General features: G+C 63.8%; 89 protein-coding genes, 1 tRNA gene, 1 pseudogene and 1 riboswitch (1 of these 92 running past the window's edge). Of the genes and pseudogenes, 46 read left to right on the top strand and 45 right to left on the bottom strand.

Translation table 11 applies throughout. The features are described from left to right. The 5 genes from BLR03_RS12530 to BLR03_RS12510 form a co-directional block, all read left to right on the top strand. Positions 1–645: the 3' portion of an acyl-CoA dehydrogenase family protein gene (locus BLR03_RS12530; RefSeq protein WP_091253000.1), read on the top strand. Its footprint begins 558 nt before the window's first position; 645 of the gene's 1,203 nt are visible here — the last part of the coding sequence; its start codon lies beyond the left edge, outside the window; the stop codon is at positions 643–645. A 59-nt stretch (positions 646–704) separates the two neighbouring features. Then, the gene (locus BLR03_RS12525) at positions 705–1,931 is read left to right on the top strand and encodes an acetyl-CoA C-acyltransferase (RefSeq protein ID WP_091252999.1); all 1,227 of its coding nucleotides are present in this window, start codon (positions 705–707) and stop codon (positions 1,929–1,931) included. Then, a complete protein-coding gene (locus BLR03_RS12520; protein ID WP_091252997.1) occupies positions 1,931–2,761 on the top strand; it encodes an enoyl-CoA hydratase/isomerase family protein in 831 nt (276 codons plus the stop codon). The genes BLR03_RS12525 and BLR03_RS12520 overlap by 1 nt, the downstream gene beginning before the upstream one ends. 2 nt (positions 2,762–2,763) lie before the next feature. Next, positions 2,764–3,651, top strand: coding sequence for a 3-hydroxyacyl-CoA dehydrogenase family protein (locus tag BLR03_RS12515; protein WP_091252995.1), 888 nt, complete (start codon positions 2,764–2,766; stop codon positions 3,649–3,651). 136 nt (positions 3,652–3,787) lie between these two features. After that, the gene (locus BLR03_RS12510; RefSeq protein ID WP_091252993.1) at positions 3,788–4,687 is read left to right on the top strand and encodes a LysR substrate-binding domain-containing protein; all 900 of its coding nucleotides are present in this window, start codon (positions 3,788–3,790) and stop codon (positions 4,685–4,687) included. Positions 4,688–4,714: 27 nt separating this feature from the next. Here the strand turns inward: BLR03_RS12510 and BLR03_RS12505 are convergent, their stop codons facing one another. Beyond that, positions 4,715–6,454: a helix-turn-helix domain-containing protein gene (locus BLR03_RS12505; protein WP_091252991.1), complete on the bottom strand. Its 1,740-nt coding sequence runs from the start codon at positions 6,452–6,454 to the stop codon at positions 4,715–4,717. 215 nt (positions 6,455–6,669) lie between these two features. Between BLR03_RS12505 and BLR03_RS12500 the strand changes: the two genes are divergently transcribed. From BLR03_RS12500 to BLR03_RS12460, 10 genes are all read left to right on the top strand, one after another. Next, a complete protein-coding gene (locus tag BLR03_RS12500) occupies positions 6,670–8,301 on the top strand; it encodes a flavin-containing monooxygenase (protein ID WP_091252989.1) in 1,632 nt (543 codons plus the stop codon). Between the two features lie 85 nt (positions 8,302–8,386). Continuing rightward, positions 8,387–9,757, top strand: coding sequence for an NAD-dependent succinate-semialdehyde dehydrogenase (locus BLR03_RS12495; protein ID WP_091252987.1), 1,371 nt, complete (start codon positions 8,387–8,389; stop codon positions 9,755–9,757). 27 nt (positions 9,758–9,784) lie between these two features. Continuing rightward, entirely contained in the window at positions 9,785–10,834 is a 1,050-nt protein-coding gene (locus BLR03_RS12490) for a 2,3-butanediol dehydrogenase (protein ID WP_091252985.1), read from the top strand. Positions 10,835–10,899: 65 nt separating this feature from the next. Continuing rightward, positions 10,900–11,403, top strand: a complete 504-nt coding sequence (locus BLR03_RS12485; protein ID WP_091252983.1) for a MarR family winged helix-turn-helix transcriptional regulator — start codon at positions 10,900–10,902, stop codon at positions 11,401–11,403. Then, entirely contained in the window at positions 11,400–12,383 is a 984-nt protein-coding gene (locus BLR03_RS12480) for a zinc-binding alcohol dehydrogenase family protein (RefSeq protein WP_254788449.1), read from the top strand. The genes BLR03_RS12485 and BLR03_RS12480 overlap by 4 nt, the downstream gene beginning before the upstream one ends. 85 nt (positions 12,384–12,468) lie before the next feature. Continuing rightward, positions 12,469–13,785, top strand: coding sequence for an MFS transporter (locus tag BLR03_RS12475; RefSeq protein ID WP_091252982.1), 1,317 nt, complete (start codon positions 12,469–12,471; stop codon positions 13,783–13,785). A 140-nt stretch (positions 13,786–13,925) separates the two neighbouring features. Beyond that, on the top strand, positions 13,926–14,300 hold the full coding sequence (locus BLR03_RS24730) for a hypothetical protein (RefSeq protein WP_217639780.1): 375 nt from the start codon (positions 13,926–13,928) through the stop codon (positions 14,298–14,300). A 2-nt stretch (positions 14,301–14,302) separates the two neighbouring features. Then, entirely contained in the window at positions 14,303–14,434 is a 132-nt protein-coding gene (locus BLR03_RS25215; protein ID WP_302846588.1) for a hypothetical protein, read from the top strand. Between the two features lie 88 nt (positions 14,435–14,522). Continuing rightward, complete coding sequence (locus BLR03_RS12465; protein ID WP_091252980.1) at positions 14,523–15,131, top strand: cysteine hydrolase family protein; 609 nt, start codon at positions 14,523–14,525, stop codon at positions 15,129–15,131. Beyond that, positions 15,128–15,754 (top strand): alpha/beta hydrolase, encoded by a 627-nt coding sequence (locus tag BLR03_RS12460; RefSeq protein ID WP_091252979.1) that lies wholly within the window; start codon positions 15,128–15,130, stop codon positions 15,752–15,754. The genes BLR03_RS12465 and BLR03_RS12460 overlap by 4 nt, the downstream gene beginning before the upstream one ends. Before the next feature lie 330 nt (positions 15,755–16,084). On the opposite strand, the gene BLR03_RS12455 is transcribed toward BLR03_RS12460, so the two are convergent. Beyond that, positions 16,085–17,185, bottom strand: a complete 1,101-nt coding sequence (locus BLR03_RS12455; protein ID WP_091252977.1) for an NAD(P)-dependent alcohol dehydrogenase — start codon at positions 17,183–17,185, stop codon at positions 16,085–16,087. A 459-nt stretch (positions 17,186–17,644) separates the two neighbouring features. On the opposite strand from BLR03_RS12455, the gene BLR03_RS12445 reads away from it, so the two are divergent. Together BLR03_RS12445 and BLR03_RS12440 are read left to right on the top strand one after the other, a co-directional pair. Further along, complete coding sequence (locus BLR03_RS12445; RefSeq protein ID WP_175460522.1) at positions 17,645–18,235, top strand: TetR/AcrR family transcriptional regulator; 591 nt, start codon at positions 17,645–17,647, stop codon at positions 18,233–18,235. A gap of 237 nt (positions 18,236–18,472) precedes the next feature. Beyond that, positions 18,473–19,114 (top strand): NADPH-dependent F420 reductase, encoded by a 642-nt coding sequence (locus BLR03_RS12440; RefSeq protein ID WP_091253031.1) that lies wholly within the window; start codon positions 18,473–18,475, stop codon positions 19,112–19,114. 122 nt (positions 19,115–19,236) lie between these two features. On the opposite strand, the gene BLR03_RS12435 is transcribed toward BLR03_RS12440, so the two are convergent. From BLR03_RS12435 to BLR03_RS12425, 3 genes are all read right to left on the bottom strand, one after another. Continuing rightward, complete coding sequence (locus BLR03_RS12435) at positions 19,237–20,343, bottom strand: NAD(P)-dependent alcohol dehydrogenase (protein WP_254788448.1); 1,107 nt, start codon at positions 20,341–20,343, stop codon at positions 19,237–19,239. A 33-nt stretch (positions 20,344–20,376) separates the two neighbouring features. Continuing rightward, positions 20,377–21,828 carry an aldehyde dehydrogenase gene (locus BLR03_RS12430; protein WP_091252974.1) on the bottom strand — a complete coding sequence of 484 codons (1,452 nt, stop codon included), beginning with the start codon at positions 21,826–21,828 and terminating at the stop codon, positions 20,377–20,379. A gap of 128 nt (positions 21,829–21,956) precedes the next feature. Continuing rightward, complete coding sequence (locus BLR03_RS12425; RefSeq protein WP_091252972.1) at positions 21,957–23,315, bottom strand: MFS transporter; 1,359 nt, start codon at positions 23,313–23,315, stop codon at positions 21,957–21,959. Between the two features lie 171 nt (positions 23,316–23,486). On the opposite strand from BLR03_RS12425, the gene BLR03_RS12420 reads away from it, so the two are divergent. From BLR03_RS12420 to BLR03_RS12365, 13 genes and pseudogenes are all read left to right on the top strand, one after another. Continuing rightward, positions 23,487–24,320, top strand: coding sequence for a PaaX family transcriptional regulator (locus BLR03_RS12420; protein WP_091252971.1), 834 nt, complete (start codon positions 23,487–23,489; stop codon positions 24,318–24,320). A 470-nt stretch (positions 24,321–24,790) separates the two neighbouring features. Then, positions 24,791–25,284, top strand: a pseudogene (locus BLR03_RS12415) (transposase); the annotation flags it as partial. A gap of 166 nt (positions 25,285–25,450) precedes the next feature. Next, complete coding sequence (locus BLR03_RS12410) at positions 25,451–26,185, top strand: DUF5058 family protein (RefSeq protein ID WP_254788447.1); 735 nt, start codon at positions 25,451–25,453, stop codon at positions 26,183–26,185. Between the two features lie 25 nt (positions 26,186–26,210). Continuing rightward, positions 26,211–26,975 (top strand): hypothetical protein, encoded by a 765-nt coding sequence (locus BLR03_RS12405; protein WP_091252968.1) that lies wholly within the window; start codon positions 26,211–26,213, stop codon positions 26,973–26,975. Between the two features lie 13 nt (positions 26,976–26,988). Beyond that, positions 26,989–28,236 (top strand): amidohydrolase, encoded by a 1,248-nt coding sequence (locus BLR03_RS12400; protein ID WP_091252966.1) that lies wholly within the window; start codon positions 26,989–26,991, stop codon positions 28,234–28,236. Between the two features lie 100 nt (positions 28,237–28,336). Then, complete coding sequence (locus tag BLR03_RS12395) at positions 28,337–29,329, top strand: Lrp/AsnC family transcriptional regulator (RefSeq protein ID WP_091252965.1); 993 nt, start codon at positions 28,337–28,339, stop codon at positions 29,327–29,329. Between the two features lie 197 nt (positions 29,330–29,526). After that, on the top strand, positions 29,527–29,691 hold the full coding sequence (locus tag BLR03_RS24415) for a hypothetical protein (protein WP_175460521.1): 165 nt from the start codon (positions 29,527–29,529) through the stop codon (positions 29,689–29,691). Between the two features lie 87 nt (positions 29,692–29,778). Next, positions 29,779–31,353 (top strand): FAD-dependent monooxygenase, encoded by a 1,575-nt coding sequence (locus BLR03_RS12390; protein ID WP_091252963.1) that lies wholly within the window; start codon positions 29,779–29,781, stop codon positions 31,351–31,353. Continuing rightward, a complete protein-coding gene (locus BLR03_RS12385) occupies positions 31,346–33,382 on the top strand; it encodes an acetate--CoA ligase family protein (protein WP_091252961.1) in 2,037 nt (678 codons plus the stop codon). The genes BLR03_RS12390 and BLR03_RS12385 overlap by 8 nt, the downstream gene beginning before the upstream one ends. Continuing rightward, on the top strand, positions 33,379–35,052 hold the full coding sequence (locus BLR03_RS12380) for a (2,3-dihydroxybenzoyl)adenylate synthase (RefSeq protein WP_091252959.1): 1,674 nt from the start codon (positions 33,379–33,381) through the stop codon (positions 35,050–35,052). Before BLR03_RS12385 ends, BLR03_RS12380 begins: the two co-directional genes overlap by 4 nt. Before the next feature lie 10 nt (positions 35,053–35,062). After that, the gene (locus BLR03_RS12375) at positions 35,063–36,184 is read left to right on the top strand and encodes a cupin domain-containing protein (RefSeq protein ID WP_091252957.1); all 1,122 of its coding nucleotides are present in this window, start codon (positions 35,063–35,065) and stop codon (positions 36,182–36,184) included. After that, positions 36,184–37,020, top strand: a complete 837-nt coding sequence (locus tag BLR03_RS12370; protein ID WP_091252955.1) for a fumarylacetoacetate hydrolase family protein — start codon at positions 36,184–36,186, stop codon at positions 37,018–37,020. Before BLR03_RS12375 ends, BLR03_RS12370 begins: the two co-directional genes overlap by 1 nt. Beyond that, positions 37,020–37,772, top strand: a complete 753-nt coding sequence (locus tag BLR03_RS12365; protein WP_091252954.1) for a maleylpyruvate isomerase family mycothiol-dependent enzyme — start codon at positions 37,020–37,022, stop codon at positions 37,770–37,772. Before BLR03_RS12370 ends, BLR03_RS12365 begins: the two co-directional genes overlap by 1 nt. Positions 37,773–37,935: 163 nt before the next feature. Here BLR03_RS12365 and BLR03_RS12360 read toward each other — a convergent pair whose 3' ends face one another. Both BLR03_RS12360 and BLR03_RS12355 read right to left on the bottom strand, forming a co-directional pair. Next, positions 37,936–38,748, bottom strand: coding sequence for an alpha/beta fold hydrolase (locus BLR03_RS12360; protein WP_175460520.1), 813 nt, complete (start codon positions 38,746–38,748; stop codon positions 37,936–37,938). Positions 38,749–38,934: 186 nt separating this feature from the next. Then, positions 38,935–39,645 carry an SDR family oxidoreductase gene (locus BLR03_RS12355; protein WP_091252950.1) on the bottom strand — a complete coding sequence of 237 codons (711 nt, stop codon included), beginning with the start codon at positions 39,643–39,645 and terminating at the stop codon, positions 38,935–38,937. 170 nt (positions 39,646–39,815) lie between these two features. Here BLR03_RS12355 and BLR03_RS12350 point away from each other — a divergent pair, with 170 nt between their 5' ends. The 9 genes from BLR03_RS12350 (at position 39,816) to BLR03_RS12310 (ending at position 48,953) form a co-directional block, all read left to right on the top strand. Next, complete coding sequence (locus tag BLR03_RS12350; protein WP_091252948.1) at positions 39,816–40,733, top strand: LysR substrate-binding domain-containing protein; 918 nt, start codon at positions 39,816–39,818, stop codon at positions 40,731–40,733. A 92-nt stretch (positions 40,734–40,825) separates the two neighbouring features. Further along, entirely contained in the window at positions 40,826–42,193 is a 1,368-nt protein-coding gene (locus BLR03_RS12345; RefSeq protein WP_091252946.1) for an MFS transporter, read from the top strand. Continuing rightward, entirely contained in the window at positions 42,190–43,362 is a 1,173-nt protein-coding gene (locus BLR03_RS12340; RefSeq protein WP_091252944.1) for a mandelate racemase/muconate lactonizing enzyme family protein, read from the top strand. Before BLR03_RS12345 ends, BLR03_RS12340 begins: the two co-directional genes overlap by 4 nt. A gap of 56 nt (positions 43,363–43,418) precedes the next feature. Beyond that, positions 43,419–43,877, top strand: coding sequence for a VOC family protein (locus BLR03_RS12335; RefSeq protein WP_091252943.1), 459 nt, complete (start codon positions 43,419–43,421; stop codon positions 43,875–43,877). 8 nt (positions 43,878–43,885) lie between these two features. Continuing rightward, positions 43,886–44,902 (top strand): cyclase family protein, encoded by a 1,017-nt coding sequence (locus BLR03_RS12330; RefSeq protein WP_091252941.1) that lies wholly within the window; start codon positions 43,886–43,888, stop codon positions 44,900–44,902. 25 nt (positions 44,903–44,927) lie between these two features. Then, a complete protein-coding gene (locus BLR03_RS12325) occupies positions 44,928–45,683 on the top strand; it encodes an SDR family NAD(P)-dependent oxidoreductase (RefSeq protein ID WP_175460519.1) in 756 nt (251 codons plus the stop codon). A gap of 118 nt (positions 45,684–45,801) precedes the next feature. Further along, positions 45,802–46,920, top strand: coding sequence for a zinc-dependent alcohol dehydrogenase (locus tag BLR03_RS12320; protein ID WP_254788445.1), 1,119 nt, complete (start codon positions 45,802–45,804; stop codon positions 46,918–46,920). A gap of 227 nt (positions 46,921–47,147) precedes the next feature. Continuing rightward, positions 47,148–48,125 carry an NAD(P)H-dependent flavin oxidoreductase gene (locus BLR03_RS12315; protein ID WP_217639779.1) on the top strand — a complete coding sequence of 326 codons (978 nt, stop codon included), beginning with the start codon at positions 47,148–47,150 and terminating at the stop codon, positions 48,123–48,125. A 48-nt stretch (positions 48,126–48,173) separates the two neighbouring features. Continuing rightward, positions 48,174–48,953 carry an enoyl-CoA hydratase/isomerase family protein gene (locus tag BLR03_RS12310; RefSeq protein WP_091252935.1) on the top strand — a complete coding sequence of 260 codons (780 nt, stop codon included), beginning with the start codon at positions 48,174–48,176 and terminating at the stop codon, positions 48,951–48,953. A gap of 1,318 nt (positions 48,954–50,271) precedes the next feature. Here the strand turns inward: BLR03_RS12310 and BLR03_RS24410 are convergent. Together BLR03_RS24410 and BLR03_RS24000 are read right to left on the bottom strand one after the other, a co-directional pair. Further along, a complete protein-coding gene (locus tag BLR03_RS24410) occupies positions 50,272–50,439 on the bottom strand; it encodes a hypothetical protein (RefSeq protein WP_175460518.1) in 168 nt (55 codons plus the stop codon). A 51-nt stretch (positions 50,440–50,490) separates the two neighbouring features. Then, the gene (locus tag BLR03_RS24000) at positions 50,491–51,531 is read right to left on the bottom strand and encodes a hypothetical protein (protein WP_139184539.1); all 1,041 of its coding nucleotides are present in this window, start codon (positions 51,529–51,531) and stop codon (positions 50,491–50,493) included. Positions 51,532–51,711: 180 nt separating this feature from the next. On the opposite strand from BLR03_RS24000, the gene BLR03_RS12305 reads away from it, so the two are divergent. Continuing rightward, the gene (locus BLR03_RS12305) at positions 51,712–52,953 is read left to right on the top strand and encodes a DUF2235 domain-containing protein (protein ID WP_091252933.1); all 1,242 of its coding nucleotides are present in this window, start codon (positions 51,712–51,714) and stop codon (positions 52,951–52,953) included. On the opposite strand, the gene BLR03_RS12300 is transcribed toward BLR03_RS12305, so the two are convergent. The 4 genes from BLR03_RS12300 to BLR03_RS12290 form a co-directional block, all read right to left on the bottom strand. Beyond that, on the bottom strand, positions 52,950–53,393 hold the full coding sequence (locus BLR03_RS12300; protein WP_091252931.1) for a hypothetical protein: 444 nt from the start codon (positions 53,391–53,393) through the stop codon (positions 52,950–52,952). The two genes, BLR03_RS12305 and BLR03_RS12300, sit on opposite strands and share 4 nt — an antisense overlap. A 1,230-nt stretch (positions 53,394–54,623) precedes the next feature. After that, on the bottom strand, positions 54,624–54,929 hold the full coding sequence (locus BLR03_RS23995) for a hypothetical protein (protein ID WP_139184538.1): 306 nt from the start codon (positions 54,927–54,929) through the stop codon (positions 54,624–54,626). A gap of 71 nt (positions 54,930–55,000) precedes the next feature. Then, positions 55,001–56,185, bottom strand: coding sequence for a DUF2235 domain-containing protein (locus tag BLR03_RS12295; RefSeq protein ID WP_217639778.1), 1,185 nt, complete (start codon positions 56,183–56,185; stop codon positions 55,001–55,003). A 62-nt stretch (positions 56,186–56,247) separates the two neighbouring features. After that, positions 56,248–58,002 (bottom strand): hypothetical protein, encoded by a 1,755-nt coding sequence (locus BLR03_RS12290; RefSeq protein WP_139184537.1) that lies wholly within the window; start codon positions 58,000–58,002, stop codon positions 56,248–56,250. A gap of 751 nt (positions 58,003–58,753) precedes the next feature. On the opposite strand from BLR03_RS12290, the gene BLR03_RS23990 reads away from it, so the two are divergent. Further along, positions 58,754–59,092: a hypothetical protein gene (locus BLR03_RS23990; protein WP_139184536.1), complete on the top strand. Its 339-nt coding sequence runs from the start codon at positions 58,754–58,756 to the stop codon at positions 59,090–59,092. A gap of 343 nt (positions 59,093–59,435) precedes the next feature. After that, the gene (locus BLR03_RS24405; RefSeq protein ID WP_175460517.1) at positions 59,436–59,588 is read left to right on the top strand and encodes an 8-oxoguanine DNA glycosylase OGG fold protein; all 153 of its coding nucleotides are present in this window, start codon (positions 59,436–59,438) and stop codon (positions 59,586–59,588) included. Between the two features lie 385 nt (positions 59,589–59,973). On the opposite strand, the gene BLR03_RS12275 is transcribed toward BLR03_RS24405, so the two are convergent. Next, complete coding sequence (locus tag BLR03_RS12275) at positions 59,974–60,861, bottom strand: hypothetical protein (RefSeq protein ID WP_091252924.1); 888 nt, start codon at positions 60,859–60,861, stop codon at positions 59,974–59,976. Between the two features lie 910 nt (positions 60,862–61,771). Between BLR03_RS12275 and BLR03_RS12265 the strand changes: the two genes are divergently transcribed. Further along, positions 61,772–71,494, top strand: a complete 9,723-nt coding sequence (locus BLR03_RS12265; RefSeq protein WP_139184535.1) for a Tc toxin subunit A-related protein — start codon at positions 61,772–61,774, stop codon at positions 71,492–71,494. Between the two features lie 126 nt (positions 71,495–71,620). Beyond that, positions 71,621–79,438: a SpvB/TcaC N-terminal domain-containing protein gene (locus tag BLR03_RS12260; RefSeq protein ID WP_217639777.1), complete on the top strand. Its 7,818-nt coding sequence runs from the start codon at positions 71,621–71,623 to the stop codon at positions 79,436–79,438. Positions 79,439–79,853: 415 nt separating this feature from the next. Here BLR03_RS12260 and BLR03_RS23985 read toward each other — a convergent pair whose 3' ends face one another. The 7 genes from BLR03_RS23985 to BLR03_RS12230 all read right to left on the bottom strand — a co-directional run bounded on the left by BLR03_RS23985 (position 79,854) and on the right by BLR03_RS12230 (position 86,528). Beyond that, positions 79,854–80,123: a hypothetical protein gene (locus BLR03_RS23985; protein WP_139184534.1), complete on the bottom strand. Its 270-nt coding sequence runs from the start codon at positions 80,121–80,123 to the stop codon at positions 79,854–79,856. A 450-nt stretch (positions 80,124–80,573) separates the two neighbouring features. Continuing rightward, positions 80,574–81,272: a GIY-YIG nuclease family protein gene (locus tag BLR03_RS12250; RefSeq protein WP_091252916.1), complete on the bottom strand. Its 699-nt coding sequence runs from the start codon at positions 81,270–81,272 to the stop codon at positions 80,574–80,576. Between the two features lie 139 nt (positions 81,273–81,411). Continuing rightward, entirely contained in the window at positions 81,412–83,352 is a 1,941-nt protein-coding gene (locus BLR03_RS12245; protein ID WP_091252915.1) for a DUF3732 domain-containing protein, read from the bottom strand. Continuing rightward, positions 83,352–83,852: a three component ABC system middle component gene (locus BLR03_RS25295; protein ID WP_368086966.1), complete on the bottom strand. Its 501-nt coding sequence runs from the start codon at positions 83,850–83,852 to the stop codon at positions 83,352–83,354. Before BLR03_RS25295 ends, BLR03_RS12245 begins: the two co-directional genes overlap by 1 nt. Beyond that, positions 83,849–85,087 (bottom strand): ABC-three component system protein, encoded by a 1,239-nt coding sequence (locus BLR03_RS12240; protein ID WP_139184533.1) that lies wholly within the window; start codon positions 85,085–85,087, stop codon positions 83,849–83,851. Before BLR03_RS12240 ends, BLR03_RS25295 begins: the two co-directional genes overlap by 4 nt. Positions 85,088–85,408: 321 nt before the next feature. Further along, entirely contained in the window at positions 85,409–86,125 is a 717-nt protein-coding gene (locus BLR03_RS12235) for a GIY-YIG nuclease family protein (RefSeq protein WP_254788444.1), read from the bottom strand. A gap of 321 nt (positions 86,126–86,446) precedes the next feature. Next, positions 86,447–86,528 (bottom strand) — tRNA-Leu (locus BLR03_RS12230). Positions 86,529–86,733: 205 nt separating this feature from the next. Between BLR03_RS12230 and BLR03_RS12225 the strand changes: the two genes are divergently transcribed. Beyond that, positions 86,734–87,339, top strand: a complete 606-nt coding sequence (locus tag BLR03_RS12225) for an ANTAR domain-containing response regulator (RefSeq protein WP_090581781.1) — start codon at positions 86,734–86,736, stop codon at positions 87,337–87,339. Positions 87,340–87,467: 128 nt separating this feature from the next. On the opposite strand, the gene pyk is transcribed toward BLR03_RS12225, so the two are convergent. The 11 genes from pyk to hisI form a co-directional block, all read right to left on the bottom strand. Beyond that, positions 87,468–88,970, bottom strand: coding sequence for a pyruvate kinase (gene pyk, locus BLR03_RS12220; protein WP_091252911.1), 1,503 nt, complete (start codon positions 88,968–88,970; stop codon positions 87,468–87,470). 82 nt (positions 88,971–89,052) lie between these two features. Continuing rightward, positions 89,053–90,510 carry a glutamate synthase subunit beta gene (locus BLR03_RS12215; RefSeq protein WP_091252910.1) on the bottom strand — a complete coding sequence of 486 codons (1,458 nt, stop codon included), beginning with the start codon at positions 90,508–90,510 and terminating at the stop codon, positions 89,053–89,055. Beyond that, entirely contained in the window at positions 90,503–95,119 is a 4,617-nt protein-coding gene (gene gltB, locus BLR03_RS12210; RefSeq protein ID WP_091252909.1) for a glutamate synthase large subunit, read from the bottom strand. Before gltB ends, BLR03_RS12215 begins: the two co-directional genes overlap by 8 nt. A gap of 264 nt (positions 95,120–95,383) precedes the next feature. Next, entirely contained in the window at positions 95,384–96,667 is a 1,284-nt protein-coding gene (gene lgt, locus BLR03_RS12205; protein ID WP_091252907.1) for a prolipoprotein diacylglyceryl transferase, read from the bottom strand. A gap of 3 nt (positions 96,668–96,670) precedes the next feature. Beyond that, a complete protein-coding gene (trpA, locus tag BLR03_RS12200; protein ID WP_091252905.1) occupies positions 96,671–97,507 on the bottom strand; it encodes a tryptophan synthase subunit alpha in 837 nt (278 codons plus the stop codon). After that, complete coding sequence (gene trpB / locus BLR03_RS12195; RefSeq protein ID WP_091252903.1) at positions 97,504–98,862, bottom strand: tryptophan synthase subunit beta; 1,359 nt, start codon at positions 98,860–98,862, stop codon at positions 97,504–97,506. Before trpB ends, trpA begins: the two co-directional genes overlap by 4 nt. A 124-nt stretch (positions 98,863–98,986) precedes the next feature. Further along, the gene (gene trpC / locus BLR03_RS12190) at positions 98,987–99,805 is read right to left on the bottom strand and encodes an indole-3-glycerol phosphate synthase TrpC (RefSeq protein WP_091252901.1); all 819 of its coding nucleotides are present in this window, start codon (positions 99,803–99,805) and stop codon (positions 98,987–98,989) included. A 2-nt stretch (positions 99,806–99,807) separates the two neighbouring features. Next, entirely contained in the window at positions 99,808–100,095 is a 288-nt protein-coding gene (locus tag BLR03_RS12185) for an HGxxPAAW family protein (RefSeq protein ID WP_091252899.1), read from the bottom strand. 103 nt (positions 100,096–100,198) lie between these two features. Then, the gene (locus tag BLR03_RS12180; protein ID WP_091252898.1) at positions 100,199–100,855 is read right to left on the bottom strand and encodes a Trp biosynthesis-associated membrane protein; all 657 of its coding nucleotides are present in this window, start codon (positions 100,853–100,855) and stop codon (positions 100,199–100,201) included. After that, positions 100,855–102,456, bottom strand: coding sequence for an anthranilate synthase component I (locus tag BLR03_RS12175; protein WP_091252896.1), 1,602 nt, complete (start codon positions 102,454–102,456; stop codon positions 100,855–100,857). Before BLR03_RS12175 ends, BLR03_RS12180 begins: the two co-directional genes overlap by 1 nt. A 128-nt stretch (positions 102,457–102,584) precedes the next feature. Continuing rightward, positions 102,585–103,070 carry a phosphoribosyl-AMP cyclohydrolase gene (gene hisI / locus BLR03_RS12170; protein ID WP_091252895.1) on the bottom strand — a complete coding sequence of 162 codons (486 nt, stop codon included), beginning with the start codon at positions 103,068–103,070 and terminating at the stop codon, positions 102,585–102,587. Positions 103,071–103,272: 202 nt separating this feature from the next. Between hisI and BLR03_RS12165 the strand changes: the two genes are divergently transcribed. Next, the gene (locus tag BLR03_RS12165) at positions 103,273–103,917 is read left to right on the top strand and encodes a TIGR03085 family metal-binding protein (RefSeq protein WP_091253023.1); all 645 of its coding nucleotides are present in this window, start codon (positions 103,273–103,275) and stop codon (positions 103,915–103,917) included. A gap of 179 nt (positions 103,918–104,096) precedes the next feature. On the opposite strand, the gene hisF is transcribed toward BLR03_RS12165, so the two are convergent. The 13 genes from hisF to def all read right to left on the bottom strand — a co-directional run bounded on the left by hisF (position 104,097) and on the right by def (position 114,709). Continuing rightward, positions 104,097–104,873: an imidazole glycerol phosphate synthase subunit HisF gene (hisF, locus tag BLR03_RS12160; RefSeq protein WP_091252893.1), complete on the bottom strand. Its 777-nt coding sequence runs from the start codon at positions 104,871–104,873 to the stop codon at positions 104,097–104,099. 43 nt (positions 104,874–104,916) lie between these two features. Beyond that, the gene (gene hisG / locus BLR03_RS12155; protein ID WP_091252891.1) at positions 104,917–105,759 is read right to left on the bottom strand and encodes an ATP phosphoribosyltransferase; all 843 of its coding nucleotides are present in this window, start codon (positions 105,757–105,759) and stop codon (positions 104,917–104,919) included. Between the two features lie 104 nt (positions 105,760–105,863). Further along, positions 105,864–106,127: a phosphoribosyl-ATP diphosphatase gene (locus tag BLR03_RS12150; protein WP_018772463.1), complete on the bottom strand. Its 264-nt coding sequence runs from the start codon at positions 106,125–106,127 to the stop codon at positions 105,864–105,866. A gap of 175 nt (positions 106,128–106,302) precedes the next feature. Then, on the bottom strand, positions 106,303–106,788 hold the full coding sequence (gene ribH, locus BLR03_RS12145; protein WP_091252889.1) for a 6,7-dimethyl-8-ribityllumazine synthase: 486 nt from the start codon (positions 106,786–106,788) through the stop codon (positions 106,303–106,305). Positions 106,789–106,924: 136 nt separating this feature from the next. After that, entirely contained in the window at positions 106,925–107,575 is a 651-nt protein-coding gene (gene ribA / locus BLR03_RS12140; protein ID WP_091252888.1) for a GTP cyclohydrolase II, read from the bottom strand. A 46-nt stretch (positions 107,576–107,621) separates the two neighbouring features. Next, positions 107,622–108,371 (bottom strand): 3,4-dihydroxy-2-butanone-4-phosphate synthase, encoded by a 750-nt coding sequence (ribB, locus tag BLR03_RS12135; protein ID WP_091252886.1) that lies wholly within the window; start codon positions 108,369–108,371, stop codon positions 107,622–107,624. After that, positions 108,368–109,063: a riboflavin synthase gene (locus BLR03_RS12130; protein WP_091252884.1), complete on the bottom strand. Its 696-nt coding sequence runs from the start codon at positions 109,061–109,063 to the stop codon at positions 108,368–108,370. Before BLR03_RS12130 ends, ribB begins: the two co-directional genes overlap by 4 nt. After that, positions 109,063–110,271 carry a bifunctional diaminohydroxyphosphoribosylaminopyrimidine deaminase/5-amino-6-(5-phosphoribosylamino)uracil reductase RibD gene (ribD, locus tag BLR03_RS12125; protein WP_091252882.1) on the bottom strand — a complete coding sequence of 403 codons (1,209 nt, stop codon included), beginning with the start codon at positions 110,269–110,271 and terminating at the stop codon, positions 109,063–109,065. Before ribD ends, BLR03_RS12130 begins: the two co-directional genes overlap by 1 nt. Continuing rightward, entirely contained in the window at positions 110,268–110,456 is a 189-nt protein-coding gene (locus BLR03_RS12120) for a hypothetical protein (protein WP_368086965.1), read from the bottom strand. Before BLR03_RS12120 ends, ribD begins: the two co-directional genes overlap by 4 nt. A gap of 92 nt (positions 110,457–110,548) precedes the next feature. After that, positions 110,549–110,699: riboswitch (FMN riboswitch) on the bottom strand. 131 nt (positions 110,700–110,830) lie between these two features. After that, the gene (rpe, locus tag BLR03_RS12115; RefSeq protein WP_091252880.1) at positions 110,831–111,487 is read right to left on the bottom strand and encodes a ribulose-phosphate 3-epimerase; all 657 of its coding nucleotides are present in this window, start codon (positions 111,485–111,487) and stop codon (positions 110,831–110,833) included. Positions 111,488–111,627: 140 nt separating this feature from the next. Continuing rightward, a complete protein-coding gene (locus tag BLR03_RS12110; RefSeq protein WP_091252877.1) occupies positions 111,628–113,223 on the bottom strand; it encodes an RsmB/NOP family class I SAM-dependent RNA methyltransferase in 1,596 nt (531 codons plus the stop codon). Continuing rightward, positions 113,220–114,140, bottom strand: coding sequence for a methionyl-tRNA formyltransferase (fmt, locus tag BLR03_RS12105; protein WP_091252875.1), 921 nt, complete (start codon positions 114,138–114,140; stop codon positions 113,220–113,222). Before fmt ends, BLR03_RS12110 begins: the two co-directional genes overlap by 4 nt. Further along, positions 114,137–114,709, bottom strand: coding sequence for a peptide deformylase (gene def / locus BLR03_RS12100; RefSeq protein WP_091252873.1), 573 nt, complete (start codon positions 114,707–114,709; stop codon positions 114,137–114,139). The genes fmt and def overlap by 4 nt, the downstream gene beginning before the upstream one ends. Positions 114,710–115,343 lie beyond the last annotated feature (634 nt).

Genomic DNA, 115,343 nt, shown 5'->3' with positions numbered 1-115,343 from the left:
AACACCGACGACGGAAACGTCAACGCCTTCGTGATTGAAAAGGACGACGACGGCCGGTACCCCGCCGGCTACTCCCCCACCGTGATCACCGGCAAAGTGGGCAAACGCGCCATTCTCCAGGCCGACATCGTCATCGAGGAGATGCACCTACCGGCCAGCAGCCGGCTGGAAGGGTGCCACTCCTTCCGCGACGTTTCCCGCGTCCTCCAGGCAACCCGCGGCGGTGCCGCCTGGGAGGCCGTCGGGCACGCCATGGCGGCCTTCGAAATCGCCGCCGACTATGCCCAGACGCGCCACCAGTTCGGCAAACCCATCGCGTCCTACCAGCTGGTCCAGTCCCGGCTGGCGAACATGCTGAGCGAACTCACCACGATGCAGTTGCTGTGCACGCGCATGGCCGAACTCGCGGACCGGGGCCAGCTCACCAACGCCCAGGCCTCAATGGTCAAGATGGCCACCTCCCAGAAAGGCAAGTGGATCTGCAACGAGGCCAGGGACCTGCTGGGCGGCAACGGACTGCTCCTGGAAAACCACGTCATCCGCCACATGACCGACATGGAAGTTGTCTCCACCTATGAGGGCACCGACTCCATGCAGGCCCTGATTGTCGGCCGCGACATCACCGGCATCTCCGCCTTCAACTGAACCGGCTGATCCTGACACTGACCAACCCGGACAGCGAAACGAATAAAGGAAACCCAAACATGGCTGAAGCCTTTCTGATCGGCGGCGCCCGGACACCCGTGGGCCGCTACGGCGGCGCGCTCTCCTCCGTCCGGCCGGACGACCTCGCGGCACTGACCGTGCGGGCCGCCGTCGAACGCGCCGGCATTGACCCTGGCGTGGTGGACGAAGTGATGCTCGGCAACGCCAACGGTGCCGGAGAGGAAAACCGCAACGTCGCCCGCATGGCCTGGCTGTTGGCGGGCTACCCGGACAGCGTGCCCGGCATCACCGTCAACCGCCTGTGCGCCTCAGGCCTGTCCGCCATCATCATGGCCAGCCATATGATCAAGGCCGGCGCTGGAGACATCGTGGTCGCCGGGGGCGTCGAATCCATGAGCCGCGCCCCGTGGGTCATGGAGAAACCCGACAAGGCCTTCGCCAAGCCTGGAGACATCGTGGACACATCCATCGGATGGCGTTTCGTCAATCCCGCCTTCCTCACAGGACAGCACTCCCGCGACGGCAAGACATCATTCTCGATGCCGGAAACGGCTGAGGAAGTGGCCCGCGTCTTCGGCACGTCCCGGGACGACTGCGACGCCTTCGCCGTCCGCTCGCACGAACGCGCGCTGTCGGCCATCGCGGCAGGCCGCTTTACCGCGGAAACAGTTCCGGTCACCATCACCGGGCGCAAGGGTGTCCAAACCGTCGTCGACACCGACGAAGGTCCTCGGTCCGGGACCACCATGGAGGTCCTCTCCGGGCTCCGACCCGTCGTCAAGGGCGGCTCCGTAGTCACCGCGGGCAACGCGTCCTCCCTCAACGACGGCGCCTCCGCAATCGTCATTGCTTCCGAGGCGGCGGTGAAGAGGTACGGGCTGACGCCGCGGGCCCGAATCCTCGAAGGGGGTTCTGCCGGTGTGGCTCCGGAGATCATGGGAATCGGCCCCATCCCTGCGACGCGCAAGGTGCTTGAACGCGCCGGCCTGACGGTGCGTGATCTGGGTGCCGTGGAACTCAACGAGGCCTTCGCCTCGCAGTCGCTGGCGGTCATGCGCGAACTCAAGCTGGACCACGACACCGTCAACGCCGACGGCGGCGCGATCGCCCTGGGACACCCGCTCGGCTCCTCGGGGTCCCGGCTCGTCGTCACCCTGCTCGGGCGCATGGAACGTGAACTGGCCGGCAACGTCCGCAAGCTCGGCCTGGCAACGATGTGCGTCGGCGTCGGCCAGGGCACCGCCCTCCTTCTGGAGGGAGTGTAATGAGCACTCAGCAAACCCACGACGGGTTGGGCACTTCGCCCGACCAGAAATCCGCGGATCTCGACGCCACCGCCTTCACTGCACTCCTGGTTTCCGAGGATGATGACCGCATCCACGTCCGCCTGCACCGCCCGGAGGTGCGCAACGCGATCGATGCGAACATGGTCCGCGAGCTTCACATCGTCTGCGCGCACCTGGAAGCGGCGCCCAAGATTTTTATCCTGTCGGGAACACCGGAGAACCAGGAGACGGGAACGAAGGCCGTCTTCGCTTCCGGCGCCGACATCGCCCAACTACGCGAACGCCGTCGGGATGACGCTCTGGCAGGCATCAACTCCTCGCTCTTTGAACGCGTTGCGAAGCTGCCCATGCCGGTCATCGCGGCCCTCGACGGACACGCCCTGGGCGGGGGCGCGGAGCTGGCCTACGCCGCTGACTTCCGGATCGGCACGGCCGCATTGCGCCTGGGCAACCCGGAGACCGGCCTGGGAATCATGGCCGCGGCGGGTGCCACGTGGCGGCTCCGCGAACTCGTCGGAGAACCGCTGTCCAAAGAGATCCTCCTCGCCGGCCGCATCCTGACAGGCGAGGAGTGCCTTCAGGCCGGGCTGATTTCAGAACTGGCTGAACCCGGGAAACTCCTGGCGGCAGCCCACTCCCTGGCAGACCGGATCGCGAGTCAGGACCCCCTCGCGGTGCGTCTGACGAAGGCCGTTTACCACTCCCCGCGGGAGGTCCACCCCCTCATCGACACGCTGGCTCAGGGCATGCTCTTTGAATCCCAGGCCAAATATGACCGCATGCAGCAGTTCCTGGAAAGGAAGAAGTAGCCATGACAAATACCAACGAAACATCCCTGAGAACCCCTTCCGGCCTCCTTCCGGCCACAGTCGGCGTTCTCGGCGGCGGCCGCATGGGGGCGGGAATCGCCCACGCCTTCCTGATCAATGGTGCGAGGGTCCTAGTCGTCGAGCGCGACGAGGACGCTGCCCGGGGTGCTCGGGACCGCGTCGCGGCCTCCGTGGCGGCGTCATTCGACCGAGGCGTGCTCGAGGGCGACCGCGCCGAAGTTCTACACAGGTTTGCGACGAGCGTCGACTATGCAGGCTTTGCCTCCTGTGACCTCGTCGTCGAGGCCGTTCCCGAGGATGAAAAGCTCAAGGCGAACGCGCTCAGCGCCGTGGCTGCTCAGCTTGCCCCGCATGCCTACCTGGCGAGCAACACGTCGTCCTTGTCGGTCAGCAGGCTGGCCGAATCGTTGCCGCGGCCGGAGTCTTTTTTGGGTCTGCATTTCTTTAACCCTGTCCCCGTGTCCACTCTCATTGAAGTCGTCGTTGGCGAGAAGACCTCGGAGGGCACCGTCGCGGCTGCCCGGCGGTGGGTGTCCGGGTTGGGCAAGACCGCCGTCGTGGTCCAGGATGCACCCGGCTTCGCGTCCTCCCGCCTCGGCGTTGCCATCGCGCTGGAGGCCATGCGGATGGTCGAGGAGGGGGTCGCCACCGCCGAAGACATCGACAACGCCATGGTCCTGGGCTACAAGCATCCGGTAGGGCCGCTCAAAACCACGGACATCGTAGGCCTGGACGTGCGCCTTGGCATCGCCGAGTACCTGCACTCAACCCTGGGCGAACGCTTCGCACCGCCCCAGGTCCTGCGCGCCAAAGTCACGGCCGGCGAGCTCGGACGCAAGAGCGGCAAGGGCTTCTACGACTGGAAATGAACACGGGACAGCCCGACGGTCCCTTCCCGGGCATCGATAGTTCGCCCCCGAAGGTTCGACCATTGTTGCCGTCAGGCATCACAAAGGCGAGCCAGTGATACTGTTGAATCAATAATGGCGGACGAGGGGCGGAATCATGGACGTGGGCCAACTCAGGGCCTTCCTGGCCGTGGCAGAGGAACTCCATTTCGGGCGGGCCGCCGAACGGCTGCACATCGCCCAGCCACCGCTCAGCCGCACTATTAAGCAGCTCGAGTCCGAGCTCGGGACGCGCCTGCTGGATCGAAGCACCCGTTCCGTGAAGCTCACCTCCAGCGGGCAGGCGCTCTTGGCACCGGCCGCCGAAGTGCTGGAGGCCCTCCGCCGCGCCGAAGAGGCCGTACGGTCCGCCGACAACGGCGAGTCCGGACTCGTCCGGATCGCCTTTGCCGGAGTCTCCACCCACCCGATTGTTGCCCGGCTCGCAAGGTTGATCAGGTCCAATCGGCCCGGGATTCAGCTCGAGCTGTCCAGCCAGAACTTCGCCCAGCCAGCCATGAAAAAGCTTGTTGAGGGCGACACCGACCTCGCCCTGGGGCGCTGGGATGTCATCCCCCCGGTGGTTTCCTCGCGTGTGATCATGAAGGACTCGCTTGTCGTGGCCCTGCCCGACACACACGTACTGGCCGGCGCTCGTCGGCTTTCCATCGCGCGGCTTGCCGGCGACGGCTTTATCTCACTTCAGCCTTTCGAAGGTGCAGTCCTGCCCGACCGGCTCAGGCGGTTGGCGCACGACAACGGATTCGTCGCCGACATCGTTCAGGTGGCGCCCGACACCCAAACTGCACTGGCCCTGGTCAGTGCAGAAGTCGGATGCCATCTGACGCTGGCCTCTGTCGCCCGAAGCGCGACGGACCCGCACATCGTGTTCGTCCCGCTGGAGGACGCAACCGCCGACGTGGATCTGAGGGCAGCATGGCGCCGCGACGACGCAAGTCCGGCTCTTAAGGCCGTGCTGGAAGAAGTCGGCAGCCTAGATGAGACCAGCCTGGCCTAAGACTTGCCGATCCAGCCGTCTGCAGAATCAGATCGAACCCTCGCCCGTATCAAGGCCAAGCTGGCGCAGTCGCCGATACAGGGTTGACCTGCCGATGCCCAGGAGGGCGGCAGCCTCGGATTTGTTGCCTCCAGCAGCATCGAGCGCCTTGATGATGGCCCCGCGCTCCGCAGTCTCGATCATGCTCATGTGACGTCGTGGGGGTGCCTGCTGCAAATGTTTCGGTAAGTGCCGGCGTTCGATGACTGAGCCTTTCGACTCCCCGATCAGCCCGGCCACAGTGTCAGCAAGTTCGGCGATATTACCGGGCCAGTTCCACTGGACCATCGACTGCAGAGCAGCCGGCGAGATGGTGTGCCGGGATTCAGGATCAACAACGTTGAGGATGGCCTTGACCAGACCGGGAATCCTTTCCGGGGTCAGAGCTAGAGCTTCCGTGTGCTCTACTGGTCCTGTGGTGTCGATCCACGCCTGAACGGCCGGCGCGGCCTGATCGCGCGAGGATGTCAGCAGAAGGCTGCTGACGCGCTGCCCGGCGGTCCGCGCCGTCCGGTGCGAATCGACAAGTCTGGCAATGTGGATGACTTCCGTCGCGGCCATCTCCTCCAAGCGCCGGATCAGCACATCGACGCCATCTGCCAAGAGGTCCTCGATGGTCGTCCATGGAATGGCCGCCTCCGCGGATGCAACAAACACTTCAAAACGTGCTGTGCTTCCCTGCTTCGTGCGCAGTCTCCCGGCGACAGTGGCCCGTCCGGATCCGCGCGGTCCATCCACAAGAACAACTGCCGGCGCGGCCGCACTTGGGGCCAGCGCATATGCGCCCACTCCCTGGACCGGAGCGGACACGGAGGGTCCGGGTTGGCGATCCGATGCTTCACTCAGATCGGAGAAGTGCACCACGTAGTGCTCGCGCGGACCGTCGACCACCCTCCGTGCCGTGACCTCGTAGGGGGTACCGTCCAGTTCACGATGCAGCGTGCTGCTGGAGGACCAGTTGTGGGAATTGAGCAGTTCCCAGAGCATGACGTGCGATGCAACGCTGACGTAAGGCAAACCCGGCGTGTTAGCCAGGATGGACTCCTGATCCATCACAACTGTAGGACGCTGCGAGCTGCTGAAGCGCATGAAAGACATCGCCAGCGCGAGATCCTGAGGCCGGGAGGATACCCGGAATCTCTCCTCGATCTGTTGGCTGATCTCTCGCGTAAGCGACAGCATAATTGGACTGGCAGCTTCGAGCGGCCCTCCGAGTGAGACAGAACCAACGACAAGACCGGCCGGCGTATATACCGGCACAGCCGCGCACGCCAGAGCGGCCAAGGCGTCATTGTAGTGTTGACTCCCCTTGACGAAAACCGGACGTTTTTCAACCATCGACGTCCCTAAGCCGTTGGTCCCGATAGAGTCTTCCGAATAATCGAACCCCTCTGCCGCGTGCATGCTGTCCAGACGGCGTCGCTCACTGTTGTCACTCGTTCGCCGGGCAACGATGCTGCCGCCCCGGTCGCTGAGGAAGAGAGTAGTCCCGGTGTCGGCCAACTGATGCTGCCAGCGGTCGAGTACGGGCAGAGCAGCCCGGCACAGCAGGGAGTCCGTATCCACGTCGTGATAGCGCTGGGACGGGACGGAACTTTCGACTGCGCTGCTGATAGATCGGCGCCAGCTTCGCACAATCAGGTCGGGCACCGCATTGTTTGGTCCAAAGTGACCAGTGAGGCCAACGCGAATCAAGTGCTCCCGCGCTTCCCGCACCGGGTCGGACATAATCGCTCCTTCGCAACGTCGGCTACCTGCCCGGATGCCGGACGTCGGCACTCTTCTGCAACCGGAATTATTGCTGATGTGGTATCAATGGCGACTTTTCCGGCCGTACGGGTGTGTCCCAAATTGGGACACAGGGTCCTTGTTGTGCCACCACAGACTGGTAACTACAAAGTGAATTATCTCACAGAGCCCTAATAGTCGGAGGAAAAGACATCATGGACAACGCCGTCCCCGAGAAGATCTACCAGCTCGACGCACTCGTCGTCGGAGCAGGCTTCGGTGGAATCTACATGCTGCACAAGCTGCGCAACGAACTGGGTCTCAACGCGGTCGCGATTGACCGCGCAGGAGGCGTAGGCGGGACCTGGTACTGGAACAAGTATCCCGGCGCCCTCTCGGATTCTGAGAGCTTCGTCTACCAGTATTCGTTCGATCGCGAGCTGTATAAGCAGACTCCGTGGAACACCAAGTATGTGCCCCAGCGCCAGATTCTGGCGTACTTGAATGGTGTTGTTGACCGTTACAGCCTCCGCGAACACATTCAACTCGAAACCGGCATGACTGACGCTGAATTCGACGAGTCCGACGGCATTTGGACAGTGCGTACCGACCGGGGTGTCACGTTCAAGTCCCGGTTCCTCGTTACCGGCCTCGGCCTGCTCTCTGCGACGAATCTGCCCAAATTCCCGGGGATGGAAACGTTCCAGGGCCGACTGGTGCACACGGGAGCCTGGCCCGAAGACCTGGATCTGGCTGGCAAGCGGGTAGGGGTAATCGGCAACGGCTCCACCGGCAACCAGGTGATTACGGCCAGCGCACCCGTCGCGGCTCACTTGACCTCGTTCCAGCGCACCCCGCAGTACAGCGTGCCGGCCGGCAACCGCGAACTTACGTCGCGGGAACAGCAGGCGCACCAGGAGAACTTCGAGGCCAACTGGGACCAGGTTCGGAACTCGTCCGTCGCCATGGGCTTTGTAGAGAGCGCCGTCCCGACCTTTAGCGTCTCCCCGGAAGAGCGCGAGCGCATTTACCAGCGGACCTGGGAGGAAGGCGGAGGGTTTCGCTTCATGTTCGAGACCTTCTCGGATATCGCCACTGACCCGGCCGCCAACGAAGAAGCGGCGAAGTTCATCCGCCGGAAGATCGCCGAAATCGTGAAAGATCCGGAAACCCGGCGAAAGCTTACCCCGACGGACCTCTACGCCCGCAGGCCGCTTTGCGATTCCGGTTACTACGAAACATTCAACCGTTCAAACGTTTCCCTGGTGAATGTCAAAGAGAACCCGATCGAGAAGGTGACGGAACAGGGCATCGTCACGGCCGACGGCACCCTGCACGAACTTGACGTCCTCATCTGCGCCACCGGCTTCGACGCTGTGGATGGCAACTATGTCCGAGTCAATATTCGCGGCCGCGGTGGCGAAACGCTTAAGGAGCACTGGGCCGACGGCCCCACCAGCTATCTCGGCATGGCAACCAACGGCTTCCCCAATATGTTCATGATCCTCGGCCCCAACGGCCCCTTCACGAACCTTCCGCCCTCGATCGAAGCCCAGGTCGAGTGGATCAGCGAAACGATCAGCCACGTTTCGACCTCCGGTACCGGCTGGCTCGAAGCCAAGGCCGAGACTGAGGCCGACTGGACGGAAGCGTGCTCAGATATCGCCCACCAGACACTCTTCCCCCAAGCCGCCTCGTGGATCTTCGGGGCTAACATCCCCGGCAAGAAGCGGACGGTCATGTTCTACCTCGGTGGCATAAAGCAATACCGTTCCATCCTCGCTGAGGAAGCCGCGGACAAGTACCCGAACTTTATGACCGCGGCCGAATCGCTGACGCCGGCCTGATCAGCACCACACGACCCGCTGCCCGGGACGGACAGTAGACCCCTACCCCGTCCCGGGCTGCCTACATCATGATAAGAGAATTTCAATGAAGAAATATGCAACGGTCGACCCCACTAGTGGCGAGGTGGTGGAGGAGTTTGACAGCATGTCCTCCTCCGAGGTGACCACGTCCTTGATCCGCTCTCACACTGCTTACCAGTCGTGGCACACGAAGGATCTTGCCGAGCGCTGCGCCCTCCTGCAGCGCATAGCCGACCTCCACAGGCAGCACTCCGTAGACCTTGCCAAGCTGATGACCCTTGAAATGGGCAAACCTATCGCCCAGGCCAAGGCTGAAGTTGAGCTCTCCGCCGCTATCTACGAGTATTACGCCACATCAGGCGAAAAGCTGCTCGCTGACGAAGAACTCGTGATCGCCGGCGCCGGACGGGCGTTGGTACGCACAGCTCCCATCGGCCCGCTCCTCGGCATCATGCCGTGGAACTTCCCCTACTACCAGATGGCCCGCTTCGTCGCACCCAACCTGCTGCTGGGCAACACCGTCCTGCTCAAGCATGCAAGCAACTGTCCGCAGCAAGCTCTGCGAATTGCCGAGATCATTGACGCGGCCGGGGCACCGGAAGGTGTCTACCAGAACCTGTTCGCAACCTCTGCACAGGTCGCGGACATCATCGCGAGCCCCAAACTGCAAGGCGTATCTCTCACCGGGTCAGAGCGTGCCGGCAGTATCATCGGTGCACTTGCCGGACAATATCTGAAGAAGTGCGTGCTGGAGCTCGGTGGCTCCGACCCGTTCCTCGTGCTTCCGGCGGCCGACATCGACAAGGCCGCCGGCGCGGCAGCGGCGGGCCGGTTCGGGAATGCAGGCCAAGCCTGTACGTCTTCAAAAAGGCTCATCATCGATGCTTCTAACTGGGACAAATTCCTTGAAGCATTCACGGCCAAGGCCTCGGAATGGCAAACCGGAGACCCCATGAGCGAAGACACCCGCCTCGGTCCTATGGCCTCCGCGCAGGCCCGGGCGGAACTCGCCGAACAAGTTGACGACGCGGTATCCAAGGGAGCGACAGTCCATCTTGGCGGGGTTGTTCCGGAGGGCCGAGGCGCCTATTACCCGGCGACAGTCCTCTCCGGCGTGACACCGGAGATGCGCGCGTATCGCGAAGAGCTTTTCGGGCCCGTAGCAATCCTCCACCGCGTCGAGTCTGTGGATGAGGCAATCGACCTGGCCAATGACTCTCCATACGGGCTGGGCAGCGCGGTGTTTACGGACGACGACAGGGAGGCCGCGTACGTTGCTGACCGCCTGGAAGTCGGCATGGTGGGGGTCAACACCACGATCAAGAGCGCCCCCGACCTGCCCTTCGGCGGAGTCAAGAGCTCCGGGTTCGGGCGTGAGCTCGGCAAATTCGGGCTCAACGAGTTCGCGAACAAGAAACTTATCCGCATCATCTGAGGCTAGACACAACATTTGGGAGGCGCCATGCGCGCAGCGGTCTACTACGGCAAGAACAAACTTGAGATACAGGACGTTCAGGAACCTTCTCCCGGCGAAGGTCAAGTGAAGATTAAGGTCAGCCGCAACGGGATCTGCGGTACCGACCTTCACGAGTACTACGATGGCCCGATCTTCATTCCGCCGACCGATCCGCACCCCCTCACGGGCCGATGCCTGCCCCTGACCCTGGGCCATGAATTCTCCGGCGTGGTGACGGAAGTCGGCAAGAACGTCACCGATGTCCGCGAGGGCGACAGAGTCACGGTGGAGCCCATTTACCGCTGCGGGGAGTGCCGCCCCTGTAAGACCGGGCACTACAACCTGTGCAACGTGATCGGATTCCACGGCCTGATGGCGGACGGCGGAATGGCAGAATACACAGTCGTGCCGAGCAACCAGGTGCACAAACTCCCCGACAACGTCTCGCTCGAACTGGGTGCGCTGGTGGAGCCGATGTCCGTCGCCTATCACGCCGCGACCATGGGCGAAGTCAATGACCAGAGCCGCGCCCTGATCTACGGCGCGGGGCCGATCGGAATCGGCCTGTGGTTCGCCCTCCGCGGCATGGGCCTGTCCGAAATCGACGTGGTCGAACCGTCCGAAACACGCCGCAAGTCAATCGAGGCACTCGGCGCACGGACGCTGGATCCGACGAGCCAGGACGTGACCGCACTCATCGCCGACCGGACCAACGGCGACGGTGTAGACGCGGCCTTCGACGCCGCCGGGGTTGCACCTGCCGTCCAATCAGCCCTCGAATGCCTCGGCGAACGCCGTCCGCTGGTCAGCGTGGCGATCTATGAAAAGCCCCTCCCGACGCCGCTCATCAACCTCGTGCTGCGGGAGCGGCGCATCCAGGGGACCATCTGCTACACCGGAGCCGACTATTCGGCGGTGATCGACCTCATGGCCAAAGGCCACTACAAGACCACGGGATGGGTTGAGGACATCCCCCTCAGCGGGGTGGTCCAGGAAGGGTTCGAGAAGCTCCGGGCCGGCCAGAAGATGAAACTGCTGGTCGACCCCTCGAGCTGATCACCCCACCAAGAGTGGAATCCAAGGAAGTATCTTCCATGGAATCTAACTGCTAATCTTGGTCCATGGACACCAGAACTGACCAGACTGACTTCTATCCGCTCTTCAGCACGCTGACCCGGCTTGAAACGGAACTGTGGGACGCGGTTGACGCCCGCCTGCGCCAGGAATGCGGCCTCCCCCTCGGCAGGTATGAAGCGATGGTGGTGCTTGCATCCCTTGGCGCGTGCCGGGTGTTCGATATTGCTGCGGCGCTGTCCATTACGGTGGGCGGCGCCAGCAAGCTCATTGACCGGGTTGAGGCGGCGGGCTACTGCTCGCGGAAGATGAACCCGGGCGACCGGCGCTCCTCCCTTCTGGAACTCTCGGCGGAGGGGACCTCGGTGGTTGAGCAGGGCCGCCACGTGGTCGAGGACGAACTTGCCCGCTGGTTCGCCCCGGCCCTGACCAGGCAGGAGGCAGGCACGCTGCTGGACCTCCTGTCACGGGTCCGCAGCACACCCCGGCCTTCGCCGGAGTCCGCGGCGCTAAAACCCACGGCGCTGAACTCCCGGAAGGCCGTGCAGTGAGCGGCGGCACCATGCGGGCCGTTGTGCTGGACGGGCCGGGGCCGGCCGAGGCACTGGTCATTCGCGACAGGCCCATCCCCGTGCCTCGGGCCGGCCAGGTGCTCATCCGGGTCCGGGCCTTCGGGCTCAACCGCTCGGAACTGCATACACGCCTGGGCCTGGCCGAGGGCGTCACGTTTCCGCGCGTGCCCGGAATCGAAGCGGTCGGAGAAGTGGCGGACTCCCCCGGCAGCGAATTCCGCGCCGGACAAAAAGTCGCCACCCTGATGGGCGGCATGGGCCGCACCTTCGACGGCGGCTACGCCGAGTACACCTGCGTGCCGGCCCGGCAGGTCATACCGTTCGACTCAGACCTGCCCTGGTCCGTTATCGGCGCCATCCCGGAGATGCTTCAGACCGCCCACGGCTCCCTCACCATCGGCCTCGACATCCGGCCCGGCCAAAGCCTGCTCATTCGCGGCGGCACCTCCTCCGTCGGCATGGCCGCCGCAATCCTTGCCAAACGCCGCGGGCTCACCGTCCTGGCCTCAACCCGCACCGAGGCCAAGCAAGAAGCGCTTCTCGCGATCGGCGTCGACCATGTCGTGATCGACGACGGCGATCTCGCCGCCGCCGTGCGCCGCATCATTCCCGACGGCGTGGACGCCGCCCTAGAGCTCGTCGGCACCCCGACGCTGCGCGACACGTTGCGGACCACCCGGATCCACGGCGTCGTCTGCTTTACCGGCATGCTCTCAAACCAGTGGACCGTCCCCGATTTCTACCCCATCGACTACATTCCGCGGGGCGTCCGGCTCACCTCCTACACTGGCGGAGCCGCCGACCTTCCCGGCAGCGTGCTTCAGGAATTCCTGCAGGCAGTCAGCGACGGCACCGCAGTGGTCCCCATCGGCAAGGTCTACACATTGGATGACATCGTCCGGGCCCACACCGACATGGAGGAAAGCCGCGCCAGCGGCAAACTCGTCGTCACCACCTAAGCGTCACCACCTGTAGAACCCGACCCGGCACGGCTCAACCTCATGGGCCGGCCTCTGCCTTGCCTCCAAACCAGGAGTTGAACCCATGCCCCTCTTCGCTGCCCTCCCCCGCCCACCGCGCCAGGCAGAACGCCAGGCAGGCGGCACCGCCCCCGGCGATTCCCTGCCGCGGACCTCGATCGCCGTCGCAGCCCTTTCCACCATCGTGGAATGGTACGACTTCACCCTGTACCTCTTCATGGCCACCATCCTGTCCCGGGTCATTTTCGGCGGCGGCGCGGAATCCCTGCTGGCCACGCTCGCGGTGTTCGCCGTGTCCTACCTCTTGCGGCCTGTAGGCGCGCTGGTCTTCGGACGCTTCGGGGACCGCTTCGGCCGACGGCCCGTACTGCTGGCGAGCATGGCCGTCATGGCTGCGGCCATGTTCGCCACCACCCTGCTCCCCACGCACGCACAAGCGGGCGCCACGGCCTGGGCTGCCTTCCTCGCCCTGCGATGCCTGATGGCCTTCTCCGTCGGCGGGGAATACTCCGCCATCAGCACCTACCTCTACGAAGGTGCCCGGCCCGGACGCCGCGGCCTGATCGCCTCGCTGGCCTCGATGGCCAGCGAAATCGGAGCACTGCTCGCCGTTGCGGTCTCCGCCATCACCACCACGATGCTGGACCACGCGGCCCTGGACAACTGGGGATGGCGCATCCCCTTCGCCTTCGGCACCTTCCTGGCACTGGCAACGCTTGCGGCCAGGAGCACGCTGCGCGAAACCCCCGTCTTTGCCGGACAGCCGACCGGCAGGACGCACCGGCCCCTGCGGTTCACCCTCCGCACCCAGCGCGCCGGACTCTACAGAACCTTCGCCATTTCCGCCCTGGCGTCCATTGCCTACTACGTCGGCATCATCTACGTCCCAACCTTCCTCACCTCGGTCTCCGGCTTCCCGGAAGGCAGCTCCTTGTGGCTGTCCACCGTCGCTTCAGTCACCGTGATCGCGGTAACGCCGTTCGCGGGCGCGCTCTCGGACAGGATTGGGCGACGGACCACGCTGCTCGTGCTGTGCGCCGCTGCCATCGCTTTGCCGGTCTTCATGTTCGCCCTCATGACGGCCGGTTCAGTCACCGCGGCACTGTCCGGCGCCGTCGTCCTTGCCTGCATCGCCGGCGGCATCACCGCCGTCGGCGCCTCCGCCGCCGCAGAACAGTTCGCCCCCGCTGGCAGGCTCACCGGACTCGCCCTGGGCGCGACGGCAGCCACAGCCGTTTTTGGTGGTATCGCGCCCTACGCCGCGGAGTTCCTGACCCACGCAACAGAATGGAGCCTGATGCCCGGTGCCCTTGTGGCCGCCGTCGCGCTGGCCACTCTGCCGGTCCTGGCCCGGATGCCGGAAACGGCGGTGCGAGGATGACGCCGGCAACATCCACGACATATGATCTTGCCGTCCTCCCGGAAGGGTCGACGCTGCACTCCGTCACCGCAACACCCGCAGAGGCGTCAGGAAGAACGGCACTGCGTGTTGAACTAACCGATGCGGTCACGCTTCAGGGGGTGCCCCACATCGACTACGTCGACATGCCAACATTCGTGGCGCTTCCCGCGGCTTTTAACAACGGCACCATCGAGGTGGATATTCTCAGCCGCCTCAACGGCAAAGGCCCCTCCGACGCCCGGGCCTTTGCCGGCATCGCCTACCGCATCGCCGGCGATCTTGAGCGTTTTGAAGCCGTGTACGTCCGCCCGCTGAACGGCTCGAAGGCCAGTCCGCCATCCCCGCGCGACCAGCGCGCCGTTCAATACTTCGCCTACCCCGAGTGGAAATATGAGCGGCTTCGCGAGAAGTATCCCGACGGTCGTTACGAGGCCGGCGCCGACATCGGCCCCGACGAATGGATCCACCAAAGATCGACGTCAACACTCAAGTAAAGGTGACGGTCAACGGAACTGAAACCCTGACAATCGCCGAGACCAAGGGTAAGCAGGCCGCCGGCAATATCGGTCTCTTCGTGGATATCGGCACCGAAGCTTTCTTCTCCAACCTCGTCCTCACTCCGCACTGAGCACTCCCCCGCCATGAGGGGAATAGAAACATCCATGACTTAGTTGAAAGTTAAAGCAATTATTCGAAGACCCCAATCAGGAGACTCCATGCAGACCGCCCCACTCGACCTCACCAAGACCGCCCTAGTGCTGGTGGACCTTCAGAACGACAACGTGCATTCGGACGGCGCATTCGCCTCGTCAGGCTCCGCCGGCCATGCTGTTGAGCAGGAACTGGTGCCGCACGTGAAGCAGTTGCTCGACTGGGCGCGCCGCCAGTCGATGCCTATCATTCACAATCGCATTGTTTTCTACCCCGGGGGTGACTTCGGCGGCAGCAACGCCCCCATCTTCCGGATGATTGGACCCGAGTCGCTCAAGCTCGGCTCATGGGGCGCCGACGCACTGGAAGGGCTGGAGGCTGTCGAGGGAGAACCGGTTCTCCTGAGGAATCGAATGAGCGGCTTCAACGGCACCGGCCTCGATCTGCTGCTGCGGAACCTGGGCGTTACCACGGTGGTGGTGGCAGGGGTCTGGACCAACATGGCCGTGGAACACACGCTCCGGGACGCGGCCGATCACGGCTACCGGCCCATCATCGTTACGGATGCGACATCGAGCATCAATGCCGACTGGCACGGCGCCGCGCTGACTTACGCCCTGACCAACATCGCCGAGTTCACGACGACGGACGAACTGACGGGCGCCGACGCGTGAACCACCTCCCGGCTCCCCTTGTCCAGTGGCACTCCACCGATGATCCCACGCAACCGCTCGTAGTCCTGCTCCACGGCCGAGGCTCCCGCGAAACGGAGATCATCGGACTGGCAGACTACCTCCCCGCCGCTGCAAGCTACGCGGCCGTCCGGGCCCCCATCGCCGAAGGCCGGGGGTTCGCCTGGTTCGCTAACCGCGGTATCGGCCGCCCGTTGCCGGATTCCCTTGCTCAGAACATGGCCTGGTTCAGGGAGTGGCTGGAAGGCGTCGCCCCGGTCGGGCGGCCAGTGATACTCATCGGATTCAGTGGTGGTGCCGCCTTCGCCGGAGGACTCATCCTGGACGACCCTGAACGCTTTGCGGGTGCGGCAATTCTTTATGGGACGCTGCCATTCGATGCAGGAGTTCCCACCTCTTCGGACCGGCTGCAGGGCGTCCCGATGTTCGTCGCCCAGGGGGACGCCGACACGGTCATTCCTGCGGAACTGCTGGATGCCACGTGGCGCTATCTCGGCGCGGAGTCCGGCGCCGAGACCACGGCCGTCCGCTCCGCCGGCGGACACAGCCTTGATGGCGGCACTGCCGCGGCCCTGGCCGAGTGGGTTACGGGGCGGCTGGGCTGACCCCATTTGACCCGCGGTGTCTCCGGTCCGCAACCCTTCAGGCCCGCGACGGGCGGTGCTTCAACCGCCGCCGCCGCGGGCCTGCCGCCGCCTGCCCTGCAGGGCCACCGCCCAATGCTGCAGCCGACGTCTATGCCTGCCGCCGGCGCCTGCGCGGCGGCCGGGTGATCCGGGCCGGCCGACAGCGGGTCGACGTCGGCTGACTTCGCGGCTTTGTTCGAAGACATGCGTTACCGCTGGGGACAGTAGCAAGCACCCGGCAGGCCGGCGGTCAGGTGATCCCAAGAAGGGAAATCCATGGGGCCCTGGAGACCACCGGCCTTGCACCTGTCAGAAAACGATGACCGGTTTGATCGTCTTCCCGCTCTTGGAGTCTTCAAAGCCCTGGTTGATGTCGCCAAGGGCATAGTCACTGACGAGTTTTTCGAAGGGGAACCTGCCGTCCTTCCAGAGCTGGATCAGCCGGGGGATGAAGACCTGCGGCACCGAGCTGCCCTGGACCACGGTCTTGAACGTCCAGCCCTTCACAAGGGACGCGCCGATCTCGAAGCTGACCTCCGTGCCAGGTTTGGCCGCACCAACGAGGGCGAGTGTGCCGCGCACGCCCAAGGCATCGGCCGCCTGGCGAAGGAGCGAGGGCAGACCCGTGGTGTCCACGACGTAGTCAACGCCTGCATCAGCCGTGATTTCACGAAGCCGCCCCGCGACGTCTTCGGTCTTTGAATTGATCACGTGTGTAGCGCCGAGCTCTTGGGCGAGTTCCAACCGTGAGTCGTGGATGTCAACGGCGACGATAGTGGCACAGTCCGCGATGCGCGCAGCCATGACTGCGGCGCAGCCGACGGCGCCGGTGCCGAAGACAACCAGCGAGGACCCGATTTCCGGCTTAAGTTCATTGAGGACGGTTCCCGCCCCTGTGTTGATGCCGCAGCCCAGGGGGCCAAGGTGCTCGAGCGGGACGTCCTTGTCGACACGGACAACCGACTCCTCGACGACATTTGCGTAGGTCGCGAAGGATGACTGGCCGAAGAAGTGGGATGAGATGGCCTCTCCGTCCTTGCTTAGCGAGGTTTGGCCGTCCAGACGTCGCCCGCCGAAGTCCGCCGCCATAAGGTTTTCGCAATACGCCATCTGGCCGTTCCGGCAACGCTTGCAGTGACCGCAGTACGCGGCAGCGAGGACAACATGGTCGCCAGGCGCCACAGAGACGACCGAGTCGCCGACCGCTTCGACAACACCGGCCCCCTCGTGACCGAGGACGGCAGGCAGGGGTGTCGGATAAACCCCGTCGCGGACGAGCACGTCTGTGTGGCAGATCCCGGTTGCAACCATGCGGACCCTGACTTCATTGGGCCTCAGGGCATCCAGTTCAAGCTGTTCGATTGTGAACGGTGTGTTGTGCTCGCGCGCAACAGCGGCAGTTATCTGCATGGCAGACTCCTCATCATCGTGGCCGGGATGATCCTGCACCCCGGCGTGGGTTGCGAACCCGCGAATTGCGTTTCGCACTGTGCCGCGCCTGAGTGCGCGTCGCAGCTTGGCCCAGCTTCGTCTGGAGCAGGAGAAAGCGGGGAACAGCGAAGTAGACGGCAATGGGAACGACCACAAGTGTGAGCGTGAAAGCGCGCAGGACCGGAGGCCACTCCGGCGCCAATGCGGCCAAAATACTCATCCCTACTGCGGCCAGCGGAAAGATCGCCACCCAAGTGATAGCAGCCCTTACATGGACGGATGCCATACCGACGGTTCGGTGATGATGCGCATCCGTTTCATCGGCCGCTAGCGCTTTGCCTTCGTGTTCCACTCAATCTCCAAACGTCTGGTTGGAATTGATGCTACTGCCCGGCGTTTCGTAAAAGCAAACGAACGGTTGGAGATATGATGGGACCCATGGCCTGGGACACTGACGCGACGCAGAAGAAGATCCTCGATGCCGCAATCACCGAGTTCTCCGAACGGGGCTTCTCCGGTGCGCGCATCCACCAGATTTCGCAGATCTCGGGGTGCAACCGGGAGAGGATTTACTTCTACTTTGGCGGCAAGGCCGGACTCTTCGAAGCGGCACTGACCCGCGAACTCGTCACCGCCCTGGATGACCTCCCGATCGTCGGCTCGGGTCCTGTTGCGATCGGAGATTTCGCGGGGCGGTACTTTGATTTTTCCAGGAGCCGCCCCAGTCTCGCACGCCTCACCTTCTGGGAGGGGCTTGAGCAGGGGCATCCGGTAGGAGCCGAGACCCGCGCACTCCGCTCGGCAAACAAGGTGACCGAACTCCGGGATGCCCTTCCGGCATTGAGCGAGCCGGCGGCGGAGGATCTCCTGTTGACCATTGTCACGCTGTGCCACGCCTGGGTCTCGAGCCCGAATGTCCCCCTCGTAATCACCGGGACGCCGGACGGAGAACGCAGGCGCGCGGCCATCATGCGCACCAGCGAACTGCTCGCTCAAGATGCCATGGATGCGGCCCGGCGCCCGTCATAAGCGCCAGCCCGGCCTCCGCATCTACTAATCCCCGCACCAAAGCCCGGGGAGAACTCACTTGACCATGCCCGCCCGTCGCGTGGCCGTTAAAAGCAAATATCAAATTCTGTTCAGAAAAATACTTGACGCTTCAACTTTCACGGCCTATATTTAGTTGTAGCTTCAATCATCACTCCCCCGAGAGAACAGACTCTGATGAACACCCTCCTGGCCCGCATATTCGGAAAGAAGACTCCCATGACGAACCTCACCATCATCGGCAACGGCAACATGGCCCGCGGCATCGCAACCCGCGCCCTGGCCGGCGGCCTGACCGTCGAAATCCTCGGACAGGACGCCACCAGGGCCAAGGAGCTGGCCGCCGAACTGGGCACCGGCGTCACCTTCGGCACCACCGCCGACGCCCCCCAGGGCGCCATCGTGGTCCTGGCCGTCCCCTTCGACGCCGCCAAGTCCGTGGTCAGCACGTACGGCGAGGCCCTGACCGGCAAGACCATCGTGGACATCACCAACCCGGTAAACTTCGAGACCTTCGATTCCCTGGTCGTTGAACCCGGCACCTCCGCCGCCGAAGAAATCGCACACCTTGCCCCCGCCGGCGCCAACGTCGTCAAGGCGTTCAACACCACCTTCGCCGGCACCCTGGTCGCCGGCGAGTCCGGCGGACAGCCGCTGGACGTCTTCATCGCCGGCGACAACGCCGACGCCACCGCAGCGGTCAGCAGCCTGGTCAGCGCCGGCGGCATGCGCCCCCTCGTCGTCGGACCGCTCAAGCGTTCCCGGGAACTCGAAGGCTTCCAGTTCGTCCTCATGACCATGCAGGCCAACCCGGAGTTCGCCGACTTCAACTGGGACACCGGACTTCAGGTCACCAAATAACCCGGACACCGATAGGCATCAAAAACCAAACATAAGAGGACGACGGCGGGAAGCATCCCGCCGTCGTCCTCTTCCGTATGCAGTAATGAGCGCCAAGGCGTCACATGGAGACCAGGTGCTGGCTAGTAAACGATGACGGGCTTGATGACGGTGCCGTTGGCGGAGTCTTCGAAGCCTTGGTTGATCTCCCCCAGGCTGTAGTTGCGCATCAGCTTGTCCATGGGGAACCGACCTTCCTTCCACAACTGGATGAGCTTGGGAATGAATACCTGGGGTACGGAGCTTCCCTGAATCACGGTTTTGAACGTCCATCCCTTAACCAGTGAAAGTCCGATCTCGAAGGAGACCTCCGTTCCGGGAGCGGCAGCGCCGACCAGCGCCAGGGTGCCCCTGAGGGCGAGAGCATCGGCCGCTTTGCGGAGCAACTCGGGCCGGGCTGTGGTGTCGACTACGTAGTCGGCGCCGCGTCCGTCCGTCAAACGGAGGATTTCTTCCGTCAGGTCACCGTTCTTTGTGTTGATGACGTCCGTCGCTCCAAGTTCCTTTGCGAGGTCGAGCCGGGACGTGTGGATGTCGACGGCGATGATGCGGGCGCACCCTGCGATCGCGCCTGCCATGATGGCCCCGGAACCTACAGCGCCGGTACCGATAACCACGAGCGTGCTGTTCAGGGCGGGCTTGAGTTCGTTGAGGACCGCACCGGCTCCCGTCTGGATGCCGCACCCGAGCGGCGCAACGACCTCGAGGGAGACGTCGGGATCGACCCGGACGACGCTTTCCTCGACGACGTTGGCGTACGTTGCGAATGACGACTGGCCGAAGAAGTGGGAGGAAATCACTTCCCCGTCTTTGCTCAGCGCAGTGGTTCCGTCAGGCCTCCGCCCGCCGAAGTCCGCAGCGAAGAGGTTCTCGCAATAGGCCATCTGCCCGGACCGGCAGCGGTCGCACTTGCCGCAATAGGCGGCCGCCAGCAGTACGTGGTCACCAGGCTGTACCGTGGTGACTGAATCCCCGATCCGCTCCACTACTCCGGCGCCCTCGTGTCCGAGGACCGCGGGCAATGGTGTGGGATAGACCTGGTCACGGACGATGGCATCGGTGTGACACACGCCCGAGGCCACCATTCTTACAAGTACTTCGTTCGGGCGCAGATCGTCCAGTTCAAGCTCTTCAATCGTGAGCGGTTGCCGCGGTTCCCTAGCTACCGCTGCGGTTACCTGCATTGTCATGTCTCTCCTTTTCGGATGCCTCGGCCTCTTGGTTCAGAACGGGTATTGCTGGTCGGACTGCTCCACCGTGATCCACTTGAGATCAGTGAACTCGTTGATGACGGCCCGGCCATCGAACCGGCCGTAGCCACTGTTTTTCATGCCGCCGTAAGGAGCCTGAGCCTCGTTCTGAACGGTTGCCCCGTTGACGTGCACGTGTCCGGCCTGGATGCGCATGGCAACCTGCAAGGCCCTGGTGCTGTCTGCCCCAAAAACGGCGGCGGCGAGTCCATATTCAGTGTCATTGGCCACCTGGACCGCCTCTTCGACGCCGGAAACGCGGACAACCGTGGTGATGGGGCCGAAGGTTTCCTGGTCGTAGATGGACATCTCGGGCCGCACTTTGTCGATGATCGTGGCAGGCATCGAGGCACCGTCGGCACGGTCACCGACGATAAGTTCAGCTCCCTTGGCGAGTGCATCATCGATGAGACCGTTGATGCGGGCACCCGACTCTTCGCGGATCATCGGACCGACGATGCAGGCGTCATCGGCCAGCGGATCGCCGGCGCTTAGCTGCGCCGCCCGTGCTGCGAACTTGGAGACGAACTCGTCGGCCACGCTGTCGTCAACGACGAAACGTTCGGTCGACATGCAGATCTGGCCCTGGTAGAGGAAGGAGCCGAAGACGGCCGCATTGACGGCGCCGTCAATATCGGCGTCGTCGAGGACGACGAAAGGCGCCTTCCCGCCGAGCTCGAGCAGTACCGGCTTGAGGTAGCGGGCGGCCTTTTCCGCAATGATGCGCCCGACTGCCGTAGAGCCGGTGAAGTTGATCCGCCGAACCGCCGGGTGCGCGATAATGGATTCGACGACCCGGTCGGAGTCCTCCGGGGTGCTTGTCAGGAAGTTCAGAACGCCGGCAGGAAGTCCCGCCTCGTGCAGGACTTCCGCAATGATCGCATGGGTCTTCGGACTGGTTTCTGAAGCGCGGAAGACCACCGTGTTGCCGCAGACGATGGGGTAGGCAATGGCCCGGGCCGCCAGCACGCCTGCCCCATTCCAGGGAGCCATGCTGAGAACAACTCCGGCGGGCTGCCGGACAGTCATGGAGAGCGTACCGGGCTTATCCGTGGGGAGCGTCTCACCCTGAATCTGAGTAGCGAGCCCCGCCGCTTCACGGAACAGCTGCGCGGTGAGGAACACATTGAACCCGGCCCAGAGCTGTGCTGCACCCACTTCTGACATCATCGTTTCGATGAACTCGGGGCCCCGTCGCTCCATGATTTCTGCTGCTTTCAGCATCACGGCCCGTCGCTCGGTAGGGCCGGTTGTGGACCACGAACTGAAGGCCTTTGACGCCGACTCAACCGCATCGAGAGCGTCGTCTACATTTGCTGCCGCGCTTTCGGTCACGAGAGCGCCCGAAACCGGGTTTCGCCGCTCGAACGTCTTGCCTTCGCGGGCGCTCCGGGGCTGGTTGTCGATGATGAGTTGCGTTTGCACTCTGTTCTCCTTGGTTTCTTTTTGATGATGTTGCCGGGCTGCGCTGATGTGCCGGCGCTATGCCTGCAGGAATTCTTGATGCCCGGATTCCACCGGCGGCGGCCTCAACCGGGACAACGAGGCTCGTCTCAGTGCGGTATGGCGGTGTTGGATATTGTCGGCCGAACGGCCTCGACGTCCGGGCTGGTGGTTGCCTCGGCGAGAAGCCGCGGCACCGACAGCACGGCGACTACGCCGATTGCTGCTGCTATAGCCCAGACGGAGAAGTTGATGAAGTTGCCCAGTGAGGCCGCTACCAGGACGCCGCCGCCCGAGATAGCCAGGACCGCGCCGATCCGCCCGATCCCGAGCGTGATGCCTAGGGCCGTGGCACGCGTTGCGCCTGAGAAGTAAGTTGCAACGAAGCCGTTCACTAGGATCTGCGCTCCCACTGACCCGAAACCGACCACCGCGACAAGCAGATACATGACCGGAAGTGGCATGAGGCTGGTCCCCATGAGAACGAGCGCTATGCCGGAACTGGCGAAAGCCGTTGCGGTCACCGGGCGGGGTCCGAATCGGTCAGCCAGACGGGAGGACACGAGCACACCCACGACGGCGCCGATGTTGACCGTGAGAAGGAATGTCAGCGAAGAGGCCAGCGAGTACTTGGCGATGACCATGAGCTGCGGCAGCCAGGTGTTGAGCCCGTACACGAGCGTCTGGCCACAGACACCAGCCAGGCAGAAGAGGACCATCGCCCCGAGCAGGCGCCCGGTCAGCAGGGTGCGAAAACGGCCGGCCACCGGCGCGCCGCGGTCTACGGGTGTTTCGGGAAGCGGTTCCAGTCCGTAGTCGGCGATGATGCGGTCCGCCTGGGCCCGGTCACCCTTGACAGCGAGGAAAGCTGGGGACTCGGGAAGGAACTTGAATAGCAGAGGCAACACGGCAACGAGTGGAACGCCGCCGAGGGCCAGCATCCCCCGGAATCCGAGTGCGGGCAGGAAGGCGAGGGCGACCAGGGCGGCGAGGATCCCGCCAACAGCGTATCCGGAGAACATAAGGGCGTTATTGAAGTTGCGCCGGTTCGACTTTGAGAACTCCACTGTCAGTGCGATGGCCGTAGGGATGACACCGCCCAGGCCAAGGCCTGCCAGGAAGCGGAACAGACCGAAGAGCTCGGGAGTCGGTGCCCAGGCCGTCAGCAGCATGAGCAGTGAGAAGGCTGCAATGGAAACCATCATGACCTTCCGCCGCCCGACGATGTCCGTGAGGTACCCGATGAGGATGGCGCCCATGAACATCCCGGCCAACGCGTAGCTGCCGATCGCGCCGGTCTGCACCGGAGTCAGGCCCCAAGGTTCGTACGCAAGAAGTTTGGGAACGATTGCACCGTAGACAACCAGATCGTATCCGTCGAAAACGATGGCCAGGAAACAGAGAAAGATGACAGCGGCTGCCGATTTGCGAGGGCGAACCGGAAGTGAGGCAGGCGATTGAAAAGCCATTGGGGACTCCAGGTGATATACACGACGTTGTGACTGTGCCAGAGATGAGGGGCCGTTCGGCTGTGATCTGACCCACAACTGAATGTAACATAAATATGTTGTTCGTCAACAGACTTGTTGCATGTTCTGCGAATAACAGCCGCCCGGGCACGCAAGTATTGGAGAAGCATTATGCAGTGGAAGCCCAGAGCCCTGATCCTGGATCTTTTTGGGGACTACCTCCGGTACGCCGGGAACGAGGTCCGGCTTGCTGACATCACCGAACTCCTGGCCGTCTTTGATATTGAGGCGGCCACGGTCCGCGTCAACATGTCGCGCCTGCGCAAGGAGGACTGGTTCACCACCCGGCGCGTCGGGCGGGAAACGGTGTACTCCCTCACTCCCCACATGCTGGAAATCCTTGACGAAGGACGCGAACGCATCTTCCGACGCCGGGACCAGAGCTGGGAGGGACGCTGGACCATGGCCATCTACCAGGTGCCGGAATCCGAACGGGCCGTCCGCGAACAGCTCCGAAAACAACTCGCGTGGCATGGCTTCGGCCAGCTGTCCCCGTCAACGTGGCTGAGTCCCCACGACCTCATGTCCGAGGTCCGCGAGCTCGCCGCGGAATATCCGCTGGCAAAAGTGGATGCCCTCTGGTGCGGGACGGGCGAACTTGACGAGGACAGGGACCTTGCCGCGCGATGCTGGGATCTTGAGCAGCTCGGCGCGGACTATCGGCAGTTCATTGGCACCTATGCCGCACTCAATGACGAGACCCTGAATGCGGGCAAAGACGGGCGAACGGCGCTCATCGAACGGATGCGTATCATCGGGGACTTCCGTCGCTTCCCGTTCCGGGACCCCTACCTACCCCGTGAACTACAGCCCCAGGGCTGGCCGAGCAGCGAAGCGTTCAGCCTCTTCGGTGCAGTGCACCGCCAGCTCGGCCCTGCGGCCACGGAGTTCGTATCCGGCATCATCGGCCAGCCCGTCGGGCAAGGCCAGGAGGTTGTGGCATAAGCCGGGCGCCGAGGCTTCGTACCCGGTGACCGCCTGACGTGGATCAGGTGGATCACGAGGGGTGGTTCACCACGCGCAGGGAGCCGGGAGACCGTCCTTGAGCGGCCTGCCATTCGACATCCTAGTCCAGGCTGCTCGCGGACTTTCCACCGCAAGGAGGAGCGCTGCAACCGCCGCTGGATGCTTCTATACCCGTAGGGTCGGGCGGCTAGAGACTTGGCGGCTCTAGACGTCAGAGTTGCTGAGTCAATCAGTCGCCGACACTATCCAAGCGAGTACTGTCCACGAAGCGGGTGGGGCGCATTGGCACGAGCGCAGGCAGCGGCGAGGTTGAATCCCGCCACAAGATCGCCGCCCGCATATAGCGTGCGTCGGGTACTGCGACGTGCAGGAAGCGCCCGCAGCCGCTCCTGCCTATTGTCGGTGCAAAAAACGTCGTATGGGAGCATTCGGTTTCAGCTAGTCTGGGCCGGACCGGCGCTGACTTGGCCACGTTTTGGGTGATCGAGGGCGCCGTTCCTACGGCGCCCTGCTGGCCTGTGCAGTCGGCGTGGCCGGCTACCAGGTCGCTGAAGCCGCGCGCATGGATGCCCGGCACGGGGCCGGCAAATCCGATCCGCTGGACGCGCACCGGATCGCCGCAGCCGCTCTGCCCCTGGATGAGCAGCAACTGCGCCGGCCGCGGCTGAACGAAGGAGTGCGCGCGGTCCTGCAGGCCCTGGTCACCGCGCGGAAATCCATGACCACCGGGCGCACCAGGGCCGTGAATGCGCTGACCGCCCGGCTCCGGGTCAACGACCCGGCCCGGACGTGCGCCATTTGCCTTACCGTGTGGTCCCACCACGGACGGATCCGCTCCGAAGCAGCCTTCGCCTCCCCGGCCGGAGTCAACCCGATTCCGGCGTCCTCCGGCAATACCATCCGGCACCGACTCAACCGGGGCGGCGACAGAGCCCTGAACAATTTACGTTCATGCGACGCGGCTGATACACGCCAGACATCGACAAAGTATGTACTTATGGACATTCAGTGCTGTACAAATGAAACATAACGGCACAATCTGTTCGTTTAGTCCATCTTTTAGACACCCCTGTTCGTGGGTGTTCCTCACACTTTGCAAGGGAGCCAACGTGGCTGTTGCAGTTGTCGATCCCAGTTCCACAGAGATAACCACCCTCATCCAGCATCCGGTCCTCTGGGCCTGCGCCGCAGGCGTCTTCGCCGTGGTCATCCTCCAGTCCGTCATTTATTTCAGGGCCATCCGGAAAGCAGCGCCGGCCGCCGGGCTGACGCCTGCGCAGGTCACCAGTTCAGTCCGCTCCGGAGCTGTCGCGGCAATCGGGCCGTCCCTCGCTGTGGCGCTGATTGCGGTTTCGCTACTCCCGCTTTTCGGAACACCGGCGGTGCTCACCCGCGTCGGGCTGGTGGGTTCGGCTGCCTTCGACGTCGCCGCCGCCGGAATTTCGGCAGGCACCCAGCATGCTCAGTTGGGCGGGCCCACCTACACCCAGAAGATTTTCGCCCTCGCGTTCGCCGCCATGACCATCGGCGGCCTCGCCTGGATGCTCTCCGCTCTGATCCTCACGCCTATCCTGAGCAAGGGCGATGCCACGCTCCGCAAAGTTAATCCCGCGGTGATGGCCATCGTCCCGACGGCGGCGCTGCTGGGCGCGTTCTTCACTCTCGCCTTCACCGAAGTGGTCAAGTCCCCCGCGCATCTGGTCACGATGATCGTGTCAGCGGCGGCGATGGGAGTCTGCATCCTGCTGGCCCACAAGCTGCGGCGTCCCTGGCTGCGCGAGTGGGGACTGGGAATCGCCATCATCGTGGCCCTCGCAGCCGCATTTTTCATGACCGCAGCCTGAAAACCACCTGAAAGGAGCCATTCTGATGTCCACAACGACTTCCGCTGACACATCCGCAGGACTTGCAGCATTTGACCGCACCACCTCCATCTGGGGCCCCATCACACTGGGGCTTGGGCTGCTCATCTCCCTGAGTGCTGCCCTCTACGCCGCTTTCGGCTCCGGCATGGGCATCACGGCGGTGGAGCTCATGACCGCCGTCGGTGCCGTGCTGGCAACCTTCGGCGTCATCGCCGTCATTGAGCCAATCTCGTACTTCCCGATCCTGGGGCGCTCAGCCATGTACCAGGCGTTCCTGATCGGCAACATTGCTAACAAGCTCCTCCCCGCGGCCGTTGTTGCCCAGGCAAACCTTGGTGAGAGGCCGGGCACCCGCCGGGCAGAACTCATCGCCGGCAGCGCCATTATCGGCGCGGTGCTGATCCACATCGCCACCCTAATCCTCTTTGTGGGCGTCTTGGGAACCTGGCTGGTGGGAACGCTCCCCGCACCGCTTATCGCCACGGCCCGCGGCTACATTTTGCCCGCGGTCTTCGGTGCCGTCGTCCTGCAGAGCGTGATGGCCCTGAAGAGCCGCCGCACCACCATCGTGGCCGTTGTCGTCGCCGCCCTCATCGTTTTCGTTGTAGTTCCGCTCGTGCCGGCGCTGACCTACTATGCCACGGCGCTGGCCGTGATCATCACCATCGCCGTCTCCTGGTTTGCGCGGTCCAAAACCCCGCCGTCCGGTCCTGCCGCAACGCCCGGTGTGGCAAGTCCCCCCGCACACATCTCCGAACCCACCCGCTGAAAGGGAACTAGAAATGACCACCACCACGGGCGTACGCCTGACCGCCGCGATAGAGGTTCCCGAATCATTTGTGGACGAATACGTCGGAGTCTACAAGCACCTTCACGCCCACCCCGAGCTCTCTGCCCAGGAATTCGAGACTGCCGCCTACATCGAAGCCCACCTGGCGGGCCTGGGGATTGAATCCTTCCGCTGCGGAGTCACTGGTGTGGTGGGTGTCCTGAAGAACGGCGACGGACCCGTCGTCGGCTTCAGGGCCGACACCGACGGCCTGCCCATCGCCGAACAGACCGGCCTGGACTACTCCAGCGAGGCCACGGGCATGCAGCCGGACGGTGCCACCGTCCCGGTAATGCACGGCTGCGGGCACGACACCCACATCACTGCCGCACTCGCGCTTGCTGCCCTCCTCACAGAACGCAGCGAGCTGTGGGCGGGAACCCTGGTCCTGATCTTCCAGCCCGGCGAGGAGACAGCGTACGGGGCGACGGCGATGATCAACGACGGCCTGTGGCACCGGGCGCCCAAACCCGAGGTGGTGCTGGCCCAACACGTCTTGCCCGCGGGCAAGGGCAATCTCTTCATCCGGGACGGGCACATGGCCACACTCGCAGACTCCTGGAAGATCACCGTCCACGGCAAGCAGGCACACGGCTCGCAGCCCGAGAAATCCGTCGATCCAATCGTTGCCGCTTCTGCCATGGTCCTTCGGCTCCAGACCATCGTCTCGCGCGAGCTGGCACCGTCGACGCCGGCCGTTGTCACTGTCGGGACCTTCCACGCCGGCCTGAAGGAAAATATCATCCCGGAGTCTGCGGAGTTATCCATCAACGTCCGGACCCCGGACGAAGACACCCGCGCAACCGTGCTCGCAGCAATCCGTCGGGTCATCTCCGCCGAAGCCGCTGCCTCGGCAGCCCCCGAACCCACCATCACTGAACTGAACACCTTCCCCCGGTGCTACAACGATCCGGCAGCCACCCGCCGCATCATCGAAGCGTTCACTGCGGACTTCGGCACGGACGCACTGACCGAAGCCCCGCTCGGGATGGCTTCCGAAGATGCGGGCCTGCTCAGCGACGCCATCGGCGTTCCCGGTGTCTACTGGGCCTTTGGCGCCTTCGCTTCGGAACTCTTCGAGGGCGGCACTTCGCCGGCCGGCAACCATTCGCCGTTCTTCGCGCCGGAGGCACACGCCGCCGTTGTCGGAGGAACAGGTGCGGCGCTTTCCGGAGTGCTAGCCTATCTGGGCCGGAACTGAGACGGCGCGGGGCGTCCGGACAGCCTGGCCGCCCCGCGCACTTCAGATACCCACCCAAGCCGGTGTCCAAGACGAAAAATCAGCAGTGAAGGAACCGGACATGGAGCAGCTTGATTCGCTCGATCGGCAGATCATGGCCGCACTAGTTCGCAATGGCCGCGCCCCGTGGCGGCTGATCGCCGAGGTCCTGGGCCAACAGGAACGGACCGTGGCACGCCGCGGCAACAAACTGCTCGAATCCGGTGCCGTACGCATCAACGCCTTCATCAACCCCGCAGCAGTCAGTTCTCGCGCCGAGTTCCTGCTTCGCGTGAAGGCGGCTCCCAGAGAGCTGCGCCAGGTCTGTTCGTGGCTCGCCGACCAGGACGAGCCCTCGTGGGTCAGCGCCCTATCAGGGGCGAACGAGGCAGTGGCGGGAATCTTCCTCGCTCCCGATGAACTCGCAGAGCTGCTTTACCACCGTCTCGCGACGGTGGACGGCATCCAATCGTTCACCATGATGCCGCTGTTCGACTACTTCCGCACACCCTCCGGCTGGACGCCGGATGTTCTCAGCAAACAACAGTACGCAGCGCTCCACTCCGATGAGGACGGCCGCCTAGCCGGTCCGGCGACCGACCATCCACCGCTCGATGACACCAGCCGGATGCTGGCCATGCTGCTGCACGGCAATGGCAGGGCGACCTTGGATGAACTCGCTTCTGAACTGTCCGTCTCCAAGGCAACCGTCAGCCGGCGTCTGGATGCGATGACCAGTTCCGGAATCTTGTTCATCAGGGCCGTTGTGGACCTGGCAGCCCTGGGCTTTCCCGTCGAATCCCTGATCACGATCACCTGCGAAGGCGCATCGACACGCTCGCTGGGGGAATACGTGGCCAGCCTCCCTGTCACGCGCTGGGCCGCTGCCTCCGGCGAGCAACTTGTGGCACAGGTGGCGGTAACCGCACTGGAGGACCTTGGGCTGCTGCTGTCTGACCTCCAGAAACGGGAAGGCGTGGCCTCGGCCCGATCCTCCATCTATGCAGAGGTATTCAAACGAAACACCGTGCGCTACCACGACGGAATTCCGGAAGGGCCTGCGCCGGCAGCCTGAGCCGGCCGCGTGAAGAGGCTACAGCTTCGCCTCCGAAAACAACTGCAAGACCGGGGAGTCCCGGGCCTCGGCCAACGTCATGTGCAACCGGTTTCCCGGTAGCGCCGCCCTGATTGTCCGGAAGGCTATGACCCGGCCGGCCCACAGCATCAGACTGCCAGCTACTCACGGAACAGCCTGGCAAAGACTTACGGACCATGGTCCTTTACCAGACGCCGGAGTCGGCCCCGGCCTCGCGGCTGGGCCCTGCTGCGTTGAACCTCTTGAGCCGGGCCCGCGAACAACCGGGACCACAGGCGCGGACGTTCGTCGAGGAAGTCATCGGAAGGTCCGTCCGGGCAGTCATCGAAAACTACATGTAACAAATGGTTGACGCACAGCGTAGAATGGTTACATAATTTTAGTGAGACCTCTCTCACTGACTTCCCAAACTCTAGAAGGTGGCATCGATGGCACTTCGCGTAGCCTGCATTGGCGGCGGTCCCGGCGGACTGTTCTTCTCAACCCTGTTCAAGCAGACCGTTCCCGACGCCGACGTCGTGCTCTTCGAACGGAACCAGGCGACGGACGCCTTTGGCTTTGGCGTGGTCTTCTCCGACGCAACGCTGAATCGCATCAACGACGCCGATCCCGTTGTTCGCAACGGCCTCCGGGACTTCGGAACGCATTGGGAGGACATCGAGGTCTGGCTCAAAGGCGAACAGAAGTCCTTCGCCGGCAACGGCATGGCTGCTATCTACCGCAAGACCCTCCTGAAGCTCATGCAGGACCGGGCCGCAGAAGTCGGCGTCGACATGCGCTTTGGCCAGTATGTTCCCGACCTGTCCCAGCTCGAGGAATTCGACCTGATCGTCGGCGCCGACGGTGCCAACTCGTCGACACGCGAACAGCTCGGTGAGAGCCTGGGCCACACCGCAGAGACCGCAACAGCCAAGTTCATTTGGTTCGGGACCACCTACAAGTTCAATGGCCTCACCTTCGTCCACCGACAGAGTGAATTCGGCAACTTCGCAGTCCATGGCTACCCGATCAGCGACGACTTGAGCACCTTCATCGTCGAAACTGACGAAACGACGTGGCGGAAGGCCGGCCTCGACGAATTCGACGCCAGCCAGCCTCCGGGCCCCTCCGACCTGAAGACCCAGCGCTTCCTCGAAAAGCTTTTCGCCGAAGACATCGCGGGACAGCCCCTCGTGGCCAACAACTCCCGATGGGCGAATTTCCGCACCCGCCGCACCCGCACTTGGCACAAGGGCAACGTCGTCCTGCTCGGCGACGCCGTGCACACCGCCCACTTCTCCGTCGGCTCCGGCACCAAGATGGCCATGGAAGACGCCATCACACTGGTTCGAGAAGTCGCTGCGCACCAGGACGACCTCGAACTGGCCTTCACAAACTACGAGGCCGAACGCCAGCCCCAGGTCGCCAAGATCCAGAACCAGGCGCGGGGTGGACTGAGCTGGTGGGAACACTTCGCCCGGTACTACAACTCCTTCGACCCCACCCAGTTCACCTTCCACTTCTTTTCCCGCAGCATCGACATCGACAAGATCCGCCAGCGGGATCCCGGCCTGGTTGAATCCGCAGAACAGGACTGGCTGGACAGGCACGGAAGCACGCCGCTGGAAACACCTCTTCCGGCAGGATCCGTCGAATTCAGCGGACGCCTGCTTTCCCTCACACACCGGAACGGTCAGCCGGCGTTGACCGGCCCCGCCGGCAGCATTGCCCTGACCACCGACCCGGCGGACGCCGACGCCAACACGGGACTACTGCTCACCGCGCCGGATACCGAAGACGGACTTGACGCCGCTTTCGACCAACTGCCGTCCAGCGCCGCAGCCGTCGTGATCCAGGGCGGCAATCCGTTCACGCGGATCCTCCTCTCAGAGGAAGCCCGCCTGGGCCGCGGCCTGACTAGCGTCATCGTCGATGGCCGGGGACCGGTGTCGGCTCTGACTCTGGTGCTCTCCGGCCGGGCAGACGCCATTGTAGTGGAAGGCAGGGAGGCAACCAATGCATAGTCTCACTCCACTATTCGCACCCCGCGGCATCATCGTCGTGGGCGCCTCGTCCAGTCCGGAGAAGCTCGGCGCCGTTATGGCGCAGTCGCTGTCCAACTACCCGGCTCCTGTTGAACTCGTCAACAGCCGCGGTGAAAACGGCATGCACACCAGCATCGCCGACGCCGCAAGCGCAATTCCGGGGGGCCCCGATCTGGCGGTGCTCTGCGTACCTGCCGCAGCCACCGCCCAGGCACTGCGCGACAGTGCAGCGAACGGCGCCAAGGCTGCCCTTGTCTGCGCCGGGGGGTTTGCCGAAGCCGGCGGTCCCGGCATCGAGTTCGCCCACCAGGTGGAGGCCGCGGTCCGCGACACCCGCATTCGGCTGCTCGGCCCGAACACGTCCGGCTTTTTCGTGCCTCGCCGCAACCTGCGCGCCAGCTTCGTACCTGGCGTCGCAGAACTGGAACCGGGTTCGGTGGCCGTGGTGGCGGCAAGCGGCGGAGTCAACCACGTCCTGGCATTCCACCTGCAGCGCGCCGGAGCGGGCGTCAGCCTCGCCGTCGGCATCGGCGCGGGGACCGACATCAGCGCACCCGATGTCCTCGACTACCTGATCTCCGATGAACAAACCAAAGCGGTTGCCCTGCACCTGGAAACCGTCGCCGACGGACCAGCGCTCATTGACGCCGTTTCACGCCTCAGTGCCGTCAAACCGGTCGTGGCTTTGGTTGTCGGGCGAAATGACGTCTCGGAGTTCGCCCAGTCCCACACGGGCGCCCTGGCCACATCCTGGCGCACCACACGGGCGGTCCTGAAGCAAGCCGGTGCCGTGATCGTCGACGACGAGAACCAGCTGGTTGCCGCTGTCACCGCCTTGGCAGGGCGTAGGCTTGCGCCGGGGGCCGACCCCGGAGTCGGACTCATCACGGGGCAGGCAGGCCCCGGATTGTTGATCGCCGATGCCCTCCACAGCGCCGGCGTGATGCTGCCGCGCTTGGCACAGGCCAGCCAGGACACCATCAGCACGCTGCTGCCACCGTTGACCTTCCAGGCCAACCCCGTGGACACCGGCCGCCCCGGTCCGGGGTACGAAAAGGTCGTGGCCGCAGTGGCCTCCGACCCGGCCATCGATGTAGTCGCCGTGTACGGCCTGACCGAACCCGTCGCCGACCTTCCTCTCGCCGTCGCCAATTCCGGGGCGGCTAACACAATGCCGTTCCTGATCGGCGTCGACGGACCTGGCGGCGACCTTGAACGTGCCCGGAAGTCAGCCCGCCAGCACGACCTGCCACTGATCAGCGGACCGACCTCTCTGGCCCACGGCATTACGGCTCTGGTCAACGACGCCCGGGGACAATTCCAACGCGCCGAAGCACCTGCTGGAGCCTTCACCTGGCCGGCATTGGAAGGGCCCTGGGACGAGAACCGCGCCAAGGAACTCCTTGGCGCACTCGGCATCGCCACACCTGCCCGGCGAAGCTGCAGCACCCGCGCCGCGGCTCACGACGCTCTCGCCGAGCTGGGCGGTCCGGTTGCGGTCAAGCTGCTCGACGCCGCTATTTTGCACAAGACCGAGATCGGCGGTGTGCACCTGGGGGTGAACTCCCCCGGGGCCATGGACCGGGCGCTGGACGGTCTTGAAGCGGCCGGCGCCCGCGAATTCCTGGTCGAAGCCATGGCCCCGTCCGGCGTCGACCTCGTGGTTGGCGTCCGCCGTGATCCGGTCTTCGGACCGATCGCCGTTCTGGGTCTCGGTGGCACCACTGCGGAAGTCTTCGCCGATATTTCCATCCGCTCCGCTCCCCTTTCCGTCCGTGTGGCGGAGGGCATGCCCGGTGACCTGCAAGCGCGCGAGCTCTTGTACGGTTTCCGTTCCGGGCCGATGCTGGAGACGGAGGAGTTGGCGGCCCTGCTGGTCAGGCTCGGCGATGCGCTTGTTTCCAATGACGCAATTGCAGAAATCGAAATCAACCCCCTGCGCCTGACCCATGACGGGCTCGTGGCCCTTGATGCAGTAGTTATCAATGTCGAGGAGGACATGAAATGACCAGCCACACCAGTGAGGGAACCATCCCCTGGCCGGCGGACCTTGCGGCAGAATTCCGCAACAAGGGCTACTGGGAAGACCGCCCCCTCGGCGCCTACATCCTCGAAACGGCCGACCGGCTGCCGGAAAAAATCGCAATAGTAGACGGTGACGTCCGGCTCAGCTTCGCCGAGTTGGCCAACAGAATGGATGCGGCCGCGGAACGCCTGCTGCAGTTGGGCCTGAAAGCGGACGACCGCATCATGGTCCAGTTGCCCAACGGCTGGCAGTTCACGGTTCTGACCCTTGCGTGTTTCCGTGCCGGCATCATCCCGGTGATGGCTCTGCCGGCACACCGGCAATATGAACTGTCGTTCCTCACAGAGCTCTCCGAATCAAGGGCCATCGCTGTACCGGACGTGATCAAGGACTTTGACCACCAGGCGATGGCCGAAGAACTTGCGTCAAGCATTCCTTCGCTGGAAATCATCCTCGTTTGCGGTGCAGCGCACCCCCTTAACGTACGTCTCGAGGAAATTCTGGCACCAGGCAAGGACGTTTCGGGCGCCCGCGCGAGGCTGGACGCTGCTGCGCCGTCGCCCGACTCGCCGGCCTTGTTTCTGCTCTCGGGGGGAACCACCGGGCTGCCCAAACTCATCACCAGGACCCACAACGACTACGCCTATAACGTCAAAACCACGTCGGTTCCCACGGGAGTCACCGAGGACACTGTCTACCTCGGCACGCTGCCGGCCAGCCACAACTTCCCGCTGGCCTGCCCGGGTATTCTCGGTATTCTTTTCGCGGGCGGCCGCGTGGTCATGCTGCCGAGCCCCGAACCACGCAAGGCTTTCGCCGCCATCGAACGTGAGAAAGTTACACTCTCAACGGCTGTCCCTGCCGTGGCCCAGCGATGGATCGAGTATCAGCAGGAAACCGGCACTAAGCAGCTGGCCAGCCTCCAGGTGCTTCAAGTCGGTGGTTCACGGCTGCCGGACGAAATTGCCCGGAAGGTGAAGCCGATCCTGGGCGCCACATTGCAGCAGGTCTTCGGCATGGCTGAGGGTCTCATCAACACCACCCGGCTGGATGACCCCGAGGATGTCATCTGCACGACGCAGGGACGCCCAGTATCCGAGGCCGACGAGGTCCGGATCGTCGATGAAGCCGGCGAGGACCTGCCGGACGGGGTTCCCGGATCCATCCTGACCCGCGGACCCTACACCCCGAGGGGCTATTACCGCGCCCCCGAAGCCAATGCCCGGGCGTTCACTCCGGATGGCTGGTATGCCAGCGGAGACATTGTCGAGCGGCGTCCTGACGGCAACCTGATCGTCCAGGGCCGCGACAAGGACATGATCAACCGAGGCGGGGAGAAGATCTCGGCCGAGGAAATCGAAAGCCTGGTCTACCGTCTTGAAGACGTGACCATGGCGGCCGCAGTCGCGATGCCGGATCCGATGCTCGGTGAGCGGCTTTGCCTCTACATCACGGTCAAACCCGGACGCGAAGTCACCCTTGAACAAATCCAAGAGCTGCTGCGCAAGACCGGTGTGGCTGCTTTCAAAATCCCTGAGCGACTCGTGGTCCTCGACGAGTTGCCCACCACCAAGGTCGGCAAGATCAACAAGAAGGACCTCCGCGCCGACATCGCCGAACGCCTGGCTGCCGCCGGCGCCCACGCACAATAGGAAGACTGCCATGATCGAGAACACGACTCATGAATCTGTGGCCGCGGGGCATACTGCTCCGGAGCCGACGCCCGAAGAAGCCGCCCAGCTGCAGGAGTTGTACCGGGATTTTGACCGCGAGAACCTGGTCCCGCTGTGGACCGAGATCGCGGATTTGATGCCGATGGTCCCGTCCCCGAAGGCGGTGCCGCATGTGTGGCGGTGGAGCGATCTGTACCCGCTGGCCGCCCGTGCCGGGGACCTGGTGCCGGTGGGCCGGGGCGGGGAACGCCGGGCCATCGCCCTGGCGAACCCGGGCCTGGGGAACACCCCGTACGCGACCCCGACGCTGTGGGCCGCGATCCAGTACCTCGGTGCCCGCGAGACCGCCCCGGAACACCGCCACTCGCAGAACGCGTTCCGCTTCGTCGTCGAGGGCGAAGGGGTCTGGACCGTGGTGAACGGGGACCCGGTGCGGATGTCCCGCGGGGATTTCCTGCTGACGCCGGGCTGGAACTTCCACGGCCACCACAACGACACCGATGAGCCGATGGCCTGGATCGACGGGCTGGACATCCCGTTCGTGCACTACGCCGACGCCGGGTTCTTCGAGTTCGGCACCGAGCGCGTCACCGACGAGGCCACCCCGGACATCTCCCGCTCCGAACGCCTCTGGGCCCACCCCGGGCTGCGCCCGCTCTCCGGGCTCGATGACACCACGAGCTCCCCGATCGCGGCCTACCGCTGGGAATACACCGACCGCGCCCTGGCCGAGCAGCTGCTGCTCGAGGACGAGGGCCACCCGGCCACCGTGTCCCAGGGCCACGCCGCGGTGCGCTACACCAACCCCACCACCGGCGGGGACGTCATGCCGACCATCCGGGCCGAATTCCACCGGCTCCGCGCCGGCGCCACGACGGAAACGGTCCGCGAGGTCGGCTCCAGCGTCTGGCAGGTCTTCGAAGGGACCGGCTCCGTGGTCCTCAACGGCGAAACCAGGAACCTGGCCAAGGGCGACCTCTTCGTCGTCCCGTCCTGGGCCTCCTGGTCACTGCAGGCGGAGACGGAATTCGATCTCTTCCGTTTCAGCGACGCCCCCATTTTCGAACGGCTGAACTTCAACCGCACCTACATCGAAGGACGCACCAAGTAATGAGACTCCTCACCCTCCGCACTTCCGTTGGAGACAAGACAGTAACTAAGGCTGTTCGCCAGGACGGCGACACCCTGACCGAGATCGACGGCTTCGCCGACGTCGGAGAGCTCCTCCGTACCCCGGACTGGGAGGCCACGGCGAAGGCCGCGGCCGGTGCCACGCACCCGGCCGAGGGCGCGGACCTGGATGCAGTGGTCCCCTCCCCCGGGAAGATCATCTGCGTGGGCCACAACTACCGCAACCACATCAAGGAAATGGGCCGGGAAGTCCCCGAGTTCCCGACCCTGTTCGCCAAGTACGCCGAATCCCTGATCGGCCCCAACGATGACCTGGCCCTCCCGCAGGAATCCGACGCCGTGGACTGGGAAGCCGAGCTCGCCGTCGTGATCGGCAAGAAGGGCCGCCGGATCAGCGAAGCCGACGCCCCGGCCCACATCGCCGGCTACGCCGTCCTGAACGACGTCTCCATGCGCGACTACCAGTTCCGCACCATCCAGTGGCTGCAGGGCAAGACGTGGGAGAAGTCCACCCCGTTCGGCCCCGCCCTGGTCACCAAGGACGAGTTCACCGCCGGGCCGCTGATGACCTCCGCGGTCGACGGCGAGATCCAGCAGAGCACCCCGACCGGGGACCTCGTGTTCACCCCCGAATACCTGGTCTCCTACATCTCCACCATCATCACGCTGAACCCCGGCGACGTCATCGCCACCGGCACCCCTGGCGGGGTGGGCCATGCCCAGGACCCGAAGCGCTACCTGCAGGAAGGCCAGCTCCTGGTCACCACCATCGAGGGACTGGGACAGCTGAAGAACCGCGTCATCAAGGAAGCCTGATGGTCGCCCGCCACGACCAAACCACCGATCCGTGCCTGCAGGAAGAACTCCTGCAGGCGCGGCGGGGCACCGCGTTCTTCGCCCGCAAGCTCAACGAACTGAGCGACGCGGAGCTCGACGGAGAGTCGCTGCTGCCAGGCTGGACCCGACGCCACATCACCGCGCACATCGGCTACAACGCCCGGGCCATCGCCCGGCTGGTCGAGTGGGCGGCCACCGGCGTGGAAACCCCGATGTATGCCTCCACCGAGGTCCGGGACCACGAGATCAACTTCGGCGCCACCCTGTCCCCGATCGCGCTGCGGCACCTCTTCGACCACTCCGCCGTGCACCTGAACGTCGAATGGCGGGACCTGCCCGAGGACGCCTGGCACCACAAAGTCCGCACCATCCAGGGCCGCGAAGTCCCCGCCACGGAAACCGTCTGGATGCGCAGCCGCGAAGTCTGGATCCACGCCGTCGACCTGGACAACGGGGCCCGTTTCGCCGACATCCCGGCCCCCGTCCTGGAGCGGCTCCTGAAAGACATCACCGGCGCCTGGCACACCCGCGGCACCGACAAGGACCTCGTCGTCAAAGTCACGGACCGCGACCTCACCCTCGGGGACACCGCATCCGCGTCCCCGACCGTGGTCTCCGGACCCCTCGCGGCCGTCGTCGAATGGGCCGCAGGACGCGGCCACGGCGGCGTCACCGCCACCGCGCCTGCAGGATCCAGCGGCACTGTTCCGGCCGCACCAAAATGGATCTGAGCGCTCCGGCGCCTGTTCCTGCGCTGAAGAATTTCCGCCAAGACCGGGAAAGCCCCCTCATCGAGGGGGCTTTCCTGGATTAACGACCGCGGGACCTCCACGCTGCCTTCCCGTGAGGGGCCCGGGGAGACTTTTTGAGGCCAGTGAGGCCCTGGACTCACCTCTACCCCAGAGCCCGCCCGAGAAAAGCGAGGAGTTCCCGATTGAACTCCGCGGGTTCGTTCCAGTGAGGGCAGTGTCCACTGTTTTCAAACACGGACAGGGATGAGTCCGGCAGAGTCCGAGCAAACCAATCCATACCTTCAAGCGGAAATGATGGCGAGTAGCGGCCTGTGGCTACCCAGGCTGGAGCATTGACAGCCGGAACAACGTCACGCCAGTCGGCAGTGAAATGGTCCGCGAGCAACTGAAGGACTGCCCCGACGGCGAAATCAGAGGGGCTGCCGACCTCGGCAAGGAGTTTCCCGACGTGAGGCGGCATGGCTGGCTCCAGGGCCGGGTTACCCCATTGAAATCGGCCGTTTACGGCGTCCCAGACATTGGCCCATTCGACGGACCTTACGCCCCAGGCCCATGTCTCGTCGTTCACGAGTTTCGGAGACTGGTCAATGGCTGCGAACGCTCTTACGCGGTCCGTGCCGAATAGATCAAAGTAGGCGAGACAAACGGAGACTCCCAACGAATGTCCGAGCAGGGCCACATCGTCAAGTTCTAGATGCTCGATCCATTCCGCGATGTCTTTCCCCAGCCGGGACACGCGTTGACCGCCGGCCGGTGAATCTGAACGGCCATGGAATCTCAAGTCAAGGGCTAGCGTTCGGTAGCCTGCAGCGACGAGCGCCTCACGCTGGAACGCCCAGTGCGCAGCTCTGCATGTGAACCCATGCACGAGCAGAACAGCGAGGCCGGAGCCGTGATCGTCATAGACAAGGCGAACACCGTCTGTGGTTCGAAACGACTTTTCACTACCAGTCAATTGCGCCTCCTTGGGCAATGAGGTTTGTACATTCTTCGCGGTGCGTGCCGTTACGCTCGGCAGCGTCGATCTTCGCTAGAGTTTCGCCCGGAACCGGGCCCGGAGCATCGCCTACCTGCAAATTGGCCACCCTGCTGGCGGGCCAAGGATGCCCCGGACAGTGTATTCACAGGGTCTTAGTTGTCCTCACATGGGATTCGATCCGACCGTGAGTCCGCCACAGACGTATAGCGTCTGGCCCGTGACGAACCCGGATCGCTCGTCGAGGAAGAAACCGGCAGCGTTGGCGATGTCATCGGGCTGGCCGAGCCTGCCGACGGGAACGGACGAAATGATGGCTTTGGTCTGCGGCGAGTCTTCCGGATTTGCGTTCATGAACAACTCGGTGGCGATGGGTCCAGGCCCGATCGCGTTGACCGTAATCCCGGCGCCTCCGAGTTCCAGAGCCCATGTCCGGGTCAGGCCGATAAGGCCGGCCTTAGCGGCGGCGTAGGCGGTGCGCAGTTCCTTGCCTAAAGCGGCGCGGGAGGACATGTTGACGATGCGACCGAATCCAGCTTCTGTCATGCCGTCGAGGACACTTTGGGTGCACTGCACGGCACATCGGAGGTTTAGTGCGTGTGATTGATCAAGTTGGCCCAGAGTCTGTTCCCGGAGCGGGGCCGGGAAAACAGCGCCAACGTTATTGACCAGGCGTGTAATGGGACCCTCCGACAGGACCGTTTCCAGCGCTTCCGCCGTGCTCTCGACGTCGGAGAGGTCCGCGATAATCGAGCGACCCACGCTTGCGTGCTGCCTGTCGAGGATTACGACCTCCCATCCCTGCTCGAGTCCGTGCAGTGCGATTGCGTGTCCGATTCCTGACGCTCCGCCGGTAACCAGAAGACGTTCGACCATGAGATTTTCCTTCCTCCGCACACGTCGGCATGAGCGGAACGCTGTTGCTTCGGCGCAACACACGCTCTCTAGTATCCGTCCAAAGAGACCGGGATAGGACCTGACTTTCATACTAATTGGGGCTAATCTGATCCAGAGAACAGAATAATCGAATCAGGGAGCACGGAGTTGTGGATATAAAGGATCTTGAGGCTTTCGCCGTTGTCGCCGAAGAACTACATTTCGGCAGGGCGGCCGCGAAGCTGCACATGTCCCAGCCGCCGCTTAGTGCGCGCATCAAGCAGCTCGAACAAAGTCTCGGCCTCCAGCTGTTCGAGCGAAGCACGCGCAGCGTTGCGCTGACTGATGCAGGCTCAAGGTTGCTGGTTCCGGCACGAAAGGTGCTCAGCCAGGTTGTCGCGGTCCAGAATCTCGCTGAATCGATCGCCGCCGGAGACCAGGGTCGGGTGCGGATCGCCTTCGCCGGCGCCTCGAGCCAGCGCGCCCTTCCTCTACTGACCCGGGCGGTGCGGGAGTCGCATCCCGGAATTGAGTTGCAGCTGGAATCGCAGACCTACGTATATACGGCGCTGGACAAGCTCCTTGAGGGCTCGCTGGATCTTGCTTTCGCTCGTCTTCCTACGCCGCACCCGGAGCTCGAATCGCGCGTCGTCGAAGTGGAGCAGATTTTGTGTGCACTGCCGGAGGGGCATCCACGAGCCAATCAGCCCAATCTTTCGCTGGCGGACCTTCACGACGAGGACTTTGTCAGCCTTCCCTCTGACACCGGATCCATTCTCCAGGCGACCATGTTTGCCCTCTGCATCACTGCTGGGTTCCGGCCACGGGTGGTACAGGTATCGCCCGACTCGGCGACCGCGCTTGCCCTTGTCGCTGCCGGGGCGGGCATCACCATCACCCTGAGTTCCGTGACGCCGGCGCAGTCGGTCGGAATCGTCTACCGGGAACTCGTCGACATTAACCCCAGCCATATGTTCGCAACGCTGACCTGGCGCAAGGATGACCAGTCCCCTGCGCTTGCGGCAGTCCTGAAGGTCTCGGAGTCGGCTCTACCCACCCCCGATCTTTCTGGTTTCACTCTCAAATGAGAGGCAATTGGTATTTCTATTGAGAAGAATCTGTAGCTAGTCTCTTGTGAAGGCACCACATCACACGCCCTCAATGAAGAGAGACAATTGCGATGACAACAACACCTGTGGCGGTAGATCCGGGCATCGAGGCCCGCGTCTTCCGAAAAGTGACGGTCAAGGTTCTTCCGCTCCTAATGCTCGGGATGTTTATCTCCTATATAGACCGCGCCAATCTCGGTGTGATCGCAGGCCCGCTGTCCAAGGACCTGGGCCTGACTGCTGCGACATTCGGCCTCGCAGCCGGATTCTTCTACATCGGCTATCTGTTGTTCGAGATCCCCTCGAACATGTTCCTCGCCAAGGTGGGCGCACGAATCTGGCTGGCGCGGATCATGGTCACATGGGGCATCGTGACCATCGCCATGGCGTGGATGCAGAACGATGTCACCCTATACATCATGCGGTTCCTGCTCGGATTGGCTGAGGCCGGCTACTCTCCCGGGGCGATGCTCTTCCTCGCTCTCTGGTGCCCGGCCCGCCTGCTGCCGAAGGCAATGTCGTGGCTCAACCTCGCTGTGCCGGTCGCACTGGCGGTCGGCTCCGTGGTTACCTCATCGATCCTTCTCATGAACGGCGTCGCCGGCATCGCTGGATGGCGGTGGGTGTTCCTCCTCGAAGGTCTTCCGGCAATCCTCCTCGCCGTCGTCATCTTCTTCGTCCTGCCCTCTTCGCCTGCAAAGGCTCCCTGGCTCGACGAAAAAGAAAAGGCGTACCTTGCGCAGAACGTCACACAGCGCGGGGATTCCGGGGCCCACGAACTCAAACAGCTTCCGGCAGCGCTGCGCAGGCCGTCACTCTGGGCGTTCGCGGTCACGTACTTCTTCATCCTGATCGGATTCTGGTCGATCACGTACTTCCTCCCCACAATCGTCAAGGAGCAATTCCATCTCGACGCTGTCGGATCCGGGTACGTCTCCGCGCTTCCATGGATCTTCTCGGCAATCGTCATGTTTGTTATTCTTCGCAGCATCTCCCGGACGGGTGAACGTCGTTGGCACCTCACCATCCCGATGGTTGCCGCCGCGCTGGGTCTCCTCATCGGAGTTCTCTCAGGGAACCCCTTCCTGTCACTTATCGGCGTGAGCGTCGCTGCTGCCGGCTTCTTCGCCGTCCTGTCCACGTTCCAGGCCACCGTCGCGCAGGTCTATGCCGGAGCACTGGCCGCGGTCTCCATCGCATTGGTCAACTGCGTCGGTAACGTCAGCGGCCTCGTTGGCCCGTACATTCTGGGCTGGCTGACCGACCTCACCGGAACGACCTCTGCGGGCCTGCTGGTCATGTCCGGCTTCTTCGCCCTCGCAGCAGTTTTCAACTACTTCCTGATCGGATGGGCCGACCGCCACACCGGAGGACTCCGCGGAACTTTGAATACCGAACCCGCTGCACGGACCACCGACAATCAATACACCGAAGGATGACCGAGACTTTGCTAGTTCAAACAGCCACCCATACAGCGGCTCCGGGCCATGAGCCGTCAACGGCGGCACGCATCCTCGAAGTACGCACCGTGCCGTATGCGATCCCGTATCGCAAACCGCTTCGGTTCGCGAGCGGATCGATCGACATCGCAGACAACGTCCTCGTGGAGATCGTCACCAGCGACGGTGTAGTCGGAATCGCCGAAGCACCCCCGCGCCCCTACACCTACGGTGAGACGCAAGCGTCGATCGTGGCCGTGATCGAGCAGATCTTCGCACCCGCCATCATCGGGCTGTCAATCCTCGACCGGGAACTGGTCCGGTCACGGCTGGCACGAACAGTCGGAAACCCCACTGCCAAAGCCGCAATCAACATGGCTATGTGGGACGCATGGGGCAAGACAATCGGCACCCCTGTCCACAGCCTTCTCGGAGGCTTCACCGACCGGCTCCAGGTCAGCCACATGCTGGGATTCGATGAACCCGAGGTCGTAGCCGCGGAAGCCATCCACCTGCGCGAGACGCTCGGCATCTCGAGCTTCAAGATCAAGGTAGGACGCCGCCCCATCTCCTTGGACGTGGCCGTCTGCAAAGCCGTCCGCGAGGCCCTGGGGCCCGATGCCGAACTCTACATCGACGGGAACCGCGGTTGGACAGCCGCGGAATCCGCTCTAGCGGTTCGTCAGCTCGAAGATGTCGGCCTCAGCCGCGCCGAGGAACTCTGCCCCGCCGATGACGTACTGGGCAGACGCTGGCTCGTCGCGCAATGCCCCATCCCGTTCGTCGCCGACGAGAGCGCTCCGACCCCCGCAGACGTCACCCGCGAAATCCTCGCGGGTGCGGCCACCGCGGTGAGCATTAAGACAGCCCGGACAGGATTCTCCGACTCGCTCCGCGTCTCCCACCTTGCCGAGGGTCTCGGCATCGAAGCAGTCATCGGTAACCAGATCGACGCGCACCTCGGTACCATCTGCTCCCTCGTATTCGGCGCCTCCCAAGAGATCACCGCACGCTCCGCAGCGGAACTGTCCAACTACCTGGACATGGCCGACGGACTACTCCAGGAGCCACTCCTGATCGAGAATGGGCACATGCGGGTCCCCGACGGGCCCGGCCTCGGCATCCGACTCGATCCGGAGAAGATCGCCCGCTACCGCGTCGACCTCTGACACCGCTCAAAGCCCGCCCTCCCATTCCCAAAACCCATCAAATCAAAGGATCCATCATGGTTTACCTCCGTCTCCACCACGTCAACGTCACCTCCGATGACATGTCGCTGCTGACCAACTTCTACGGAAAAGCACTGGGACTGAACCAACTCCCCTCCCCTGCGATGATCGCCACGTCCAAGAACGCGGACAAGGACATCGACGGCGACGCCGAGTGGGACACCGCCGCAAAATTCTTCGATGCCGGCGACCCCAATGAGCTTCAGATCCACGCCACCCAGCGACAGCCATACCTGGCGGCGCAGGAAGGGCATTCGGTCAACCCGCTCATCGGGGGGCACTTCGCATTCCGGACCGATGACATTGAAGCGATCAAGGCGCGTTTGACCGAGCACAACATCCCTTTCGACGACTGGGGCATCTGGTCGGTCGAGGGCTGGCACCAGATCTTCTTCACCGACCCCGCCGGCAACATGATCGAGATCCACCAGGTCATGACCGAGGGCGAATCCTGAACCAGCCGATGACGACTCCTCAAGCCCTTTCGCATACCTCAGGGGGTGCGTTCCCCCGGTTCGACCGGCTGCTCGATCGCCCCGGACGGCTGCGGGGAACGGCGTGGGGCCTGTGGGGCCCGGCAGATCAGCTCGGCACGCTCAACCACCTCACGCCCGAACGCGTGCTCGCTGCGCGCGGGAGCATTGTGACAGGCGATGTCGTGCCGCTCAACCTTCCGTTGACCGAGTTCGACCCGCCGATCATCGCCCACCGCGGATCAATTGAACACACCGTGTTCGGTCTGAATGATTTTCACCGCGATGACCGGATAGACAACCTGTTCCTGCAGGCGTCCACGCAAATCGACGGACTTCGGCACTTCGGGCACCCGGACCGCGGCTTCTACAACGACGCCGACCCCACGGGGCTGGTTGCCGGGCAACCAGACCTCGGTATCCAGGCGGTCGCGCAACGCGGGATTGCAGGAAGAGGATTACTCATCGATGTGGGCGCCTACCGCGAGGCGGTCGGCCGTCCCGTCGACCAGACACGAAACGAGCAAATTCCCGTCGAGGACCTTGACGCAACGCTCGAGTGGCAAGGGAGTTCGATTCGTCCCGGCGACATCATCATGATCCGCACTGGATGGCTGAAGTACTTCCGGGAGGGCCCTGATCGTTCCGATGGTGTCCTTCGCTCGCCGGGCCTTCGCCAGTCGGAAGACACGGCGGCCTGGCTTTGGGATCACCAGGTCTCGCTGGCGGCGTCGGACAACATTGCGCTTGAGGCATGGCCGGCGACTGATTCGACCCTCACCGTCGACGCAGAACTCACCGGTACGATGCCGAAATCCAGCCACAGCGGGATGCTGCACCGCATCCTCATCCCGCTGCTGGGACTCACCATCGGTGAACTCTGGGTACTCGACGAACTTGCCGCAGCCTGCACGCTGCGAGGACGGTACGACGTATTCCTCACCGCACAGCCGCTGAACCTGTTAGGTGGCGTCGGCAGCCCCGCCAACGCAATGGCAATCCTCTAAGAAACGAACATCAGGAGCACGTAACGTGAATCAACCCCAATCTGTGAACGCCGAAGCTGTCCTCATCACCGGCGGCGCATCGGGCATCGGCCTGACTTGTGCTCGCCAGGCTGCCGCCAGAGGTGCCCGGGTCGCCGTCGTCGATATCAACCCCACGGCGGCCGCAGAAGCAGTAGCGACGCTGGATGGAGACGGACACCTCGCGATTGCCGCCGATGTGACCGACGCCGACGCCATGCGGCGCGCCGCCGACCAATTCGCCGAAGGGGGAAGCTTGACGGGCGTGGTCGCCGCCGCCGGCATAGTCAGCCGGTCACCGTTGCTCGACATCGATGTCGCCGAATTCCGGCGGGTGCTCGACATTAATGTGATCGGGGTCCAGAACACGATTTCCGCCGCGGGGCCGCACCTTATCCGCGCAGGCGCCTTGGGCACCGTAGTCGTCCTGGGCAGCGCCGCCGCGTTCACCGGAGGCGGACTGATGGGAAACGGCGCCTACGCTACCTCCAAAGCCGCTCTCATCGGACTGGTTCGCGGTTACGCCCGCGAACTTGCCCCCCACCGCGTGCGCGTGAACATGGTCGCCCCCGGGGCAACGGAAACCCCGATGACAGATGTATTGAGCGACACCGACCGCGACCGGATCGCCGGAATGTCACTCCTGGGACGCCTCTCAAAGCCGGAGGAAATTGCCGCCGCCATTTCCTTCCTCCTCGCACCCGACGCCGGCACCATCACGGGACAGATCCTCCACGTCAATGGGGGCGTGGTCTTCGGCTGAAACGCTGCCGCCCCCGCGGGGATGAAGGGAGGGGCTTCTACCGAGCCGACGGCGGCACCCCCTTTTGAACCAACATCCCCACTTTTCGCGCCAATATCCCAACAGACAGGTTTCAAGAATGACATCCCTGCGTGCTCCCGAGGCAGAATCCGCCCATGGCGGCAGCACCATGCGTGCCGTGGTCAAGGCAAGGCCCGAGCGGGGTGTCGAGTTCGTCACGGCCTATGCCGAACCGCAGGTCGCGGCCGGAAAGGTAAAGATCCAAATCGCTGCTGCCTCGGTCTGCGGAACCGACCGCGCACTGTACGAGTACTCGGCCATGGCGCAGGCATTCAACCTCAAGATTCCCGTCGTGCTGGGGCATGAGTGTGCAGGAACGATCATTGAAGTCGGTTCAGGTGTTGAATCCCTCAATGTGGGTGACAGAGTGGCCCTCGAGTCTCACGTCGCCTGCTGGGACTGCTACCCCTGCCGTACCGGTGACGCCCACAATTGCCTCAATATGGAACTCCTCGGTCTGCACGTAGATGGCGGCTTTGCCGAGCGGCTCGTCGTACCAGCCGCGGCCTGCTTCAAGCTGCCCGCTGACTTTCCGCTGGAACAGGGCGCCCTTCTCGAGCCAGCCGGGGTCGCCATGCACGCAATCCAACGATCCAAGATCGACCTCACCGGGGCTGACGTTGTGGTCAGCGGCGGAGGCCCCGTCGGCCTGTTCATCGCTGCAATTGCCGGCGCCATGGGAGCTGCCAACGTGGTCGTTGTGGAACCCAACGCCTACCGCAGAGGCCTCGTCGAAGCCCTCGGCGCAACAGCACTTGCCCCCGACGATGATGTCGTCGGGACGTGTAGGAAGCTTTCGGGCGACAAGAGTGGTTTTGACGTCGCCTTCGAAGCTTCAGGAGTGTCCACCGCACTGCCGCCGCTCCTCGAAGCCCTCCGCAGGGAAGCGACGGTAGTCGCCGTCGGGATTCCAGGAAGGCCGCTTGAATTGGACGTCGCGGCATACCTGATCAAAAAGGGGCTGACTTTCACAGGCAGCTTCGGGCGCTCTCTCTGGGGAACGTGGGAGCAGATCGCAGATCTCATCGCTAGCGGAAAATTGGACCTGTCCAAGTTCGTCACCCACCGCCTTCCGCTTTCCGCTCTCGACGAGGCCATCGGACTCCTCTCCCAGGACTCCTGCAAGGTCCTGCTCATTCCCACACTTCCCGACCGTCCACGGAACAACGAGCAGTAGGTTCTTGACGGCCGATGGGTGCCAGGCGCAGTGGCTACGTGGCGAAATGCCCGGCAGGCGTCGACAGGAGCCAGCGCACGACGAGCAGACCAAACCCAACTAGCCTAAGGAACTCGTTAAATGTCGAAGGTCTACACAACCGCGGCCCACGTCCGCCGGGCCAACCCCCTGGGATCGCGGACCCGCCGCAGGGTTGACCGCGTTATTACCGACGGAAACAGCTGGTCATGAAGACACGGGCAACGCAGATACTCGGCATCGAACATCCAGTGGTGCAGGGCGGCATGCAGTGGGTGGCAACCGCTGAGCTTGCAGCTGCCGTCTCCAACGCCGGCGCGCTCGGCATAATCAGCGCGCTGACCACTGGCTCACCAGAGAATCTGGTGCGCGAAATCAGACGCTGTCGTGAACTAACGGACCGCCCTTTCGGAGTGAACCTGACCATACTGCCGTCCATCAGTCCTCCTCCGTATGACGAGTATCGCGACGTGATCGTCAACGAAAAGGTCCCCGTGGTGGAGACCGCCGGAAACAATCCGGGTCCATTTGTTGACGTGTTCAAGGCGCAAGGGATCACGACCATCCACAAATGCACCAGTGTGCGGCATGCGCTCAAAGCCGAGTCCCTGGGTGTGGATATTGTCAGCATCGATGGGTTCGAATGCGCCGGTCATCCGGGCGAGGACGATATCCCTGGTCTTGTCCTGATTCCCGCAGCCACCGCCCGTCTCCGGATACCGGTATTGGCGTCCGGAGGAATAGCCGACGGCCGCGGGTTGGTCGCGGCGCTGGCCCTTGGAGCCGAAGGAATCAGCATGGGGACGCGGTTCATGTGCACCCAGGAATCCCCAATTCATCCAAGGATCAAGGACGCGATCGTTGCTGCCACCGAGTTGGAAACGGAGCTCATTTTTCGGCCACTGCGCAATACTTCGCGCGTGGCAAGCAACTCGGTGAGCCGCGAGGCAGTGGGGATCTTGGCCAACGGCGGTGTTTTCGAGGACGTCAAGAACTTGGTGGCTGGGTCCAGGGGCAGACGGGTCTATACAGAGGGCGATCCCGAGTCCGGTGTCTGGACCGTTGGTATGGTCCAAGGGCTCATTCACGATGTGCCAGGCTGCTCAGAGTTGGTGGCCAGGATTGTCCAGGAGGCCGAGGACCTGATCCACTCACGCCTGGGCGCAGGGATTGCAGCCCGCGCATGACGTGTCTTTTTTCCTCCGAAGTGCGGGCCAACGATTGTCGGGACCGTGATGCCCACGGATAGGCTGGTGCTGACCGCACTGCACGACGGTGTTCTGGTAGTAACGCTGAATGATCCGGCTCGCCGCAACCCCGTTTCCACACTGATGCGTGAACAACTGATCACTGCCTTCGCTGCGGCCGCCGCGGACGACGCCGTCCGCGCCTTGGTCCTCACGGGGGCAGCCGGCGCGTTCAGCTCAGGCGGAGACCTTTCCGCGATGCCGCCTGCGACGAAGGAAGACAGCGATAAACGGATGAGCCGGATCCGGGGGCTGGTGCAGTTGGTTGCCGAATCCGCGAAACCCATGATCGCAGCCGTTGAAGGCCCGGCAGCCGGAATTAGTGTTGGACTGATGGCGGCCTGCGACATAGTCATCATGGCAGAAGGGGCAAAGGCACTGTTTCCGTTTACCCGTCTAGGACTGCTCCCCGATGGCGGTTTGATGGGCTCACTGTCGCACCGGATCGGGCGGTCCGCGGCCAAGCGGGTACTGCTGCTGGGCGACCCTGTCGGCGCCAGCGAGGCCCTCACGCTGGGGCTTGCGGACGAGACGGTCCCCGCAGGCCGGGCGCTGCAGCGGGCCGTGGACGTGGCCGTCGTGCTCGCAGGGCGCGCGCCGCGGTCGCTGGCTGCGATCAAAGATTTCTTCGCGGCCGGGCGGCTGGACGTCAACGACGCTCTCGCCGCCGAGCAACGAATCCAGCCGGAGCTGTACTTTTCGCAGGATTTCGCCGAAGGAAAGGCCGCCTTCTATCGCCGGCGCGAGCCGCGGTTCACCGGGAACTAAAAACCCACCTCACGCGACACGGACGCGGACTGGCACGAGTTGCCGGGCGGACTCCCCGGGAATCGTCGGATTGGCGCAGGCCGTGCAAAGTGCGCGAACTTCATTGTCCAGGCACCCCAAACTGTGGAGACCATATCACCGGGTCGTATTCCGCACTCGCACTGGCAACGCGAGACGAATGAAGACATCAATGGATTCTCACGCCAGTATTTCCATAAGCTGTCCGACCTTATCCAGCTGCGCCCCGAACATCTTGCCGGCGTCCCAAAGCGAGTCCCCTTCGACCGGGACCTTCGCTCCCGTGCGGACCACGCACAGGTCTACGACAAACTTTCGTGGCAGCCGGTATAGGGACAGCCTCGCCGTCGCCCCCGGCCCAGCCTCTGGGCGTTCACCTGACGTCCGACGCCGGGAACCACCGACGACGAGGACTGCCTTCGCTTCCGGCCTTTAAGGCAGGCCCGCCCATCGCAGTCGTTTGCTTCTGTTTGACGAGGCACCGATGGAAGCGAGGACCACCAAGATACACGAGCACACTCACCAAGTCATGTCGAAAGCCGTCCTCCCCGTCATGGACAGGTATGACGGAAGAAGGCCCCGGTCCCGCCATGAGCCGCAAGAAAGACATGGAAAGCCAACCCACAGTCATGTCGCACAGAACACGGGGCTGCATGAATTGGTGTCAGCAGATACAGGGCAGGGAGGGTCACCAGTGCTCCAAGGCATCACGTGTACACGGATGTGGACGATGTCCACACCCCTTTGGCCAGACAAAGGCCGCCAACCTCTCCCCCGGCTCCCAGGAAGGAGCGAATCGAGGACAAAACCTCAAAAACTTCCCGCAGGTCATGCCAACACCACAGCCACACCGCATGAACAGGTGCGAGACCAACAACGGCCAGCACAAGCAGCCAGGAAGGAGAACCGGATGACCGCACATCCCAGCAAGCGGAGGGCCCACTAGCCAGGGCACCTGAACCCGCCACCCACACAACCGAACAGGCCACCGCGGCGGTCAGGCCACAGGCCGCGACAAGCGTCAGAGGGACCCGAGCCGGGTCAATGTACACACGTTAAAGCAAAACCCCCTCTGACGAGGGGGAATGCTGTGCCCGAGGTGGGACTCGAACTGCATTCCAGCCCCTGCAAAGACTGGGAACTCCCGGAAACACAGGGAATCCGAGCCGATCCGGCCGATGTACGGCCCGGTCCGAGGCCAAAGGTGTTGACATTGTCAACACCTCGTTTTTGCCCTTTCAATCCGCGTCGCGAACACGACCAGGACCACGTTGTTCGACGGTCCGAAATGAGTTGGGGGTCAGGTGATCTGGATCCGTTCATCGCCGAGTTCAACCTCGACGCGAAGCCGGCCACCGACCGCTCCGATGCTGTCGCCGGGGCCTCTCACGTCTAAAGACACGAGCCCGAATTCACCACCAACCGCGGAGAGCCCCTTCAGTAGCCCGGAGTAACCAGACTGGCTCATGGTCGCAGGTTCATCCTCTACGAAGTTCTGGTCTGGCAGATCATTCGTACGTCATCTCGCAGCTCCCGAAGTCGTGGGCTGGGTTGATTCTGTGGGCGCCGGGGTCAATGGCGCGTTGCGAAGGTCCATAAACAGGGAGGAAAAACGGTCGCCGGCACGGATGACCACCATAGCAGGAGCGACCTGACTGCACGTCGCTGCTCGAGGCGAGGGCGCCGTATTTGCAGCAGATTCTGTCGCGCTGGCAGAATGCGCGGATTCGGAGACCGAGGGGGCTGGCGGGCAAGTAGCGGAGCCGGCGTATGCGCTCGGAGCCGCGGTGGCAATCGTCACCCTTTTGGGATCGGTGATAATTACATGTGCACAAATGAACGGAAACTCTAGCCTATTAACATTCACATCCACTTCCGTGGCGGTTGTCCCCTTCAGGTCCGTGGGTCCGGACTGCCCCCAATAAAGGACTCGAGCGCCAGCGGGAACTTCTGTGAGGGTATTCGAGCATGCCTTATCGACCTCGCCCGTGTGTGACTCGTCAAAGGCGATAATTCGAACGTACATGTGCTCAGTAGTCTTTAAGGATTGCGCGGAAGCGATGACCTTAACGTTATCGTTCGTTCCATCCCCCGTTACCACTGCCCGCACCGATGGCTGCTCTCGGTCTCCAAAGCTCTGTACGCCGTAATAGATCGTATCCATTGCCGCAATTGTTAGGAAAATGGCACCTAAAGTCGCCGCCGTAGTCTTGATCCGATTCGGATCCCTACTCCACTGCTTTAGAGCCATCCAACGACCGTCGGTAGCGCCAGGTTCTATATCCACGGTGGTCTTGCTCCGCCATGCTCGTGCGCCTGCGAACAGATAGCCGATCACCGGTATCGCCACGCCCAGTATGGCCGCCCAAATGGCGTACGACAGCGCCACTGGATCGTTTCGCAGAAGCCTGGCAAGTAGCTCTTGGTTGATCCCTATTGCCGCCAAAAGTGCCGTGACAAGCGTGACGCCAAGAAGCAGTCCACCCTTGGCAAGGTAATCAATCCACGGATTTTGCCCCGCATTCCCTTCCTGCGACTCGCCCCCGACCTCAGGTGTCATTGTTGGACCTCCTAGCCGTTTCACGGCGTCAGTGGAGCTTTCTGTAAGGCATCGACAGCCTCTACGGTAGTTAAGACGGGACCTTGTCCTCTCGCGGATTCTACCCCCGCCAGCCAACGTTGATGGCATAGCGCTGTCGCCGATGCGGCAGCTTCCATTAGGCCAGGACCGGGGTGGGCAATGAAGAGAATCGTTGTGTGCTGCGATGGAACGTGGGACACCCCAGACCAGACGACCGACGGCCATCGATGCCCCACGAACGTCTACAAGCTGTTCAGTGCTTTGGCCCGCTATGACAGGAGGGGAGTCCAGCAGCGCCCCTTCTACATACGAGGAGTCGGGACGGGCCGCTGGGACCGCATCCGGGGAGGGGCCTTCGGTTTCGGCCTCTCAAAGACCGTTCGCAAGGCGTACAAGAGGATCAGTGAGACCTACGAGTCGGGCGACGAGATCTTCCTTATCGGCTTCAGCCGCGGGGCATTCACTGCCCGCAGCACCGCGGGCTTCATCCGGAACTGCGGATTACTCCCCCGGGAGAACCTGAAGGACCTAAATGAGGCCTATGCCTTCTACAGAGATCGCAGCCCCGACACGAAACCCACCTCCCCCGCAGCCCAGGATTTCAGGACCAAGCACTCCTGCTCCGAGCCGCCCATCCGCTGCATCGCCGTGTGGGATACGGTTGGCGCTCTCGGAATTCCCCTGAGCGGCCTCCGTTGGGTAAACGCATTCAACCGTCGCTGGCAGTTCCATGACACAGACCTTTCCTCCAAGGTCGAATTCGCCTTCCAAGCCCTGGCCATCGATGAGAAACGCCGGCCCTTCACCCCGACCCTCTGGCATCAGCAGGCCCAAGCGCGCGGACGCCAGCATCTGGAGCAGGTGTGGTTCTCCGGAACGCACTGCGACGTCGGCGGCGGCAACCGCGATTCATCGCTTGCCGACGTGCCCCTGAAGTGGATCGCGGAACGGCTCGAATCCCAATGCGGACTCGCATTCAAGCCCACAGCCTTCCCATCCAAGCCCCCAGCCGCAATCCTGACACGACCTAACCCGCTCGGCCCCCTCACCGAGTCTTGGACCGGCTTCTGGCGCATCCTTCGGCCATATATGCGATCAATCGGGACAGCAGACCACGAACGTGTCGCCTCCACCGCCGCCCGACGCTACGACCGGGACCACGGCTACAGTCCCGAGAACCTGATCCCCCATCTTGACGACCCCAACGGATTCTTAGAAATTGAGGGAAACCGGCACAATCGCGTTGCTGGCACCGTTCGCAACTCGGTCCCATTTCGAGTCAACGGCAACCATGGGGTGCGCGTGCCTGCCAGACAGGGCGCGGGAAAACCGCCAACCGGCGGCCCATTGGGCAACGGGAAGGGCCAGGCGTTCCAAAGGTCATCGCACAACGACGCTTAGTTGGGTTGGCATTTGATGAAGGCGGCCATTCCTGGGACGGTGAATGCGATGACTCCGTGTCCCGGCGCGTAGACAAGACCCTTCGCGATCAGGTTCGCCCGGATCGGGCCGAAATTGGCCGGACCACGTCCCAGCCGGGCGGCGATTTCTCCCGATGAGCGTCCCTTGTCGCCGTCGGCGGCCATGGCCCTGAAGTAGTTCTGCTCGGCCTTGGTGGCCCGGTCCCAGCGGGCCCGGAAGAACCCGCTGTCCAGGGCTGCCCTGCCGTTCGCTGCACCGACCCGGGCATCGTCGTACGTGATGGTCGGGCCCGATGCGGCGTTCCAGATGTCCTGCCCGAATTGTCGCAGGAAGTAGGGATAGCCGGCGCTTGCGGTGACGATCAGCTCGACGGCGGCTTCGTCCCATTCGACCCCTTCCTTCCTGGATCCACTGCTCAATGGGCACCCGGCCCACTACCAGCAAAGGGATTGGGAGGGCGACGAGTTCGGTGATTCCCTGAGGCGGTGGGCAACGGTGAACTGGAGTCCGGTGGTGCTCGTCGAAGGCGTCACGTGCACCCGACAAGAGAGCATGGGCAGGATTGCATTCGCGGTGTGGGTGGAGGCTCCAAAGCAAGAGCGTCTGCAACGCGGCATAGACCGGGACGGAGAAGGGCACAGGGAGCTTTGGCGTCGCTGGATCGAGAGTCAGCCCAGCTGGAACGGGCGTTGTTCGTCTAAGGACCGCGGTTCCAGGACATATGTAATCTACGCAAGTTCGTCGCTGGAGGTCATGGCAGAGGGGGCGACTCGTCAGCGTGACCAACACCGGAGGCGGGAGTATCTGGCGAGGAGAGTATCTGGGCATTAGCAGCGTGTGCTGCCGACTTGACAACGCCCCGGGAATGACTGTAGCGGGCGGTGGCTAATGCCGCCGCTATCGTTGAGGCAGCTGGTATGAGGGCTTTTAACCCGCTTGAATCAACATTGGTACCAGACAGTGCAGCAACGGCAACCGCTATGCTGCAAACGTTTACCAAAAGTGTCTGCCAGAATTCGGTCGTCGTCCACCCGTCTTTGACAGTTACGGACCTTGACATGTTGACCCCTCGCGCCCGACTCCACTAACAGGAAGTTACGGGGTGCCCCGAAAAATCGGAGTTATCCCCGATAGCATGACTCATCAGGAGTCACATGGGAATAATGATGCTCAAAACCTGACAAATTTCAAGAGATTTCAGAAATGCGTGAAATCCTCGGCATACCCGAAAGGATGCGTCTTGACATGATTACTCGGGAGGCGCTTCGTCAAGGGGGCCAGAGGGCTGTCTGCTCGTAGGGCCGAGTTTGCCCTTGACCGAGGACGCCGGGCTGGCGGTCCCGGGCCGACGACTGTCGGGGCGGCAGGTTCTGCGCGGTTGCGCGGTCCGGTCCCGGCCCAGGCGGTGATGGCCTTGTCAGAAGGACCCGTTAGTGATTGAACTGCTCCCCGGGGAGTTGGGCTGGCCAAATAGGATCCTAAGCCGCGAGGACCTGAATACGGTATTGCACCGGACTCGTGCCCTCGATCGAGTGCACCCCGGCCACAACGATAGGGACCACCGACAACCAGTCGCGGCCCACAGCGCCCCCAGCACCACACAGCCCGGGACCGTTTCCCTCTGCCCCCTTGACAGAACCCGTCACATATTAGAATTCGATATCCGGCGTTGATACGGCAACGTCGCCCGGATGGAAATCGTAAGTCACCTCGGAGGCGACGTTCAGCTTCACACGCATGCGCGCATAAGCCAGCGACCCTGCGCCCACAACAAGTTTCTTTACTGACTTCCCATCAAGCGTTTGTTTTTGCCTATTCACGCTCAACCATCCTTTGCCATACTTGACATTAATAGTCGCACCGGCTGGTCCCCGGAAGAAGGCTGTACCGGTTGCATTCCAAAAGCTCTCCACTGTCTGGGTTATGCCTCCAGGCAATTCCTTGGTAATTACCACCGCAAGCCATCTCCTTACTCGGAAAACATGGTTTTCTTTAACGATGACAGATCGCACCATTCGCCGGGCCCTCACTCACGAGGAGCGCCGGTGGATCTTGAGGGCGGTCCGGCCGGGGGCCCGACTTGGGGAGGGCCGCAGACGGTTTCGATGACGCTGTGCTTGCTGGCCAGGTACTTTCTCTGGTTGCCGGGCTCGTACTTCTTGTCCAGCTTCTCGCTTCCATCGAGCTGCTTCGGGTCCCAATTGAGCCGGTCGATGGCAGCCTTGGCGACGGCCTCGTGGCCTGGATCCTTTTCTCCTAGCGTCCGTGGGGAGGCTGGAAGCAGCCGCCACCAAGGCCAGGTCCTGGACTCGTGAAGCGGCCCGAGGGGCTTCGGATCGGCGAGGATCACGGGTTCCGGGGCATTGGGCGGGGCGGTTTTCGGGAAGGCGTCCAGGAGGAACTCGAGCCCGGCCGACGTTACCTGTTCGACCATCCACATCAGGCACACGTCCGCCAGGGTGGCGTTGCGGTAGCCGCCGCCGACGTCGCTGTGCGTGCCCGCGAACCAGACCTGCTTGAGTGTTTGCTCGACGGCATTAGGCTGCTGCGTCCATAGCGTTGGCGTGAATGGCCCACGTTTCTCGTCGATAGCCAAGGCGTGGAATGCAAACTTGACCTTCGAAGAGAGCTCTGTGTCGTGGAACTGGTAGCGGCGGTTGAAAAGATTGACCCAACGCATGCCGTTCAGTGGTATGCCGAGGGCACCTACCGTGTCCCAGACGGCGATGCAGTGGATTGGCGCCTCGTCATGAGAATATGAACGTCGGAAGAACCCCGCCTCGATCGAGCTTGGCTTAGTGATGTCAGAGCGATTCCTGTAGAAGTCATAGGACACGCCGATGAGGTCGACGAAGCGGCGGCGGAGGACACCTGCCTTGCGTACAAAGCCAGCCGTGCTACGCGCGGTGAAGGCGCCCCGGCTGAAGCCCACGAAGTACAGCTCGTCTCCCGGCTGGTAGTTCTCGACGATGAACCGGTAGACGTCCTGGACGTCGCGGGAGAGCCCGGCGCAGAACGCTCCGCCTCGAATTCGGCCCCAGCGTCCAGTGCCAATCCCACGGTGGTAGAAGACACGCTGCTCGACACCGTTCTTGTCGCGGTTCGCCACACCGAGCGCAAACTTGGTGACGTTCGTGGGGCAGGGGGCATTGCCGTCCATTTGGTCGGGGATGGACCAGGTTCCGTCGCAGCACAGTACCAAGCGCTTCATGATCGGTCCTCCTTGTGATGGACGGGACGCTTCGGCGTTCGCGTCGCCCAACGCCAGTTGTTTTACAGTCGACCCGGGAGGGGTATCTGAGAGTTCGTCGCAACCTTCCCCAGCGGCCTTACCCGCTTCACTTTTGGAATCTTCGGGAACGGGAACTTGGGCGCAGGCAGCGGTTGGGGCCAGCAAAGGTCAACGCGCTGGCGAGGGCCCAATTTCGTCCCGAGGACGTTCACGGTGTTCACCCAGACACCATTGACTTCGAGGGCCAAAGACTCAGGGGCCCAGACCGTTCCGTGCTCCCTACCCTCAAGCACAGTCCCTTTCAGCGGATCTGGGCCGAGCGACAAAGTGCAACCAACAATTTCCTCCAGCTTGATGGGTGCACCCTCGGTCGTAACTGTCGTAAAACGGTGGTTCGTTCCGGGCTCCAGATACGGGTAGGGCTTCCCCACTGGGTCGCCATCTCCTAAAATCACGTTAACAGGATTCACGTAGTTTCCAAAGGTAAGCAGAAAGACCCGACTCAGCGATACGCCGCCCGCAGTGCGCAACGTGAGAACCAGTGAGGCCGGCAAGCTCAGGTTGCGGGATGAATTCGACGCAGTCTTTATTGTGATCGCGAGCGAGTCTACATTCAGGTGCGTGACGTCGGCAGCCAGGGAGTTCCTGCTCCTCAATTTGTACTTTACGAGGGTGTCACTTAGCGGAGTTCCAGGATTTGGGATCGGGGGCGGGACGGGAAGGCCTCTCCCGAGGGCTCCTGCAACAGGGTGGACTGTACCGCCACCTGTTTCACCCGCCACCGCCTTCATCGTCGCCAGATGCTCCCGGTAGAGATTGATAGCACGGTTGGCGTAGCTTTGCGAGCCCCGGGCATTTGGGTGAGCCATCGAGGCGATCAATCCGTGCTGGATTCGGTGAATTTCGTCGCTAAGAGATGCGATAAGAGCGGTGCGGTTATCGCCGCCCCCCGCATATTCGGCCAACGCGCGCTTTAATGTCGCTGGCCCGTTGATGCCGGCGTCAAGTTGCTGCGCAAGTGCCCTCTGCCCACCCAAAAACGCGGCGAACAAAAGCGTTCTCATATCCTGCAAGTGCTCTATTCGAGGAATCAGTCGAACCCTGTCGGCACGGGCGGGGTCACCCGTTGGGTCTGTGTAGTCCTCCCACAATTTAGTCAGTGGCGCAAATCCAGCCTCGTTATCCGCGAATTGAGAGGGTACGAAAATCACCCCGCTGGCTCGAAGCTCAACGTCCTGGTTCATGAGGTTTATGGCCCTGCGGATCCAATACTGCCACCGGCCATTAAACCACTCTGCCCGGGTCTGGGCCTCATTGATCATCTTATTGACGTCGATCTCGGTATAAACGTTTTGGTTGAACCACCACTTAAAGTCATCGTTATATTCGTGTTTGAAGAGCTCGCGAATCTTTCCAGTGTTCGAACTGTACGAGAGCCCGGAGTAGAAGCCGAAGTACATGATGATTGCGGTGGGGCATTTGGCACGAACGGCCTTGAGCATCGGAAAGACGTTGTCCTCAACTATGCGACGAATATAGCCGTCATAGCTTTCGATATACCGGCCTGTGTGTACTTGGGGATCAATGATGTCCTCAGGGCCGACATCATTGATACCGCCGGTAACGAGGGCAATGTCGACGAGCTTCCCCGAGGCGTGCGGAAGCATATCGACCTGTCCCAACACGGTTGGAAACGTTGATGGTATCTCCCCATACAAGCCATGGGCAGGCGCTTCGTTTGTTCCATCTGCAAAGGCCCGTTTTTCCCCCTCGTTCGCGAAGAGGAAGGGGTACACGTCGACAAACTTTTCGCGCTCAGTAAGTACGCGCCCTTCCGTTCGGTGGTCGCGAACTGCATCTACACTGCGAATTTTAGAGCCGGAGCGAGATGCGTCCCAGACCAAGGAACCCGGTTGGCCGCCGTTCTGCCCAAGTAACTTAATAAACAGAGACGCAAATCGGTCATCTCGGTTGTTGCCCTGACCCCACATCAGGGAATCGCCGAAGGCTGCCACTCTCACATGTCCTCCCCCGGGATCATTGAAAACCGGTCCCTGGCCGGGGCTGTGCTCGGGACGGGGAATACCATTTGGTGGGGGTGTCATGATGCATCCTTCAGGTAAAGGCCGTTCGTGGATGACGACATTCCTCCCAAAATGCAAGGCTGTCAACATCAAATCTAAATCGGTCCGTTGCAGCCACGCGTGACGCCCGTACTTCAGCGAACGGACACAGGGCCATTCGTCGGTTCTCGCCCGCTCCGCGGTTCGTAATACCGCCGCGGTTTCCTCAACAGCGCCACCTTCTCCCCGGACTAATTGAACTTCGCAGCCAGCCCGTCCCGGCCGACAGCGATGCCATAGATCCAGCGAGGTCGGGGGCTGAACTGTGGGAATCGAACCGCGGGTGGGGTTGGTGTCGACGAATATTTCGAGGACACCGGCCACGCCTTTCTGCGGCCACGGCAGTCATCCTTGGGGTTGGGGCCGTGCAGGTCGATGACATGTCCACGTTCCAGGCAACCACCGGGATCTGAAGGTACACGGCTTGGAAGAACGGTACGGCCATTTCCGTCTGGAGAACCTCACAAGGGACGTTGCCCGCAGCCGTGCTCTGGCCCGCTGTCGTGAGAAAGTAACACCGGTTCGCCACAAAGGCACTGGCGAAGGTATCGGGTTCGCCGAGAAGACACCGATGGTCTTGCTCTCTGGAGGAATTATCACCGACATACGGGAGCTGCTAGCGAACGTCACGGACGAAGATCAAGCGCAGCTCGGCGACTTTCGGGTCGAGCGGGAACGTAATGCTAACTCGGGTCGCATCGTGCTCGACCGTTCACTGAAGGGCGAGATCAGTCTTGGTATGAAACACCTCGGAGGCCTCTGAAATGGCTGATGCTTCCAAGGAAAAACCTTCGGCATCCTCGGATACCCCATCTCACTCCACCCCCTCGCGGATTACGACCGGCTCAGGGGAAACTTGCAGCTGCAGGCTGCACATCAGTGACCCGCAAGGAAGTATTTGACCTTGGAGATCAGACCCCGACAGTTGCGAATGCTTCCAGTTGTTCTACTACTCTCTCTCGCTTGGGGGTTGGGTATTCGCGCGCCGCGGCTCCACAAGCGGCTGGACGGTTTAGCAGCTCACCAAGAGAAAGCGGGACAGCTTCTCGTGACTGCCTGGACATTGGTTCAGGAGGGGGCAACAACCCGCGAGGCCTAATGGCACCTTGACCACCGATCGAGGCGCTGGACGCATCCCATGGTTTGGACCAGCGTTCTCCACCAAATTCCTCTACTTCGCCCAAGGCAGCGCCCCCGAGCGCAGCGGCGGCCGACTGCCCAAACCTGCACTGTTCGCGCTGGTCCGGCGGGCCAGCTGATTCGGTATTTTCCCGTCCTGCCGTATCCGGTGAACGAGCGCAGCTTTGGGTCGGCCGTGCACTTCCCGGAAGCAGCTGAACGGCGGCGGTTGGCGGCCACCCAGTTGTCCCATTCGGGGGTGGCCTCAACCGTCTCGACTCGGGAGATCAGGTAGAGCCACATCTTGCCGGCGGTTCCGAAGGCCGGGTGGGTGATCAGCTTGTCCGCGTCGCCGAGGAATTTCTTCACGGCCGTTGCCGTCCAGGCAGGGTTGCGCTCGGCCAGCAGCCCGCTTCCAATCAGATCCCCTCGTTTGAATTCCATGACCTGAATGTGTACGGACGACGACGTGCCGCTCTCCTGCAATATGCTCCGGCGACGGTGCAAGCGCATATCTCATCCGAGCTACGAGATTGGCGACGAGTAAAACTCATACTTAATTCCGGTGAATTCGAATTGGCACGTGCAGACTGAGACAAGCCCGCTAAACACCAAAGCCCGCTGCCTGGCCCAGAGCAGGACTTCATAGCGGTGCCCTGGCCTCGTTATTATCCGCATCTCGGCCGTGTAGATATGCTCCTCGCCGAGACGAACATAGAGCGGTGGGAAGCCCGCCGTCAGCGTCTCGTCAAAGACCAGTACATCCGGTCCTAGGTGTACCGCGACAAACTGGTTGTTCTCGTCACGTTCGATCGCTCCTACCATCAGCCGCGCATAGACCGACATGTAGGAGGCCGTGAACAGTGCAGGATTGAACATGAGAGCTCGTTCATAGCTCACGGCCGTAGCCCTGACCCAGAGCATCGGGGTCGGGCCTCCATCGGGTGCAGGACCGACGGGCGCACGCAGGCCCGTGGTCGTTCTAATATTTCCGCCAGGCGCAGTCGACATCAAGCTTGCCCGCAGCACGTCGGGGGTGTCATCAGTTCCGGGGGCGGCTGTTTGCTCAAAGAGGACCCCCGTAGGGTCCTGCAAATAGAAAGCCGTCTGCAGCTTCGGACGCACGTTCGTCACCAGTTCACCGGCTGCCTTCAGCGTGTCAGTCGCCGGCCTACGGCTTCGCGACAAGGGCATGGTGGCCATGTCCTCTGCCACCGCCACGGCCTCGGCAGCGGTCGCATCTGAAATACTGTCGCGGCGCTCTTTGAGGGGCTTCAGTCGGTCCCAGAAGGCGGCTCGCTCCTCCGAAATCTTCGAATCCCGCTCGGCTTCCGCTTCCAGCCAGCCCTCAATCGACCCGGGCGAATTCCCAGGCGGGACTTCCACGGTTCGGGCGGCGTTTTGATCAGACATTGCATGGCCTCCTGCGTATCTGGCCCCAGCTCCTATGTCTACCGGTAAAAATATCGGCCCGCAGGAAAGGCATGTCTACAGCTCGCGAACACACGGACTGGCTATCGGGAGTGTGATCCAGGGCGTGGAGTGCTTCCGGGCCCGCCGCACACATGGGAGGCAACAGCCCCGACCCCGGAAGGACCATCGATGACTACCCTGCCTGCCTCTCCCGCCCAGCGCATCGCCGTGCAGGTGGGCCCCGATGAGATGGCCGGAACGGACCCGTACGCCATGGGCTTCTGTGTCGCCGCGTATGCCACCTCCGACACCCGCGAGGTCGCCACGCCCTCGGTGAGGGGCTTACCGCGTACATCAGCTACAGCCTCAAGTCAGGCTTCGCTGTCGCGCTCCGGGACGCCAACGGGGCGGAGCTCATTACCTCCCGGGTCGCCGACGAGGAAGAGACCCGCGTGGTCCTCGCCCGGTACATCAGCTAGGCGCGATGGCGCCAAGAAGGCCCCGCAGCCTTTCGATTGCGGGGCCTTCGGCGTTAAGTCCTACTCCAGCCATCTCATGAAGCCCGACGCGGCCTGCTGGTGTTCCTTGCTGCCGCCGGCCGTGGCCACCGCCCCCAGGTGAAGGCGCGGAATTCCTGGTCCGGGTCGTCCAGTGAAGCCATCGGAAGAGGACAGGCCAGCGCCAGCCCCACCGAACGGACAGGTCATAAAAAAGACACCGGGACCGGGTCAGAGTCAACGAGAGTCACGTCCAGCAGAACTGGCAGCCATCCTGCCAGCCAGGCACCAGGCCAGCCACCACCCATTAGGAGAGTCAATGTGCCCTGTTGCCAAATACCGTTCGGGGGCTAGTCTCGACCCACGAGCTAGACGATCGATCCCGTTAGGTCGCACATGTGAATGCTCTCCCATTGGTCGCGCTTGTGGCAGTAGCTCCCGGTTCAACGGGTGCTACTGCCGCAAATCTCCAACAACTTTTGCTCCGGCTCGATATCGGTGAGATACCTGCTGATGAGCTGCAGGAGCAGCGCTATGGGCAGGTTACCCGTCGACTTGTCTATCTCATGCAGCAGCAGCTGGGACTTCAGCCCCCTATCCACGGCGAAGTTGACGCCGAAACCGCGCGAGCCGTGAATGATTTTGCCTTTGAGCAGGAAATCTTCAACATTGTTGAAGGCACAGTCAGGATGAATGGCGGCCACACTACAGCGCATGCCCGAATCCGGGTCATGGAGGCTGAGAACATGGGCGGACTGGAATGTGCCGACACGCAAACCAACTCGGATGGACACTACCTCGCCTGGTACGATCCCGAGTTCTATGCGGTTGAAAGGCCAGGGGTAATACGACGGACAGACCACATGAAGGTGGTTGTGCATTCCACCGGCGATAATGGCGATGAGGTCAGTTCGGCTGCATACCCCGATCCGGAGCGGCTCCTCACCGTCGATCTGACCTTTCCCCCTTCGGAACTGGGAGACCTGCTTCGAGTGCGCGGCCACGTCGCGGATGCATCCGGCGCACACTTGCCGCAGATTACCGTTGAGGTGATGGACCGGGAAATCGGTACAGTGACCCAGTCCCTGGGAATCTGTACCACCGATGATTCCGGCGCATTCGAGGTGACCTACCGGCGGGCACAGTACCTGTCAGGCGAGGGCAAGACCCGCGAGAAGTCGACCGCTGATCTCCTATTTCGGTTGGAAGCCGGTGATCCGAATGCGCCACTTGCTGACTTCACCGTGACACGCCTGCTCACGGGACCGGACGAAAAATTCCCCGGGGCCGGACTCATGGATCGACATGGGCAGTTGCTTGGGATCCGTGCCCGCGACGACGAGCTGGTCCACCTGACCGTGCAAGGTCTCCATGCCCCCAGGAGTCCATCAGAGTTCGAGCGCCTTCTGGACGCACTCAGCCCGCTGACCGCATTGAAACCGGTCGAGGAATTTGATGAATCACGCAGCCAGGACATCAGCTTTGCCGCACGGGAGATCGGCGAAGAACGCAGACTGGTAGAAGATCTTGTCACCGCCCACAAACTGGCACTTGACCCGTTCGAACAGGTTTTCCCCGCGGCAGTCTTCTACGGATTAGCCAGGGTTCTCGGGGTGCGCGATGTCCGCTCCCTCGCCGCACACAGAGTGGAGGAACTTGCCACAGCCCTCGAGGAGGCACACAACATCCATAACTGGGTCCCGAAGATCCTGAACGACCCGGCAAAGATGGTCGCTGAGATCCATGCAACGGCAGTCCGCCATGCACTGAACGCCCTGGGCAGTAGCGAGAATGTGCTCGATCAGGTCCTAGGCACCGTCATCCAGGATCCGCAGCTGCGCTCGGATCTGGCCGCAGCGAGTGTGAACCACGTCGGACCGCCGGAATTATTTTGGACACAGACCGCGGTTCGTCATCCCGAGCTGCCAATCCCCCGTATCCAGTACACGCTCCAGCTTGCCACTCTTGCCAACAACAGCGTGCCGTTGATCACCGCGATCCAGCAGCATCTTCCTGAAATAACATCCATGCGCACCCTCGCATTGGAACTGGACGAGGACCGGCTGACCGACCTGGTTGAAGGATCGGGAGCGCTGCCATCGACACGTCACGATGGTGAATCCGACGCAGACGCACGGATCAGGCTCAGCAACGAGGTGAGGGGTCTGCTGGAGGCGACCCAGCCGACGTCTATTGTCGCCCGCCTGACTAAGACATGGGCGGCCGTGAATCCGGCCGCCGTGCCTGTGGAGACGGCCGAACTCATGGACCGTGCGGTTCGGCGCTCGGAGTTCGATCTGGGCACCAGCGACGTCGGGACCTTCGTCACCGAACACGCCGATCTGCTCTTCGACCATGCCCTTGACAGCATCACTCGAAAGACCGCGGTCGAAGGACTCATGAGGGTTCAACGGCTCTTCCGGGTCAGTGCAGGCCCTGAGACCGTTTCTGTTCTGGCGGTACGAAACAGCCCGACCGGACTGCCTTTCCAAGGTGCCGTCGATATCGCCCGCTATGGTAAGGAGGCGTTCCTGGCACATTTCGCCGAGGAGCCACTCCAAATGCAATCCTCGCTGGGGCTCCTCCACGACAGGGCCCGGATGATGGCCGACACTATGTCCGGCCTCATGATCGCACACCACCAGGACGCGCATGGCTTGATGCCAGCCGCCGTAATGGGTCGGCCGGCGACCGCGCCCGTGCAACAACAGCAAGAGAACGGTGTCGGCGCGGGAGCTCCGCCGGACAAGATCCCCTCATGGACCGATTTCTTCGGCAGCACAGAGCAATGCGAATGCGACGAATGCCGCTCCGTCACAGGCCAGGCAGCGTACCTAGTAGACCTGTTCGAATTCCTCGACAAGCGGTGCAGACCCGACCTTGCCGGTCGCGGAACCACCCCGCTGGATCATCTGATCGGGCACGCGACAAAGAAGGCGAAAGACACCGACGAACCCGGCATCCGAGGGCTTCGCCCCGACCTTGCACATATTAAGCTGACCTGCCAAAACGTCAATACCACGATCCCGACCATCGATCTGATCAACGAAATCCTCGAAAGCGTCGTCTTCTTCAACGAAACCACCCCCTTGGAAACCGACGCGGCCGGAGACCCAGTCTCACCGCCGCATCTGCATCCCAATGAACCGTCACAGGGGGTGACCGGTCGGGAACTGTCGGCAGCTCCGGAGCACGTGCTGGAACAGGCCTACCGGATTCTGTCCCAAGCGGTCTACCCTGTCGGGCTTCCCTACGATAGGCTCCTCAACGCTGCACGCCTGCATTTCCGGCAGGCCGGCACAAGCCGGGCGGAAACGTTGTCCCTCTTCACCACAGGATCCCAGGTCCACGTGGCAATGGAGATGCTTGGTCTGCTGCGCCGTGACTTCGAGATTCTCACCGACACAACAGTGGCCGGCGGGGCACTGTCCCAGCCGATTCCGGTGGAAACATTGTTTGGCTTCCCGCCCAATGCTCCCGGATGGATGAACGATCTGGCGACAACGAGGAAGGCCCTGCAGGTCCTTGGCCTCTCGTTCGCAGACCTCGTCGCACTTTTACGCACTCGCTTCATAGGCGGCCTGGTCCCTGATGCCGACGATCCCGGGACTGCAGCACATCTACTCATTGATGTTGACCAGCTGACCCTGCTGCGAGGCTCGAATTTCATCGTCGAGCCTGACTCGCCGATCTCCGAGGCAATGGACCGCGGGGGCCTCATCGGTGACGACGTCAAGGCATTCGTCGATTCCTATGCCGGTAGGCTTTCAGCCACTATCGTTCTGGACCCGCCACTTTCTTGCGATCCGCAACAGATCCGGCTACGGCACCTTGACGGCAGCAGCATTACGGAATCCGAGTGGCTCCGGTTGCACCAGTTCGTCCGTCTGGCCCGCCGCATGGGAATCGCAATGGCCGATTTGGACGTTGCGCTGTCCGCGGTCGGCGGTGACGCGGCAGCATTCAACGGCCCCACACTCCAAAGGCTGGGAGACCTGGCACGGTTGCGGGAGTCACTGAATCTTACATGGCCCGTGGCGGCCGCGCTGGTCTCCGACATTGACGTCTACGGATCCGGCAGTCTCTATGACCAGCTGTTCATTCGCAGCGGTCTGGCACGCGCCCATTCCGCATTCCGCCGAATTCCGGGCGCCACCATACACGGGACCGGGGCCCCTCTGGAGGCGTGTCTGGGCGCCATGTCCTCGGCATTCGGTGCGGCCGCGGAGGATCTACGCGCGGCCGCAGACAGGCTGGGCCTCACGCAGCTTAGGCTTGCCGAGATTTCCGAACTGCACAGGATCAGCGTTTTGGCCGGATCGCTGGGCGTATCACCCGTGGAAATCGTTGTCCTGCGTGATATCCTCGGTAACCCCGGGGCCGATCCGGGCCAAGTCCAGCAATTTGTGGGCCGATGCCGCAACTTCCTTGGTGCAGGATTGTCGACAACCCTGCTGATGTTTCTGACCGGTTCATCCCCCACCACAGACTCCATTGGCAGGTCCGCCGAAGAGCTGGCTGCGGTCCTGACTTCCCTGGCATCGGCCATTGCGTCCGCGAACGAACGCGACGCCCGGGAACTGATAGAGGAAACCGAGTCTGCAGCTGGCGACCGGCACCTCAAAGAGGCAGAACTCGACACACGCAGAACTGCACGCGAACTCAACCGCCACGACCTGACCGCTGCGGTGATCACAGCATCATTCTCCCTCGATCCAACACTGGTCAATCGACTATTTGCCTCCATCCCTTCACTCGCATCGCTGCAACACGATACGACCCCGGAGCAGCATGCCGAGACCATGGCAACACTGCAGGGAATCGACCGCATCAGCCAACTCGTCGCTGCCACAAAACTGCCATCGGACCAGTTTGACGCAGTGCTGACAACGGCCACGCGGACACCCGATATGGCCCTGGGCGCAATCTTCGAAGGCGCCGACACGACGGTGATTCTCGCCATCGTCGAGGACCTGGGCCGGTTCGCAGCGCTTGCTGGACAGACCCGCAGGCCGACGGCCCTCGCTGGGGCACTAACCTCGCTGGCCCTGGCGAACGGGCAACACTGGCCGGAGGCAACAATCTCAGCAGTCTCCGGGTGGCTGCGAATCGAACCGGATCTGGTGAAACAAACCATTGCAATAGGTACTTCCGTCCTTGTGCTACCGGAAGCAGGCCTCCATCCGCTCGCCGCACTATCCGCTCTCCACCAGTGCACTCTGGTTGCCCGCCGGATTGGCTGTCCCGCCCATCAGATCCCCGCCATGCTCAGCGACCCCGTCACAGCCGAAAGCCTGTCAACACTGGTACGCGCCGTAAGCGCGGGCTACCCGGTCGCGGAGTGGATGGAGGTGTCCCGGCAATTGACCGACCCGGTCCGCGAGGCCAGCCGTGACGCGCTCGTTGACTACCTGGTGCACCGGGACAGGCTCGACAACGCAGATCAGCTGTTCAACAAATATCTTGTGGACACGCAAATCAACCCATTTGTCCTCTCGTCCCGCATCCGGCAGGCCATCTTCGCAGTACACGCCTATGTCCCGCAGTGTTTGCTGGGTCAGGTAAAAGGCGTTGCGCCCGAGCAGATCAACGTTGACGAGTGGCAGTCCCTGAAAAGAGAGCCTGTTCGGGGCGCCCTGCTGGAGGCACTCCTTTACCCTGAGTGGCTTCTCAACCCGGCATGGCGGGACAATAAGTCCAGGCTGTTCAAGGAGACGGAAGCAAAGCTGCGGCAATTGGATGTCACACCGGCCAACGTTATGCAAGTCTGTGATCAATTCTTGAGCGGTATGAGCGAGGTCTCATCGGTTGAGGTCTGCGGGTCGTTCCTGCAGACGGTGTTTGCCGGTAAAGAGCAGGGGCGCTTTCAGTCCATGCTGCACGTTGTCGGTCGCACCCGCAGCAGCCAACCCCAAAAATACTTCTACCGCCGGCTTAACCAATACCAGCACTCCCGTGAGTGGACCAGTTGGGAACCCATCGGCGTGGATATCCAAGGCGTCGAACAGGACCGAGCCTCCCTCCGCACAGCAGGACCCGACTCCGGGCTGGTCGAGCCGGGCGTGCATGTTCTCCCCGTCATGTGGCGGGACCAGATACACCTGTTCTGGCCCACCTTTGTGCGCAGGGTCGAAGGACCCAAGGACCCTCCTGACGCAATTGATGCGACCTCACCCAAAATACAGCCGGTCTTCTCTCGCCCTTATTGGGACGTCAAGCTCTGCTGGACCCGACGCGAGGCCGATGGGTGGGGTCCTAAGCAACAATCCACTGCCTTGGCCGAAACATGGTGGCCTGACAACATTGACGACCTAGATTTTGGGGCTTCGGTAAATGATGCTGTCCCCACAAATTTGGCACACCTCCCCGAACCGCATCTGCCTGCCCCGAACACCTTGGTTCTGCAGGCCTTGGTGGAACCGGATCGACTGAACATCGGGTTGGCCGAACGAACAGCAGATGGCGGGACGGCTCCGCGTTTCTCGTTCTCCTTTGACCGGGAGGCGAGCGAAATGCGGGTCCACGGCTCCGCACTTGAAATTTCAGGCGATCACCCGGCGTTCAACGTCGCGAAGGGTATATCGGGCTCCTATTTAGCCTTGAGGGTTTCCGGCGATGTGTATGCGGTGGCGTCGCCTCTGAATCCTAAGGGGGACCTGCTTTTCGCCCCAGCGGAGTCCATGCGAATCACAACTCTCAATCAGGGGTTCGGTGCCCCCTTGAAGGCTCCTCTGTTTCTTGATCTGGGTGACAGTGTTTATTTCGCTACACCGCAGGCCGGGACGATGACGGTGGCCGAGGCTGTCATGTCTCCACCTGGGCCGTGGCTGAAGCAGAAAATCGATATCGATCAACTCGTGCAGCTGGCGTCCGCGACTTTCGTGACGCGGCCGGGTAATCCCTGGATGGGCATCCCGGCATCACACGCGGCAGCCTTCGCGTCTGCAGCTCTGCAATCCGCCGCGAAATCGGTCCCCTCACCAAACGGCGCCGGCCTGAACGACCAAACCATTGTTTCGGGCGAATTGATCTTGCCCAGCAAGGTGGCTGAGTGGCTAAGCCCGCCTGCCATCGATCTGACCGTCAGCGCGTTTTCACACCCCTTCGTCGACAAGTTCAGGAAGATCCTAAGGCGCCAGGGCCTGGAGTCGTTGCTTTCACCGGCCACGCAGCAAATGACGCTCGATTCTAAAGAAACGTTTAGGAGCCGCTGCTCACCCAACCCGCAGCGAACGACCGTGCCGGCGGTCGAGGGGATTGACTTTGCTCCGGACTCGCCTTGGGGAAACGAGAACTGGGAACTGTTCTTCCACCTTGCATGTCTGATCAGGACGGTCCAGAAGGAAACCAAACAGTTCGAGGCCTGCATGAAGACCGATGCAACATACTTTGATTTCCTCCATGCTGGTTCCGACCCTGCCGATGCATGGCGTTTTGAACCATTGCGTGAAGCCAAGGCACTTCGGTTAGAGGATCTGCTGGCGACTCTCAACCGCCCGGACAACGATCCCGAAAGGCAGATGTTCGAGGCTCAAATAGAGGCGATGCGCCTTTACCCCTTTCAGTCGCACAGGATTGCGCGGCTGCGGCCCCTGGCGTACAAGAAATGGGCGGTCATCGAGGCCGTGCGGTTGCAGCTGGCCATCAGCGAAGAATTCCATGCGCAGTTCCCCGACCCCGAGGCCGTCAACCGGGCTTTTCAGCCCGCGCTGCTGGCCTCGGCGCTGTTGGGTCCCCGCCCGGAACTGATGCGCCCCCGCGTCTCCATGGCGCCCCGCAGCTATGCCGAGTTGCGCCCGGACCTGGACTCCATGGGCAACGTAATGCTCACTGCGGAAAGCAAACTGGCCCCGGCTGCCCCGATTACCGGTCCTTCAGCGGAACCGAACGCTGGCACTGTGACGAGTCTGGTTCAGCATGGAGCGATCGGCTACTTCGGCATCCCGCCGGATCGGAAGCTGCTGGCCCTGTGGGATGAGGTGGAGGACCGCCTGTTCAAACTGCGCAATAGCATGAATCTTGATGGAGTGCAGATCCAGCTTCCGTTGTACCCGCCCCGGATTGATCCGGCTGTACTGGCCGAAGCAGTAGGTTCTGGACTCGACCTCGGCACGGTGCTGAGCGCCCTTGCTGCTCCCCGGCCGCCGCAACGGTTCTCCACTGCATACCGTGAAGCGGTCGCCGACGTCCAGTTGCTGATATCCATCAGTGATTTGTATCTGGCAAGCCAGAGCCAGCTGAAAAACGAAACACTGGCGATGACCCGTGCGGCACATGAAAAAGCCATGGCGGACATGGTGCTGGGCAGCCTGCAAAAGCAAATCGAGCTGGCCCGCCGAGAACGTGACGACCTGCTGGTACAGCGCGAAGGCCGCATACAACTATGGGAACATTACAGGGAGCTCTTGGGGCTCACGGCAGTGGCCTCCCCCAAGAAATACTCGGCATTAGGAACGGCTTCAGGGAAAGATTCCGGCATAGCCCAACCATCACGGCCCCTGAGCCTGGTGGCAGCAGACCAAATCCGGTTCGAAGACCTACAGATTATCCCAGGCGTTCCGATCGGTTTACCCGGGATGGCCACAGGCATGATCATGGCCGAAGAGGCCCAGGAACTTCGGGAGTCCTTCGAAGCGGTGAAGCTGACATTCGAAGCCGCCCAGCTGGAATCTCTTGGGGCTGTCGTAGGTATCATTCCAAATTTTGAGGCGGCAGCGAAGCCAATGGGTGCCGGTGCAGCAGTCCATCTGGGTGGCCAGGCACTGGCCGCTGTGGCTCGTGCCGCAGCGGGCAACAAAAACACGGTCGCGGGCATGCACCGGTTCTTGGCGCAAATGTACGGGAAACAGGCCAGCCTGGTTCTGCGCGAACGCGACTGGACATTGGGACTGAACCAGGCCGCCAGGTCCGTAATCGAGATAGATCAGAAAATGAAGACCTTGGACATTAAGGTCTCGGTTGAAGAGTCCAAATATGCTGAGGGTGAGCAGAAACGCCGCAACGATGAAGAGATCGAAGCCTTCCTTCACGAGCAGTTCCCCGGCACACAATTCTGGGAGCAACGAGCCAAGCATCTTGACAGGCTGTTCATGAAGTGTTGCGACTTGGCGTTGGAGAGCGCCAACGGGGCCGCAGTCAGCTATCGCTGGCAACGTGAGCCCAGCAACCCACCGCCACCCATCAGTGCGTCAAGGCCCAAGAATGCCCGGGAGGGGTTGCTGGTGGGGCACCAGCTGATGACGTCTCTGCAGGAGATGAACCGCCGTTTCCAAGCGACCGAGGAAACCGGCCCGCATATAGTCAGAACCTTTTCGCTGAATGATGTGGATCCTTGGGCGCTGTACTATCTACGTGAGGAGGGGCGGGCCACATTCTCTCTACCGGAAGTACTGTTCGACTTGGACCACCCAGGACACTACAACCGGAGGATCGAAAGCGTACGGGTGTCAGTTCTCTGTACGACGAGCCCGCTCTCAGGCGTCAGCGGCACACTGACCCTCACCAAAAGCTATCGACGACAGAAGCCCAACGGCGATCTCGTACTTGACACGCCAACCGGGACTACCTCGATCGCACTGAGCACGGGCAGGGATGACACCGGGGTATCCGAGAAAAGCCTTCAAGGCGACCTCTACCGTCCCTTCGAGGGACTGGGGGCGGTCTCGGACTGGGAACTTGTGCTGCCCGCGAAGTTCCGCAAGTTCAACTACCGCGAAATCTTTGATGTTCACCTCACGATGGAATGCAAAGCGAGCAACAGTGCCGGGGACAGAACGGATACGATCACCCACGCCCTCAATGTACTGACCAGCTCCGGTGCGGCGCAGGGACCGTACCGGTTGATCAGCCTGCGCCACGACCGGCCCGACGAGTGGGCCACCTACCGTGCGGGAAAAGGAATCCGCGCGACGATCAGCACACAGGTCCTCCCCTACATCCTTCGCCACGGAACTACCCCCAAGCTCCAAGAGGCGGTCCTTATCCGGCTGCCCAAGGACAAACCAGCCGACTCACCGGGTGAGCTGACCATATCCGGCCACGGCCCCGATTGGACGGTCGAACCGGCGGCCAACCACGATGTCGGCGACCCGGCCGACACCGACGATATCTTGCTCGTGACCCGGTTCCAGATCTAGGGGGCAGCCAGAATGCCGTACCCGCCGGAACCGCAAACGCAACCGCAACCGCAACCGCAACCGCAACCGCCGGCATCAAACCAGAAATCGTCGCCCGGAGAACAGTTCACCGTCGCGGGCCCTCAGGTGTCGCTGCCCAAGGGCGGCGGCGCCATCCGGGGTATGGGGGAAAAGTTCGCGGCCAATCCGGTCAGCGGGACGGGGTCGGCCAGCGTCCCCATCTTCACCAGCCCGGGCCGGGACGGCTTCGGACCCACGCTCAGCCTGAGCTATGACTCCGGCGCAGGCAACGGCCCCTTCGGCTTCGGCTGGACCCTGAATACCCCGCGTATCCAGGTCTCCACGGACAAACGGCTGCCCCTGTACCATCCGCCGGCAGTCCAGGACGCGCAGGATGCCGATGTGTACCTGATAAGCGGCTTCGAGGATCTGGTACCGGTCTTGAACAGCGGCGGCACCCGCTACATCACGGCGTCGGCCGATGGGCGCTTCACGATCCACCGGTACCGTCCCCGGGTGGAGGGATTGTTCGCGCGCATCGAACGATGGACTCGCAAGAACGACGGCGACACTCACTGGCGCTCGATCTCCCCGGACAACGTGCTCACCGTCTACGGCAGGGACCCGGAATCGCGGATCGCTGATCCGGAACACGCCGAACGGATCTTCGCCTGGCTGATCTGTGAAACCCGTGACCGCCGAGGCAACGCCGTGGCTTACGACTACAAGCCGGAAGACGGTTCCGGCATCGACACAGCGGCGGCCCACCAGGCCAACCGCGGCGGCCCGCTCGATAACCGGAGGAGCGCCAACCGGTATCCGAAGCGGATCCGCTACGGCAACCGGAGTCCCCTGCTGGAGCCCGACGGGGCCAGGCCGCTGCACCTCACGCCCGGACAGTTGGACGGGGCGCAATGGATGTTCGAGGTCGTCTTCGACTACGGGGAACACGACGCGGCTGCCCCGACAACCACAGGCCACGGTGTCTGGCACCCCCGGCCCGACGCCTTCTCCTCCTACCGCTCGGGGTTCGAGATCCGGACAGCCAGGCTCTGCCGGCGCGTCCTGATGTTCCATCACTTCCCCGGCGAAGAAGATGTCGGCGCCGACTGCCTGGTGCGTTCAACGGACTTCTCGTACGCGGCCGGGCATGACCCGCGAAGCAGCCCGCCTCAGGAGGCGATTCCGGAAGTGCTCGGGTGGCACGGGCCGGACTACAACTATCTACGGTCCGTCACCCAAACGGGCTTCGTCCGACGGCAGAATGGGTATCTTCGGCGTCCCCTACCCCCGCTGGAATTCCACTATTCCGAACCCGTGATCGACCCCCGCATCCACGAACTCGATACGGACAGCCTGCGCAATCTCCCCACAGGCCTGGACGGGGAGAACATCTGGTGGACGGACCTCCACGGAGAGGGCCTGCCGGGGATCCTCACCGAGCGGGCGGACGCCTGGTACTACAAGCGCAACATGGGCCCGGTCAGCAGCGCCGGCGTTGGGTTCGCGGCCCTGGAGCGCGTCGCCAGCAAACCGAACATCCGGTTGGCCGACGGCACAGCGCAGTTCATGGACCTCGCCGGCGACGGCCAGCCGGACCTGGCCGTGCTGGACGGGCCGAATCCGGGCTTCTATGAGCACGACGGCGGCGAAGGCTGGCTTCCCTTCCGGCCGTTCGCCTCGCACCCGAACCGCCGGATCTCCGACCCGCGGGCCCGGCTGGTGGATCTGAACGGCGACGGCCACCCCGACCTGCTGCTCACGGAGGACGAGGCACTCGTCTGGTATCCGTCGCTGGCCGAAGCGGGTTTCGGACATCCGCGCCGGGTGCCGATGGACCTGAACGAGGAGCGCGGCCCCCGGCTGGTCTTCTCGAACGACAGGGAATCGGCTTATCTGGCGGATATGAGCGGCGACGGCCTGGTGGACCTGGTCAGGATCCGGGGCGAAGGTGAGATCTGCTACTGGCCCAACCTAGGCCATGGGCGGTTCGGTGCGAAAGTCACTATGGACCACACACCCCGGCTGGCCGACGGCGGGGTCTTCGACCCGGCCCGCGTGCTGCTGGCCGACATCGACGGTTCCGGAACCACCGACCTCATTTTTTTGGATGCCGTCGGGCCACAAGTGTACTTCAACCAGTCGGGAAACGGCTGGAGCGCCGTCCCCGTGGTCCTGGAAAGCCTGCCTCCCGTCCATGACCTGTCCACCGTCGTCACCGCGGATCTAAAGGCCGACGGCACCGCATGCCTCGTGTGGTCCTCGTCGCTGCCGTCGGAGGCCGCCCGGCCGATGCGCTACGTGAACCTGATGGGCACCGGCAAGCCGCATCTGCTGACCCGGATCGTCAACAACCTCGGCGCCGAGACCACCGTGACCTATGCCCCGTCCACCAAGTTCTATCTGCAGGACAAACGCAACGGCATGCCATGGGCCACCCGGCTGCCGTTTCCAGTCCACGTGGTCGAACGGGTGGAGACATTTGATGCGATCAGCCGCAACCGGTTCGTCACGATCTACAGCTACCACCACGGATACTACGACGGCGGCGAACGCGAGTTCCGCGGCTTCGGCCGCGTGGACCAGCGGGACACGGAAACCTATGCGGCTCTGACGCCCACCGGGGAGCTCCCGGCGGCAGGGGAACTGCCGGGAGGCGGCGGGCCATTCGAGGCGAGCAATGGCGACGGCGCAACCCACGTGCCGCCCGTACTGACCAGGACCTGGTACCACACCGGAGCCTATCTGGACGATGCCGGTCTGAGTGCCCGGTATGCCCGGGAATATTTCGGCGCGCCTGTTGCAGGCGGTGCCGACAGGGACCGTGAGATGGCCGGGTGGATCGACCGCGAGCTGCTTCCGGACACGGTGCTACCCCCGGATGAGCTGACCTTCGAGGAGGAACGCCAGGCGGTCCGGGCGCTTAAAGGCGCGGTGCTCCGCCGGGAGGTGTACGCGATCGACGGCACGGAACGACAGCCGATTCCCTATACCGTCACCGAACAGAACTACGGTGTCCGCTGCCTGCAGCGGCAAGGAGCCAACCGACACGCGGTGTTTTTCATCCACCCGCGCGAAACCCTCACCCGGGACCATGAGCGCCACACCGAAGACCCTCGCACCGGACACGCGGTGACCTTAGAGGTGGACGGGTTCGGCAATGTTCTCAGGTCGCTGGCCATCGCCTATGGGCGCGGTGAATCACCGCTGGGCCACGAGTCAGACCGGAACAAACAAACAGCAACGTTCATCACCTACACGCACATCACCACCGCGGCCCTGGCCCCGGAGGAGTTTCCGGACGATTATCTGACCCCCCGGACCGCCGAGGTCAGAACCTATGAGCTCACCGGATTCGCCCCCGGCACGCCGGACGGACCCGCAGCCGCCCGGGGCCGTTTCGCCCTCGCAGACTGGACGGACGACAACGGCCTCGGTTACCCCCTCCTGGACGGAACCCCGGCCATTCCCTACGAGCAGCCGCCCCATCCGACGAAGAAGCAGAGGCGGCTCATCGAGCACTCCAGGACGATCTACCGCCGGGACGATTTCACCGGACCGCTGCCGCTGGGCGAAATGCAGCCGCTTGCCTTGACGTTCGAAGGCTATCGGCTGGCCCTGACACCCGGACTCGTCGCTGCCGTCTACGCCGGACGCACCACCGACGCCATGCTGGGAACCGACGGGCGATACGCCCACAACGGCGGCGATGCCGACTGGTGGGCCCCCTCCGGCCGGATCTTCCGCTCCCCCGACGCCGACGACCTCCCGGAGCAGGAACGCGACTACGCGTGCCGCCACTTCTTCCTGCCCCTCCGGTTCCGAAACCCGTTCCACACGGAGACCACGTCCACGGAAACGTCAGTAACCTACGACAGACACGATCTGTTGGTCACCCTGACCCGGGACCCCGTCGGCAACCAGCTGGCGGCGACAAACGACTACCGGGTCCTGCAGCCCCGCATCCTCACAGACCCGAACGGCAACCGCACCGCCGTCGCGTTCGATGCGCTGGGACTGGTCGCCGGAACCGCGGTGATGGGTAAACCGCTGCCAGCCCCGGTGGAAGGTGACAACCTCGAAGGTTTCCAGCCGGATCCAAACACGGACACCGTCCGCGAATACCTCGCCGACCCGCCAACGCACTCCGCCTCGATACTTGGCCAGGCCACAACCCGCGTCGCCTATGACCTGTTCGCGTTCTACGACTCACGGAGCTCGCCCGACCCGCTGCCCGCCGTGGTATCCGTACTCTCCCGGGAGACCCATGCTAACGACAAGCCGCCGCTAGACAGGGTGAAGATCCGGTACAGCCTGTCTTATTCGGACGGGTTCGGCCGTGAGATCCAGCGGAAGGTCCAAGCGGAGTCCGGTCCGGTTCCTCAGCGCGGTCCGGACGGGAAGGCCGCCGTCGACGCCGATGGTCAGCCGATCCTGAGCGCGGACATTATGGCGCCGCGGTGGGTGGGCACCGGGTGGACGGTGTTCAACAACAAGGGCAAACCCGTCCGGCAGTATGAGCCGTTCTTCACCGACCGGGCCGGCTTCGAATTCGATGTGCGGATCGGAGTCAGCCCGGTGCTGTTCTATGATCCGGTCGGCCGGGTCATAGCCACGCTGCATCCGGATCACAGCTACGAAAAAACGGTCTTCGACCCGTGGCAGCGCAGCATTTACGACCGCAATGACACCGTCGCCGCCGCGGGATCCGAAACGGGCGACCCCCGCACCGACCCGGACCTCGTAGCCCATGCGAGAGCCTTTCTTACCAGTCTGCCCGCGGACTGGCAGACCTGGCACGGGCAGCGGACCGCCAAACCGGCCGACGATCCCGAACACGTCGCGGCCCGGAAGGCCGCCGCCCACGCGAACACACCCGCCACCGTGCACCTGGACACGCTGGGCCGGCCCTTCCTGATGCTCGCCCACAACGGCTTCGACGCCGACCACCTCCCCACCCGGTTCGCCACCCGCATCGACCTCGACATCGAGGGTAACCAGCGCACCGTCCGCGACGCCGCCGCCGGGCCGGGACACGAGCAGGGCCGCACCGTCATCCGCTACGACTACGATCTCCTGGGCAACCGGCTGCACGAGGCCAGCATGGACGCCGGCGAACGCTGGATGCTGGGCGATGTGACCGGCAGCCCCATCCGGGTCTGGGACAACCGCGGCCATGTTGTCCGCACGGACTACGACCCGCTGCGCCGACCCCTGCGCACATACCTGAGCAGCGCAGACCCGGACCATCCTGCCGGGGAACTCCTGACCGATCGCGTGATCTACGGCGAGCAGCACCCCGATGCGGAACAGCTCAACCTGCGCGGGCACCCCTGGCTGCAGCTGGACCAGGCAGGTGCCGCCGGCACCGAGGCCGTGGATTTCAAGGGCAACCCGTTGGGCTCGACCCGGCGGATCGCCGCCGAATTCAGGAAGGCCTTCGGCTGGGCGGCCATCGAGGCGGCCGTGCCAGCTGATCCCTCGGACCAAGTCGACCGGGCCGTCCTGGAGGCCGCCATCGCGCCACTGCTGGAAGCCGAAACCTACACCAGCAGCACCACCTACGACGCGCTCAATCGTCCGATCACGATGACCGCACCCCATGCGGCCGACACACAGCCGAGCACCATCAGACACGACTACAACGAGGCCGGACTACTGGAGCAGGTGCAAGCCCGGCTGTCCGGGGAAACCGGCGGCGGCCAACCCGTGTGGACACAGTTCGTCAATAGCATTGACTACGACGCCAGGGGCCGGCGCCGGCACATCGAGTACGGCAACGGAGCCAGCTCCTCCTACGGGTTCGACCCTTGGACTTTCCGACTGGTCCATACACTGACCCGCCGCGTCGCTGACCGGTTCCCCGGCGATTGCCCGCAGCCAGCACATGCAGGGTGGCCGGGCTGCCAGATCCAGAACTTGCACTACACCTATGATCCGGTCGGGAACATCACCCACATCCGCGACGACGCCCAACAAGCGGTCTTCTTCCGGAACCGGCGGGTGGAGCCGAGCAATTCCTACACATACGACGCCCTGTACCGGCTCGTCGAGGCCACCGGGCGTGAGCATCTGGGACAGGACGGCGCCCCCGTCCCCCATTCGCACGACGATGCGCCGCGGACAGGGCTGCCGCATCCTGGCGATGGCAACGCCCTGGGTGGGTACGTGGAAAGCTACGACTATGACGCCGTCGGCAATGTGCTGGGGATGCGGCACCGGGGCACGGACCCCAACCATGCCGGCTGGACACGGACCTTCACGTACGCCTCGGACAGCCCGCTCGAGGCCGGTGTCCCCGGCAACCGCCTGGCAGGCATCCGGCTGGGCGGCAACGGCGCGACAGAGCAGAACTTCCTGTACGACGCCCAAGGTAACATGATCCGGATGCCGCACTTGGCAAACCCCTACCCGGCTCCGAACATGACCTGGGATCACCGGAACCAGCTGGTGCGGATCCAGCCGGGCACCGGCACAGTCTATTACGTCTACGACGGCGCCGGGCAACGCCTGCGCAAGGTGTGGGAGAAATCAGCGAATCTGGTGGAGGAACGCATCTACATCGGCGGCGTGGAAATCTATCGCCGACGTCAGGGCGCGGAGCGGTTGGAGCGCCACACGCTGCACATCATGGATGGCGTCCAGCGCATCGCCTTGGTGGAGACGCGTGTCCTGGATACCGCCGGCAACGACCATGCGCCACCCCGGCTGGTCCGTTACCAGCTCGGAAACCATCTGGGGTCCGCGAGTCTGGAAGTCGATGAGCAGGCCCAGATCGTCTCCTATGAGGAGTACGCCCCGTATGGAAGCACCACCTACCAGGCGGTGCGCAGCCAGACGGAAACATCGAAGAGGTACCGGTTTACGGGGAAGGAACGCGACGAAGAGAGCGGGCTCAGCTACCACAGCGCACGGTACTATGCGCCCTGGCTGGCGCGGTGGACGAGCTGTGATCCGTCGGGACTTACGGATGGGATAAACCTGTACGTGTATGTTCATAATGATCCGATCGGCCTCGTGGACGCGACGGGAGAGCAAAGCACACCGCCGAAAGAGTCGTCCATGTGGACCACGTTCAAGACCGTCGTCAGAGTCGAAGCAGACATTTGGTGGACCAAGACCTTTCCGAGTGGCACCCCTAAAATTCTGGACACGACGCATTTCACCGAAGTGGGATATGCTCGTCAGGCATTTCTGGCCTATACATTCAACTTTCCATACGAGGCACCCGCCGACCCCGACGAGCTAAAAGAATGGAAGCGCGGCGAGGACATGGCTGCTATGGTGGCCGTTGTTAGCTCGGTGGGGGGCCGAGGCGGAATCGGCCGTCCGCCACAAAATTCCGTACGATTGGTCCCGGCCACCGGAGGACCGGCCGTGGCGGCACCACCGGCAGCGGCACCAATCCCTGTAGTGGCGGGCCTCATGGCTACCAACCAATCTGCCAAGGCCAGCGACTCGGACAAGCGGGCACAGATTGCTTCCAGCCCATCGAATAAGCAGCCACCGGCCAAGTCCCCGGGGGAGACACCTCAACAGGCTGAAGCCCGGCTCGCTATCACGGTCGATAAATTTAAGAAATCTGGCGGCGAAGTTACCGTCCTCAAGGGTAAGGTCGAGGATCACCATCTGGTGAGCAACAAAACGACGAAGCCAGATTCCGCCGCGCACAAATCCATCGAAATCCTTAAAAACGCCCGGACGGATCCCCTCCAAACTGACCTTATCAATGACCAGGCCAATCTCCTGAGCCTAGAGAATCACGGAGGTGCCCATGGAGAGAACTATCATGTGGCGGTTTATAACCGGCTCAGCTTGGCGGTCAAGGACCTGATCCCACATACCGCCGCGTATAGGGCGGCAGTCCTTGAAAGCCTGCACGACATGAAACTGGACCTCATTCGAAAGGATTCCTACCTGAACAGCCTCACCACTCGCAAGTGAGCGATAGGTTGCGGTCCGCTCTGCATGGGGCGTGCACCTGGCTACGGGCCAGGCCAGGTATGGCATCCGATAAACGAGATACCGCACCCGCGCCGCGCCTCTTGGCCCGTCACGAACAATGGAACGTCAGCAGCACCAGAGCAATCGGAGCAAGCCCAACTGCCAGTAGCAGGGCGGTGAGCATCGGAAGCAGCGCGCCAATGAGTTACCTGCAAATTTCGATCGCTGGAAACTCGTTGCCAGGCGACTTCGGCTCTGGCATCGGATTGTGGTCCAGATGCCGCATGCCCCAGACCATGGCACTCTGCAGAAAGAATATTGGCAACGACACTTCCGCGGCGAGCGACAAGCTTCGCATGCTCGGTAAGACTGCGCTGTGACGCACCGTGGCAACGGGAAAAAGTGAGTCCAGATTTCACCCAAACCCGGAACCATTATCGGCCACGATCAATGCTGTTTCGGTCAGGCGGAAGCGTGCGCGCCCCTGCGTTGCCGTGTCCCGAGCGGCGTCGTTGGCATTCTGCAACAACTCAAAGGGATATCGTCCGGTGTACTGTTGTCGCACCAAATCCTGTGCGCCACCCCGCTCATCCAGACTCTTGAGAACATTCTCCCACAAATCGTTATCTATTTGGACGCGAATTGATGCCAACTCACTTTCACGAAGTCTCGTTGTGACGTCCACTTTGCCCCTCTGATTTGAATTCTTTACGAAGTGTATCTGCAACCGCCAAAGAGCGGCCTGCTACGAAGCCATAGCGAATTGCTGACACCCACCACTCCTTCAAGATATTAACGCTACGTATGACAACGTTGATATCTTTGTCTGGTACTCCTCCTTGTGGAGTGGGGGCAGCATCCAATCGATCCTCATCGCTTGCGACGCCTCCACTGGACCGACAGGCTTGGGTGCTCCACTCGTTCTCATCAAAGTAAAAGCGAAGTTCAGCCAAGAGGCAAAGACGAAGATCTCGCTCGTGTGGGGTGGCATCTTTCACCTTTAAGGGGTGTTTATGAACCAAGACGTGCAAACCCTTTTGGCCCAGACCATTTGCGCCCACTCCCTGAATAACCCAAAGGTCAACTCTTAGTCGGTGGTTGCATCTGATGCACGATCACCGGCCGATTAAGGCAACTAGGCGAAGGGCTTCTTGGGGACACTCAGAGCTTGGGGGTCTTCTTCGACAATGCGATTTTTCAAAAAATCCATTAGTTCGAGATTAAACACATCGGAACAAACTACCTGCTCGTTCTTTGTAAGGCGAAGGAAACGCTCGGCATTCTGCTCGGCGGATTCCTCTATTGTGAACGGGTCATCCGCGACATCAATCGAGATGTCGTGGTCGCTGAGTATCTGCTGACCGCGGCGCATTCCGCCGTAGGAGTCAACCCGTGAAGTTTCTAGGTAGACGCCTAGTTTAGTGACTACTATCGTCGCCGATCGAACGTCCGATCGGATGATGCGTTCGTGCCGCGCTCTGAGCTGTGGTAAGATCTCGGCACGTCCCGGGCTGTTACCGGGCCTGGTCAAAGCATTTGGTGCCGCCTCATCTATGAGGGCCCTGATCGCTTCCTGTGGTGGAACAGCGAAAAACTCTCTACCCGGGTGGACCCGGAACGCCGCAAAGCGATCATGGAGTTTGGATTCTATACTCTTCGGATTAGCCACATACTCATCCCATAGGGCGAGCAGTGGTCGTGATCGTCCGGTAGTAAAGAGTTCTTGGACGCGTTCTCCGACAGTTTTAGTGGTAAATCCGATTTTCACTTCCGACGGGTTTGAAGGGTCAAGGAGCACATAGACGTATCCTGAGTTTCTTGCTTCTTCTTCCACTTTTCATCTCTTTCTACCTAAGCCCTTCAGGGGTTTACAGTATTTCGGGAACTTGCCGCGTATGCCCGTTTCCCGTTTAATCACGCGGCAACGGGCAGGGCTCAGCCGGATACTCGGGCGCCACACCCGGTGATGCCTGCTATTCAATCCACTCCCGGGGTATCAATGCAGTTCCGTCTCGCCAAGTCTCGATGATCGACCTTTGATACCATGGGTCGCTGAAGTCAGCATGGTCGAAGGCGATGATCTGCAGCTCTCCATCGAGCTCAGATGCGACGTCGTACATCATCCTGTAGAGATTGCGAGTGTTGTCACGGTCGTTATCCGACAGTTCATCTAAGTCACCTCCCGTCTTCCGGTCTCGTGGGAAGAAGGCCTGGCTGGGCTGGTCCAGCACTATGAATCGTGGAACCGGTCTGCTGGCTTCGACGAAGTAGCCGTGCAGGGCCAGATAGGCCGTTAGGTGGTACCCGACCCAGCTCATTCCGCTACCAATGGCTCCGGCGTCCATGTACGCCGGCCCGTGTAGAGTGTCGGCAACCACCGTTAGACGGTAGGGGTCGATACGGACACCGTGCTCAGAGTGCTCAAGTGGAAAAGCCTGTGCAAGTCGCGTCATTCTGCGACTGACTATGTTCAGAACGGAATCGACCGCCGAACGAAGCGCATCAGGATCCAGCTCCTCAGTGAGCAGCTCGGCCTGGTCGTTGAGAGTAGCGACCTGCTCTTGTAACGCCGACATCGTGTCGTCGCGTTCGAGGGAGGTAGTTTCAAGATGCTGGGCAATGCGACCTCGAACGAAGCTCTGCTGATCCCAGAACTTCCCTGCTGCTGCTCGAGCGTCATCGGTGAGCGCAAGTTCATCTAGCGCTCCGTCAACGTCTACGAGCTCCGCTCTCGTCCGATTCCGGTCCTGAACCAGCTCCGTGCGGGCTTCGCTGATCCTGGGCTGATCCCTCTGGGTGAGCTCAATTCGCCGGGCAACACGACCGAGGCTATTTCTGATGGCGCCGTGAGTGTCAGCGTCCTCAGCAAGTGTGCGCTGGCATATGGGGCACGCTGCGTCGGGGTCATTTGAGTCAGGGATAAGGCCAATCGAAGCAAGCCGAACGCGGTGTTCGTTTAGTTCGGCTCCATATTCAGTATCAACGCGTGCAAACTCCTCTAAGCCTCGAATCTTGTCGTTTATCTCGCGCAGAGAATCCCTGAGGGCAACACGACGCGCCAGCAGGCGTTCTGTTTCAGCCTGATCATCAACGTCATCGGCATCCGATATAGACGGAACCGCATTGAGAACTCGCGATAAGAGCTCAAAGGCCTCCCCTGCATCACTAGGGACGACATCTGAGGAGAGGAGACCACTAGCTCTTGCATCGGCAATGAGCCCAGCTGCGCGGCCCACACCGAGTTCTCTCGCATCCCGGGCTTCGTCGAGCTTGCGGGTATGACGCCGGATATCGCGGCGCAGTTCTGTTAGTTTCTCCCTCTTCCGGAGAGTGTCTGCTCCCTGGGCGCCGAGGAAGTACGGGAAAGTGTCGCGGATCGCCTGCTTCTGGTAGTCACGATTCTGGCGGTGGAAAAGCAGATCGGGGTTGGCGATTTCTCCCTGGCCTTGGAAGCAGTAGTACAGGGCGTGCTTGAAGTTAGCAGCCAGGGCACGGCGGGTCTGCCCCTCCCCCGGTACGTGGAGGTTCTCCTCAATGCCAATTAAACCACCGAGGTAGTCAAGCAGGTCGGTCGTGTTGGCGTTGACTACTAGTTCAGCGAGAGTCGGGACTTCCAGCGAACCGATGGTGAGCATGACTTGCGAGCTACTCACGCCGTGCGGAGGAGCAGGTCGGCCGATGAAGAACGAAGTGTCGCCCACGTGCGCGAGCAACCCGTACCACGCGACCGTGTTTTGAATTGGCCCGAGGGGTGCATTGGGGCTGTCGCCTCCGAGCAGGAATCGGAGGATTCCGATGATGCTCGTTTTCCCCGTACCGGATTCTCCGGTAATGATGTTGAGTGTGCCGGGCCGGAATCGGATTTCCCGTATCCTGCCATCGGCGTTGTAGAGAAGTAGTGCGTCGAGTTGCATTACGGTTGGACTCCCCAGTGTGCGAGCGTGTTGGCTTCATCGATGTCAGATACTCCGAACCATTTTCCGAGAAACTCGGCTGCCCGAAGGCAGCTATTCCAGTCGGCTGTGGGGTGAAGCGTACGCGGACGTCTTCCCACAGTGCCTGCGGCGAGACCATTGTGCGTTCCTGACAAAACTGCATGCCGGAGCCCAAAAGTGATAGCGGAGGTGGTGAATGGCCGGAAGCCCCGGACTCTATCAGGGAAGTCCATAACGAGGACCGGGTTCCCTCGAAGCCAGCTCCACATTGACGTAGCAGTTGTCCCTGGAAGCGCTTCCCGTGTCGGCTTATGCAAGGCGGTGGGCAACAGAAGGAAAGCAATAGTGATGGGCATAGGAGCGTCCGCCTTCTCGGAGTACCCCTTGCAGGCCTTGTGGAGCAGGACCGAACAGAATGCGGGATTGAACAAAGCGCTGGTTTCAGAACCAAACCCGGACCCGGGAGTTTGAGTACTCATACAGATCCCTTAAATCCACTCACGGTTTGGACCTCGACGAGCCGATGTTGCATGAGGTCGATCCAGTCCCGGTGCCACCCAATCTCAAGCCGGTCGGCGAGAATGTGAAGAGAACCCAGAGGCAGATACCCAGACCTTACTCCTGAACGGATTTCTGGGAGGCTGCACTGCTGCATTGAGGCATAACGCTCCCGAGCCTCACGTCGCGCGTCGGCAGCATCGGCTTCAACGGCTTCAACCTCGTCGGCGGGTTCTCCGAGCGGGAGGAAAACACGGTTCCACTCCTCAGTGAGACGCCGGTCATACTCGTCGAGCTCGCCGAGCGCGAGAAGCTGTTCACGTTGCCAGCGAGAACGTTGGAGGAAGGCTCGGTTGTGGTCATAGATGGCCTGTCGAATGCGACCATGGTGAAGCATTATGATCCTCAACTGTTCAACGAATACGCGTTCATCTTTCTGAACTTCACCGGGGGTAGGCTGTGGTTCGTTGCTGAAGTCAAGCGGAAGATTTTCATCTCGGAGAGATTGCGCGATCGATAGCAACTGCACCTCAATTTCTTCAAGATCGATCCAGTCTTCAATTCCTTGCGTAATCCGTGTGAGATGAAGGAGGGTTCGGCCGTGCCACCAACCCCTCAAACGTTCGATGAGCGGCAGGCGTCGCTGGGGAACTGTGGACTTTCGTACGGTCCCAACCAGTCGATCCGTGAGCTCAGCAGCCTGGACAGCACCATCCAGAACGGTGACCCTACTCAGCAAATCCAGTCGTTGCTTATCGGTGAGCGACAGATACTTCTCGTAGTAGCTGGCGTGATCCTTGTTGCCCGCGGCGTGCGCTATGGCGTTAAGGTGTTCTCGCGCCACGACAAGGTCTTCGGAGCTCCTACTCGGGCCAAGGTTTGCTGCAGCAGAGTCCGCCGGCGCGATAGTGGTGCTGAGCAAAAAGCAAGCCGAGGCGTCATCAGAGGCTTCAATCCAGTTATGGAGCGTTTTCCAAAGGTCCGGGCTAGCATTTCCGAGCGACCCTTGGCGGTCAATGTGGTGTTTGGTCTGCCATAGTTCCACGGGCGAACCCTCATATTCGAATGCGATGTCATCAGCCGTTTCGAGAGAGACCCGAAAACTGACATCGTCATCCATCTTTTGAAGTGCGAGGAGCAGCGCGTACTCCACCTGCACGATATAGCCCAGCGCTGAACCTGCTGCGCTAAATCGGTTTCCCCCTGTGACACTCATAGAAAATGACGGTAGCAAGTGACGGCGCCTGCTTCACGGACCGACGCATAACGATCGTCACCTAATCCCACGGACAAAAGTGGACTGGCTCGTTGAACTTCACGGCGGGGCATCCTTGTCGTGTCCCTTACGGTCAACTTTGCTCAGTATCACGATGGAGGCGTGGTTCAGAAGGCGGCTTCCGATGCTTTGGGCGGAAACTTCGCGTCACTGCTGTGGAAGTCACATGCCACTGATGGCCGGGCTCCTGGGGGGAGGCGTCCAGATTGCCCGCATCTCCCTGCTGCCGCCTCCCGTCTGTATGAAGATGGGCGCCCGGCGTCACGCGATAGGAAGTGCACGCGCTGTTGTCCTGTGCTCGGCACGGAGGGCCTTGAGCGTCGGGTGGTAGGGATGGTGGCTGTTGCCCCGAAGGTTAAGCGGCAGGTTCAGCTGCTTGATCGCGTGCGTTTCGGGCAGCCAGGGCGAATCCGTCTGAACCCAGGTCACGCGGGCGTGCCGGCTCATCCACTCGCTGATCTGTCGTTCGCCCTGGTGCGTGAAGGTCAGCCGGTTTCCGCTGCCGACTCTGCGGAGCGCGACGCCTAGATTGTCTGCCAGATGGCAGCCCAGTGTCAGCCGTAGTGTGGAACCGTAGGCGTTGCCGCGGTAGTGGTATCGGAGCCGGTTCCAAAGCGTCTGCGTGCTCGGCGTTGTTCCATTTCTGGGTGGCTCTTTAGGCGCGATGCCGACATAGAGCATCGCACCTTCAGCGATGGCGTGGCAGTCGCGCCCGTCTACGCCGGGTGGCACTTCATCGAAGTACCACGCGTAGATGCCGGACACCTTCGGCACTGGTGAGGACCGTTCGAGCACTTCCTCGCGGGTGTAGAGTCGCGCTGGCCTTGGTAACTGTGTCAGCTCTGCGGTGTAGTCCTCGGATGAGTCCCGCTCCACGCTGGTCAGAGCCGGGAGGGAAGACTGCGAGTCCTTGGCTGCGTCGAGCAGCGGCACCACAGGAGCGGCAGCCTCGTCCGGGAAGTCTGGTCCTGTCGTCACAAAACAACGATAACGGCGAGCATCCCGAGAACGGTTCATCAACACGCTCCGACCGGCCAATTATTCGTCCGTCTGGTGCCGACTCCTGCATCAGCGATCGCTGCTTCGCGGAGCGTGCAGTTAGGTGTCTCATTGGGCGTTCAACAGGGTTGTGCTTCCACCCGGTTGCGGTCATTGTAGCCACGCGGAGAAGGACATTGCTCCAGCGCAGAGAGCGCGGCGGAGGAGACGGCGGTCGCAAGGTCAAGTCCCGAAATCTACAGCTTGTCAAGCTTTGTCAACAGTAAAAAGACACAAAGCCACTGACCTGCGGAAACACTGTGCCCGAGGTGGGACTCGAACCCACACACCTTTCGATACCGCATTTTGAGTGCGGCGCGTCTGCCAATTCCGCCACTCGGGCGCGGAGTACACCAGTGTAACAATCACTCAACCACAGTGCTGTGAGCAACGCGATCGCTTCCAGTGCGCGAAATTACTCTACATGCAGATAGGCTGAATTCCAGAATCGCGCCAGTGACGCCGCATCGAACCAAACCGGTCCAAGTACATCGGCGGACGAAACCTATGATGGTGTAGTTCCCGCCGTACCTTTCCAAGGAGTTCCCGTGTCAGAACAGACGGAGTCATCCCCCACTTCCCAGCCGGCGCGCCGCGTTGTTGTCGCCGAGGATGAGACTCTCATCCGCCTGGACATCATCGAGATCCTGCGCGGTGAAGGCTACGACGTCGTCGGCGAGGCAGACAACGGCGAAAAGGCCGTGCAGCTTGCCGAGGAGCTCAAGCCCGACCTCGTCCTGATGGACGTCAAGATGCCCGTCATGGACGGCATCTCGGCCGCAGAGAAAATCGTCAAGGCCCGGATCGCCCCCGTGGTCCTGCTCACCGCGTTCAGCCAGAAGGAGCTTGTGGAGCGCGCCCGCGACGCCGGCGCCATGGCCTACGTGGTCAAGCCGTTCACCCCGGCGGACCTCATCCCGGCGCTGGAGATCGCGCTCTCCCGCCACGAGGAGATCAAGGCCCTCGAAAGCGAAGTCACGGACCTGCAGGAGCAGTTCGCCACCCGCAAGCTCGTGGAGCGCGCCAAGAGCCTCCTGACCACCAAGATGGGCCTGACGGAGCCTGAAGCCTTCCGCTGGATCCAGAAGACCTCGATGGACCGCCGCCTCAGCATGCGCGAGGTCGCCGAAACCATCATCAACCAGGTCAACTAGCCGCGGCCCGGCCGCACAACCGCGGCCGCAAGCTGCGAATCAACAGAGCACCAAGAAGGGAGGATCCCCGCCAACCGGCGGGGATCCTCCCTTTTTGCGTTCAAGCGTTCAGAACTGCACCTTCAGAACTAGTCCTGGAGCCGGTTCTTCTTCTTCTTTTCCGGCCAGGGGCCGAGCTTGTCCTTGGTCACGGCGTTCTCGCCGTGGCTGCCGGCGTCCGCCAGGTCGCCGACCTTGTGGACCTTCAGCATGTTGGTGGAACCGGCCTTCCCGGGAGGGGAACCGGCGGCGATAACCACCATGTCACCGTCTTCGACGAGGTCCATCTCGAGCAGGTTGCGGTCAACCTGTGCGGTCATCTCGTCGGTGTGGCCCACCATCGGGACCAGGACCGGCTGGATGCCCCAGGTCAGCGCGAGCTGGTTCCAGACGTGCTCCACCGGGGTGAAGGCGAAGACCGGCCGGATCGGGCGCAGCCGGGAGAGGCGGCGGGCCGAGTCACCGGACTGGGTGAAGGTACAGATGTACTTCGCTTCCAGCTGGTCGGCGATCTCGACGGCGGCACGGGTGATGGCGCCGCCGCGGGTCCTGGGCTTGGTGCCCAGCGGGGGGACGCGTTCCAGTCCGTGAACCTCGGTGGATTCGATGATGCGGGCCATGACCTTGACCGTCTCGATCGGGTACTTGCCCACGCTGGTCTCGCCCGAGAGCATTACTGCGTCGGCGCCGTCGAGCACTGCGTTGGCGCAGTCGGAAGCCTCGGCGCGGGTCGGGCGCGGGTTGTCGATCATCGACTCGAGGACCTGGGTGGCCACGATGACCGGCTTGGCCCAACGGCGGGCCAGTTCGACGGCGCGCTTCTGGACGATCGGCACTTCCTCCAGCGGAAGCTCCACGCCGAGGTCGCCACGGGCCACCATGATGGCGTCGAAGGCGTCGATGATCTCGGGCAGCTGCTCAACGGCCTGCGGCTTCTCGATCTTGGCGATGACCGGCACGCGGCGGCCTTCCTCGTCCATGATCTCGTGGACCCGGACGATGTCCGAGGCATCGCGAACGAAGGACAGGGCGACCATGTCCACGCCGCGGCGCATCGCCCAGCGCAGATCGTCCTCGTCCTTTTCGCTCAGAGCCGGCACGTTGACGGCCACGCCGGGCAGGTTGATGCCCTTGTTGTTCGAAACCCAGCCGCCGACAACCACCTGGGCAACGACCTTGACGGCGTCGACCTCGATGGCGCGCAGGGCGACCTTGCCGTCGTCGATCAGCAGGGCATCGCCAGGCTGGACGTCCTCGGTGAGGCTCTTGAGCGTCGTGGAGCAGATGTCCTTGGTGCCCGGAACGTCCTCGGTGGTGATCGTGAACGTGTCACCGACCTCCAGGAGGTGCGGTCCGTCCACGAAGCGGCCCAGACGAATCTTCGGGCCCTGCAGGTCGGCCATGATGGCCACGGCCTTGCCGAGCTGTCCGGCAGCCTTGCGGACGTTCTCGTAGGTGTTGTCGTGCACGGAGTAGTCGCCGTGGCTCATGTTCATGCGTGCCACGTCGACGCCGGCTTCCAGCACGGCAAGCGTGTTCTCGAAGCTTGCGATTGCCGGTCCGAACGTGGCCACGATTTTAGCGCGTCTCATATACCTACCCTAGTGGTCTGTTGCATGGATGAAGTTGAAGCGAGTGTGAATCCCTGATGACCGAAATCCAGTGACCGGAGGGCTACAGGACGGCCATCGCCCGGTCGGTCGGTGCCACCGGGGCCGGCAGGATGGTGCTGCCCATCAGGAACTTGTCCACCGCGGCGGCGCAGGCACGCCCCTCGGCGATGGCCCAGACGATGAGTGACTGCCCGCGGCCGGCGTCGCCGGCAACGAAGATGCCCTCGGTGTTGGTCATGTAGTAGCCGTCGCGGGCTACGTTGCCGCGGCCGTCGAAGTCGGCGCTGACCTGCTCGGTGATCCCGGCCGGCTCGGCTCCCGTGAAGCCGAGGGACAGGAAGACGAGGTCCGCCGGAATGATCCGCTCGGTGCCGGCCTTCGGGAGGCGCTTGCCGTCAACGAATTCGGTCTCTGCGACCTTGACGCCCGTGAGCTTGCCGTTTTCTCCGACGAACTCGACAGTGGAGGCGAGGTAGGTGCGTTCGCCGCCTTCCTCGTGCGCGCTCGCGACCTCGAACAGGGTGGGGAACGTCGGCCACGGCTGGTGGCCGGCACGTTCGAGGGGCGGCTGCTTGCCGATGGCCAGGGTGGTCACGGAGGCGGCCTGGTGCCGGTGCGCGGTGCCGAGGCAGTCCGCGCCGGTGTCGCCGCCGCCCAGGATCACCACGTGCTTGCCGGCGGCGTTGATCTGGTTCGCGACGGTCTCCCCCGCCACCACCCGGTTGGCCGGGACAAGGTAGTCCATGGCGAAGTGCACGCCCTCGAGCTCGCGGCCCGGGATCGGCAGGTCACGCGGGACGGTGGCGCCGGTGGCGATCACGACGGCGTCGTACCGGCGGCGCAGCTGCTCCCACGTGACGTCGGTGCCGACGGCCACGCCGGTGCGGAACCGGGTGCCCTCGGCCTTCATCTGCTCCAGCCGGCGGTCCACCTGCTCTTTTTCCATCTTGAAGTCGGGGATGCCGTAGCGCAGGAGCCCGCCGATCTTGTCGTCGCGCTCATACACAGCAACGGTGTGGCCCACGCGGGTCAGCTGCTGCGCGACGGCGAGTCCGGCCGGGCCGGAGCCGACGACGGCGACCGTCTTGCCGGACAGTCGGGCCGGCGGCAGCGGGTTGACCCAGCCGTTCTCGAAGGCCTGGTCCACGATCGATACCTCGACCTGCTTGATGGTCACCGCGGGCTGGTTGATGCCCAGCACGCACGACGCCTCGCAGGGGGCCGGGCAGAGCCGGCCGGTGAACTCGGGGAAGTTGTTGGTGGCGTGCAGCCGCTCCATCGCTTCCTCGCCCTTGTCCCGCCAGATGAGGTCGTTCCACTCCGGGATCAGGTTGCCCAGCGGGCAGCCCTGGTGGCAGAACGGCACGCCGCAGTCCATGCAGCGGCCGGCCTGGGCCTTCAGGACGCCCTTCTCCTGGGCTTCATAGACCTCTTTCCAGTCCATGATGCGGACCGGAACGGGACGGCGCGGCTGGGTTTCACGCTGACGTACTTTCAGAAATCCGCGTGGATCAGCCACCGGTCACCTCCAGGATTCGAGACCAAACTTCTTCGCCGTCGGGGTCCAGGCCCTCTTCGATGGCGTCAAGACGGGTTTGCAGGACAGCCGCGTAGTCGCGCGGCAGCACCTTGGTAATGCGGGCTGCGGTGTCGTCGAAGTTCTCGAGGAGCCGGGCCGCGTTGAGCGATTCGGTTTCCTCGACGTGCTTGACCAGCAGTCCATGGACAATGTCACGGTCCTCGGCGTCGAGCTCGCGCAGCTGCAGCTCGCCGGACTCGAGGGCCTGCTTGTTGACGCGTTCGGTCTGCAGGTCCAGCACGTAGGCCGTACCGCCGGACATGCCGGCGCCGAAGTTGCGGCCGGTGCGGCCGATGATCAGCGTCTGGCCACCGGTCATGTACTCGCAGCCGTGGTCCCCGATTCCTTCGACCACGGCGGTGGCGCCGGAGTTGCGGACCAGGAAGCGTTCGCCCACCTGGCCGCGCAGGAACATCTCGCCGCTCGTGGCGCCGTAGCCGATCACGTTGCCGGCGATCACGTTGCGTTCGGCCGGGAAGACGTTGGTGCGGTCCGGCCGGACGATGATGCGGCCGCCGGAAAGACCCTTGCCGACGTAGTCGTTCGAGTCGCCGAACATGCGCAGCGTGATGCCGGCCGGCAGGAAGGCCCCGAGGGACTGGCCGGCGGTTCCGCTGAGCGTGATGTCAATGGTGTCCGTCGCCAGCACGTCCGTGCTGAACGTCTTCGTGACCACGTGGCCGAGCATCGTGCCGACCGAGCGGTCCGTGTTGATGACGTTCACCGAGATCTTGACCGGGGTGCGATCGCTGAGGGCTTCGGCCGCCATGGCGATCAGGCGCTGGTCGAAGTGCTTGTCGAGCTCGTGGTTCTGTCCGGTGAGGTTCCGCAGCGGGGCGTCGTCGTCGAACTCGAGGCCGTGCAGGATCGGATCCAGGTCCAGCCCTTCGGCCTTCCAGTGGTTGATCGCGTCGCGGGAGTCGAGCATCTCGGCGTGGCCGATCGCCTCCTCGATGCTGCGGAAACCGAGCTCCGCGAGGATTTCACGGACCTCCTCGGCGAGGAATTCGAAGAAGTTCACCACGAATTCCGGCTTCCCGCTGAACCGTGAGCGGAGCTCGGGGTTCTGGGTCGCGACGCCCACCGGGCAGGTGTCCAGGTGGCAGACGCGCATCATGATGCAGCCGGAGACCACCAGCGGGGCGGTGGCAAAGCCGAACTCCTCGCCGCCAAGCAGCGCGGCGATCACGACGTCGCGGCCGGTCTTGAGCTGACCGTCCACCTGCACCACCACGCGGTCGCGCAGGCCGTTGAGCATGAGCGTCTGCTGCGTCTCGGCCAGGCCGAGTTCCCACGGGACACCGGCGTGCTTAAGCGAGTTCAGCGGCGAGGCGCCGGTACCGCCGTCGTGTCCGGAAACGAGCACGACGTCGGCCTTCGCCTTGGTGACGCCGGCAGCCACGGTGCCGATCCCGACCTCGGAGACGAGCTTGACGTGCACGCGGGCCGACGGGTTGGCGCGCTTGGCATCGTAGATCAGCTGCGCGAGGTCCTCGATCGAGTAGATGTCGTGGTGCGGGGGCGGCGAAATGAGGCCGACGCCGGGCGTCGAGTGCCGCGTCCGGGCCACCCAGGGGTAGACCTTCTGCGCCATCAGCTGGCCGCCTTCGCCGGGCTTGGCACCCTGCGCCATCTTGATCTGGATGTCGTCCGCGTTGGACAGGTACAGGCTCGTGACGCCGAAGCGGCCGGAGGCGATCTGCTTGACAGCGGAACGGCGGGTGGGATCGAGCAGGCGGTCCACGTCCTCGCCGCCCTCACCGGTGTTGGACTTGCCGCCCAGCCGGTTCATGGCGATCGCGAGGGTCTCGTGGGCTTCCTGGGAGATGGAGCCGTAGCTCATGGCACCGGTGGAGAACCGCTTGACGATGCTGGAGACGGGCTCCACTTCCTCAAGCGGCACCGCGGGACGCAGGCCGGCCTTGAACTTCAGCAGGCCGCGCAGGGTCATGAGGTTCTCGGACTGGTCGTCCACGCCGCGGGTGTAGGCCTTGAAGATGTCGTAGCGGCGTTCACGCGTGGCGTGCTGCAGCCGGAAGACGGTCTCCGGGTTGAACAGGTGGGGTTCGCCGTCGCGGCGCCACTGGTATTCGCCGCCGCCGAGCAGCGGCTGGTGCGGCAGTTCGATCCCGTTCTCGGGGTAGGCCATGCGGTGGCGTGCCAGGACTTCGGCGGCGATGACATCGAGGCCGACGCCGCCGAGCTGGGAATGCGTGCCGGAGAAGTACTCGTCCACCAGATCCTGGCCGAGGCCCAGGGCTTCGAAGGTCTGGGCACCGGTGTAGGAGGCCACAGTGGAGATGCCCATCTTGGACATGATCTTCAGGACGCCTTTGCCGAGGCCCTTGATCAGGTTGTACACGCCGTCCTGCGGGGTGACGCCGACGACGTCCCCGGAGGCGATGAGCTGCTCCACGGATTCCATGGCCAGGTAAGGGTTCACGGCCGAGGCACCGTAGCCGATGAGCACGGCGACGTGGTGCGTCTCGCGGACGTCTCCGGCCTCCACCACGAGGGCGGTCTTGGTGCGGTTGGCGCTGCGCAGCAGGTGGTGGTGCACGGCGCTGACGAGCAGCAGGGACGGGATCGGGGCCCACTGGGCGTTCGAGTCGCGGTCCGAGAGCACCACGTACTGGACGCCGCGATTGATCGCGCCGGAGACCTGCTCGCAGATTTCGGTGAGGCGGGCGCGGAGGGCATGCTCGCCGCCTTCGGGGCGGTAGAGTCCGCGGACCTTCATGGCGACCTTGTCGCCGTCGGCGCTCTCGATGTTCGCGATCTTGGCGAGCTGGTCGTTGTTGATCACGGGGAACGGCAGCGAGACCTGCGGCTGCCGGACCTGCTTGGTGTCCAGCAGGTTGCCGTTCGGGCCGATCGCGCATGTCAGGGACGTGACGAGTTCTTCACGGATGGCATCCAGCGGCGGGTTGGTGACCTGCGCGAAGGACTGCACGAAGTAGTCGAAGAGCAGCCGCGGGCGCTTGGACAGCACGGCCACAGGGGTGTCGGAGCCCATGGCACCCAGCGGTTCGGCGCCGGTGCGCGCCATCGGGCCGAGCAGGATCTTCAGTTCCTCGGTGGTGTAGCCGAAGGTCCGCTGGCGGATGTTGACCGACGCGGCCGTGTGGACGACGTGCTCGCGCTCTGGGAGGTTCTTGAGGTCGATCAGGTTGTCCTTGAGCCATTCGGCCCAGGGGTTCGCCGCGGCGACCTCGGCCTTGACCTCGGCGTCGTCGATGATCCGCCCGGCTTCGGTGTCCACCAGGAACATCTTGCCCGGCGAGACGCGGCCCTTCTTGACCACCTTGGAGGGTTCGACGTCGATCACGCCGACTTCGGAGGCGAAGACGATGAGTCCGTCTTCGGTGATCCAGTACCGGCCCGGGCGCAGCCCGTTGCGGTCCAGCGTGGCGCCTACCAGGTTGCCGTCCGTGAAGGACACAGCTGCGGGGCCGTCCCACGGCTCCATGAGCATGGAGTGGTACTCGTAGAAGGCCTGGCGCGCCGGGTCCATGGTGGCGTGGTTCTCCCACGCCTCCGGGATCATCATCATGATCGAGTGGGTGATGGGCCGGCCGGAGAGCCAGAGCAGCTCCGCAACCTCGTCAAAGGAGGCGGAGTCCGAGGCGCCGGGGGTGCAGATCGGGAACAGCTCTTCGGGCGAGTCGCCCAGCAGCGGGCTGGCGAGCTGCGACTGCCGTGCCCGCATCCAGTTGCGGTTGCCCTTGACGGTGTTGATCTCGCCGTTGTGCGCGATCGTGCGGAACGGCTGGGCCAGCGGCCAGGACGGGAACGTGTTGGTGGAGAAGCGCGAGTGGACGATCGCGAGCTTGGTCTTGAAGCGCTTGTCCGAAAGGTCCGGGTAGAACGGTTCCAGCTGCGCGGTGGTGAGCATGCCCTTGTAGACGATCGTCCGCGAGGACAGTGACGGGAAGTACACGCCGAACTTGTTCTGGGCGCGCTTGCGGATCCGCCAGGCGCGGGAATCGAGCTCGTTGCGCTCGAGGGTTTCCCCGGTGCTGGAGGCGAAGAACGGCTGGGAGAAGTGCGGCATGCAGGCCCGGGCCATTGCCCCGACGAGGTCGGCCACGATCGGGACTTCGCGCCAGCCGAGGACGGTCAGGCCCTCATCGGCGGCGAGGCTTTCGATTCCGGCCCGGGCGGCGTCGGATTCGCGCTGCTCGGCGGGCAGGAACGCGGTTCCCACGACGTACTGGCCGGGGGCGGGGAGCTCGAAGTCGGTGACCGCGCGGAAGAATTCGTCCGGGACCTGCATGAGGAGGCCGGCGCCGTCGCCGGTGCCCTCATCGGCGCCCACGGCGCCGCGGTGCTCAAGGTTGCGCAGTGCGGTCAGGGCCGCGTCGACGATGTCGTAGCCCGGCTCGCCGCGCAGCGTGGCGATGATGGCCAGGCCGCAGGCGTCCTTCTCGTTCTCCGGGTTGTAGAGCCCGGCCGCGGCCGGGATCGACGCAAAACGCGCGAAGGGTGACGTTGCGGCCGTCGGCTGGTCCGGATCGGACCAGCTGGGGCTGTGAAGAGTTTGGGTCATTGGAGACGTCCTTCCTCCTGATCGTGCGTATGGGAGGGACAACATTGGCCCCACTCGGCACGCCGGTGTGATGGGCGCAACAGAGTGTTTTTCTAACTGGAATTGTAGGCCAGCCCGGCCTTCTGTAGTAACAGTTACGCAGGTACTGGCCCGGGCTTGCGTGGACAGCCCCTATCTGCTGTCCACAACATTCCCTCTTGCCACGACGCTGTGGTGTCGGGTCCTGCGAGCGGTGGCTCCGCAACCCGAGCTGCCGGTGCCGAGTTACTTGGTGCCCTCGGCCCCCGGCGCGGTTTCGGTTGCCTGGCGGCCGGATACTCCGGCTGCCGGATCTCCGGTGGCGGGCTGGGTGCCGCCGGTGGAGTCCTTGCTCGCGCCAGCATCTGCGTCCGCAGGTGCGGAGACAGACGCGGGTGCGGGACCTGGTCCGCTTTGGTTATCTCGGAGATTACCACGGGATTCACTATCTGAGACAAGTGTGTCCGCATGGCGGATGGATGTTGCGCCGGCGGGAACGGTGTAGGCAGTGGCTTTATCGGCAGTGGCGTCAGCATCGGTTTCGACGGCGGAGACCGCGTCGGGAGCCGGTTCGGCGTCAGGCTTCCCGGCCGTCCCGGCGGTTTCGACGTCGGCGGTTTCGGTCGCCGGTTCCCGGCCCGGGAGGAACGGGGTGTCCGGTCCTGAGGGCTTGCGCAGCCCGAGGAGGATGAAGGCGATCAGGGCCCCGAGGAGGACAAAGATGCTGGTCCAGACGTTGAGCCGGGTGGTGATGCCGAACAGGCTGATCTGCTCGGCGTCGTCGATCCGCATGGCTTCGATCCACACCCGGCCCAGGGTGTAGTAGACGGCGTAGAGGCAGAAGAGGCGGCCGCGGCGGAAGTTGAACTTCCGGTCCAGGGCCAGCAGGATCACGACGCCGGCGAGGTTCCACAGGGACTCGTAGAGGAACGTCGGGTGGAAGAGTGTGTCGGCGGGCATACCGGCCGGGAAGTTAGGGCTGTTCGGGTCGATCTGGAGCCCCCACGGCAGCGTGGTGGGGCCGCCGAAGAGCTCCTGGTTGAAGTAGTTCCCCCATCGGCCAATTGCCTGGGCCAGCAGCAGCCCGGGGGCGGCGGCGTCCATGAAGGCGCTCAGCTTCACCCCGGCTCGCCGGCACCCGATCCAGGCGCCCACGGCGCCGAGGACGACGGCACCCCAGATGCCCAGGCCGCCGCGCTGGATCTGCGGAATCAGGGACAGGTCTCCGGTGCCGTTGAACCCGGGGCCGAAGTAGGCATCCGGTGAGGAGAACACGTGGTAAAGCCGTCCGCCGATGATGCCGAACGGGATGGCCCAGATCGCGATGTCCCACACGCTGCCCTCGGGCGCGCCGCGGCGCGCCCAGCGGACGGAGGTGAGCCAGAGGCCGGCGACGATGCCGGCGAGGATGCAGAGGGCGTAGGCGTGGATGCGCAGTGACCCCCACGGCAGCGGGATGTCGAATCCGGACCAGCTAGGGCTCGGAATGCTCGCGGGAATCATCGCCGCCGCGTGGAGGACTGACTGCATTGCTTACGCTTCTTCCTTGGCGAGGCCAGTGCTGAGGTCTTTCGTCAAGGAGGCTACCGCATCCACGCCGCCGTCCCGGATGGCCGCGACGAGTGCGGTGCCCACGATCACGCCGTCGGCGTACTCGGCGATCTCGCGGACGTGGTCCGCGTTGGAGACGCCCAGGCCCACGCAGACGCGTTCGGCGCCCGCGGCGTGCGCGGCGGCCACAACGTCCTTGGCCGCGGAGCTGACCGAGGTCCGCGCGCCGGTGACGCCCATGATGGAGACGGCGTACACGAAGCCGCGGCTGGCCTCGACGGTCCGCTTCATGCGTTCCGGGGAGGACGAGGGCGCCACGAGGAACACGCGGTCCAGACCGTACTTGTCCGAGGCCGCCATCCATTCGGAGGCTTCGTCGGGGATCAGGTCCGGGGTGATGAGTCCGGCTCCCCCGGCCTCGGCAAGGCTGCGGGAGAATTCGTCCACGCCCATCCGGACCACGGGGTTCCAGTAGGTCATGACCAGGACGGCGGCATCGGTCTTGCTCGTGATGCCGCGGACGACGTCGAAGACCTGCCGGACGTGGAAGCCCTTCGCTAGGGCCTCCGTGGTGGCCGCCTGGATGACCTGGCCGTCCATGACCGGATCCGAGTACGGGATGCCGATTTCGATGAGGTCGGCGCCGTTCTCGGCCAGGGCGATGCCGGCGGCAATGGTCTCTTCGACGCTCGGGTAGCCGGCGGGCAGGTAGCCGATCAGTGCTGCCCGGCCCTGGGCCCGGGCGCGGTCAATGGCGGCGGCCGACTTGCTGGCGTGCTGTGCGGCTGCCTGGTTGGCGCCGTCGTGGGTGGTGCTCACAGCTGTTCCCCCTCTTTGGCGATTTCGGCTTCGGGTGAGTCTTTGTCCAGCAGGTCGAACCATTCCGCGGCGGTGGCCACGTCCTTGTCGCCGCGGCCGGAGAGGTTCACGATCACGATTTTGTCTGTTGCTTTGCCCCCGGGGCCGACCTCGGCCGCGAGCCGCTGGCCCACCTTGATGGCGCCGGCGAGGGCGTGCGCGGACTCGATGGCGGGGATGATGCCCTCGGTGCGGCACAGGAGCCGGAAGGCCTCCATGGCTTCGCTGTCCGTGATGGGCTCGTAGCTGACCCGCCCGATGTCGGCGAGGTAGGAGTGCTCGGGGCCGACTCCGGGGTAGTCCAGGCCCGCCGAGATGGAATGCGATTCGATGGTCTGGCCGTCGTCGTCCTGCATGAGGTAGGACCGTGCGCCGTGCAGCACGCCCGGCTTGCCGAGGGTGATGGTGGCTGCGTGGCGTCCGGTTTCGACGCCCTCGCCGCCAGCTTCGAAGCCGTAGATCTTGACCGAGGGGTCATCGAGGAAGCCGTGGAAGATGCCGATGGCGTTGGAGCCGCCGCCGATGCAGGCGCAGACGGCGTCCGGAAGCCGGCCCGTCTGGTCCAGGATCTGGGCCCGGGCTTCCTCGCCGATCACTTCGTGGAAGTAGCGGACCATCGCCGGGAACGGGTGCGCACCGGCGGCCGTCCCCAGCAGGTAGTGTGTGGTGCCCACGTTTGCGACCCAGTCGCGCAGGGCCTCGTTGATGGCGTCCTTGAGGGTCTGGGAGCCGTTGGTCACCGGGATGACCGTCGCGCCGAGGAGTTCCATCCGGGCCACGTTGAGGGACTGCCTGCGGCAGTCCTCCGCGCCCATGTAGACGACGCATTCCAGGCCGAGCAGGGCGGCCGCGGTGGCGCTGGCCACGCCATGCTGCCCGGCGCCGGTTTCGGCGATGACGCGGGTCTTGCCCATCCGCTTGGCCAGCAGCGCCTGGCCCAGGACGTTGTTGATCTTGTGCGAGCCGGTGTGGTTGAGATCCTCGCGCTTGAGGAAGATCCGGACACCGCCGGCGTGCTCGGCGAAGCGCTTGGCCTCGGTCAGCAGCGAGGGACGGCCCGAGTAGTTCTTGTTCAGGTCGGCGATCTGGGCGATGAACTCAGGATCGGCCTTGGCCTTCTCGAAGGTGTCCTCGAGTTCGTCCAGGGCTGCGATGAGCGACTCCGGCATCCATCGGCCGCCGTAGTTCCCGAAGTACGGTCCCGGGGCGTGCCGCAGGGATGGTTCGCCCTTCGTGGGATGTTCCTGGGGGCGGTCGCCCTGCAGGAACGCGTCCACGGCACTTTCGTCTGAGCCGGCTGTTGGCGCATCGACCATCAGTCTCACCATCCTGTTCCACTGCTAGCTTTGGGGATCTGCACATGAGATCCGCTCGTTGTCCGGGCAACTGCGGGCCCGGTACCGCTCGCGGCCCGGACGCAGACGCCCGGACCGGCCTGCCTCAGGCGCGGGCGGCGATTGCCGTTGCGCCGGCGGCCATGAATTCTGCGATCCGTTCGCGGGGGGTCGTGTCGCTGACCAGCGCCTCGCCCACCAGGACCGCGTTGGCGCCGCGGGCTGCGTAGTGGCTGACGTCCTGGACATCGCGCACCCCGGACTCGGCGATCACGAGCGCACCGGCGGGAATCCCGCCCGCCAGGTCCGCGAAGACGGAACGGTCGACGTCGAGCGTCTTGAGGTTGCGCACGTTGACGCCGATGATCCGGGCCTCGGCGGCCACGGCGCGCTCGATTTCCTCGCCCGTGTGGGTCTCCACCAACACGTTCATGCCGAGTTCGCGGCTGAGGGCCGTAAACTCGCGCAGCTGGGCGTCGGAGAGCGAGGCGACGATCAGCAGGATCAGGTCGGCGCCGTGGGCACGGGCTTCCCAGATCTGGTACTCGTCGATCATGAAGTCCTTGCGCAGCAGCGGAACGTCCACGGCTGCCCGGACGGCGTCGAGGTCAGCCAGCGAGCCGCCGAAGCGGCGTTCCTCGGTCAGGACGCTGATGACGGCGGCCCCGCCGTCGGCGTACTGCGCGGCGAGGGCAGCGGGATCGGCGATGTCCGCGAGCCGGCCCTTGGACGGGCTCCGGCGCTTGACCTCGGCAATCACTTTGAGCTGGTCCCGCGGGCTTGAGTTCCCGCCCAGGGCCGCCCAGGCGTCGCGGGCAGGTGCCGCGGCAGCGGCGCGCTCCTTCAGTTCCGCGAGCGTGACGAGGCGCTGGCGCGTCTCCATATCCTCCCTGACACCGGCATTGATGTCGTCGAGAACGCTCACGCTCAGTGGCCGGAGTTCTTCAGCTTGCTGCCGCCGACGCCGTAGCCGGCCTTGCGCATGACCCAGCCGGCCAGCAGGCCGATCACCATGACGACTGCGCCGGCAATAAAGACGGGCGTGTTGGCGATGACGAAGGCGATGGACGCAATGAGGGCGCCGATCAGCATCACGATCACGCAGGTCCACGCGGCCGGGCTGTTGCCGTGACCCGGCGCTTCGCTGTGATCGACGTCGTCGTAGACGCCCGTCGAAGCAGCGGACGTGGATGCGGAAATAGTGGCTTTGCTCATTGAAATCTCCTCAGGATAAATACTGCTTACATTCTGCCATTTTTTGGCTGTGTGTTTTGGCCGCGTTGCTGGCGGCGTTACCGGGCGCGCCCGCGGCATCGGCTCAGGTGGGGTCGTCCCCTCGGGACAACCGGTCCCAGCTGTCAATCTCGTCCGCGGGCGCTGCGGCGGTAGTACCACCAACTGCAGTCCCGCCGTCGGCGGGCGTAGCGGCTGCCGCGTCATATTTGGTGCGGCTCTTCCAGTATCGGCCGGCGGGCACGATCGCGAGGGCGCAGATCCCCAGCAGGGACCCGGCGACGACGGCCAGGACGGGGAAGACGGTGACGTCCACCTGGACGGTGCTGCCACTGATTCCGGTGGCGGCCGCGATGGATCCCTGGGCCGCGGCCAGCGGGTCCGCCAGGACGACGGCGGCCGCGGCCACGATGCCCGCGGCGGCCAGGACGATGATGCCCGTCGTGACCCAGCGCGCCACGCGCCCGGCGATGGAGGCCGCGAGACCCCCGGCGAGGGCAACGAGGGCCAGGGCCGTCACGGTGGTGGCGGCCTTGCTGCCCTGGACCTGCAGGCCGTTCTGGCTGGCAACGGCGCCGCCGAGCTGGGCGGGATCGAGGTGCACCGTCAGCCAGGTCTGCGTGGTGGTCCCGAAGACGGCCAGCGCCAGGGCGGCGATCACCAGGACAAGTGTGGACTTGCGGGCCCAACGAGGCACCGCCGGCCTTGCGGTGGTCTTGACGACGGCTTCCGGTTCCCCCATCAGTTGTCCGCCCCGGCGTCGGAAACCGACGCGGCATCGGCCACAGCAGCGGCGTCGGGGACCTGGTCGGCGGTGATGTTGTGCAGCGAACCGGCGGTGTGGACGGCGCGCAGCGGCGCTGCGGCCTTGTTGACGGTTTCCTGGGCCTCGGTGGGGTTGACCGAATCGGCAACGATCCCGCCGCCGGCCTGAACGTACGCGCGACCTTCCCGGAGCAGGGCCGAACGGATCGCGATCGCCATGTCCATGTCGCCGGCGAAGTCCAGGTACCCCACCACGCCGCCGTAGATTCCCCGCCGGTGCGGTTCAAGCTCGTCCAGGAGGCGCAGGGCCCGCGGCTTCGGGGCTCCGGAGAGGGTGCCTGCCGGGAACGTGGCCTTGAGGACGTCGTAGGCCTTGGCCTCCGGAGCCAGCTTGCCGACCACCGTGGACACGAGGTGCATGATGTGGCTGAAGCGCTCCACTTCCATGAACTGCGTGACGTCGACGGATCCAGCGACGCAGACCTTGGAGAGGTCATTGCGGGACAGGTCGACCAGCATCAGGTGCTCGGCGCGCTCTTTCTGGTCCGCCAGCAGTTCCTCGGCCAGTGCCTTGTCCGCTTCCACCGTTTTGCCCCGCGGCCGTGACCCGGCGATCGGGTGGGTGATGACCTCGTCCCCGGTCACAGTGACTAGGGCCTCCGGCGAGGAGCCGACGATTGTGTACTCTCGGCCCGCGGCATCCTCGAAGCTGAAAAGGTACATGTACGGGCTGGGATTGGTGTTCCGCAGGACCCGGTACACATCAAGGGGATCCGCGCCGCATTCCATTTCGAAGCGGCGCGAGATCACCACCTGGAAGACCTCGCCGTCCACGATCGCTTCCTTGCCGCGGTCCAGGGCGGCGAGGTAGTCGGTCTCGTCCCAGCGTTCCTGCACGCTCGAGGCAAAGTCGAGCGCGGCGGTTTCCAGGACAGAGACGGGCTGCTTGACGGGGCTGCTGATCTTTTCCAGCAAGGCCTTCACACGGGCGACGGCGTCATGCCAGGCGTCGTCGACGCGCTCGGAGCTGTTGTCGAAGTTGATGGCGTTGGCGATCAGCAGGACAGTGCCGTCCATGTTGTCGTGGACCGCCATGTCCGTGACGAGGTTGAGGGCCAGTTCCGGCAGTTCGAGGTCGTCCTCCGGAGGGCTGGTCAGTTTCTCCCAGTGCCGGACGGTTTCCCAGCCCAGGAATCCGACCAGACCGGAGGTGAACGGCGGGAGGCCGTCGAAACGGTCGGTGCGGAGGGCCGCCACGGTGTCGCGGATGGCGTCCACGGGGTTGCCGTCCAGCGGCACGCCGACCGGGGGCTCGCCCAGCCAGTACGCCTGGCCGTCCTTGGTGGTCAGGGTGGCGCGGGAGCGGGAGCCGATGAAGGAGTAGCGGGACCAGGATCCGCCGACCGCCGCCGATTCCATGAGGAACGTTCCGGGCTGGCCGTGGGCGAGCTTGCGGTAGAGCCCGATGGGGGTTTCGGCGTCAGCGAGCACCTTGAGCCGGACGGGGATGACGCGGCTGTGGCCTGCGAGTTCACGGAACTCTTCGAGGCCAGGGCTGATGATTCCAAGGTCCTGCATGGCTGTGCTTTCCGCCTGTTCTTTAGTGGGACCCGTAGCGGATCCGGTCGTGGGATCCTGCCTGTGGTCCTGTCAGTGAAGCTGTGGGGGTGCCGGAGTGCTCTGCCGGGTTTCCGCGCCGGGGGCGCTTAGCCTCCATGGCCGACGACGGCGTCGATCTCGCGGCCGTCGAAGCAGGTCCGGGTTCCGGTGTGGCAGGCTGCGCCCACTTGGTCGACCCGGATCAGCAGGGCATCGCCGTCGCAGTCCATGGCGAGCGACTTGACCCATTGCACGTGCCCGGAGGTGTCGCCCTTGCGCCAGTACTCCTGGCGGGACCTCGAGTAGAAAGTCACACGGCCGCTCGTCATGGTGCGGTGCAGCGCCTCGTCGTCCATCCAGCCCAGCATCAGCACCTCGTGGGTGTCGAACTGCTGGACGATCGCGGCCACCAGGCCGGCGCTGTCGCGCTTCAGGGCGTCGGCCAGTCCGGCCGGGAGGGGGCTGGCCGAGGATTCCGGGGCCCCGGGCGCTGTGTTGGCTACGGCGTCGCCGGAGACGACGGCGTCGGTGTCAACGGCGTCGCCGGGGACAGCGTTGGCGGGGCTGGTGGCGGGGGCGGGCTGCTCAGACATCAGATCAAGTCTAGTGCCTTCGGGCAGGCCGCTGGCCTGCGGGTCCACGCCGTCGCTTAACACTCCCGCTTAACACTTGGCCGCTCTTCGACGCGCCTTCCGCCTTCCCCCGCCGTTCCCCCGCCGGATGAAGCCGTCACGCACCCCTGCGGCGGCGATTCCTGTGCCCACGCGCGGCCGTCTCGTGCTAGTTTCACAAGTGATGCATTTCGTCGAACCGTCCCGAGAAGTCCTGGCCGAAACCCTGCTGGCAGCCGGCCCTGATGCCGCCACGCTCTGCACGGGGTGGCTCACCCGCGACCTTGCCGCGCACCTGTACCTGCGCGAGCGGAAGATCGCCGTCGGACTTGGCCTGCTGATCAAACGCCTTTCCAAGGCATCGGACCAAGCCACGGCCGAACTCGCCGGCACGCTGAAGACCCCCGAGGCCTACGCCAAATTGGTCAACGCCTTCCGGGCCGGTCCCCCGGCGCTGTCGCCGCTGCGGATCAAGGCCTTGGACGAGAGCTCCAACCTGATCGAATACTTTGTGCACACCGAGGACGTGCGCCGTGCCGTGGACCGGTGGGCACCGCGGGCCCTGGACGAGGCCTACTCGGACGCCCTGTGGGACGAACTCGTCAAGCGGGCGGCCATCCTGTACCGCGGCGTGGACCTGGGCATTGTGCTGGTGAGCCCTTCCGGCCCGCGGCACGTGGCCAAGCGGGCCCCCGTGTCGGTGGCCATCGTCGGCGAGCCCGGGGAACTCCTCATGCACGCCCACGGCCGCACGCGGCACGCCCTCGTGACCTTCGAAGGCCAGCCGGATGCCGTCGCACTCCTGCAGTCCGCCGAAGTCGGCCTCTAGTCCCCACCCGCTCCCTAACCTCGCAAGCTCGGCCAGGGAACCCGGCGGGCGTGGGCCCAGGCACAACCAACGATTCCTAGCGGACTTCGAATGCCACACGCTCCCTAGCCTCGCAAGTCCGCGTCGGCTCCCTGACCGGGGAACCCGGCAGGCGTGGGCCCAGGCACAACGAACGATTCCTAGCGGACCTCGAAGCCTGCCTGCCGGATCGCGGCCTTGACCTGGGCGATCATGTCGAGGGGCCCGAAATGGAAGACCGATGCCGCGAGGACGGCGTCGGCGCCCGCTGCCACGGCCGGCGGGAAGTGCTGGGGTTTGCCGGCGCCGCCGGAGGCGATGAGCGGGACTTTGACCCCGGCACGGGCGAGCCGGATCAATTCCAGGTCAAAGCCGTCCTTGGTGCCGTCGGCGTCGATCGAGTTGAGCAGGATCTCCCCCACGCCGCGGTCCGCAGCTTCCCGGGCCCACGCGATGGCGTCGATCCCGGTCCCCTGGCGTCCGCCGTGAGTGGTGACTTCGAAGCCGGTCGGGGTGGGCTTCGAACCCGGGCGGGTACGCCGGGCGTCGAGGGAAAGCACCAGGACCTGGGACCCAAAGTGCCGGGTGATCTCGTCGATCACGTCCGGCCGGGCCACGGCAGCAGTGTTGATGGCGGCTTTGTCCGCGCCGCAGCGCAGGAGCTTGTCCACCTCTGCCACGCCGCGGACACCGCCGCCGACCGTGAGCGGGATGAAGACTTCCTCGGCGGTGCGGCGGACGACGTCGAACGTGGTCTCCCGGTTGCCGGATGACGCCGTGACGTCAAGGAACGTCAGCTCGTCGGCGCCGCTGTTGTCGTAGCGGTGCGCCAGTTCCACCGGGTCACCGGCGTCGCGGAGCCCTTCAAAGTTGATGCCCTTGACCACGCGGCCGGCATCGACGTCGAGGCACGGGATGACGCGCACGGCAACAGTCATGATTTCTCCTGATGTTTGCTGGAGGGACTCGGCAGGTGGGCGCTCAGATGCGGCAGGCGTGGATGCTGCTGACCAGGATGGCGCGGGCGCCGAGGTCGTAGAGCTCGTCCATGATCCGGTTGGTTTCCCGCTTGGGCACCATCGAGCGGACGGCCACCCAGTCCGAATCGCGCAGCGGCGAGACGGTTGGCGACTCCAGGCCCGGTGTCAGCCCGGCGGCCTGCTCCACGAGCTCCTTGCGGATGTCGTAGTCCATCAGCACGTACTGCCGGGCCACGAGCACGCCTTGGAGCCGGCGGATCAGCACCTCGGTGGCCGGGTTCTGCTCGCCCTTGCGGCCGATCAGCACCGACTCTGAGTTCAGGATCGGCTCCCCGAAGATCTCCATGCCGGCGGCCTTGAGCGTGGTGCCGGTCTCGACGACGTCGGCAATCGCGTCCGCGACGCCGAGGCGTACGGAGGATTCCACGGCGCCGTCGAGGCGGACCACCTTCGCTTTGATGCCGCGCTCGGCCAGGTAGCCGCGCAGCAGACCGTCATAGCTCGTGGCGAGGCGCTTGCCCTCGAGCTGTTCGATGGTGGTGAAATCGCCCACGGGGCCGGCGAAGCGGAAGGTGGACGCGGCGAAGCCCAGCGGCAGCAGCTCCTCGGCCTCGACCTCGGCGTCGAGCAGCAGGTCACGGCCGGTGATGCCGACGTCGAGTGTTCCCTGGCCCACGTAGACGGCGATGTCGCGCGGGCGCAGGAAGAAGAACTCAATGTCGTTGTCCGGGTCCACCATGACCAGTTCGCGGGTGTCGCGGCGCTGGCGGTAGCCGGCCTCGGCGAGCATGGCGGAGGCGGCTTCGGACAGGGATCCCTTGTTCGGGACGGCAACTCTAAGCATGGGAAAAGTCTCTCTTGGGTGTGGAAGGTCTCTGTTGGGGCACGTCGGCCACGCGGTGCGCGGGTTCCGCCGGATGAGTCCTGGCGGTTTCCGTGCGGGCGCGGCTAGAGATGCTTGTAGACGTCTTCCAGGGTGAGTCCTTTGGCGAGCATCAGAACCTGCAGGTGGTACAGCAGCTGCGAAATTTCCTCAGCGGCGGCTTCATCGGATTCATACTCGGCAGCCATCCAGACCTCGGCTGCTTCCTCCACGACCTTCTTGCCGATGCCATGGACTCCGGAATCCAGTTCGGCGACGGTGCGGGAGCCTTCCGGGCGGACGGCTGCCTTTTCACTCAGTTCTGCGAACAGCGACTCGAAATTCTTCACGCCCCCAAGCCTACTTGCTCCCGGCGCGGGAACGCCTGCCGGGCCCTTGCATGACGAACGGGATGTGAGGCATTGCACAGCAGGTCAATCACAGGCGGGGCGGCCGGCGGGCTGCCGGCCGCCCCGCGTGGAGCTGCAGTTGTGCGGGCTCCGGTCGTCCGGGGCGAAGCGGTACTTAGCCGAACTGCTTGAGGGTCACTGCCGTGGCCACGGCGGCGGTGACGGCCTCGTGCCCCTTGTCCTCGGTGGAACCCGGCAGGCCGGCCCGGTCGATGCCCTGCTGTTCGGTATCGCACGTCAGCACGCCGAAGCCCACGGGGACACCGGTGCGGACGCTCACCTCGGTCAGGCCCAGGGTGGCTGCCTCGCAGACATATTCGAAGTGCGGCGTCCCGCCACGGATGACGACGCCGAGCGCCACGACGGCGTCGAAGTGCGGTGCCAGCCGGGCAGCCGCGACGGGGAGCTCAAACGTGCCCGGCACCCGCAGGACGGTCGGCTCGCTGATGCCGGCGTCCTTCGCGGCACGCAGGGCTCCGTCAAGGAGCCCGTCCATGATCTGGGTGTGCCAGCTCGCGGCCACGATGGCCAGTTTGAGCCGCGAGGTTTCCTCCGGCTTGAACGTGCTGAGGTCGATCTGGGGGGCGCCGTGGCCACTCATGGGAATTCCTTGCTGTTGAGTCGGGTGGTTGGTCCGCCGCCAGTCCGCCCTGCCGGGCAGCTTAGGCTGCCGGACACGGCGGGCTGGCGGGTGAAGCGGGGTGGAACGGGGTGGAACGGCTTGGGAGGCCGCCGGGTCAGTCCTGGTCGTGATCGAATCCGGCCGGCGCCGGTTCAACGTCCAGAACCAGGCGGTGGTCCATCCGGTCCTTTTTCGTCTGCAGGTAGCGGATGTTCTGTTCCCTGGAAGGAACCTCTGTGGGGACCATCTCCACCACAGTGACGCCTGCCTGGGCGAGCCGGTCCTGCTTGTCCGGGTTGTTGCTCAGGAGCCGGATCTCGTGGAGACCCATATCGGCGAGGATCTGGGCCGCGGCCTTGTAGCAGCGCGCATCGACGGGCAACCCGAGCTGCTCGTTGGCCTCCACAGTGTCGAATCCGGCTTCTTGCAGGGCATAGGCCTTCATCTTGTTCGCCAAGCCGATCCCGCGGCCTTCCTGGCCGCGCAGGTAGAGCAGCGTACCGCCGAACTCGTTGATCATCTCGAGGGCATAGGCCAGCTGTTCGCCGCAGTCGCAGCGGTAGGAGCCGAACACGTCTCCGGTGAGGCACTCCGAGTGCAGGCGGACCAGCGGGGCCATCCCGTCCACAGGTTGCATCGGTGAACTGACCGCCAGGTGTTCGGCTCCGGTGGCCAGATCGGTCCAGGCCTGGGCCACGAAATCGCCAAATGCGGTGGGCAGTTGGACGATCGGTCCTGCGCTGACCGGATGCGGCTGACCTGCCATGGCCGTTTCTTCTCGTGTCTTAGAAGTCGTCACTATTTCTCCTCCATCAGACGGGATCCGCTGCGTAGCTGTCGTGCTGCCCTGCTTCAAGGTAGGCCACCAGATCCGCAATCGAAATCAGGGGGCAGCCATGCTCAATGGCGAAGCCGCGTAGTCCGTCCAGCCGCATCATTTCTCCGTTGTCATACACCAGCTCTGCAATCACTCCCACGGGTTCCATGCCCGCCAGCCGGCACAGGTCCACGGCCGCTTCGGTGTGGCCGGGACGTTCCCGCACTCCCCCCTTAACGGCGCGGAGGGGAAAAACATGCCCGGGACGGGTCAGGGATTTCGGCTGGCTTTGCGGGTCGGCCAGGATCCGGGCTGTCAGGGCGCGGTCCGTGGCAGAAATTCCGGTGCTGACTCCGACGGCGGCATCACAGGACACAGTGTAGGCGGTGCCCTTGGCGTCTTCGTTGATGGCCACCATCGGCGGCAGCGCGAGGGCGTCGGCCCGGTCGGCGGCCAGCGGTACGCAGATCACGCCGGAGCTGTAGCGGACCGTCCAGCCCATCAGTGCCGGCGTCGCGTGCTGGGCGGCGAAAATGATGTCGCCTTCGTTCTCGCGGTCCTCGTTATCCACCACGAGGACCGGACGCCCGGCGGCCATGGCGGCAATGGCGTCCTCGATCAGATCGAGGCCCGTCCTTGCTGGGTCTGCAGCCGGGCGTGGATCTGAGTCCGCCGCGGCGCCTTCCGCGACAGCGCGGAGTTCTTCAGCCAGGACATGGCCTGCTTGGTCCTTGACGCGGCTCATTTCGCTGCCCCATCCGTGAGTGCTTCTTGGGCTGCTTCTTCGGCGGGCCCGGCGGACGCCCGGTGCGCTGCCGGCGACGTTCCGCTGGCAAAGGACAGCAGGCGTTCGGTGTATTTCGCCAGCACGTCGACTTCAAGGTTCACCCCGCCGCCGAGGGGTTTGCTGCCCAGGCCCGTCTCCGCCAGGGTCGTGGGAATCAGCCCGACTTCAAACCAGGGCGCCGGATCGTTCGCCGGACTCACGGCAGTGACCGTGAGGGAGACGCCGTCGACGGCGATGGAGCCCTTTTCGGCGATGTACCGTGCCAGTCCGGCCGGCACACCGAACCGGAGCCGGTCCCAGTTGCCGAGGCCCTCGCGTTCCAGAAGCTGCCCGACGCCGTCGACATGCCCCTGGACGACGTGACCGTCCAGCCGTCCCCCGGCGGGGACGCAGCGCTCCAGGTTGACGGGATCGCCGGCAGTGAGTTCACCGATGGTGCTGCGGTTGAGGGTTTCGCCCATGACGTCGACGCTGAAGTCCTTGCCGTCGATTTGCGTGGCCGTGAGGCAGACGCCGTTGACCGCGATGGAACCACCCAGGGCGAGGCCGTCCGTGGTGCCGGGCGCGTGGAGCCGAACGGTGGCGCTGACATCGCCGTTGCGCTCAACGGACAGCACCTTTCCCTGCTCGGCGATAATTCCGGTAAACATCAATTGCCTCCTGCGGCGGTGTCCGCGCCATTGCGGTGCGGGGTTGTATCGGATGAAGTAGGTGTGGCGGCCGGGCTCTCCAGGCCGGGCGCGCTGGCGGGGCTCGCCGGGCCCGCTGGGCTGGCCGGGCGAAGGTGCAGCCGGAGGTCGCGGCCGAGCATCCGGACGGCGCCCCCGGACGCGGAGTCCCATTCCCACTGTTGGGCATCGGCCAGGGTGGTGATGCCCAGGTCGTCGAGGGCGGGCGTTCCGGAGCCGAGCAGCGTCGGCGCCAGGTAGACGATGAGTTCATCGACCAGGCCGGCGGTAAGGAATGCGCTCAGGATCCGGGAACCGCCTTCCACCATGAGGTGCCGGACGCCGCTCTGGAACAGCTGGTCCAGGGCCTCGCCCGGATCACGGGTCGCCAGGTGCAGGACGTTGCCGTCCGCGCCGTGGATGGCCGCGTCCTCGGGTATGCCTCGGTAGCCCATCACGGCGCGCAGCGGCTGCTTGCCCGACTCCTCGCCGTCAGCATTCCGGGCCGTGAGCCGGGGGTTGTCAACCAGCACCGTCTGCGTGCCGACCAGGATGGCGTCAATCCGGCCCCGGAGCGCGTGATTATCCGCGAGGGACTCCGGGCTGGAGATCCACTGGCTGGTGCCGTCGCCGGCAGCAATGCGGCTGTCGAGGGTCTGTGCGATATGCAGCGTGACGAAGGGCCGTTTGGCGGCGACGGCGTCGAACCAGCGCCGGTTCAAATCCAGCGCGGCGTCGGCCGCCAGCCCGGACCGGACGCGGACACCCGCGGCGCGGAGCGTCACGGCGCCGCCGGCGGCCGGATCATGGGGGTCATCGATGGCGTAGATGACGTCGGTGATGCCGGCGTTGATGATCGCCTGGGCGCAGGGGCCGGTGCGTCCGCAGTGGTTGCACGGCTCCAGGGTCACCACCATCGAAGCACCCCGGAGGTCCAGACCCGCCGCCTGCGCCTGGGCAATCGCGTCAGCTTCGGCGTGGGCAGTCCCTGCCCCGCGGTGGTACCCGGTGACGAGGGGCGACCCGTCGGTTCCGAGGACGACGGCGCCCACGAGCGGGTTGGCGCCCCGCGGACCCTGCGCCGCGGCAGCGAGGGCAGCTTGCATGGCCGCACGTTCCGCGGCGCTGAAGGGGGCTCCGGCGTCGGACTCGCCCAAAGGAGCCGTGGTGGCCAGGTGACTGCCGCTCATGCCATAACCCCCACGTCGGGGACGGCCACAGCGGAGACGGTTATCGAAGAGGCTGCCCATACCCGGCGGCCCATGCCGCCGAGGGCCGGGGCCAGCCCGGAGATGGTGCCAGGCACTTCACGAAGAAACAGGACAGATCCGATTACCGGGACCTGTGCTTGGAAGAGCCATCGCAGAAAGTTCATGTGTGTCGTTCCTTCCCTCTAGAACCGCGATGGCTCCGGGGGTATACGACAGCACAATTATGCGGCGCCGTCTGGGCGCCGCAGTAACAGCTGTACGTGCTTCTCTCATCCAGACTTTAACTGTCGGTACCGGAATTTCACCGATTCAACCGTCTGCCCGCACCTTTCCGAAGAGAGGCACTGGCGCGCGGGTCGCGGACTATAACCGCCGGTTCGGACTTACACCGACCCCGGAGCACGTATGTGTGTTGTTATTCTGACACAACCCGGGCTGGTCTCCGGCTATTCCCGGCCGCGTACATTACGGTCCGAGTAATCTTTGCGGCAGTCCGGCCCCGTACGGCCCCCGCGCCGCCGCCCGGCCCGCGCCGTCCTCAGCGGCTGCCGGCAACCCTGAGCTGTTCGATTGCGTCCGCGGGGTCAGTTGCGCCGTACACGGCCGAGCCGGCCACGAAGACGTCTGCTCCGGCCTCGGCGGCCCGGAAGATCGTGTCCGCGGTGATGCCGCCGTCCACCTGCAAAGCCACCTTGAGGCCCGAGCCATCGATCGCGGCCCGGGCACGCCGGATCTTCGGCAGGGTCAGGTCCAGGAACTCCTGGCCGCCGAAGCCCGGCTCCACGGTCATGATCAGCAGCATGTCGAATTCGCCGAGCATGTCCAGGAACGGTTCGACGCCGGTCCCCGGCCGGAGCGCAAGCCCCGCCTTAGAGCCGCGTGCCCGCAGTTCGCGCGCCAGCTTGATGGGGGCAATCGAGGCCTCGGCGTGGAACGTCACGGACGCCACGCCGGCGTCGGCGTAGGCCGGGGCCCAGCGGTCGGCGTGCTCGATCATCAGGTGCGCGTCCAGCGGGATGGGGCTGATTTCCTGCAGGCGCTGCACCACGGGCAGGCCCAGCGAGAGGTTGGGCACGAAGTGGTTGTCCATGACGTCGACGTGCACGGCATCCGCGTTGCTGATCCGGCTCAGCTCCGCCTCAAGGTTGGCGAAGTCGGCGGACAGGATGCTCGGGTTGATGCAGCACTTGGTCATGCGGGATTCCTTGTCGGTCTATCGGTCTGATGGAAAGTCGCTGTGCGGACATGCCGTTCAGCTGAAAATTAGTCCTGCCAAATTTCAGCCCAGCGGGCATGTCCTGCGGAAGGGGGCTACGGGCAAGTATCGCCCGGCGTTCAGGCTTTCTTGTGGATGAGGGCCAGGAACATGGCGTCTGTGTGGTGCACGTGGGGCCAGAGCTGGGCGGTGAGCTCGTGCCCGGCCTCAAGATGGCCGGTGAGGCTGACGCTGTCCAGCGCGGCGCCGGCGTCGAGGAGTTCGAGGTCCTCCCGCTTTCGCAGGGCATCACTCACGACGGCGGTCGTCTCCGCCGGGTGCGGCGAACACGTCACGTACGCCACCACGCCGCCGGGCTTGACGGCGTCGATTGCGGAGTTGAGCAGCTGGCGCTGCAGCGGGCCAAGGTCCACCAGGTCCTTGGGCGTACGCCGCCATCGCGATTCCGGGCGGCGGCGCAGGGCCCCCAGACCGGTGCACGGGACGTCGACGAGGACCCGGTCGAAGGACTCCGGCTGCTCGCTGCCGAGGTCCCGGCCATCTCCGGTCCTGACCTCCCAGGCGTCCCGTGGCACAGCGGACAGGGCCTGGCGGACCAGTTTGGCCCGGTGCGGAGCGAATTCGTTGGCCAGCAGGTGGGCACCCCGCTGCCGCGCAAGGGCACCGAGAAGGGCTGCCTTGCCGCCGGGGCCGGCGCACAGATCGAGCCAGCGCTCCCCCGCGCCGTCGCGACCCGGCGCTGCTTCCGCGCCGAGATCGACGGCGGCCATGGCGCGGGCCACGAGCTGCGAACCGACGTCCTGGACGCGGGTACTCCCGTCACGAACCGAGGCGAGCCGGCCGAGGTCGCCGCCGCTGGACAGCGCGGATCCCTCCACGAGTTCGCCCGGAGTGGCCCCGCCTTCCAGGGCCTCGTCCAGGCTGCCGACGCCGGGCAGCGCCACGAGGTTCACCACCGGCGCGGCGTTGTCGGCTTCGAGCAGCTCATCGATCTCAGCGGCCGGCCGGCCGTGGGCCACGAGCGATTGGCGCAGTGCGCGCACGATCCACTCCGGGTGGGCGTAGCGGATGGACGCGATCGTGGTGGGATCGGTCTCGGTACTGAGCAGCAGGTCGAGCCATTCATCGAGCGTGCGGGCCGAGACCTTGCGCAGCACGGCATTGATCAGGGCCGACGGGCCGGCCCCGATCACGGCGCGGGCCAGCCCCACGGTCTGGTCCAGGGCGGCGTGGGCGGGCACCCGCATCGCGAGCAGCTGGTGCGCGCCAATCCGCAGGGCATCCAGGATTGCCGGGTCCAACTGGTCCAGCGGCCGGTCGACGCAGCGTGCCAGGATGGCGTCGTAGGTACCCTGGCCGCGGAGGGCGCCGTAGCTGAGCTCGGTGGCGAAACCGGCGTCGCGCTTGTCCAGTCCGTGGTGCCGGATCCGGGCGGGCAGCACGAGGTTCGCGTAGGCGTCCTCGGCTTCCACGGCACGGAGCACTTCGAAGGCTACGAGCCTGGCCGGATCGGCCCGGCGGGTGCGCTGCGAGGGGGCACTCTCGGTGAAGCCACGCTGCGGGCCGCGGTTGCGTTCCCGGCCTTGGGCGTTCCGCCGGCTGCCGCCGCGGGCGCCACCCTGGCCACCGGGCTGGGAACCGGACTGGCCGCCGCCCTGGCCGCCGGGCTGGTGGCCCCTGCCGCGGCCGCTGCCGCTGGTTCCGGACTCGCTCATTGGAATACCACGCTTTCAAGTTCTGCCTGTCCGCGCGCCCAATCAGCGGCGGCCATCATTTTCTTGCCCGCAGGCTGGATCCGGGTCAATTCCACCGGGTGCGAGCCCGTGCCCACCACGACGCGTTTGCCCTCCATGGCCAGCCGTCCGGGCGGAAGGGCGGGAGCTTCCGGCGCGGGCAGCACCGGCTCGAGCTTGATCCGCTGGCCCTCCAGCATGGTCCAGGCACCGGGCTCGGGCGTTACCCCGCGGGCCCTCCGCCCGATCGCCAACGCAGGCTGCCGCCAGTCAAGCCGGCCATCCTCGAGGCTGAGTTTGGGGGCCAGGCTGACATCCCCCTGCTGCGGCAGCGCGACGGATTTGCCGGCGTCGATGGCGGACAGGGTCTGGGCCAGCAGGACGGCGCCACTATGTGAGAGCCGTTCGAGCAGGGCGCCGGCGGTATCGCCGGGGTCCACCGTTTCGGTGAGCGTGCCAAACACGGGTCCGGTATCCAGCCCCTCCTCAAGACGGAAGGTGACGGCGCCGGTGACGTCGTCGCCTGCAATAACGGCACGCTGCACGGGGGCGGCGCCACGCCAGGCCGGCAGCAGCGAAAAGTGCAGGTTCACCCAGCCATGGCGCGGAACTTCCAGGGCCGGACGGGGAATCAGGCCACCGTACGCAACAATGGCCGCGACGTCGGGCGCAACGGCGGCAATGCGGGCAGTGACCTCGGCGTCCACCTTGGCGGCGTGGATGATCTCGATCCCGAGCTCGGCGGCCCGTGCTGCCACGGGCGACGGCGTCAGGATCTGTTTGCGGCCCAGCGGGGCGTCCGGACGCGTGAGGACGGCGACGACGTCGAACCCGGCCTCAATCAGGGCGTCCAGGGACGGCACGGCGACAGCCGGGGTTCCCGCGAAAAGAACCCTCACGGGGTGATTCCGAAGCTGGACCCGCCAAAGCTCGTTCCGACCGTCTTCGCGCGCTTCGTTGTTGTCTGTTCGGTAATGGCGTCGTAGTCGGCATTGCGGATGGCACGCAGGGCGGTCTTGCGGTCGTCGCCTTCGAGCCGATCCGTATAGAGGATGCCGTCCAGGTGGTCGGTCTCGTGCTGGAAGCAGCGCGCAAGCATGCCTTCGCCCTCCACAGTGACGGAATTGCCGTGGAGGTCCACGCCGGTCACACGGGTATGCCTGTGCCGGCGGACCGGGAAGCTGAGGCCCGGGATGGACAGGCAGCCTTCGACCTGGTCCGGCTGGAAGTCCTCGCTGTTTTCCAGCACGGGGTTGATGATGTGGCCCTCGACGCCACCGATCCGGTACGTGAAGACGCGCTTGCTCACGCCGACCTGGGGCGCGGCCAGGCCTGCGCCCTCCACGTCCTCCATGGTTTCGGTCATGTCAGCGACCAGCTTTGCCAGTTCAGGCCCGAATTCCGTCACGGGATCGGCGACTGTGCGCAACACAGGATCGCCGATGATGCGGATATTCAAAATGGCCATGTGCAGTCTGTCCTCACGGTGGGCGGCTAGGGATCCAGTCCAGTTTAGTTGCACTCCGCGGAGTCCTGGACGTCGGCCGGATGGGCGTCCGGAGATCCGCGTGCGGGGAGTCGCGTGCGACGGGCTGGTGGAACGCCGGCGTTCGGTTCGCGGGGACCGGCCGCCCCGCCGGACCACACGGCCTGCCCGCAAGGCCTGTCCGCAGCGTTCGCGGCGCCGGACGGCCGGGCAGTAGGGCCGGCCTGTAGGGTCCGCACGGTTCGCAGCGCAGGCTTGTAAGGCTCGCAGCGCCGGACCTCTCGCTTCATTTGGGGCGTCAAATGAGATCAGCGTGTGTCTTCGCGCTTGGGCCCTGACGGTAGACGGAAAACGGCCTCCGGGGCGAATGCCGTCCCCGGAAAGCGGCCTCAGGACGACACTCGGAAAATCCGAAACCGCGCTCTGTTCTTCACTCCTGCTTCGCGCTAAGAATGTCGGACCCCCGGAGGAGACTGTTGTCATGGAAGCCGCCAGGGATTTCATTCCGTTCGGGGACGACGGGCAGGGCACGGATCGGTGGACCGGTCTTGCTGCAGGCTGCGGCGCGGATCCCGGCACGGCCCGCGACTCAGGCCGGGGTTCGGGTCCGGCCCGG

This window comes from Arthrobacter sp. ok909 (genome assembly GCF_900104405.1).
Taxonomy (GTDB): Bacteria; Actinomycetota; Actinomycetes; order Actinomycetales; family Micrococcaceae; genus Arthrobacter; species Arthrobacter humicola.
The sequence above is the reverse complement of the archived record's forward strand: the minus strand, read 5'-3'. Positions and strand labels throughout refer to the sequence as shown.

Bases quoted from the DNA above. Each gene is read 5' to 3' on its own strand.
- BLR03_RS12525 (WP_091252999.1), top strand. From the start codon at position 705: ATGGCTGAAGCCTTTCTGATCGGCGGCGCCCGGACACCCGTGGGCCGC.
- BLR03_RS12520 (WP_091252997.1), top strand. From the start codon at position 1,931: ATGAGCACTCAGCAAACCCACGACGGGTTGGGCACTTCGCCCGACCAG.
- BLR03_RS12515 (WP_091252995.1), top strand. From the start codon at position 2,764: ATGACAAATACCAACGAAACATCCCTGAGAACCCCTTCCGGCCTCCTT.
- BLR03_RS12510 (WP_091252993.1), top strand. From the start codon at position 3,788: ATGGACGTGGGCCAACTCAGGGCCTTCCTGGCCGTGGCAGAGGAACTC.
- BLR03_RS12505 (WP_091252991.1), bottom strand. From the start codon at position 6,454: ATGTCCGACCCGGTGCGGGAAGCGCGGGAGCACTTGATTCGCGTTGGC.
- BLR03_RS12500 (WP_091252989.1), top strand. From the start codon at position 6,670: ATGGACAACGCCGTCCCCGAGAAGATCTACCAGCTCGACGCACTCGTC.
- BLR03_RS12495 (WP_091252987.1), top strand. From the start codon at position 8,387: ATGAAGAAATATGCAACGGTCGACCCCACTAGTGGCGAGGTGGTGGAG.
- BLR03_RS12490 (WP_091252985.1), top strand. From the start codon at position 9,785: ATGCGCGCAGCGGTCTACTACGGCAAGAACAAACTTGAGATACAGGAC.
- BLR03_RS12485 (WP_091252983.1), top strand. From the start codon at position 10,900: ATGGACACCAGAACTGACCAGACTGACTTCTATCCGCTCTTCAGCACG.
- BLR03_RS12475 (WP_091252982.1), top strand. From the start codon at position 12,469: ATGCCCCTCTTCGCTGCCCTCCCCCGCCCACCGCGCCAGGCAGAACGC.
- BLR03_RS12465 (WP_091252980.1), top strand. From the start codon at position 14,523: ATGCAGACCGCCCCACTCGACCTCACCAAGACCGCCCTAGTGCTGGTG.
- BLR03_RS12455 (WP_091252977.1), bottom strand. From the start codon at position 17,185: ATGCAGATAACTGCCGCTGTTGCGCGCGAGCACAACACACCGTTCACA.
- BLR03_RS12445 (WP_175460522.1), top strand. From the start codon at position 17,645: ATGGCCTGGGACACTGACGCGACGCAGAAGAAGATCCTCGATGCCGCA.
- BLR03_RS12440 (WP_091253031.1), top strand. From the start codon at position 18,473: ATGACGAACCTCACCATCATCGGCAACGGCAACATGGCCCGCGGCATC.
- BLR03_RS12435 (WP_254788448.1), bottom strand. From the start codon at position 20,343: ATGACAATGCAGGTAACCGCAGCGGTAGCTAGGGAACCGCGGCAACCG.
- BLR03_RS12425 (WP_091252972.1), bottom strand. From the start codon at position 23,315: ATGGCTTTTCAATCGCCTGCCTCACTTCCGGTTCGCCCTCGCAAATCG.
- BLR03_RS12420 (WP_091252971.1), top strand. From the start codon at position 23,487: ATGCAGTGGAAGCCCAGAGCCCTGATCCTGGATCTTTTTGGGGACTAC.
- BLR03_RS12405 (WP_091252968.1), top strand. From the start codon at position 26,211: ATGTCCACAACGACTTCCGCTGACACATCCGCAGGACTTGCAGCATTT.
- BLR03_RS12400 (WP_091252966.1), top strand. From the start codon at position 26,989: ATGACCACCACCACGGGCGTACGCCTGACCGCCGCGATAGAGGTTCCC.
- BLR03_RS12395 (WP_091252965.1), top strand. From the start codon at position 28,337: ATGGAGCAGCTTGATTCGCTCGATCGGCAGATCATGGCCGCACTAGTT.
- BLR03_RS24415 (WP_175460521.1), top strand. From the start codon at position 29,527: ATGGTCCTTTACCAGACGCCGGAGTCGGCCCCGGCCTCGCGGCTGGGC.
- BLR03_RS12390 (WP_091252963.1), top strand. From the start codon at position 29,779: ATGGCACTTCGCGTAGCCTGCATTGGCGGCGGTCCCGGCGGACTGTTC.
- BLR03_RS12385 (WP_091252961.1), top strand. From the start codon at position 31,346: ATGCATAGTCTCACTCCACTATTCGCACCCCGCGGCATCATCGTCGTG.
- BLR03_RS12380 (WP_091252959.1), top strand. From the start codon at position 33,379: ATGACCAGCCACACCAGTGAGGGAACCATCCCCTGGCCGGCGGACCTT.
- BLR03_RS12375 (WP_091252957.1), top strand. From the start codon at position 35,063: ATGATCGAGAACACGACTCATGAATCTGTGGCCGCGGGGCATACTGCT.
- BLR03_RS12370 (WP_091252955.1), top strand. From the start codon at position 36,184: ATGAGACTCCTCACCCTCCGCACTTCCGTTGGAGACAAGACAGTAACT.
- BLR03_RS12365 (WP_091252954.1), top strand. From the start codon at position 37,020: ATGGTCGCCCGCCACGACCAAACCACCGATCCGTGCCTGCAGGAAGAA.
- BLR03_RS12355 (WP_091252950.1), bottom strand. From the start codon at position 39,645: ATGGTCGAACGTCTTCTGGTTACCGGCGGAGCGTCAGGAATCGGACAC.
- BLR03_RS12345 (WP_091252946.1), top strand. From the start codon at position 40,826: ATGACAACAACACCTGTGGCGGTAGATCCGGGCATCGAGGCCCGCGTC.
- BLR03_RS12340 (WP_091252944.1), top strand. From the start codon at position 42,190: ATGACCGAGACTTTGCTAGTTCAAACAGCCACCCATACAGCGGCTCCG.
- BLR03_RS12335 (WP_091252943.1), top strand. From the start codon at position 43,419: ATGGTTTACCTCCGTCTCCACCACGTCAACGTCACCTCCGATGACATG.
- BLR03_RS12330 (WP_091252941.1), top strand. From the start codon at position 43,886: ATGACGACTCCTCAAGCCCTTTCGCATACCTCAGGGGGTGCGTTCCCC.
- BLR03_RS12320 (WP_254788445.1), top strand. From the start codon at position 45,802: ATGACATCCCTGCGTGCTCCCGAGGCAGAATCCGCCCATGGCGGCAGC.
- BLR03_RS12315 (WP_217639779.1), top strand. From the start codon at position 47,148: ATGAAGACACGGGCAACGCAGATACTCGGCATCGAACATCCAGTGGTG.
- BLR03_RS12310 (WP_091252935.1), top strand. From the start codon at position 48,174: ATGCCCACGGATAGGCTGGTGCTGACCGCACTGCACGACGGTGTTCTG.
- BLR03_RS24410 (WP_175460518.1), bottom strand. From the start codon at position 50,439: ATGAGCCAGTCTGGTTACTCCGGGCTACTGAAGGGGCTCTCCGCGGTT.
- BLR03_RS24000 (WP_139184539.1), bottom strand. From the start codon at position 51,531: ATGACACCTGAGGTCGGGGGCGAGTCGCAGGAAGGGAATGCGGGGCAA.
- BLR03_RS12305 (WP_091252933.1), top strand. From the start codon at position 51,712: ATGAAGAGAATCGTTGTGTGCTGCGATGGAACGTGGGACACCCCAGAC.
- BLR03_RS12295 (WP_217639778.1), bottom strand. From the start codon at position 56,185: ATGAAGCGCTTGGTACTGTGCTGCGACGGAACCTGGTCCATCCCCGAC.
- BLR03_RS12275 (WP_091252924.1), bottom strand. From the start codon at position 60,861: ATGTCTGATCAAAACGCCGCCCGAACCGTGGAAGTCCCGCCTGGGAAT.
- BLR03_RS12245 (WP_091252915.1), bottom strand. From the start codon at position 83,352: ATGCAACTCGACGCACTACTTCTCTACAACGCCGATGGCAGGATACGG.
- BLR03_RS25295 (WP_368086966.1), bottom strand. From the start codon at position 83,852: ATGAGTACTCAAACTCCCGGGTCCGGGTTTGGTTCTGAAACCAGCGCT.
- BLR03_RS12240 (WP_139184533.1), bottom strand. From the start codon at position 85,087: ATGAGTGTCACAGGGGGAAACCGATTTAGCGCAGCAGGTTCAGCGCTG.
- pyk (WP_091252911.1), bottom strand. From the start codon at position 88,970: ATGAGACGCGCTAAAATCGTGGCCACGTTCGGACCGGCAATCGCAAGC.
- gltB (WP_091252909.1), bottom strand. From the start codon at position 95,119: ATGACCCAAACTCTTCACAGCCCCAGCTGGTCCGATCCGGACCAGCCG.
- lgt (WP_091252907.1), bottom strand. From the start codon at position 96,667: ATGCAGTCAGTCCTCCACGCGGCGGCGATGATTCCCGCGAGCATTCCG.
- trpB (WP_091252903.1), bottom strand. From the start codon at position 98,862: ATGGTCGATGCGCCAACAGCCGGCTCAGACGAAAGTGCCGTGGACGCG.
- BLR03_RS12185 (WP_091252899.1), bottom strand. From the start codon at position 100,095: ATGAGCAAAGCCACTATTTCCGCATCCACGTCCGCTGCTTCGACGGGC.
- BLR03_RS12180 (WP_091252898.1), bottom strand. From the start codon at position 100,855: ATGGGGGAACCGGAAGCCGTCGTCAAGACCACCGCAAGGCCGGCGGTG.
- BLR03_RS12175 (WP_091252896.1), bottom strand. From the start codon at position 102,456: ATGCAGGACCTTGGAATCATCAGCCCTGGCCTCGAAGAGTTCCGTGAA.
- hisI (WP_091252895.1), bottom strand. From the start codon at position 103,070: ATGTCTGAGCAGCCCGCCCCCGCCACCAGCCCCGCCAACGCTGTCCCC.
- BLR03_RS12165 (WP_091253023.1), top strand. From the start codon at position 103,273: ATGCATTTCGTCGAACCGTCCCGAGAAGTCCTGGCCGAAACCCTGCTG.
- hisF (WP_091252893.1), bottom strand. From the start codon at position 104,873: ATGACTGTTGCCGTGCGCGTCATCCCGTGCCTCGACGTCGATGCCGGC.
- hisG (WP_091252891.1), bottom strand. From the start codon at position 105,759: ATGCTTAGAGTTGCCGTCCCGAACAAGGGATCCCTGTCCGAAGCCGCC.
- ribH (WP_091252889.1), bottom strand. From the start codon at position 106,788: ATGAGTGGCCACGGCGCCCCCCAGATCGACCTCAGCACGTTCAAGCCG.
- ribA (WP_091252888.1), bottom strand. From the start codon at position 107,575: ATGGCAGGTCAGCCGCATCCGGTCAGCGCAGGACCGATCGTCCAACTG.
- ribB (WP_091252886.1), bottom strand. From the start codon at position 108,371: ATGAGCCGCGTCAAGGACCAAGCAGGCCATGTCCTGGCTGAAGAACTC.
- BLR03_RS12130 (WP_091252884.1), bottom strand. From the start codon at position 109,063: ATGTTTACCGGAATTATCGCCGAGCAGGGAAAGGTGCTGTCCGTTGAG.
- ribD (WP_091252882.1), bottom strand. From the start codon at position 110,271: ATGAGCGGCAGTCACCTGGCCACCACGGCTCCTTTGGGCGAGTCCGAC.
- BLR03_RS12120 (WP_368086965.1), bottom strand. From the start codon at position 110,456: ATGAACTTTCTGCGATGGCTCTTCCAAGCACAGGTCCCGGTAATCGGA.
- rpe (WP_091252880.1), bottom strand. From the start codon at position 111,487: ATGACCAAGTGCTGCATCAACCCGAGCATCCTGTCCGCCGACTTCGCC.
- BLR03_RS12110 (WP_091252877.1), bottom strand. From the start codon at position 113,223: ATGAGCGAGTCCGGAACCAGCGGCAGCGGCCGCGGCAGGGGCCACCAG.
- def (WP_091252873.1), bottom strand. From the start codon at position 114,709: ATGGCCATTTTGAATATCCGCATCATCGGCGATCCTGTGTTGCGCACA.